The organism is Bacillus sp. FSL H8-0534 (genome assembly GCF_038005885.1).
GTDB lineage: Bacteria > Bacillota > Bacilli > Bacillales > Bacillaceae_G > Bacillus_A > Bacillus_A pseudomycoides.
The window spans coordinates 4,652,941-4,768,283 of sequence record NZ_JBBOUC010000001.1; the positions used below are offsets into that span (position 1 = coordinate 4,652,941).

Genomic DNA, 115,343 nt, shown 5'->3' on the forward strand with positions numbered 1-115,343 from the left:
CGCTCGTGACGTACTAAAGCTCCTGTATAGACGACAATATAACTGTAAATTGTTACACCGTAAATATGAAATTTCATTTTTTTGTCCATGATGAGAGAACGTGCATCGAATTTTTTGTCGATTTCAAAAATAAGGCACGTTAGTAAAATGACAGAAGCAAACGAAATTAAAGAAATACCAAAATGAATAGCTAATACAGCAGGTACTTGTCCCCAAACAACTGCGGCAGCTCCCATGAGTGCTTGTGCCACTAAAAATACGAAAGATAAAACAGCTAGCGTTTTTGTTTCACGTACATGTTTATAATATTTCCAGGATAGGATACAAAGAAGTGTAACGAGAATCCCTGCCGATCCGGATGTTAAGCGGTGACTTAGTTCAATAATCGTTTCCATTGATAGATTAGAGGGAACGAGTTCACCATTACAAAGTGGCCAGGATTTACCGCATCCTTGACCTGAACCTGTTTTTGTAACTAAAGCCCCTCCTAATAAAACCCCTAGTAAGTCGAGGCTTGTAATGACTGCTAACCATTTAATAAAGCGTTGCAATCTGTTTCACCATCTTTCTGTTATGAAGTTATTGCGAAATATTTTCATTCCATCAATTTTATAGAACAAAACGCGCTACAGTCCTATGATATATAAAAAATAATAAAATAGCAAAGAAATGGAGAGAGGGGATAAAGAGTTTGGAATAAGAAAAAAACGGGATTTTAATTACATATTTTAGGAGAAATCATTTCTGTTATAAAAAGAAATGGGAAGAATATATGCTAAATATGACAAAATAGTTTATTATAGAAGGTAACCTCATGTTATGATTAGGAAGTAATGGGAGAAACTTTTTTGTTATCCGACACAAAAAGTTCACGTTTTCTTCACAAATTGTTAGGGAAATATGATTTAATATACTCGAGTATGAGCGTAGATTAGTAGTAGAGTGAGAAAACAACATTTCTACTGTAATAATATTGCTATATAGAAGCGTAATACTTTTGTAAAGTAAAGACGCGAAAGAAGGATGAAAGTTTTAAGAGGGGGTTGAAATGATGAACCATGCAACAAGTGAGCTGCATGATGAGTCAGCTATAACAAATGTGCCGGAAACAACACGTGTACAAGATTTATTAGCGCTCGTTAAGATGGGGATTGTAAACTCGAATACACTTACGGTATTTACAGGATTTTGGTTGGCTTTACATTTTAATGGATTAAATGCTGTTAACCATTTGGATAAAATGTTCTTTACAATTGTCGGCTCGGCTTTAATTATGGCAGGATCATGTAGCTTGAATAACTATATTGATCGGGATATCGATCACTTAATGGAACGGACAAAAAATCGTCCGACAGTAACAGGAAAATATAAACCTGGTTTTGCGTTAACATTAGGTATGACTTTATTGCTTCTTGGTTTTGTATTCTTGTTATTTACAACACCAATGGCAGCAATTATAGGTTTCATCGGTGCTTTCACATACGTTGTTTTGTATTCATTATGGACAAAACGAGCATATACACTTAATACAGTAGTAGGTAGTGTATCTGGAGCAGTTCCACCTTTAATTGGTTGGGCAGCAGTTGATCCTAGTTTAGATCATCCAATTGCTTGGATGCTATTTTTAATTATGTTTATTTGGCAAATCCCACATTTCCTCGCGTTAGCGATGAAACGTGTTGATGAATATCGAAATGCAGGTATTCCCATGCTTCCTGTTGTACATGGATTTGATATTACAAAACGTCAAATCATGATTTGGACAGTATGTTTATTACCATTACCATTTTATATGAGTGGACTGGGAGTAACATTTATGGTAATTGCAACATTGCTTAACATTGGATGGATCGTATTAGGATTCTATGGATTCCGTAAGAAGGATGACATAAAATGGTCCGTACAAATGTTTGTCTACTCCTTGAATTACTTGACAATCTTATTTGTGTCAATGATTGTAGTTACATTCTTCTAAGACAACGACATGAGGGGATTTCTTTACGTTGAGATTTACTTTACTTACTATAAATAAAGTACAATCTAATTCACAAAGAAAGTGGGGGTTGTTTGTATGAAGAAACAGTGGCGACTGCTTTCATTCGTTTCACTGCTGGCTTTACTGTTAGGGGGATGCGGTAAAGCCTTTCAATCTACTTTAATTCCGCAAGGTGAAGTAGCAAAAATGCAATATGATTTACTCTTGTTAGCAAGTGCAATTATGGTAGGTGTCGTACTTGTAGTTACTATTATTTTCTTGTATGTAATTGTGCGTTTCCGACAAAAGAAGGGTCAAGAAGATTATATCCCAAAGCAAGTTGAAGGAAATCACAAACTAGAAATTATATGGACAGTCATTCCGATTATTCTTTTGCTGATATTGGCTGTTCCAACTGTTACATATACATTCAAACTTGCTGATGTAAGTGCGATGGAGAAAAAGAATATTGATAAAGACACAATCGTTGTTGATGTAACAGCGAATCTTTATTGGTGGGAATTTTCTTATAAATCAGAAAAGATAGTAACTTCGCAAGACCTAGTTATCCCCACAGGTAAAAAAGTATATTTGAATTTGAAAGGTGCTGACATTAAACATTCGTTTTGGGTCCCATCTTTAGCTGGGAAAATGGATACGAATACGGATAATGTCAATAAAATGTGGTTAAAGGCAGATAAATCAGGAACTTATAATGGTTTTTGTACAGAATTTTGTGGCCCATCACATTCTTTAATGCAATTTAAAGTAAAGGCTCTTGATGAAAGCGAGTACAAAGATTGGATTGCTGATATGAAGAAACTTGATGGTAAGAAGGAAGTTTCTTCTCCAAAAGAACAAGAAGGTCAAGAAATATTCAACAAAAGCTGTATTGGTTGTCATGCAACTGGATCAAATGATAGTAGACCACCTTCTGCACGTATCGCACCAAACCTAGCAAACTTTGCTGATCGCGATATGGTTGCCGGCATTGCTGAAAATAATGAAGAAAACGTAAAAAAATGGTTAAAGGATCCTGAAAATATGAAGCCAGGAAATAAAATGACTGGTAAATATGGCAACTTAACGGACGGTCAAGTAGATGCATTAAATGCATATTTGAAAACGTTAAAAGTTGAGAAGTAAAGAGGGATTATTTGCGAAGGGGAGGTTGAAAACGTGAGTTCTGTAGCAAAAAAACAGGGGATGGGTGCTGTTATATGGGATTATTTGACGACAGTAGACCATAAAAAAATTGCCATTCTCTATTTAATTGCAGGTGGATTGTTTTTTATCATTGGCGGAATAGAGGCATTATTTATCCGTCTTCAATTAGCGATTCCAAACAATGCTTTTCTTGTTGGGGATGCTTATAACCAAGTATTAACGATGCACGGTACAACAATGATTTTCCTCGCAGCTATGCCGCTCGTGTTTGCATTTATGAACGCCGCTGTACCACTTCAAATTGGGGCACGGGATGTGGCGTTTCCATTTTTAAATTCACTTGGATTTTGGTTATTTTTCTTCGGTGGAGTATTTTTAAACTTAAGTTGGTTTTTAGGAGGGGCACCTGATGCAGGGTGGACATCTTATGCATCGTTATCTCTTGCTTCTAAAGGACATGGTGTTGATTTTTATGTACTAGGGTTACAAATATCAGGTATAGGTACACTGATTGGTGGTATTAACTTCCTTGTCACAATTATTAATATGCGTGCACCTGGAATGACATATATGCGTATGCCAATGTTTACATGGACAACATTTGTAACTTCTTCACTTATTTTATTTGCTTTCCCACCATTAACAGTGGGATTGGCACTACTTATGTTAGATCGCTTATTTGGCACAAGTTTCTTTAACCCAGCTTTAGGGGGGAACACGATTATATGGGAACATTTATTCTGGATCTTCGGTCACCCAGAAGTGTATATTCTTATCCTTCCAGCTTTCGGAATATTCTCAGAAATTTTCGCTACATTCTCTAAAAAACGACTATTTGGTTACTCATCTATGGTATTTGCAACGGTGTTAATTGGATTTTTAGGATTTATGGTATGGGCGCATCATATGTTTACAGTTGGTCTTGGACCTGTTGCGAACGCTATTTTCTCAGTTGCAACAATGGCAATTGCAGTTCCGACTGGTATTAAAATATTTAACTGGCTCTTTACAATGTGGGGTGGAAGTATCAGGTTTACAACGCCAATGATGTGGGCTGTTGCTTTTATTCCATCATTTGTAATGGGTGGTGTAACAGGGGTCATGCTTGCCTCGGCTCCAGCTGACTATCAATTCCATGATAACTATTTCGTTGTAGCGCATTTTCACTACGTAATCGTTGGTGGAGTTGTATTTGGACTATTAGCAGGTGCACATTATTATTGGCCACTTATGTTTAACAAAGTATTAAATGAAACCTTGGGGAAAATAACATTTTGGTTGTTCTTTATCGGCTTCCATTTAACATTCTTTATCCAGCATTTCCTTGGTTTAATTGGTATGCCACGTCGCTACTTTACGTATTTACCAGGCCAAGGATTAGAAACGGGGAACTTAATTAGTTCGATTGGTGCTGTATTTATGGGGCTAGGAACGATCGTTCTACTATTTAATGTTGTGAAAACATCGTTGTCTAAAGAGAAAGCTGGCCGCGATCCGTGGGATGCTCGTACATTAGAATGGACAATGCCTGCACCTACACCAGAATACAATTTTAAACAATTACCATTCGTTCGCGGATTAGATCCGTTCTGGATTGAAAAACGTGAAGGGAATAAAGAAATAACACCAGCAGAGCCTGTTAGTGATATTCATATGCCAAACCCTTCATTTTCACCATTTGTTATATCTCTTGGATTATTTATAGCAGCATTTGGTGCGATGTACATGCAAGGTGGGAAAGATAAGTTTTGGTTATTGGTTGCAATTATTGGACTTATCATTACATTTGGTGCAATGTTCTTACGTTCAGTAATTGATGATCATGGTTATCATATTCATAAAGAAGATTTAGATGATAAGGGGGGCACAGCGTAATGCATGTAGAGGAAAAATTAACAAATGAAACGTTTCCAGCAGAGCCTGAAAAAGCAACCCTTGAGGGGAAAAATAAGTTTGTTGGATTTTGGCTATTTCTTGGAGGCGAAACTGTATTGTTCGCTTCCTTATTTGGCACATATTTAGCGTTGAAAAATTCTACAAACGGTGGCCCCACTTCTCAAGAAATGTTTCAAATGCCACTTGTCTTTATTATGACGATGCTTTTGTTAACAAGTAGTTTAACAAGCGTGTATGCGATGTATCATATGAAGAACTTTAACTTTAAGCAAATGCAGCTTTGGTTACTTGTTACAGTACTATTAGGATTAGGGTTTTTAGGGTTTGAGATTTATGAATTTTATCATTATACACACGAATTCAAACATACGATGAGAAGTAGTGCATTTGGTTCAGCGTTTTATGCGCTTGTTGGAACTCATGGATTACACGTATTGTTCGGATTATTATGGATCTTAACATTAGTTTTTCGGAATGCGAAGCGCGGGCTGAATTTATATAATGCTCCAAAGTTTTACGTTGCATCTATTTACTGGCACTTTATTGATGTAGTTTGGGTGTTTATTTTCACTGTAGTATACTTGATGGGAATGGTGGGATAAACAATGGCGATAAAGCAAACAAATACAAGTAACTCAAAAGTAGATCTTGTTTATCGTAGAAAAAAAAGTGCTGAGGAAATGAGACATCAAGTGATTACATTTGGTCTAATGATTTTCTTAACGATTGTAGCTTTTGTGGCAGTCGCTTATCCGAAAACATTTAGTCCTCTTTTCTCTGTACCATTTATTTTACTATTAGCTGTTGTTCAAGTAATATTTCAATTGTATTATTTCATGCATATGAGTCATAAGGGACATGAAGCAGCAACCTTTTTCTTATATTCTGGATTATTGATAGGGTTGTTAACCATTTTAGCTTTTATGACAATTGTTTGGGTTTAAAAAGTAAAGGATAGGGAGCTTGAAGTTATCTTCGCTCCCTTTTTCCTATGAGGGTAAGGAGTTCATATTGAAAGGGTGGGTGTAAAATGGGCAACTTATGGATATTTGGTTTTCAAGCTTTATGGAGCCCGATCTTTTTACTTTTTATGGTGTCTATCCTTATCTGTTACTTTCTTATTATCGGGCCGTATAGAAATCGGTTCGATAATGCAGAAAAGGTAAATAAAAAGCAAATGTTTTATTTTACGACTGGGATTATCCTGTTGTATCTTGTAAAAGGTGGGCCTATTGATTTACTTGGACATATTGTATTTAGTGCACATATGTTTGAAATGGCAGTGATGTACATCGCTGTACCACCATTATTGTTATTAGGGATTCCAGTTTGGTTATACACATATATTACCTCTTTCCGTTTTATCCAAGTGATATTGATTATGTTTACAAAACCGCTTATTGCTCTGTTTGTATTTAATGGATTATTTTCTATTTATCATTTGCCTGTTGTTTTTGATGCTGTAAAGCAAAATCAAGTTGCTCATCCTATTTTTCTTGCTGTTTTATTTTTTACAGCAATGATGATGTGGTGGCCTATGCTAAATCCATTACCGGAGTATCAAACATTAAGTGAAATAAAGAAAATTGGTTACATGTTTGCGAACGGTGTATTATTGACACCAGCTTGTGCGCTAATCATATTTGCTAGTGAATCGTTGTTTGCTACGTATACGGATCCGAGTGCGTGGATGAAAGCGATGGAGCTCTGTGTACCTGCAGGAACATTGAGTGATTTAAATATAACCGGACCAGAATTTTTACATTGGATGCCGATTGTGCAAGATCAACAAACAGGCGGTATCATTATGAAAATTGTCCAGGAAATAGTGTATGGTACAATTATTGGCTATGTGTTTTTTAAATGGGCACGTAAAGAACGTAAAAAAGATGAGGAGCAACTACAGAAAGTGCCTCCTTATTTGCAACCAAAATAAAGAAGGTGTATCACATGGATACACCTTCTTTACTATTCTATAACTGCAAATTCCTTTAGCTTTTTTTCAATATTTTGCAAGAGTTGTTCGCTTTTTTGGATTACGTTTGTAGGGAAAACTTCATTTTCACCATATTCAACGCCATGTGGATAGTAATGTTTTCCTAACAATGGTGGAAGTAATTTAACTTGTGCATGGCGTCCTCCGATTTCCCCTTCTACCGCAAAGCCTTGTATCCGTAAATAATATACATCCTTCAATATTTCAAATTTATAGTCATATGTAACTCGCTCATAGTCCCACTGTCCAGCAAGTACAAAACGTTGATTTTGCATAACTTCCGTGAGCAGTGTAAAATCAATGGTCGCTCCTATAAGTTTTGAATTTGTAAATTGCATGGAATACCTCCTTATCTTTATTTGAAAACCTTTAATTTTATAATAGTATGAATAATAAGAAATCGCAATTCATATTGAGAGAAAAGGGAGAATCACGGCTTTTTTTATTTAAATATGATATAGTGAAAATAGTGCGGTACACACAAAAGAGAAGACAGGCATTTGTGTATATCTCAATTTTATGTTTGACCAGGAGGTATATTGTTTGAAGAAATTATTACGTATCGTAATGATTACGGTTTTTATTTTAGCTATTGATTTATACGGGAAATTACTCGTTTCGCAATATATATTACAGCCATCTCATTCTAAGCAGGAACATAAGATTGTTAAGAAAAAGAAACAGATAAATGAAGGATTTCCAGAGACAATCTCCCAATTAATAGGAGGGGATTCGGAAAGTTTATTAGCAAAATGGGGTGAGCCAGCTCGAATCGAACCTTCTGCGTATGGTTACGAATGGTGGATTTATAATCAAGATTTATCACAATATGTGCAGTTTGGTGTTGCAGAACATAAAATTGTAACAGCTTATGTTGCTGGTAATAAAGTGGATGTAGTTCCATTTCGTATGGATGAAAAATATGAAGATGTCTATAAAAAAAATCCATTCTCACATGAAATTTCTTTGAAAAAAGGAAGAAACAGCTATCAATTTGAATTATCTGATACTGAAATTGCAGAACAACCACTTGTTTCGATAGAAGAAGATGGTTGGGCGCAGTTATACTTTGACCGATTCACACATAAACTTGTCGGAATTCGGTATATGGATGATGAGACATTGCTTCGACAAAGGCCGTATCAGCTTGTTTATTCTGGAGAGTTAGGGGCGGAGCAGCCAATTACTCCAGAGAAAATGACACAAATAGAACATGGAAATATGCAACAAATTCTAGATTTGACGAATATTATTCGTAGTCGTCATCAACTACCGTTACTAACATGGGATCAACAAACAGCTGAAGTGGCTTTTGGGCATAGCAAGGATATGAAAGAGAATAATTATTTTTCGCATGATTCGCCGGAATTTGGGACTTTAGGAGATCGATTACAACGTGGTCAAGTCGCATTTCAACTCGCAGGTGAAAATATAGCAGCACAGCATACTGATGGGATCTCTGCAGTACAAGGTTGGTTGAATAGTGAAGGACATCGGAAAAACTTGCTAAATGAACAATTTACTGGACTAGGTGTTGGAGTCTTCGATAAATTTTATACTCAAAATTTCATTAGAAAATAGGAAAAGGTGCATGAATCGTTAAAAAATAGGCGAACCATGCGCCTTTTTTTTCTTACAATATAGTAGATACATCTGAAGAGGTGAGGATTATGACAAAAACAAAAGGACCGTTACATCCTTCTGTTCAACAGTTTAAAGAGTTTGTAAACCATCACCCTAAAATGGTTCATGAAGTTCGAAATGGTCAAAAAACATGGCAACAATTTTATGAGGAATGGTATTTACTTGGAGAACAAGATGAAATGTGGAAGGTGTATAAAGCAGATGGAGAAACGATTTCTTCTCCAGCTCAAGAAAACAATGATGAAAAAGCCGTCGATTTGATGGGACAAATGCTTTCTTTTTTAAAAAAATTAGATGCAGAGCAAATGCAGCAACATCTAGCTAATGTAACGAGTGCCATTGGGAGTGTACAACAGGTTATTCAGCAATTTCAAGGGAATCGTACACAACCTGAGCAAAGAACTTCTGAAAACAATCCATTTTTCTTTCGAAAAGATTAGGAGGAAAGAGGATGAGGGCAGAGCTTATGGAATTTATAAAAGCTGATGAAGATTTAGGGCGTTATATTCGTGAACAACCCCATTGGTATCGAAAATTATCACGTAATCCGGAGGAAAAGGAGGCATTTGAATTAGCTGCTTTACAGTATTATAAAAAGACAATCCCGGACAAAGTTGCAAAATTTCAAAATCAATTGGCGGTTGCTTCTATTATGATTGACATGTTTCAATATATGAAGCAGCAAAATGCAACGTAATTGGAAGGGAAAACTATGTCCGTCATGCGAAACTTTTGTTACAATAGAAAAGGATTATTGAAAAAAGGAGTTATAGCATGACGGAAATTTGTTTAGTACGACATGGACAAACTGATTGGAATTTTCAAGAGATTATTCAAGGGCGTGAAGACATTCCACTTAATGAAGTTGGGAAAAAGCAAGCAAGTCAAAGTGCAGCTGCGTTGCAATTGGACACATGGGATGTGATTATCAGCAGTCCCTTAATTAGAGCGCAGGAAACAGCTCGGATGATTAGTAACGCTGTTGGAATACATTCTATTCTTCTTGATGAGCGGTTTGTTGAACGGAATTTTGGCGAAGCTTCAGGGAAACCCGTTTCCACAGTTAGAGAGCTGATTGCAGAGGGAAATGTAGAAGGTATGGAGACAGATGGAGAGATTGTAAATCGTTGCTTTTCTGCATTGCAAGATGTTGCACAAGTACATGCAGGTAAGCGCGTTATTATCGTTGCACATTCACATGCGATAAAAGCAATTTTAAATGCAATCTCCCCTGATGAAATTACATTTAAAACTCCATTGAAAAATGCTTGCATTAGTTATGTAAAAGAGGAAAATGGAAGCTGGGACGTGCTACGATATAATATCGCGGAGCATATTTGCGTATAAGAAATTATGACGGATGATGGTTTTCGGTAATCGGACTTTTTACTTTATATTCAGATGGGATATTCAAATTAGTAGTTCGGTTTTAAATGTGTTATGATGGATACTCGGAGGTGTCTCTCATGATTGTAGCGACGCTTGAAAGCGTAATGATATTAGACGAGGCAGAACAGCTTGCAAAAGCGATTGTCTGTTCAGATATAGCAAAGGGTTATCGGGAATGTTATAAGGCGTTACAGGAAGATTTGGAAGCTCAAACATTAATTAGTCAATTTACAGCAATGAAAGAGCGATATGAAGAAGTGCAACGCTTTGGAAAATATCATCCTGATTATACTTTCGTTTCGAAAAATATGCGAGAATTAAAACGTTCTGTAGATTTGCATGAAAAGATAGCTGCTTTTAAAAAAGCAGAAAATGCTTTGCAAAAACTATTAGATGAAGTCAGTGTAGCGATTGGTTCCGAAGTATCATCTGCTATTAAAGTTCCTACTGGAAATCCGTTTTTTGATGCAGGTGGATGCGGAGGCGGTTGTGGCTCTGGTGGAAGTTGTGGTTGTAAAAAAACGGGGTGATGTGCCCCGTTTTTTAGAATATGGAAGAAAACGTATACAGAATTCGTTTAACAATGTACTATAATTTCACAAATTTCTGATTGATGTTTATAAGATACAAGAATATGAGTATATAAAAGGAGAAGATGGAGAAGATTATGTTCGGGCAACGACAAAGTATGATTGTTTATTTACATTCATTGAAACATGCCAAGATTTTAAGGAAATATGGTAATATTCATTACATATCAAAGCGTTTGAAATATGCAGTTGTATATTGTGATATGGAACAAATAGAGCATATGATACAAAAGCTAAATAAACTTCCTTTTGTGAAAAAAATTGAGCAGTCATATCGCCCATTTCTTAAAACGGAATTTGAAAATTCACGTCCGGATCGCGCGAAAGAATACGACTATAGTTAAAGAGAAAGACCCCCACTATTTTGGTGGGGGTCTTCTCGGTTTTTTCTTTTTAAAGAAAACGTCTCTTTTCTGCAGAACGTATGTTTGTTTTGGTGCATAATGATCTTATCAAATAAAATGAGGTGAGAACAGGTGAAGAAAGCATATTTTTCGAAACGGATCTATAAGGTAGATTTACCGCATGAAATGGTAGATGCATTGGCAGAGACAATCGAAACATGTAATCAGGCGAAGCGCTTTGCGTTTCAAATGATTGTTCGGGAAAAACGTTGGAACCGTAAGATATATACAGATAGTCTTCATCTCGTTCTCAAGCGGAAATTCGGCATCTTTATTCATTAATCCGCGGCTTTTACGATTGGTCGCCGAGGGTTAGGGTATAAAGAAAAAGTAGCTGGGGTGCTTCAGCCTTATATTCCAAAGAAAGATGCACACCACTGGAGCCATTGGCATCAATTAAACAATCGATTGGATATTGGCACGCATCATTTCTATCAGCTATACGATGTAGATCAACCGAAAGAAGTCTTACAAATCGAACGGTTACACTTGTTTGAAAATGAAAAGAAAAAACTAGCAAAATGATTTGCATGATAAAAAAGAGCAATTTGTCCTAGATTTTTACGCTTATTACCAGAGCAGATAACAAGTCTAGGAACTGGATGCATGACAAAGTGTTCTATCCTCGATATAAGAATAAAGTAGTTGTACCTATTTTGTTTGCCTTTCGTCGGAAGATAGAATGGGTCGTCTTACATTGCATACAGACACTACCGAACTCTATATTGTTGTATCCTCTTTGTTGAACGAGAGGAACTGTTTTTGTGAGGACAGAGACAGGAGAATCCCCCACCTTAAGCTCTTGTAGAGGTAGGTGAGGGTAGTTCAATTTAATAAAAATACAATGAGTATAAATTGCTATTGCATTGGAGGAATGAAATGATTCATTCGTAAAATGCCGATAAGGTGATTAAAATATAATTCTTTTTCTGGGAAAATTGTAGAAGGTTTTACAGTAAAAGAAGTAACGTTTTTTTCGATTTGTTCCGCTGTTTCCTCGAATAAAACGATTCGTTTACTTTTTGTACCTTCAAGTATAGGAATCCCTTCGCGGCATATATATAGCGGTTGGAAATCCCCAACCGTTGTAGGTTTAAGAACAACAACAAGTGAGCATACTTTTTTATCATTTTTTAAGGTTTCAAATTGTAACATATGTGATACACGATCTTTATTTGTCTTTGCAATCTCAAGTAATTCATATAAATCGGAGTAGCCTTCTCCTAGTTCAATAAAACGTTGAATCATATTATTTCCTCCTCTTTCTTTTACTGTATCACTTCGTTTTTAAAATGAAAAGCAGACAAAGAAAAAAAACCCTGCAAAGCAGGGCCCTTCTTACACTAGTATGTACTAGTAAGAAGGCAAAGGGAGAGGAGAAACCGGAGGAAGAACTTATGGGGAAACGTAAGTCTTCTCCGCGGTTGGCAACAACATCGAAGGTGATGTTGTTATATTTATTTATGTCCAATCTAAATGAAGATATACATAATGAATTTAAAATTTATCGTAGGCTTTTTATTTTTCTTTTTTTTATTTTATGATAGGATAAAAAAGATAAAGTGAAACTTGCGTTAGTAGAGAGGGATCTGACTCGCCAATAGCGAGATGAATATACATATGGGATACTGAAAAGTTATCATGTAATGATGACTTTTTTAACGAAATAAATTAGTTTTTCTTTTAATAGATAGCGGATTCGTTTATCCTTTAATGGAAAAACACCCAAAAAACAGTGAGGTTTGATAGCGGTTAACCAAACGAATATGCGTTTGTAATAATCGCTCGATAGATTGAAATAAAGGTAGTGACAGCAAATGAGAGTAGTTTCTGGAAAATGTAAAGGGCATCCGCTTAAGGCTGTGCCAGGTAATACAACGCGACCGACAACAGATAAGGTAAAAGAAGCCATCTTTAATATGATTGGTCCTTATTTCGAAGGAGGAATTGCCCTCGATTTGTTTGGAGGTAGCGGAGGGCTTGGGATTGAAGCGCTTAGCAGAGGGGTTGACAAAGCCATTTTTGTTGATCGGGATAATAAAGCGGTGAAGGTTATTCATCAAAATTTAGAAAGCTGTAGAGTACATGACCAAGCTGAAGTGTATAGAAATGATGCAGAGCGCGCTTTGAAGGCGTTAATTAAACGTGAACTATCATTTGATCTCATACTGCTAGATCCACCATACAAAGATCAAAAAATCATTTCATTAATTAGTGTTATGGACCAACACGGATTATTGAACGAAGATGGATTGATTATGGCAGAACATGGGGATGATGTAGTCTTACCGGAAGCAATAGGGGGACTTGTAAAGGTAAGAGCAGAAAATTATGGTATGACAGCGATTTCCATTTATAAGCATGAAGGTGAGGGGACCGAATGACAAGCATAGCAATTTCTTCAGGGAGTTTTGATCCGATAACTCTTGGGCATTTGGATATTATTAAAAGAGGCGCAAAGGTGTTTGACGAAGTATATGTTGTCGTTTTAAACAATTCTTCCAAGAAACCGTTCTTTTCAGTAGAAGAGCGCCTAGAGCTAATTCGAGAAGCAACAAAAGATATTCCAAACGTAAAAGTTGATTCGCATAGCGGACTGTTAGTTGAATATGCAAAAATGCGTAATGCAAACGCAATTTTACGTGGTTTACGTGCAGTTTCTGATTTTGAATATGAGATGCAAATTACATCGATGAATCGTAAGTTAGACGAAAATATTGAAACCTTTTTTATTATGACAAATAATCAATATTCATTTTTAAGTTCGAGCATTGTGAAGGAAGTGGCTCGTTATGGTGGAAATGTAGCTGGTCTTGTTCCTTCTGTTGTAGAGCACGCTTTAAAAGAAAAGTTTCAAACCCCGTTAAGATGAACGGGGTTTTTCTTTGTTTATTATGCGTAAGAATAATAAAATAACATATAGATATAAACAAAATAGTGTAAAAGTAGGACCGTAGCGAAGCAATATTTCCCAAGTCTTTGCAAGAATAGAAGCATGGTTTGATAAAAAAACAGGGATATCTTGTTGATTTGGTGAAAAAGAATGTAATTTTTCATAAAGTGGTACCCAAAATATAAAAGTGTAAATTGGGGCGAGAATACTTTGGATAATTCTTGCAAAGAAATAGGGTTTAAAGCGAATATCAGTTTCGGCTAAAATACTCGCTACCTGAGCTTGGATAGAAAGGCCGCTAAATGCGAGGATAAAGCTCGTTACCATTGCTTGTTCAAGAATTGTAGTCTGATTGGTTTGGCTGATCATTTGGCTACCTAGTGTCATTTCAAAAAGTCCTGATAGGATGGGAATGCTAAAGTGTGGTGACAGTTGGAAGAATTTTAAAATATGTTGCATAATAAAAGCTAGTGCTGCCGTGAGTTGGAAGACAGTAATCATTTTATTTAAAACGGAGAATAAAATAATAAATCCACCAATCATGAGTAAAGTTTGAATAGAGGAGATAATGGCATCACCAAGTAGTTTTCCAATTGGTCTGTTCTCTTGTAAACGCGTCTCGTGGAGAATTGAAAAAGCGTGTTGTAAGGGACGTTTTTGAATGGATTGTTTTTCTTGTATGTAAGTATTGTTGTTTCCATAAAAACGCATAAGTAATCCGACAGTAAGGTTGCTAACATAATGTGCAGCAGCTAGTATGAAACCTAATTTAGGATTGTTAAAAAAGCCAATAGAAACAGCTCCAAAAATAAATAATGGATTTGAAGAGTTGGTAAATGATACGAGTCGTTCCGCTTCTATTTGCGTTAGCTGATTACTTTTCCGGAGTCTTGCACTTAATTTGGCGCCCGCAGGGAAGCCGGAGGCCATTCCCATTGCCCAAACAAATCCGCCAATACCAGGCACACGAAAGAGCGGGCGCATAAGCGGTTCTAATATAATACCGATAAACTTTACAACACCTATACTAATTAAAAGCTCCGCAACGATAAAAAAAGGTAGTAGTGAAGGAAAGACAACTTCCCACCATATATTTAATCCGCGAATAGAAGATTGCAAAGCGGCTTGGGGGTGAAGTACGAGAGAAAATGTTAGAAATATCATCGTTATGGTGAGAAAAGCTGTTTTCCATTTTTCATACATTTTAACGTAGCCCCCTTTGTCCCAAAAAACGTTCATTTCAGTATACGTGGATACATGGTGAATTTAGACCATAAGTATGAAAAAGAGGATGAAAAAATTTAAAGGGTGAGAGAAATGAATGAACCAAAAATAGGCTTAGCTCTTGGATCTGGAGGTGCAAAAGGCTTTGCGCATGTCGGGGTGATTAAAGTGTTACGAGAGGCGAATATTCCCATTCATATGATTGCTGGAAGTAGTATGGGGGCGTTAATTGGGACATTTTATGCAGCGGGTTGCAACGTGGAGAGACTCTATCGAATGGCCACATTATTTAAACGAAAATACTATTTGGATTTTACTGTACCGAAAATGGGATTTATTTCTGGAAAACGGGTAAAAGATATGATTAAAATGTTTACATATAATAAAAATTTAGAAGAGCTAGATATCCCAACTGCAGTTGTGGCCACTGACATTTTAAAGGGGGAAAAAGTTGTATTTACAAGCGGTTCTATTGCTGATGCGGTGAGGGCGAGTATTTCTGTGCCAGGAGTGTTTGTACCTGAAAAAATAGATGGTCGTTTATTAGTGGATGGCGGAGTGATTGATCGCATCCCTGTATCCGTTGTTAAAGACTTAGGAGCTGATATTGTAATTGCTGTAGATGTATCTCCTATTAAGGTGAACGGAGAAGTTACATCTATTTATGATGTTATCATGCAGAGTATTGAGATTATGCAGCATGAACTTGTTGTTAATCGGCAAATTGCTTCAGACTTAATGATGCGCCCGGCAGTAGAACAGTTTAGTTCTCGTGCTTTTACCAATATCGAAGACATTATTCGAGTTGGAGAAGAAGAGGCCGAAAAACACATTCAGAAAATTTACTTATTAATTGAGCAGTGGAAGGAGAAAAATAATGTTTAAGCGTTTTCGTTTTATATATGCAATTTTAATTGGCGTTATATTAGCAATGTTGCTTGTCTATGTACGTCTACCATATTATGTAACAAAACCAGGTATGGCAGCGAAATTAGAACCATATGTACAAGTTGATGGTGGGAAGAAAGAGTCAGGTGATTTTATGCTCGTGACCGTTTCGATGGGGCCTGCGAATGTTGTAAATCTAATAGCTGCCCAATTTAATAAATATAATCACATTTCTAAAGCAGAGGAGATTTTGCAAAAAGGTGAGAGTGATGAAGAATATCAATTCCGCCAAGCGTATGCAATGAAAGATTCTCAAAACGCAGCCATTTATAATGCGTATAAGCGAGCAAATCGTTCAGTTTCCTTTCAAAACAAAGGGGTTTTAGTTGCTGGGATTGCGAAAAATATGTCCGCTGAAGGGAAATTAAAACTTGGGGATATAATTGTCGCTGTTGACGGTCAGCCTTTTGAAGCGATAGACCAATTTATTGCATATATGTCAGGTAAAAAAGAAGGGGATGTAGTAAATATTGAGTATATTCGTGGGGGGAAACGTTCTACAGAAAAACTAACGCTAAAACAAATTCCTGATGGCAAGGGACGTGTTGGTATTGGAGTTTCCATTGTTACTGAAAGGGACTTAGTAGTAGATCCAAAGGTGAAAATTGATTCACATGAAATTGGGGGACCATCAGCAGGATTAATGTTTACATTGGAAATCTATAATCAATTGACTGAAGAGGATATGACAAAAGGTCATGAGATTGCTGGAACGGGAACCATTAATGAAAAGGGAGAAGTTGGTCCGATTGGTGGTATTCAACAAAAAGTTGTAGCTGCTAGTGATGCGGGTGCAGAAATATTCTTTGCTCCAAATGAAAAAGGGGCACCGAAATCGAATTATAAAGAAGCGCTTGAAGCAGCGAAAGATATAAAAACAAAGATGAAAATTGTACCAGTAGATACATTAGATGATGCGCTAGCATATTTAGAAAAAATGTCAGAAAAAAAGTAAACCTCTCGCCCTAGAGAGGTTTTTTTATAAAAAATTATTCGTTGTTTCATCATACCGAATAGGATGCTGAGTTATATCCTTTTGTATACATTTTGTGCGTAAAGGTTCTTGTAGCACTGAAAAATAAACAGCATTTGCTTTGCGCTCTATATCTAGAACGGGATGTTGAAATGTTTTCGTATGAGTAAGAAGCGGGAGTCCTAGATTTTTTTTTTGTTTCGAAATATAAGTTTGTCCTTTTTGTGACATACCAAGTAAACGGATATATGGTGCATGTTGCTCTATATGTGCCTTTTCCATTTCTTCTTTTGTTGTATTTGTTAAAATATGTGTACATACCCGTTGTAATCTAGTCCATGTATAACGTTTTGTTTTTAATGCTTCCATGAAAGTAAGAAATGAAGAGGTATTATGTATTTTTGATAAAATACGATGCTCCAATCCTTCCTCTACCTCATATATATGTTGTAAATCCTTGGAAGACATTGTCAAAAGTCTATATTTAAAAAATGGGAAATACTCCTCCCAACAATGCAGTGTATGATACGTTTGTTTATAGCTTTCTAAAAAAGATGCGGTACAATTGGGTACAAATGGATAAATGGTTGTGAATGAATCATTTTCACTAAATAATTGTTTGCGAATGCTAGTCGCACTTGCAATATGGTTATCTTGAAAGGTTTCGTCATGGTAATGAGATGCGAACCTTTCAATGGTATGTGCATGAATGGAACTTTTCTGAGAAAGAATCGCTTCAATGTAATGTAAGCCTAATATATTATTTGGCTGGGACATATCAACAGTATTGACGTCCGATAAGATGTGTGAAAAGGCTTGAGAAGTTGCTTTGGCATAGCTGTTTCCAGCATCCATAAATTGCTGCACAAGTTGATTGAAAGTATCTTTTTCCTTTTGGCGTAAAGAAATGGTATTATAGAAGTTTTGAACCTCTCCATCCTCACTGCCGAAGCAAATTTCAGAAACGCCAAGGGCATCTAAAATAGAAATAGCACCGTTAGCAAATGTTTCGGCTTTTTGTGTTGCGAATGTATAAGGGAGTTCAACAACAAGATCTATACCACCGGCTAGAGCCATCTTGGTTCGGAACCATTTTGATAAGAGAGCTGGTTCACCACGTTGTAAAAATGATCCGCTCATGACAGCGATTGTAATGTCGGACTGTGTTAACTTTTTTGTTTGTTGCACATGATAAGCATGACCGTTATGAAAGGGGTTATATTCAACAATAATACCGCTTGCCTTTATGATAATCTCTCCTTTCGATGTAGCATCTTTTCTAAAAACATGATAATCTATATATTATTTCCTATAATGACTTCATTATAGTGTAAAGAAAAAACATTGACAAATATAAAATGGCTAGCTATAATTTTGTTTGTTGCCTTGAGGTGATATGATATGAAATGGTCCATCCATCAATTAAACAAATTGAGACATAAAGGATTGACATTGGATGAGATGGTAGATGTAAGTGAGCTAAAAGAAGTCGAGAAAGAAATTCGAGAAATTAATCCTGTCCATGTAACAGGTAGAGTTGATTTTGGCTCCAGTAAGTTTACGTTTCATCTACATATAACTGGAAGCATGGTTTTACCATGTTCTCGCTCTTTAGTAGATGTAACATTACCATTTGACATTAAAACAACTGAGGTGTTCCAAACTTCAGAAGAAGAGTATGAAACGGAAGCGGAAATCCATTACTTAGAAGGAGAAGTACTTGACTTACTCCCAATAATCAAGGAAAATATACTTTTGGAGATTCCAATGCAAATTTTCAGTGATGATGTTTCCGGTGGAGCACCAACGCAAGGTCAAGACTGGCAAGTGATTTCGGAAGAAAGCAAAGAAAAGCCTGTTGATCCAAGGTTAGCAGGACTTGCGAAGTTTTTTGACAAATAATCGGAAGACTGGTTCAGGCCTTCATATGAAAATAACTATTTCTTTTAAGGAGGTGGGAAGAATGGCTGTACCTTTTAGAAGAACTTCTAAAACAGTAAAAAGAAAGCGTCGTACGCATTTCAAATTATCAGTACCTGGTATGGTAGAGTGCCCAAGCTGTGGTGAAGCGAAATTAGCTCACCGTGTATGTAAAGCATGCGGTACTTACAAAGGTAAAGAAGTAATCAGCAAGTAATTGTGGAAATAAACGCAGAAGATATTCTTCTGCGTTTATTTTTTTTTGTATTATTCTTTATATGTTGGTATTCTATCTTTTCTAGTAACTGCATATGTTTAATAAAAAATGCATAAGGAGGACTAGAGGAATGGCGACAACAAGACAAGATGCATGGACTGATGATGAAGATTTACTTCTGGCAGAAGTGGTACTCCGGCATATTCGTGAAGGAGGAACCCAGCTTTCCGCATTTAAAGAGGTAGGTAGACATTTATCTCGTACACCTGCAGCATGCGGATTTAGGTGGAATTCTTACGTTAGAAAGCAGTATAAAGAACGTATTGAAGAGGCAAAACAAATTCGTAAGGTAGAGAATTATGTAGTAAGGCAACCAAAAGTGGTGGAGTTTTCTCCTACATCAATTACATTAGACGATGTTATTAACTTCTTACAAAAATATAAAGATGAAAAAGAATTAAAAGAATTACACCAAAAAATTGAATTGTTACAAAAGGAAAAGGAATGGCTTCTACAGCGTGTATCTGTATATGAAGAAGAGTATCGTACTTTGCTTGATTATATTGATCGAAAAAGAAGTGTGATGGTACTAGAAACAAAAGAAAGAGATACCATTCATGAGCATGAAACATTAGAAAAGGTGAAAAAATAAAAACAGCTGAATAACAGCTGTTTTTATTTTATGCGGATTCTTCATTTGTAACCGCATTCAAATTAGCTTCTGGATGCCAAATGTAAAATTCGCCATCAGTGGTTGATATTTGCCCGAAGTTTAGTTTCTCCCAAAATGCAGCGGATTGAATACGAGCTGTTGTTTTGATTGGAAATTGTAGTTGTTTTGCATAATTAACAAGCATTTGGCCAAAACCCTGTTTTTGGAAGTTTGGTAACACTTCAAGTTTAGAGAGTTCTACGTAAGATCCAGTAATCTCAAGATTTAATTCACCATGTCTCCTCATGTACAAGCTCATACGTGCGATAAGGGATCCGCCGTAATAAATGCCGTAAAATGGGGACTCGCTATCATTTTCAATAATATTTGCTTGCAATTCTTCGAACATGGAGAGTTCTTGAGCGCCACAGCCCTTAAATTTTTTAAATTCGTCTAACGTTTTATAATTGATGAGCAAGCGCTCAACTTTTGGGAATGTCATTACAACACATCCTTTTCTCGTTTTGTAAAATAAAGAAAAGTATAAATATTTTCAATAATATTATAACTCATTTTTTCATTTTTATGAAGGAAATAGAATATTTCTTTCAGTATTTTTTTTGAGGATTTGCTACACTAGTCGTATGAAGGGAATTTATATATATTTATGAAATGTACTTTTAGTTGTGGAAATATAAATAAGATATACTCAATGTTATGATGAGTTATAGAGGGGAGGTAATCAGGAGGCTTCTAATTGATTACAGGATATCTTTCTTCTTTGTATTCGTTAGGAGATTCTGAGGGGATAGAGATGAAGATTGGGATTGTTGGTCCGGGAGCTATTGGTCTTCTTTTTGCATTTTATTTAAAAAAGAACAAACAGGATGTTACATTATTTACAAGAACGGTAGAACAAACTGAAAAGTTAATGCAGGAGGGGATAAGCTGTATTCGTAAGGGAAGAAAGGAAACGGTATTTCCGAATGTTACGCCATTAGAGAGTATTGTAGGTGAACAAATGGACTATACGTTTATTGCTGTAAAACAATATCATTTAGCGAATATACTTCCTTTCATAAAAGGACAAAGGCAGATTATCTTTTTGCAAAATGGAATGTCTCATCTGGATATATTACACGAAATAAAGTGTGAAAATGTAGCGGTGGGGATTGTGGAGCATGGGGCAAAAAAAGAAAATGAATATACAGTGCGCCATACAGGAGTAGGGGTTACGAAATTTGGAGTAGTAAATGGTGATTGGTCTCAATTTGAGGCACTATTGGATTGTTTTTCCTCAAAGTATTTTTCGGTGCAAGTAGAAGAAGATTGGAAACAAACAATGAGTTATAAACTTGTAATAAATGCCTGCATTAATCCACTAACAGCTTTATTTGGTATACAAAACGGAGAATTGCTATCGAATCCTTTTTTTTATAAAGTGATGGAGCAAATATTTCAGGAGGTCATGTTCCTTGTAGGGGAGGAAAAAAAAGAAGAGATGTGGCAATTGGTTTGTCATGTATGTGAAACAACATCCAGTAATACATCCTCTATGTTAGCTGACGTAAAAGAGAATCGGGAAACGGAAATTGATGCTATTATTGGCTATGCGATAGAAGAAGCGAGGAAACAGCGAAAGCAAGTTCCCACACTGCAATTTTTATACAATTCAATAAAGGGATTAGAAGTATAAGAGATATTCTTTGCTTTTACATCAAACATTGACTACAATTTGGATTGGTGAGAGAACAGGATAGGAAAGGAAGAATTATATGGAGATAAAAGAAATCTCTGTTCCACTACAAGGTGTTGTGGCGGACTATATGAAGGGTAGAAAAGAAGTGCAGGCATTCTTCGATTATCCGTTGACAGAAGATGGATTCGGGCGGCGTCTGTATGATTTGCGTGATAAGAAGTTTTTCCGTCAAGACTTAGTGGCACATTTATTGGAATATAATACTAATTTACATGCTGGAGACCATACTCTTCGGAATATAGAGGCGCTAGCGGATGAAAATACATATGTTGTTGTTGGAGGACAACAAGCAGGACTATTAACAGGACCTCTTTATACTGTGCATAAAATTATTTCGATTTTGCAGCTTGCAAAAGAAAAAGAAGCAAGTTTAGGAGTTCGTGTAGTTCCTGTTTTTTGGATTGCTGGTGAAGATCACGATATCGATGAAATTAATCATGTGTTTGTAACGAAAAATAAAAAAATAAAAAAGACGATTTTCCATGATCGTCATCCAAAAAAGGCAAGTGCATCTGAATCTGATCTTTCAATAGCAGACTGTAGAAAGTGGATTGAAGAAATTTTCAAAACATATCCGGAAACGAATTTTACAAAGGATGTATTACAGTTTGTTGAAGATGCTTTGCAGAATTCTCGTACATATGTAGATTTCTTTGCGCATCTTATTATGAAATTATTTGTAGATTCAGGATTGATTCTCGTTGATTCCCATCATCCAGCGTTAAGAAAGTTAGAAGTTTCTTTTTTTAAACAAATACTAAGTCGATATAAAGAAGTGCAAATGAGTCTTCAAAAACAACAGCAATTAGTAAAGGAACAAGGATATAAACCGATTATTGAAACAAAATCAAATGCAGTGCACATATTTATGCAAATTGATGAAGAGCGTGTGTTGTTAGAAGAAGAGAATGGGAAATTTGTTGGAAAAGATGGTATTTATTCATTTTCGTATGAAGAGTTGATAGCGGAAATGGAAAAAAGTCCGGAACGATTTAGTAATAATGTTGTAACAAGACCACTTATGCAAGAGTATATATTTCCGACATTAGCGTTTATTGGAGGGCCTGGTGAAATTGCTTACTGGAGTGAATTGCAGCAAGTATTTCATGTGTTCGGTTTTCAGATGCCTCCGGTTGTTCCGAGACTCACAATTAGTTATATGGAACGCGATATTATAACAGATTTACATGATTTACAATTACAAGAGAGTGATCCATTTGTAAATGACATAGATATGCTACGTGAAGAGTGGCTTTCTAACCAAATAGAAGAACCAATTGATAATCAGTTTATAGAAGCGACAGAGAAAATCATGGATGTTCATACTTCTTTACAACAGTTTGTAAAAAAAATAGACCCGGGATTGCAGCAATTCGCTGAGAAAAATGAGCGGAAAATTAAAGAGCAAATTGAGTTGCTAGAAAGAATGTTAAAGCGAAATGTTGAGAAAAAACATGAAGTAGAGCTGAATAAATTTCGCCGTTTACAATACGCGCTCCGTCCGCTAGGTGCGCCGCAAGAACGGGTATGGAATATATGTTATTATTTAAATCGGTTTGGATTAGATTTTGTTGAACGAGTAATGAAGCAATCGTACTCTTGGAACGGGAACCATCATATTATAAAACTATAAAATCTTGCTCTTAGGAGCAGGATTTTATTTTTTGTATGTGGAATTAACTGTAAAGTGATTTTTTCTGAATTATCTAACGAAATGTTCGGGAGTATGATATTTATAATAAAGCACATGTATATGACAAAATAGAACAAAATGTAAACGTATTATTGTGTTTTTCGACATGTTTTTATTTAATTTCCCGCAAAAAATGATAAAATTTAGTATATAATAAAGTGAAACTGCGATTTGTGGATATTAGATTTCCACTGACGCCAAGTTGGATGTGACATATTTTCGTAGCATTAATTTCCCGACATATTGGGTGGTTTATTAGGAAGAAAAAGAGACATTCAACGTAATTATTTTGCAAAAAGTAGGTGCAACAATGTTTAAACACGTAACAGTTCTTTTAAAAGAAACAGTAGATGGTTTGGATATAAAACCAGGTGGTACATATGTAGATTGTACGCTAGGTGGTGGAGGACATAGTTCCTATTTATTATCCCAGCTAACGGAAGGGGGAAAATTAATTGCATTTGATCAAGATGAAATTGCGATTCAAAATGCAAAAGAAAGATTTTCTTCTTATGGTGATCAATTTATAACAGTGAAGAGTAATTTTCGCTATTTGTCAGAAAAGCTACATGAATTAGGAATAACAGAAGTAGACGGAATTTTATTTGATTTAGGTGTTTCATCCCCACAATTAGATACACCAGAACGTGGTTTTAGTTATCATCATGATGCGCCCTTAGATATGCGGATGGATCAAGATGCCCCATTAACGGCATATGATGTTGTAAACAACTGGTCATATGAACAACTCGTAAGAATCTTTTTCCAATATGGTGAAGAGAAGTTTTCAAAGCAAATTGCAAGGAAAATCGAAGCGTACCGCGAGAATAAGGCGATTGAAACGACAGGAGAGTTAGTAGAGCTAATTAAAGAAGGAATTCCTGCTCCAGCTCGTAGAACGGGTGGACATCCTGCAAAACGAGTGTTCCAAGCGATTCGAATTGCTGTAAATGATGAGTTGAAAGTATTCGAGGAGGCATTGGAATCTGCGATTGAAATGGTTAAGCCAGGTGGAAGAATCAGTGTTATTACGTTCCATTCATTAGAAGATCGTATTTGTAAAACAACATTTAAACGAAATAGTACAACACCACAGCTTCCTCCAGGATTACCAATTATCCCTGATGAGTTTAAGCCGAAACTAAAGCTCATTACAAGAAAACCGATTTTACCTTCTGATGAAGAGTTAGAAGAAAATAATCGAGCGCGTTCTGCGAAGTTACGAATCGCTGAAAAACGATAAAAAGGAGAGAGAGGTATGACAAATTTAGCTGTAAAGTATAAACAACAACAAGTGCAAGAACAAGTGCAAGTACAATCTCAAGCTCCGCAGCAAAACGTACAACCAAAAGCGAAAACAAAAATTACAAGAATTGAAAAATTGTTGTATGTGGCTTTTATTGGCTTTTTATTATATGCTTGTGTGGCTTTTATTGGAAATAAAGCAGGCCTGTACCAAGTTGATGCGGAAGCAGCAAAAATAGAGAATGAAATTGTGGAAAAACAAAAAACAAACCAAGAATTACAAGCTGAAGTGGAAAAGTTAAGTCGCTATGAGCGTATCGCAGAAATCGCAAAAAAACACGGGCTAGAAATTAATGCGAATAATGTGAAAGGTTTACATTAATATAGTAGGTGTGAAGAAAATATGAAGACGAATATGAACAAAATTCATACCAATAAAGGAGCAGGTTACTTTATGATATTTTTCCTCCTGCTCTTTTTGCTGTTGTTAGCCCGATTCTTTTATATTCAAGCGACAGGAACAGTACATGGTCAAGACTTAAAGAAACTTGCACAAGACAAGCATAATAAAAATGGTGTACTTGAAGCGAATCGTGGAACGATTTATGATCAAAATGGACATGTGTTAGCGCAAGATGCGAACTCATACAAGATTGTTGCGAAACTAAAAGGTGAAAAACCTGTAAAAGATAAAGAGGATGCTGCAAAGAAAATTGCAGGTGTACTTGGGACAGGTGAAGATGAAATTTTAGCCACTTTAAACAAAGATAAGAGTCAGGTAGAGTTCGGAGCGCTGGGAAAGAACTTGACGAAAGAGAAGAAAGAGCAACTAGAAAGTCTTGAAATACCAGGTATTTCATTTGTTACAGAAAAAGCTAGAGTGTATCCAAATGGGGATTTCGCATCTTACGTGTTAGGTTATGCAAAACCTGATGATAAAGGAATTGCGGAGGGGAAATTTGGATTAGAAGAGAGTTTAGATAAGTATTTACGTGCATCTAATGGAAGTGTAGCATATACAGGAGATCGTAATGGTGTTTCTCTCGATGGTGGAAAGCAAAATGTAAAGCCACCGAAAAATGGAGAAAATGTATATTTAACAATTGATCAACGTATCCAAGGTTTTTTAGAAGATGCGATGAAAGCAGCTGATCAGCACTATGAACCTTCTATGCTAATTGGATTGGTTGCAGATCCGAAAACAGGAAAAATACTAGGAATGTCTAGTCGACCTAGCTATGACCCAAATAAGGGTGATATTCAATACTATTTTAATGATCCAATCGCAAATGCGTATGAGCCGGGGTCTACGATGAAAATTTTCACATTAGCTGCGGCGATTAATGAAGGTGTATATAATGGTCAAGAATATTACCAGTCAGGTACGTATCCAGTTGGAAATCGTAAAATAAAAGATCATAACGGTGGTGCAGGCTGGGGATCTATTACATTTGATGAAGGGGTTGAGCGTTCTTCTAACGTTGCATTTGCAATTTTAGGAGATCAAAAACTTGGTCCAGATCGTTTCCGTCAATATATTCATAAATTTGGATTGGATGAAAAGACTGGCATTGATTTACCTAAGGAAGGAAAAAATACAATTGTATTTGACCAGCAGATTCAACAGGTAACAACAGCATTCGGACAAGGCTCTACTGTAACGCCGATGCAACTTGTACAAGCTGCAACCGCAATCGCAAATGGTGGGAAAATGATGAAACCTTATACCATCGAACGAATTGTAGATCCACTAACGAATAAAGTGGAATTAGAGCATAAACCTGAAGAAGTGGGACAACCAGTTACAAAAGAAACAGCAGAACAAGTAAGACAATTATTAGAACGCGTTGTTACCTCACCAAAAGGAACAGGGAATGCGTATAAAATCGATGGATACTCTGTTGGTGGTAAAACAGGAACAGCACAAATTCCGGATGGAAAAGGTGGATATATGACTGGAAAAGAAAACTATATTTTCTCATTCCTTGGTATGGCACCAATGGACGATCCGCAATTAATTGTTTACTTTGCAATTAAGCAGCCGAAATTAAAAGATAATGAATACGGGGCACAACCTCTCGCGGAAATGTTTAAATCTGTAACGAAAAATAGTTTAGAGTATTTGAAAATTAAACCGAATCAAGTGAAAGATTCGAAGAAATATGTGAAAGAGCAACAGGCGGTTGTTCCAGAGGTAACCGGAAAAACAATGGAAGAGGCAAAAGCAACATTAGAAAAAGCCAAATTCCGTCCGATTATAGTAGGTGAAGGAAAAGTAAAACAACAGGTACCAAAAGCGACTGAAAAAACATTGAAGGGCGATCGAGTCTTCTTAGTAGGAGATAAACCGTTGATGCCAAACATACAAGGATGGGCACTTCGGGATGTAATGAATTTAGCGAAAACGTTAAATCTTAATTTGAAGCCATCTGGTACAGGATATGTGACAGAACAAAGTGTGGCGGAAGGAACGCCGTTACAAGCAGGTACGGAATTAGCTGTAACACTTGTACCACCGCTTGAGCCACAGCAAGAGGCAGAAAAGCCATAGAATGTTCTAGGTGCATAATGTAAGAAGTCCAAGAGGTTCTATTCGAATAGGTACAAGCATATATTGGAACAAGCTAGGCGTAAAGGAGGCTTGTTCCAATATGCGTGTATCGAATGTAACAGTTAGAAAGCGACTTATCTTTATACTTATATCAGGTATACTCATTTTTACAATTATTGATATTCGTCTTGGATACGTACAGTTTTTTCTTGGGAATATGTTAACAGATCGTGCAAAGGATTCATGGAGTCGTAATATTACTTTCGAACCTGAACGAGGAAAAATTTTAGATCGAAATGGTGTGGAGCTTGCAACGAATAAAAGTGCACCAACTGTCTTTGTTGTACCAAGGCAAATTGAAAAACCAGCAGAGACTGCAGAGAAGTTAGCTGCAGTTTTAGGTGTGGAAAAAGAGGAAATTTATAAACGGGTTACAAAAAAAGAGTCCATTGTAAGATTGGATAAGGGCGGAAGGAAAATTTCTCATGATAAAGCAAAGGAAGTACGTGCTTTAAGTTTAAAAGGTGTTTATATTGCTGAAGATTCCATTCGGTATTATCCGTTCGGAAAATATTTATCGCATGTACTAGGGTTTGCTGGTAGTGACAATCAGGGGCTTATGGGACTTGAGTCGTATTATGATAAAGAGCTAAATGGTGATAAAGGGCATGTGCGCTTTTTTGCAGATGCGAAAGGGCAAAGGATGCCGAATGTTGGAGATGATTTCAAAAAACCAGAGGCAGGCTTAGATTTAAAATTAACAATCGATTCTCGAATCAATACGATTATAGAGAGAGAAATGAATATCGCAGATTCTACGTATAATCCAGATGGTATGATCGCAATCGCGATGAACCCGAAAAATGGTGAAATTTTAGGAATGTCAAGTCGCCCAAGTTTCGATCCCGCGGATTTTCAGAGTGTTTCACCAGAAGTGTTTAATCGAAACTTGCCTGTATGGAGTACATATGAGCCGGGATCGACTTTTAAAATCATTACACTTGCGGCTGCTTTAAATGAAAAATTAGTAGACTTGGAGAAAGATACGTTTTATGATGATGGAGCAGCTGAAGTTGGAGGCGCTAGGCTACGTTGTTGGAAAGCTGGTGGCCACGGTAGTCAAACGTTTTTAGAAGTTGTTCAAAATTCTTGTAACCCAGGTTTTATTGAGCTTGGGGACCGCCTTGGAAAAGAAAAGTTATTCCAATACATTCGTGATTTTGGTTTTGGACAGAAGACAGGGATTGACTTGCAAGGAGAAGGAAAAGGGATTTTATTCAACCTAGATAAGGTTGGTCCGGTTGAACAGGCGACGACTTCTTTTGGGCAAGGGGTTTCTGTTACACCGATTCAACAAGTTGCTGCGGTAGCGGCAGCTGTAAATGGTGGGACATTATACCAGCCGTATATTGCGAAAGAATTTGTTGATCCATCGAATAATCAAGTTGTAAGAAAGAAAACACCGGTCGAGAAAAGAAAAGTTATTTCCAAGGAAACATCGGAAAAAGTTCGTTATGCGTTAGAAAATGTTGTAGCGAAAGGTTCTGGTAAAGGTGCATATATTGATGGTTATCGTGTTGGTGGAAAAACAGGAACTGCCCAAAAAGTAAAAGACGGAAAATATTTAGATAATAACTATATTGTATCTTTTATTGGGTTTGCTCCAGCAGATGACCCACAAATCGTTGTGTATGTTGCGGTTGATAATCCAAAAGGAGTTACTCAATTTGGTGGTGTTGTTGCTGCGCCAATTGTAGGAAATATTCTTCGTGATGTGCTTCCTGTGATGGGAGTAGAGCCACGCAAGGAGCAGGTTGAAAGGGAATATAAATGGGGCGATACACCTACAATAGAAGTTCCGGATTTAATCGGGATGAAGAAAAAAGATTTGCAAACGCAGCTTGTAGATTTGCAGCTCGATGTAAGTGGTGAGGGAGACAAAGTAATTAAACAATCACCAGAAGCTGGTGCCAAAGTAAAGGAAGGATCAAAAATTAGGATTTACTTTGGTAATTAAAAGTCAGAGATTGTGTTTTGTGATACAATTGGTGGAAGTTGAGTTAATATATAATCTCTGTTTTCATAGAAATTTATTTTCTATGAAAACAGATTATATTGCTCTTGAACATAAAAAATAAAGAGTTTATCAGCTGAGGTATTATATGATGCACTGATAAACGAGTCTGATTTTTCGGGCTCTCAGCAAATGCTTCCTTCTTCAATTTTTAGCGAATGAAGGATAGGAAGAATTACTTATTAAGTAAGAGATAAATAAACAATGTAGAGAGGGTTTAGTGAAATGAAGTTGCACACACTTGTATCATGTTTGCATGATTTTCCAGTTGTTCCAAAAGAAAATCCAGAAATTACATCCATTGAAGCAGATTCACGTAAAGTGACAAATGGAAGCTTATTTGTATGTATGAAAGGGTATACGGTTGATAGCCATGATTTTGCTAAGCAAGCAGCCGCGCAAGGTGCGGCTGCTATTGTTGCGGAAAGACCGATTGATGTTGACGTTCCAGTTGTACTTGTGAAAAATACCTATCGTTCTTTAGCGGTTTTAGCTGATTATTTTTACGGACAGCCAACGCATAAATTACACTTGATTGGGATTACAGGTACAAATGGAAAGACAACAACATCGCATATTATGGATGAAATTATGCGGGCACACGGTCATAAAACAGGGCTAATTGGAACAATTAATATGAAAATCGGTGATGAAACATTCGAGGTGAAAAATACAACGCCAGATGCACTGACACTTCAGCAAACGTTTCGCCGTATGGTTGAGCAAAATGTAAATAGCGCAGTAATGGAAGTTTCTTCACATGCATTAAGTCTTGGCCGTGTACACGGTTGTGATTATGATGTAGCTGTATTTACAAATTTAACACAAGATCATTTAGATTATCATAAAACGATGGAAGAATATAAGCATGCAAAAGGCTTGCTTTTTGCTCAGCTTGGTAATAGCTATCATCATAACCGTGAAAAGTACGCTGTGTTAAACAGTGATGATCCAGTAACAGAAGAGTATATGAGAAGTACTGCGGCTACGGTTATTACGTATGGAATTGATACACATAGTGATATTATGGCAAAAGATATTGTGATGACGAGTGGTGGAACAACATTTACCCTTGTTACGCCAAGTGAAAGTGTAAATATTACGATGAAGTTAATTGGAAAGTTTAACGTATACAATGTTTTAGCAGCAATAGCCGCTACTCTTGTGTCTGGTGTAACTTTGCAAACGATTATTCATGTTGTGACGAATTTAACTGGAGTTCCAGGCCGCTTTGAAGTTGTGGACGGGGGGCAAGATTATACGGTTATTGTCGATTATGCACATACTCCAGATAGTTTAGAAAATGTGTTAACAACAGCGAAACAATTTGCAAAAGGGAATGTGTATTGTATTGTTGGTTGCGGCGGTGATCGTGATCGGACGAAAAGGCCAATTATGGCTGGTGTCGCTACAGAATATGCAACACACGCAATCTTGACTTCAGATAACCCAAGAAGTGAAGATCCACAAGCGATTTTGGATGATATGTTAGCAGGTGCAAAAGGAAATAATTATGAAGTCATTGTTGATCGAAAAGAAGCGATTTTCCATGGGGTTTCAGAAGCGAAGGCAGAAGATATTATTATCATTGCTGGAAAAGGGCATGAAACGTATCAAATTATTGGCAAAGAAGTACATCATTTTGACGATCGTGAAATTGCGAAAGAGGCAATCACTGAGCGTTTAAACAACAAAGAGTAACAACATGAGAGGGGGACTACATGTGCTTGAACAAGGTTTATTAGTAACGGCTGGGGTAGCTTTCTTAATTTCTGTTGCCCTTTCGCCATTGTTTATTCCAATTTTACGTAGGTTAAAGTTTGGGCAAAGTATTCGTGATGAAGGGCCAAAATCACATCAAAAGAAATCGGGAACACCAACGATGGGTGGTATTGTCATTTATGTGTCTATGATGGTGACAACACTTATCATGGCAATTAAATTTAAACATTTAAATGCGGAAGTATCATTATTATTATTAGTTACATTTGGTTATGGATTGATTGGTTTTTTAGATGACTATATAAAAGTTGTTAAAAAAAGAAATCTTGGTTTAACATCAAAACAAAAATTAATCGGTCAGCTAGTTATTGCAATTGCATTCTTTGTAATTGCAAAAGGGCAGGGATTTGATACACATTTAATGATTCCAGGAACCGAAATTAAATTTGATTTACACTGGGCATATTTTATCCTTGTGCTATTTATGCTTATTGGTGGATCAAATGCAGTCAATTTAACAGATGGTTTAGATGGATTGTTATCAGGAACAGCCGCAATTGCATTTGGAGCATTTGGCATTATTGCAGTTGCTCAAGATCAATATGCCGTAGCTATTTTCTGTATGGCAGTTGTAGGAGCGGTACTTGGATTCTTAGTGTTTAATGCAAATCCAGCTAAAGTGTTTATGGGAGATACAGGTTCCCTTGCTTTAGGTGGTGCAATAGCTGCCGTAGCTATTTTATTAAAGCAAGAATTATTACTTGTTGTAATTGGCGGCGTATTTGTAATGGAAACTTTGTCTGTTATTATTCAAGTTATTTCATTTAAAACGACAGGAAAACGTGTTTTTAAAATGAGTCCACTGCATCATCATTACGAATTATGTGGCTGGTCAGAATGGCGTGTTGTTGTAACATTCTGGTCTGTAGGATTTTTATTGGCAGTATTAGGAATTTATATCGGGGTGTGGATGTAATTGAAAACTGTAACTGACTATCAAAATAAAAATATTCTTGTATTAGGTATTGCAAAAAGTGGCTATGCAGCAGCAACTTTATTAAAAAGCTTAGGTGCAAATGTTATTGTAAATGACGGAAAACCGTTAGCAAATAATGTATTAGCTGCAGAATTGCAAGCAAAAGGAATGGACGTTGTATGCGGTGGTCATCCACTAGAGTTGTTAGAAAGAAATATTTCACTTGTTGTAAAAAATCCAGGGATTCCATATTCCAATCCACTACTGGTTGCAGCGAAAGAAAAACAGATTCCAATTGTGACAGAAGTGGAGCTTGCATATCGTATTTCAGAAGCACCGTTTGTTGGAATTACGGGGTCAAATGGAAAAACAACAACGACAACACTAACGTTTGAAATGTTGAAAGAAGGACAAAAACATCCTGTTATTGCTGGAAACATAGGTACCGTAGCATGTGAAGTCGTGCAAGCAGCGAAAGAAAATGAAGTAGTTGTTACAGAACTTTCATCATTCCAGCTAATGGGAGTGGAAACATTCCAGCCTAAAATTGCAGCATTTTTAAATCTGTTCGAGGCTCACTTAGATTATCATGGTACAAAAAAAGAGTATGGTTTAGCAAAAGCGAATATTTTTAAAAGCCAAACTGAAGCTGATTATAGTGTAATTAATGCTGATGATGTAGATGTAATGGCGTTATCAGCAAATAGTAAAGGACAAAAAGTATTATTTTCGACTACTAAGGTAATTGAAGATGGTGCATGTATTAAAGACGGTGCTCTTTATTTTAAAGGTGAGAAAATCGTTGAAGTTCAAGATATCGTTTTACCGGGTAAACATAATTTAGAAAATATTCTAGCTGCTATGAGTATTGCTAAATTGCTAGGGGTAGAAAATGAGGCAATTATTGCCGTATTAAAACGCTTTACAGGTGTAAAACATCGTTTAGAATATGTAACAACAATTAATAATCGTAAGTTTTATAATGATTCAAAAGCAACAAACATGTTAGCAACAGAAAAGGCGCTATCAGCATTTACGCAGCCTGTTATTTTGTTAGCAGGTGGGCTTGATCGAGGAAATGAATTCGATGATTTAATTCCATATTTTGAACATGTAAAAGCGATATTAACATATGGACAAACAGCACCTAAGTTAGTAAGGGCAGCTGAAAAAGCAGGGATAGATATTATTGAAAGTGTCGATAATTTAGAAGAGGCTGTAGAAAGAGCGTATTCTCATTCTACAGATGGAGATGTAATTCTTCTTTCGCCAGCTTGTGCAAGCTGGGATCAATTTAAAACATTTGAAGAAAGAGGAGACATTTTTATACAAGCTGTGCATAAACTTATATAAAGTAAACAAAACATCAGTAGGTTAACACCTACTGATGTTTTGTTACATAGAAGAAAAAAGCTTCTTCAAAAAAGGTGGTGCTCATTGCCAATGAAGAAAACGCCTGATTTTATTTTAATTATCGTAACACTTTTGTTGTTAACAATTGGAATGATTATGGTCTACAGTGCAAGTGCTGTCTGGGCTTCCTATAAGATGGGGGATTCATTCTTTTTTGCAAAACGACAGCTATTATTTGCGGTACTTGGTGTAGCTGCCATGTTTTTTATTATGAAAATTGACTACTGGACATGGCGTACTTATTCGAAAGTGATTTTGCTCATTTGTTTTATCCTTCTCATTCTTGTCTTAATCCCTGGAGTTGGACTTGTTCGAGGGGGAGCGCGAAGCTGGATTGGGATTGGAGCATTTTCGATTCAACCGTCAGAATTTATGAAATTTGCGATGATTATTTTTTTAGCTAAATTTTTAGCGGAAAGACAAAAATTGATTACATCTTTTAAAAAGGGGCTACTTCCAGCACTTGGTTTTGTATTTGTTGCATTTGGAATGATTATGTTACAACCAGATCTTGGAACAGGAACAGTAATGGTTGGGACATGTATCATAATGATTTTTGTTTCAGGAGCACGCATTTTTCATTTTGCAATGCTAGGGCTAATAGGAGTAGCGGGATTTGTTGGATTAATTGCATCGGCACCATATCGAATGAAACGTATTACGTCTTATTTGGATCCGTGGTCAGACCCACTTGGGAGTGGATTTCAGATTATTCAATCGTTACTTGCGATTGGCCCCGGTGGTTTGTTTGGGCTAGGACTTGGACAAAGTAGACAAAAATTTCTTTATTTACCCGAGCCGCAAACAGATTTTATTTTTGCGATTTTATCCGAAGAATTAGGTTTTATTGGTGGGTCGTTTGTGTTATTATTATTTAGTCTGTTATTATGGCGTGGGATTCGTATAGCATTAGGAGCGCCTGATTTATATGGTACGTTTTTGGCAGTAGGTATTGTGGCGATGATTGCGATTCAAGTGATGATTAATGTTGGTGTTGTAACAGGACTAATGCCTGTTACAGGAATTACTTTGCCATTTTTAAGTTATGGTGGGTCGAGTTTGACCTTAATGCTAATGGCAGTTGGCGTATTATTGAATATAAGTCGTCATTCTCGCTACTAAACCCTGTTTATAAGACAGGGTTTTTCGTGTGTAGAAAACGGAAAATATATTATAAATATATGAATATATAAAATTGAATTTAGAACAGAGAAGCGGAGGAATTTGTAGTGCGAGTATTAGTTAGTGGTGGTGGCACGGGAGGTCATATATATCCAGCTCTTGCGTTAATTAGAGAAATAAAAAAACTACATCCTGAAGCAAGATTTCTATACATTGGTACGGAAAATGGATTAGAAAGTACAATTGTTCCAAAAGCAGGGATACCATTTCAATCGATTGTCATTAGTGGATTTAAACGGAAAATATCCCTTGATAATGTAAAAACAGTGATGCGTTTTCTAAAAGGTGTACAAGATAGTAAACGATATATTCGTCGCTTCAATCCAGATGTTGTAATTGGTACAGGAGGCTATGTATGTGGTCCAGTCGTTTATGCGGCGGCGAAATTAGGGATTCCTACAATTGTACATGAACAAAATAGTGTACCTGGTGTAACCAATAAATTTTTAAGTCGCTATGTGGATAAGGTAGCTGTTTGTTTTGAAGCGGCATCTGAACATTTCCCAAAGTCGAAAGTTGTCATGACAGGAAATCCGCGTGCATCAGAAGTAATGAACCAAAATGGCATGAAAGGGAAGCGTTCTGTTGGATTATCTCTTTCTAAAAAATCTGTGCTTATTTTTGGTGGAAGTCGCGGGGCAAGACCGATTAATGATGCGTTTGTGGCAGCAATTGAACAATTTGGTAACAAAAATTATGAAGTATTGTATATCACAGGTGAAGTGCATTATGATAAAGTCATGGAGGCTATAAAACAAAAAGGGAATCCGGATAATGTAATCATTAAACCGTTTATTCATAATATGCCAGAGGTACTTACTGGTGTGGATCTTGTCGTTTCACGTGCTGGTGCTACAACATTAGCAGAGTTAACAGCGTTAGGAAAACCAAGTATTTTAATTCCGAGTCCTTATGTGACAAATAATCATCAAGAGAAAAACGCGAGATCTGTTGTCGATAAGGGAGCAGCAAAAATGCTTCTTGAAAAAGATTTAACTGCTGAAGCTCTTCTTCATGATATTGATGAAATTCTATTAAATACACAAACATTACAAAACATGAAACTAGCTGCTACGCAGTTAGGGATTCCGGATGCAGCAAATAAGTTATTTGAAGTGATGAAAAAACTTGTACAAAATAACGTTAGGTGAATGCCCTGCATACTACTGTAATACGGAGATTTAATATGGGGGAGATCATCATGAAACAATTAGCAAAGGAACTTATCGAAGCAGAAGTTGGTAAAGTGTTAGAAAATGAAGCGTTAGCTCGTTATACAACTATGAAAATAGGTGGGCCAGCTGATATTCTAATCGTGCCAAGTAGTGTTGCTGGTGTGGAGAATACTTTAGATTTAGTAAAGAAATATAACACAAAGTGGACAGCAATTGGACGTGGTTCTAATCTTCTAGTATCTGATAAAGGTATTGAAGGTGTTGTAATTCGTTTAGGAGAAGGATTAGATCACTTAGAAGTAGAAGGAACTACTGTACGAGTTGGAGGAGGATATCCTCTTATTAAGTTGTCAACACTACTTAGTCGCCAAGGTCTAGCTGGATTAGAGTTTGCTAGTGGTATCCCAGGAAGTGTCGGTGGAGCAGTATATATGAATGCCGGTGCACATAAATCAGATATGTCAGAAATTTTGATGAGCGCGCGTATTATGTTTGAAGATGGTACAATGAAGTGGTTAACAAAAGAAGAGATGGGATTTTCTTATCGTACTTCTGTTTTACAAACAAAGCGTCCTGGCATTGTAGTAGAAGCAAAATTGCAGTTGAAAGAAGGAAATCGTGAAGAAATAGTTGGTGTAATGCAAAAGAATAAAGACTATCGTCGTGAAACTCAGCCATGGAATCATCCTTGTGCCGGTAGTATATTTAGAAATCCACTACCAAATTTCGCTGGAGATTTAGTCGAAAGGGCAGGTCTACGTGGTCATCAAATTGGCGGTGCGAAAATTTCCGAAATGCATGGAAACTTTATTGTCAATGCAGGATCTGCATCAGCACAAGATGTGCTGGATTTAATTGCATTTGTCAAAAAAACAATTAAAGAAAAATTTGGTGTAGATATGCATACAGAAGTGGAAATTATTGGAAGGTAGCTGTTATTTGTTCCGCTCATTATCATTTATGGTATAATAAGAAGATAAGAACGGCATGCGTAACATGCCGTTCTTTATGTTACATAGGGGGATCGTACATGAAAAATAGTAAAGTGATTAAACTACAAGATCGTGTACCAAAACTAAAGAATCAAAAAAAGAAGAATAAAAAACCTGTCAATCAGAGATTAATTTTATATGTATCGATTTTATTTTTATTAGTACTTTTTTTAATTTATTTTCGGTCTCCACTTAGTAATATAAAAAAGATAAGTGTTCTAGGAAATCATTATATGACAGATGAACAAGTCATGAAGGAATCTGGAGTTACATATGACACGAGTTATTTTCGAGTGACAGCACATAAGGCTGAAGAGAATTTAACAAAACGAAATGAAATTAAGAAAGTAAATGTCAAAAAACGTTTTCCAAATAAAATTGACATTCACATTGAAGAGTATGTAACGATAGGTTATATAAACAAAGGTGGAAAGTTACAACCACTTCTAGAAAATGGTAAAACACTTGACGTGCTTCCGAACGGGAAATTACCTGTCGCAGCTCCGATTTTTGAACCATTTAAAGAAGAGAAAATGAAAGAGTTAATTGAAGAGCTAGAAAAATTAACTCCGACTATTCTCAGATCTATTTCTGAAATTCATTATGCTCCAACGAATTCAAATGAAGACCATCTTACTTTGTATATGAATGAAGGTTATGAAGTGAGTACAACTATACAAGATTTTGCGAAGCGTATGGAAGCATATCCACTTATTATAAAAAATATAGAGTCGGGTAGAAAAGCCCTAATTGATTTAGAAGTTGGCGCATACTTTAAATATTTAGATAATGAAGAAAAAAAGCAGTAGAGTAGTAGTTTTATTTCTTTTCAAATACAATAACGACAAGTGTGTTTTTCTATGTGTAAATTTCATTACAATTATGATTAATTTGGTGAAAAATAACTAGATTTTCTTCGATTCATGCTAGGATTGGTACAAGTTTAGCTTTTCTATGAGTACATCTTAGTGTAGACTTATATTTGGCGATAATCTTTGCATTTGAAATCGAGTTATTTCAAAGATAAAGCAGTCATTCACAGATTACTGTGATTGCAATAAGTGAATGTTAAATAAAAATAAGAAAAATATAGGGTTAAAAAAGGGAAACGCATAAAGACGTTGAATATTTTTCTTATAAATAGTAAAGCTGCGATTGTTGTTCCATATATTGACCTGTATGGTATAAATAAAGAAGGAGGTGCCAAAGAATGAACAGCAATGAAATATATGTTAGTCTTGACATCGGTACATCCAATGTTAAAGTCATCATTGGTGAAATGGTTAATGATGGTTTAAACATTATTGGTGTTGGAAACGTAAAATCAAATGGTTTGAAAAAGGGCTCCATAGTTGACATAGACGAAACTGTTCGATCAATCAAAAAAGCAATTGAACAAGCTGAGCGTATGGTAGGAATTCACATTGAACAAGTTGTTGTAGGTGTGAATGCAAATCAGGTGCAGCTTCTTCCTTGTCACGGAGTTGTCGCTGTTTCAAATGAAGATCGTGAAATTGGAAATGAAGATGTCTTACGCGTTCTGGATGCAGCACAAGTTGTATCAATTGCTCCTGAACGTGAATTTATTGATGTGGTGCCTCGACAATTCATAGTAGACGGTCTTGATGAGATTAACGATCCACGCGGGATGATTGGTGTAAGATTAGAAATGGAAGGCACGTTAATTACAGGCTCAAGAACGTTATTACATAATTTACTACGTTGTGTGGAAAAAGCGGGCCTTGAAATTGTTGATATTTGTCTGCAACCTTTAGCAGCTGCAACGGTTGCTTTATCTTCTGATGAGAAAAATAGAGGTGTAGCCCTTGTTGATATTGGCGGAGGATCTACAACCTTATCGATTTTTCAAGATGGAGAGTTACAAGCAACAAGTGTATTGCCTTTAGGTGGAGATCATATAACGAAGGATATCGCTATAGGACTTAAAACTTCAACTGAAAGTGCGGATCAAATTAAGCTGAAATATGGACATGCTTTTTATGATACTGCATCTGAAGAAGAAGTGTTTACGGTTCCTATTATGGGAAGCGATCAAACAGAACAATATTCACAACTAGAGTTATCTGATATTATTGAGGCACGTGTAGAGGAAATCTTGATGTTTGTTCAAGAAGAGGTCCGGAAGCTAGGAGTAAAACAAGTAGCGTCTGGTTATGTACTTACTGGTGGGATTGCTTCTATGCCGGGTGTTCTTGATCTTGCATATGATATTTTACATGAAAATGTTCGTATAGCCACTCCAGATTATATTGGCGTTCGTGAACCACAGTATACAATTGGAGTCGGATTAATTAAACATTCTTATCAAAAAGCGAAATTGCGCGGAAAAAATGTTCAGGAAAAGGAAGAGCATTTTGAACCTGTACCAGCACCAATGCCGGTACAGCAGCAACCTGTAAAACAAACAACGCGTAAGCAAAGCAAAAATAATGAAGACAATGAGCGTATGATGTCAAAAGTAAAACGTGTATTCCGCTATTTATGGGATTAAAATTGCACACGAAAAATGAGGTTCTAGGGGGATTTCGACATGTTAGAGTTTGATACTACTCAAGATCAATTAGCGAGCATAAAAGTTATCGGTGTCGGCGGTGGCGGAAATAACGCTGTAAACCGTATGATTGAGCACGGTGTACAAGGTGTGGATTTCATTGCTGTGAACACTGATGCGCAAGCATTAAATTTATCAAAAGCTGAAACGAAAATGCAAATTGGCGGAAAATTAACGCGTGGACTTGGTGCCGGCGCAAATCCTGAGGTAGGGAAAAAAGCCGCTGAAGAAAGTAAAGAACAAATCCAAGAAGCACTTCGTGGTGCAGATATGGTCTTTGTAACAGCTGGTATGGGCGGTGGAACTGGTACGGGTGCAGCTCCAGTTATTGCACAAATCGCAAAAGAACTAGGCGCGTTAACAGTTGGTGTTGTAACACGTCCATTTACATTCGAAGGTCGCAAACGTGCGACGCAAGCTATATCTGGGATTACAGCATTTAAAGATAATGTAGATACAATCATTGTTATACCGAATGATCGTATTTTAGAAATTGTAGATAAAAATACACCAATGCTTGAAGCGTTCCGCGAAGCGGATAACGTATTACGACAAGGTGTACAAGGTATTTCCGATTTAATTGCTACACCTGGTCTTATTAACTTAGACTTTGCAGACGTAAAAACAATTATGTCTAATAAAGGTTCTGCATTAATGGGTATTGGTGTTGGAACTGGTGAAAACCGTGCAGCAGAAGCAGCAAAACGTGCAATTTCTAGTCCGTTATTAGAAACATCTATCGATGGTGCACAAGGTGTTCTTATGAATATTACTGGGGGCACAAACTTAAGTTTATATGAAGTGCAAGAAGCGGCAGATATCGTTGCTTCAGCTTCAGATCCAGAAGTGAATATGATTTTCGGTTCTGTAATTAATGAGAGTTTAAAAGATGAAATTGTTGTTACTGTAATTGCAACTGGTTTTGATGATAGTGTTACAGTTCAGCCGCCAAAAACATTTGTACGTTCAACGGCGACTACAAATCACGCACAACAGCAACAACCAACAGCACAGCCACAAAAACAACGTGAAGTAAAACGCGAAGTGAAACGTGAAGAGTCTATTGTACATGATCGTAATACAGATTCAGATGATATCGATATTCCAGCATTTTTACGTAACCGTCGTAGACGATAAAAAGAAAGGAGCCTCAGGGCTCCTTTCTTTTTTATTACACAACCTTAAATATTTTAAAATAAAAAAACTTATCTCGCTATTCATAAATATATAAATTTTTTTTGATTTTTCAACGTATAAGTCGCTGTTACGAAGAACAAAAGGTGACCAGCACTCGTTTCGCTCTTTGTTTTAACTTGCATATGGCAGGAAAAGGATTAATCTGACCGCTTCTATGCATGGCCGGATGCACTCTTTCACTTAAAAAGAAAGGTTTTATGTCGTTTTTTTCAATTTGTATTTATATAGTAAGACCATCATCTAAATTATAGAAAGTAAGAAAAATAGATGAAGGGAACCGAAGAATTTATTATTAGAAAGCTCACAATATATACCTCACGACAGATTATGTCTAGAAACCGCAAAATAACAAAAAAACCCCTCCGCAAATTGACACACTTTCCTATTGGATATGCTTTATACTAGTCTCAACTTAAAAAAAGAGGTGAATTGTTTGGTTGTTTACGCCGACGTTGTTTGGTTGTTAAACGCCTGCATTGATTTTCTTTTGCTTTTATTAACAGCAACTGTGTTGAAAAAGAAGATCAAAAGATGGAGGCTTGTGCTAGGGACATTTATTGGTTCTACAATTGTTATTTTTGCCTTTACTCCTTTTGCTTCTATGATGACACACCCAATTATGAAATTATTGTATTCGTTACTTATTGTGTATACAGCATTTGGATTTTCTACTTTTAGAGATTATACACAGACTGTTTTTACCTTTTATTTTGTAACATTTATGGTAGGAGGAGGATTAATTGGAACTCATTTTTTCCTACAAACGAATGACATGGTAGATGGATTAGTTCAGGCGAAAGCAATGTCTTATGGTGATCCAGTAAGTTGGATGTTTGTGATTTTGGGATTTCCGATTATTTATTACTTTTCAAAAAAACGTATTGAAAATGTGGAAGTGACTAAGATTCATTATGACCAAATTGTACAAGTGAATATTAGATTAGTTGAAAATGAAATTAAACTAGATGGCTTGATTGATAGTGGAAATCAGCTTCATGACCCTATAACAAAGACACCGGTAATGATTATGCATATTTCATCATTAGAGCATTGTTTACCAACATGGTTAATAGAACAAATTTATTCCAAAACAGAGATTCCACAAATACCAGAAAATGATTCAGGTTGGGCAACGAGACTACGTTTAATTCCTTTTCGAGCAGTAGGAGTTGATCATCAATTTTTATGGGCAATTAAGCCAGATGTTGTTCAAATTTATCATGAAGGAAGCAATATGGTCGTAAATAAAGTATTAATCGGCTTAAATACACAGCAATTATCTACAAATGGAGAGTATCAATGTATTATACATCCGAAAATGTTGATATCACCAAAAGTGACAATTGCTTAATTATGAGAGGCGGGAGAATATGACGAAAATAAAATTTTATTTCACATATCTTTGGTATAAAGTATTGCTGAAACTTGGAATTAAGACTGATGAAATTTACTATATCGGTGGAAGTGAGGCATTGCCACCGCCTTTAACAAAAGAGGAAGAAGAAGTACTCCTCAATAAATTGCCAAAAGGTGATCAAGCAGCACGGTCATTACTTATTGAGCGTAACTTACGGCTTGTTGTGTATATAGCACGTAAATTTGAAAATACAGGAATTAATATTGAGGATTTGATTAGTATTGGAACAATTGGTCTTATTAAAGCTGTGAATACATTTAACCCTGAAAAGAAAATAAAATTAGCGACTTATGCATCACGTTGTATAGAAAATGAAATTTTAATGCATCTACGTAGAAATAATAAAAATCGTTCAGAAGTGTCATTTGATGAGCCATTAAATATTGATTGGGATGGGAATGAATTGTTACTATCAGATGTTCTTGGTACGGATGATGATATTATTACAAAAGATTTAGAGGCTAATGTAGACAGACATCTTCTTAAGAAAGCACTACACCAACTGAATGATCGTGAAAAACAAATTATGGAACTCCGTTTTGGACTTGCAGGGGGAGAAGAAAAAACACAAAAAGATGTGGCAGATATGCTAGGGATTTCACAGTCTTATATTTCTCGACTTGAAAAGAGAATTATAAAAAGGCTTCGAAAAGAATTTAATAAAATGGTATAAAGTGACGTTGTTAAAAGGTTAGATCATCAAGGAGATTGTACAAAACCAATCGGTATTCCGATTGGTTTTGTTGTATTTCCGAGTAAAGCACGAATGATATTTTTATTAAAAGTGACAGAAAAACGGTATGCATAAAATTCCCTCCAAAGGAGATACTTTACACTGTACAGCAACTCCCGATAGGAGGGAACACTTTGACGAGAAACAAAGTAGAAATTTGCGGTGTTGATACAGCTAAACTTCCAGTACTAAAAAATGAAGAGATGCGTAAATTATTTCGAGAAATGCAAAGTGGAGAGATAAGCGCAAGAGAGAAATTAGTAAATGGAAACTTACGTCTTGTACTGAGCGTCATTCAGCGATTTAACAACAGAGGAGAATTTGTTGATGATTTATTTCAAGTCGGCTGCATTGGACTTATGAAATCCATTGATAACTTTGACTTAAGCCAAAATGTTAAATTTTCAACATATGCTGTGCCAATGATTATTGGAGAAATTCGTAGATATTTGCGTGATAACAATCCAATTCGCGTTTCTCGTTCGTTGCGAGATATTGCGTATAAAGCATTACAGGTAAGAGAAAAGCTAATTGCTGAAAATTCAAAAGAACCAACGGCGATGGATATTGCAAAAGTACTTGAAGTGACACATGAAGAAATCGTTTTTGCACTTGATGCCATTCAAGATCCAGTATCACTATTTGAACCAATCTATAATGATGGGGGCGATCCTATTTTTGTGATGGATCAACTGAGTGATGATAAACAAAGGGACGAGCAATGGGTGGAAGAATTGGCGTTGAAAGAAGGAATGAAACGATTGAATGATCGCGAAAAAATGATTATCCGAAAACGTTTTTTTCAAGGGAAAACACAAATGGAAGTTGCCGAAGAAATTGGGATTTCTCAAGCGCAAGTATCACGCCTTGAAAAATCAGCAATTAAACAAATGAATAAAACAATTCAAGGATAAGGTCTCATCATTTACGATGAGATCTTTTTATGTTGCGTGCCCCGAGATTCTGTTCATAGGAAAGATTGCGTGTTCATATAATGACAGTAAAGTGAAACCGCTGGCAGAAGGAGACTTATCGATTACACAACATAAAAGGGGAGAATGACAATGATACGAATTTCAGAGTTTCAAATTAAGGATGTTGTAAATGTCTCTGACGGAAAAAAACTTGGAAACATTAGCGATATCGATATTGATATGAATACAGGGAAGATTCAAGCTGTCATTATTTCAAAGCAAACACGTATGTTAGGAATATTTGGGAAAGAAGCAGAGTTTGTTATTCCGTGGAAGCAAATTGTAAAAATTGGAGAGGATGTAATATTAGTAAGAGCTGATCATGTCAATTCTGTAACAGAATCAATACAAACACCGACAATTTCTTAAAGAATATTACAAATTCCTCTTTTTTTTATGTTGTCATTATGGAAAAATAAAAGTATGGTAAAATAGACAGGAAGTACCATGCTTTTTATGTTATTTTATTAAAAGGAGCCGCTTTATGAGAGAACCATTTATATATGAGGACGGTATATTGTATTTACAAGCGTGGAAAGAACTTGGAAACATTACTGCAGGATTTACGACAAAAGATGGTGGAGTAAGTACAGGCTCCTTTCATGCGATGAATTTAGGATTACATGTAAATGATATGATGGAAAATGTTCATGAAAATAGACGTATTTTAGCGAACAAGTTACAAAAAACATTAGAAAATTGGATTTGTTCAGAACAAGTTCATGATCATCATGTTGAAAAAGTAGGACAGCAAGAAAAAGGGCGAGGAATCTATTCATATGAAGATGGTATTCCAAACACAGATGGTATTTATACGACTGATAGAGATGTATGTTTAACATCTTGTTATGCTGATTGTGTTCCACTCTATTTCTATGCACCATCACAAGGTATGATAGGACTGGCACATGCTGGATGGAAAGGCACTGTAAAAGAAATTGCAAAAGAAATGATTCAAAAGTGGCGTGCGGAAGGGGTGCCAGCTCATGAGATTTATGTTGCAATTGGACCAGCCATAGGGTCCTGCTGTTATGTAGTTGATGATCGCGTATTATCAGCAGCAAAACAAGCGGTAAACGGACATGTTCCATATAAATTGATTTCAGACGGACAATATGCAATTGATTTAAAAGAAATCAATCGCATATTATGCATACAAGCTGGCATAAAAGAAGAGCATATTATTATGTCGTCTCTTTGTACAAGCTGTGAAGAACAATTGTTTTTCTCACATCGTCGTGATCGGGGAAAAACAGGAAGAATGTTGAGTTTCATAGGCTTTAAGGAGGATTGAAAACAGTGGTAGTGCAAGAGAATTTAGCATTTGTAAATGAGAAAATTAAAATAGCATGTGAACGAGCAGAGCGCTCGGCACAAGAGGTTAAGCTCGTTGCAGTAACAAAAACAGTAGGAATTGAAAAAACAAATGAAGTAATAGAAGCTGGACTTACTGATTTAGGTGAGAATCGTAATGAAGGTTTTTTACAGAAGTATGAGCATTTTGGTTCAAAAGTAAATTGGCATTTCATTGGTTCGTTACAAACGAGAAAAGTAAAAGAAATTATTAATGAGATTGATTATTTGCATTCATTAGATCGCATTTCACTTGCGAAAGAAATTCAAAGGCGTACTACAAAGCAGGTTCGATGTTTTGTACAAGTGAAAACATCGTCTGAAGAATCAAAGCAAGGGATAGCGGCTGAGGAAACGATTGCGTTTATTCGTGCTTTGCAAGAATTTGATAAAATTGAAGTTGTTGGATTGATGACAATGGCACCATTTACTGAGGAAGAAGCCGAAATTCGTCATTGTTTTAAGAAATTGCGTGGTTTGCAAAAACAAGTACAAGAACTAGGATTATCATACGCTCCGTGTAAAGAGTTATCAATGGGAATGTCAAATGATTATACGATTGCAATTGAAGAAGGTGCTACATATATTCGTTTGGGAACGATTTTAGTAGGAAAAGCATAAAAGGAAGGAGAATGTTATTATGAGTTGGTCAAAAGTAAAATACTTCTTTTTTGACACTCCAGAAGAGCGAGAAGCTTACGAAAAGGAAAAGGAGCAAGCTGAAATGAAAAAACAACAAGATCCACCAGAGCAGCAGGATATTCCACTTACGAAAGCACAGCCGAAACAAAATATTGTAAGTATTGAAACAGCAAAGCAATCTTCCAAAGTTGTTTTGTTAGAACCGCGCACATATTCGGAAGCACAAGGGATTGCGGATCATTTAAAGGGAAGAAGAGCGGTTGTCATTAATTTGCAAAGGATGTCAACAGATCAAGCTGTGCGTATCGTTGACTTTTTAAGTGGTACTGTATACGCTATAGGCGGGGATATTCAAAAATTAGGACCGAAAACATTTATTTGTACACCTGAGACTGTGGATATTGTTGGGGCCATTTCTGAGTTGTTCGGTGAAGAGGAAGAGACAAATATAAAGAGGTGGTAATACGCCATGACGATTATTTTACAAGCATTGCTTTGGATCATCCAGATTTATTCCTGGGCGCTTATTATCTATATCCTTCTATCTTGGTTTCCAGGGGCTAGAGAATCAACATTTGGTGATTTTCTATCACGTATTTGTGAACCATATTTAGAACCGTTTCGGAGATTTATCCCACCTTTTGGCATGATTGATATTTCTCCAATTGTTGCAATTATTGCGTTGAGATTGGCTAGTAGTGGTTTAGTAAGTCTGTTTCGTTATTTCTTGTAATAAGAGGTTGAATGAATGAGCATCTATGAGCATTTTAGACCCGAAGAAGTGGTCTTTGTCGATAAAGTGTTAGAGTGGAAACAGGTGGCTGAAGAATATCATCAAGTGAAATTAACGGATTTTCTGGATCCGCGTCAGCAGCAAATTGTTGCTACGATAGTTGGAAATCAAGGGGATGCTACTTTGCGTCTTTATGGTGCTGAGCCAAAAGCGGAAAGGAAAAGAGCTCTTATTTATCCGAGTTATCTTGATTTAAATGAAGAAGATTTCCAAGTTGAAGTATTAGAAATTGACTATCCTTCCAAGTTTTATACGCTTGAACATAGGCAAATATTAGGTGCATTTATGTCTCTTGGTCTTACAAGAGAAAAGTGTGGTGATATTTTGCTTCAAGAAAATCGTGCCCAAATTATAGTTGCAAAAGAAATTGTTTCTTACATTGAAATGAATTTACAATCAATAGGGAAAATGACGGTCTCACTTTCTTCTGTACAAGCAGACAAAGTATTACGATTGCAAGAAGAATGGAAAGAGCAGTCTGGAACTGTTTCATCCCTTCGATTAGATGTCCTGCTAGCTGAAATGCTTCATCTATCACGGCAAAAAGTACAGCCGCTTATAAAAAACGGTCTTGTGAAAGTGAACTGGAAAACTGTTGAACAAACTGCATATGAGTGTTTTCCGGGTGATGTTTTTTCAATTAGGGGATATGGCCGGAGTAAATTATTTTCTGTAGAAGGAAAAACGAAACGCGACAAATGGCGAGTTTTGTATGGTATACTAAAATGATTGGTTTTTTAGAAGGAAAATCCCTTATTTTGTCGAAGAAAAGATATAATTAAAAGAGGAAAATTCAGATAACTACTTGGAGGTGGCGTTTGTGCCGTTAACACCATTAGATATTCATAACAAAGAATTTGGTCGCGGATTCCGTGGCTATGATGAGGATCAAGTAAATGAGTTTCTTGATCAGATCATCAAAGATTATGAATTGGTCATTCGCGAGAAAAAAGCATTAGAAGAAAAAGTTGCTCAACTAGAAGGTAAATTAGATCATTTTTCTAACATTGAAGACACGCTAAATAAGTCTATCGTTGTTGCACAAGAAGCGGCGGAAGAAGTAAAGCGTAATGCACAAAAAGAAGCGAAATTAATTGTACGTGAAGCAGAAAAGAATGCAGATCGTATCATTAATGAAGCTTTAGTAAAATCAAGAAAAGTTGCATTTGATATTGAAGAGCTAAAGAAACAAGCGAAAGTATTCCGTACGCGTTTCCGTATGTTATTAGAAGCACAGCTTGAAATGTTAAACAACGATGATTGGGACAAATTAATTGAGCTAGAAGAAGAAGTGGACGAGCTATTAAAGAAAGAAGAAACAGTGTAAGCTTGACGTTTTTCTCATTATTACATATAATTTTAAACAACATATTTATTAAGAAAAACGAAGATAGGGATAAGTACCTTTTTCATACCTTATATAGCGAACTGAGGACGGTGTAAGCTCAGGATAAGGAGATAAATGGGAATATCACCCTGGAGTTCCGCGCTGAACAAAAAAGTAAGCGTAGGCGTATATTCGCGTTAAGAATATAAAGAGGACTTTGTGCATACGTGTACGGTCTACTAGGGTGGTACCGCGGGAGACTTTCTCGTCCCTTTTTTGGGGATGAGAAAGTCTCTTTTTTATTCCATTTTTTAGGGTCTTTCTTTTATACATTCGAGGAGGAATTAAGCGTGGAGTATAAAAATACATTACTAATGCCGAAAACAGAATTCCCAATGCGTGGGAATTTACCAAAGCGTGAGCCTGCAATGCAAGAAAAATGGGCTGAGATGAACATTTATGAAAAGGTACAAGAACATACAAAAGGTCGTCCTTTATTTGTACTGCATGATGGTCCTCCATATGCGAATGGTGACATTCATATGGGACATGCGTTAAATAAAGTATTAAAAGATTTTATTGTTCGTTACAAATCAATGACTGGATACTGTGCACCATATGTACCAGGATGGGATACACACGGTTTACCAATTGAACAAGCTTTAACAAATAAAGGTGTAAAACGTAAAGAAATGACGGTTGCAGAATTCCGTAAACTATGTGCAGAGTATGCATACGAACAAGTGAATCGCCAACGTGAACAGTTTAAACGTCTTGGTGTGCGTGCTGATTGGGATCGCCCATATATTACTTTAGAGCCAGCTTATGAAGCGCAGCAAATTAAAGTATTTGGTGAAATGGCGAAAAAAGGTTATATCTATAAAGGACAAAAACCAGTTTATTGGTCTCCGACAAGTGAATCCGCTTTAGCTGAAGCTGAAATTGAATACAATGATAAAAAGTCAGCATCTATTTATGTGGCATTCCCTGTAAAAGACGGAAAAGACGTATTAGAGGGCGACGAGAAATTTATCATTTGGACAACAACACCTTGGACATTACCAGCCAACTTAGGTATTTCTGTTCATCCAGAACTTGAATACAGCATTGTGAAAGTAAATGATGAAAAATATATTATTGCTTCTGAACTATTTGACACAGTTTCTAAAACGTTAGAGTGGGAAAATGCTGAAGTTGTGAAAACAGTTAAAGGTAGCGAACTTGAGTATACAGTTGCGAAGCATCCATTCTATGAGCGTGATTCTTTAGTTATGCTTGGTGAGCACGTTACAACAGATGCTGGTACAGGTTGTGTACATACAGCACCTGGACATGGGGAAGACGATTTCCTTGTTGGGAAACAATATGGATTAGAAGTTCTTTGCCCAGTTGATGATAAAGGTGTATTAACAAGTGAAGCACCTGGATTTGAAGGTCTATTCTATGATAAAGCTAATAAGCCAATTACGGAAAAATTAGAAGAAGTTGGAGCGTTATTAAAATTAACATTTATTACGCATTCTTATCCACATGACTGGAGAACGAAAAAACCAATTATCTTCCGTGCGACAGCGCAATGGTTTGCATCTATTGAAGCGTTCCGCAAGGAGTTATTACAAGCTGTTGAAGAAACGAAATGGGTACCAGCATGGGGTGAAACACGTCTTCATAATATGGTTCGTGACCGTGGTGATTGGTGTATTTCTCGTCAACGTGCATGGGGTGTACCGATTCCTGTCTTCTATGCAGAGAATGGCGATCCAATTATTACAGATGAAACAATCAATCACGTAGCAGATCTATTCCGTGAGAACGGTTCTAACGTATGGTTCGAACGTGAAGCGAAAGGTTTATTACCAGAAGGATTTACACATCCATCTAGTCCGAATGGCGAATTCCGTAAAGAAACAGACATTATGGACGTATGGTTTGATTCAGGTTCTTCTCACCAAGCTGTCCTAGAAGAGCGCGAAGACTTACAACGTCCAGCTGATTTATACTTAGAGGGATCTGACCAATACCGTGGCTGGTTTAACTCTTCATTATCAACAGCAGTTGCAGTAACAGGTAAAGCACCATACAAAGGTGTGTTGAGTCATGGATTCGTATTAGACGGTGAAGGTCGTAAAATGAGTAAATCTATCGGGAACATTGTTGTACCGAAGAAAATCATGGATCAATTAGGTGGAGATATTTTACGTTTATGGGTATCTTCTGTTGACTACCAATCTGATGTGCGTATTTCAGATGATATTTTAAAACAAGTTGCAGAAGTATATCGTAAAATCCGTAACACATTCCGTTTCTTATTAGGAAACTTAGCTGACTTTAATCCAAGTCAAGATGCAGTAGCGAAAGCTGAATTACGTGAAGTAGATCGCTACATGCTAGTGAAATTAAATGACTTAATTACAAAAGTAAAAGAAGCATATGAAACATATGACTTTGCGGCAGTATATCATGCAATTCATAACTTCTGCACAATTGATTTAAGCTCATTCTATTTAGACTTTGCAAAAGACATTTTATACATTGAAGCAGAAAATCATCATGACCGTCGTGCGATTCAAACAGTACTTTACGATGTTCTTGTTGCATTAACAAAACTTGTAACACCAATCTTACCTCATACAGCTGATGAAGTATGGCCATATGTTCCTGGTGTTGTAGAGGAAAGCGTTCAGCTAACCGATATGCCAGAAGCTGTAGAAGTAGAGGGTGCGGAAGCGTTAAAAACAAAATGGGATGCATTTATGACACTTCGAGATGACGTATTAAAAGCTTTAGAAGTGGCTCGTAATGAAAAAGTAATCGGTAAATCATTAAATGCGAGTATTACCCTATATCCAACTGCAGAAATGAAACAAATGTTAGAGTCTATTAGTGAAGATTTAAAACAATTATTTATTGTCTCTGAGTATAAACTTGGTGGAACAATGGAAGAAGCTCCAGCGGGTGCACCAAAATATGAGCATACAGCTGTTGTTGTAGCACAGGCAACTGGTGAAACATGTGAACGTTGCTGGGTTGTTTCTGAAACAATTGGTAAAGACGCTGAACATGAAACATTATGTGAGCGTTGTGCAACAGTAGTAAAAGAAAATTATGTAAAATAATGATGTGATAAAAACTGACTGCTATTACGGTAGTCAGTTTTTGTATTTAGTAAGGATTCTTCTTAACATGTGGCAGATGTATGAAAAGTTCGACTGCTTAAAGTTTTTCTGTTGAGCAGGAGGAAGTAACTTTTAAGCACTTTCCTATGAAGGAAAAATGTGTGAGCGGTAAGCGAGAAAATTTCGGACACACTAACGGTACATTGCAGCCGGGAGGGATGTACACGTGAATGAAATCTATATGGAAATCAAAGAAGAATTACAATTGATGAAAAAAGAACTACAGGAACGACTGGCAAAAGAAGCGATAGAAACTTATTATGTAGAATTCGGACTGGAATTAGGCTATGAATCGAAGGAAGATGGAAAAAAGAAATTATTTTTACATGATATAAGAGAAGATTTAAAAGATGTGGAACGAGCATTATTTAAAATGGAAATCGATATGTATGGCATTTGTGAGGAAACTGGGAAATACATTCCTGTAAAGCAAATGAAAATGATGCCAACAGCTCGTACAATTCATGAATTTTTATATGAGAAAGTAAATGTCTAAGAGGCACAACGATATTATATTACCTTTTTTTATTTTATTTTATTCTTCCGTAAAGGTTCATTGTGAAAAGACCGTAGCTATGCTAAAATTTTGAGGTACACTGTCTTTGTGGGGGAAATGAAAATGATATATTATTTAATAGCGTTATTTGTCATTACCATCGATCAAGTATCGAAATGGTTAATTGTAAAAAACATGGAATTAGGTACAAGTATCCCGATTATCGATAATGTATTATACATAACATCACATCGGAATAGAGGAGCTGCCTGGGGCATTTTAGAAAACAAAATGTGGTTCTTCTATATTATTACAGTTGTTTTTGTAGGATTTATCGTATTTTATATGAAAAAGTATGCAAAAACAGATAGGCTCCTAGGGATTTCATTAGGTCTTATTTTAGGCGGAGCAATTGGCAACTTTATTGATCGTGTATTTAGACAAGAAGTGGTGGATTTCATTCACGTGTATATTTTTTCATACAACTATCCGGTATTTAACATAGCTGACTCAGCTTTATGTATTGGGGTTGTATTGATTATTATTCAAACATTATTAGAAGGAAAGAAAATGAAGGAGTAATTGAATGAGCGAAGTAGTACAAGTAACAGTTACAGAAGAACAAAAGAGCGAACGGATTGATAAGTTTCTCGCGGGAGTGAACAATGAATGGTCACGTTCACAAGTACAACAGTGGATTAAAGATGGCGTTGTAACCGTAAATGGAAACGACATTAAAGGAAATTATAAAGTAAAAGTAAATGATGAAATTGCAGTAGCAATTCCAGATCCAGAAGAGCTTGATATTTTGCCAGAAGACATGAATTTAGAAATTTATTATGAAGATGCAGATGTGCTTGTTGTGAATAAGCCACGTGGCATGGTTGTGCATCCAGCTCCTGGACATACAAGTGGTACACTTGTAAATGGGTTAATGCATCATTGTACAGATTTATCAGGTATTAACGGTGTAATGCGTCCAGGGATTGTACATCGTATTGATAAAGATACATCTGGCTTATTGATGGTTGCTAAAAATGATATGGCACATGAATCTCTTGTAAATCAGCTTGTGGCAAAAACAGTAACAAGACGATATAAAGCAATCGTCCATGGTGTAATTCCACATGATAAAGGGACAATTGATGCTCCAATTGGCCGTGATAAAAAGGACCGCCAAAGTATGACGGTTGATGAAAATGGGAAGCATGCTGTTACGCATTTTCAGGTGTTAGAACGATTTAAAGACTTTACACTTGTAGAGTGTCGTTTAGAAACCGGCCGTACGCACCAAATTCGTGTTCATATGAAATATATTGGATACCCGCTTGCGGGAGATCCGAAATATGGTCCGAAAAAAACATTAGATATAAATGGACAAGCGCTTCATGCGGGGATTTTAGGGTTTGATCATCCTCGTACAGGCGAATATATCGAGTTTGAGGCGCCAGTTCCAGCAGTATTTGAAGAAGTTTTAAATGTTTTACGGAAATAGTATTGACAAAACGATTAAAACCTGCGATACTAGCAACAGTTGAATAATGATCCTTTAACACAGCCCCGTGAGGTTGAGAAGGTAACGGTTTGAAATACTTAGGGTGTACTTGTACCCTTTTTTCAAAAGTCCTCTCGCACACGCTGAGAGGACTTTTTTTATACCATTCCTCTCACGCAAGAAAAAAGCTTGGAGGTGTAGAGCATGCAAGAAAAAGCTGTCGTTTTAGATGACCAAATGATTCGCCGCGCTTTAACACGCATCAGTCATGAAATTGTGGAACGTAATAAAGGTGTCGATAATTGTGTTCTTGTCGGAATTAAAACACGTGGGATTTTTATTGCACAGCGTTTAGCAGAACGAATTGGTCAAATTGAAGGAAAAGAAATAGAAGTAGGCGAGTTAGACATTACACTATATCGTGATGATTTAACATTGCAATCAAAAAATAAAGAACCGCTTGTAAAAGGTTCAGATATTCCTGTGGACATTACGAAGAAAAAAGTTATTCTTGTGGATGATGTATTGTATACAGGAAGAACGGTTCGAGCAGCAATGGATGCTCTTATGGATTTAGGTAGACCATCACAAATCCAACTAGCTGTTCTTGTAGACAGAGGTCATCGTGAATTACCAATTCGCGCTGATTATGTAGGGAAGAACATTCCAACATCAAGTGAAGAACGTATTGAAGTTGATTTGCAAGAGACGGATCAGCAAGATCGAGTAAGTATATACGATAAGTAAAGCCCTTTTAAATGTAGTCCTGTGAGGCTGCCAAAGGGTCTTGACTTTCGTATGTCAAATTTGACATATGAAAGTATAGGACTCTTTGTGCATAGGGCGCAAAGAGTTTTTTTATTGCAAAGTTTTAAACTGAAGGAGGATATAACAATGGAGCAAAAGCCAGTGTTAGACATTCATGAAGTACCGAAACCCGGAAAATGGTTATTTTTAAGTATACAACATTTGTTCGCGATGTTTGGATCAACAGTGCTTGTTCCGTTTTTAACAGGACTGAATCCATCAGTAGCTTTAATCTCCAGTGGATTAGGAACACTCGCGTTTATTCTTATAACAAAAGGTCAAGTACCAGCATATCTAGGCTCATCATTCGCGTTTATCGCACCGATTATTACGGCGAAGACAGCAGGAGGGCCAGGAGCAGCAATGCTTGGTGGTTTACTAGCAGGACTTGTATACATCTTAATTTCACTTGGAATTAAGAAATCGGGATCAGCATGGATTATGAAGTTACTCCCACCAATTGTCGTTGGTCCAGTTGTAATGGTTATCGGATTAGCATTAGCACACACAGCAGTGAATATGGCAATGAATGATGCAGGTGGCAAGTATAGTGTTACACACTTCTCAGTAGCATTAGTAACGCTAGCAATTACAATCATTTGCTCTATATTCGGAAGAGGATTTTTCAGCATCATACCAGTTCTATTAGGGATTATCGGAGGATATATCTTCGCTTACTTCCAAGGATTGGTGGACTTAAAGCCAGTAGCTGAGGCGAAATGGTTTGATGTACCAGACTTTGTCGTACCATTTGTAACTTACACGCCAGAGTTTTCATGGAAGATTGTACTCTTAATGGTGCCAGTAGCACTTGTAACAATTTCAGAACATATCGGGCATCAAATCGTACTTGGAAATGTTATTAAGCGAGATTTAATTGAAAAACCAGGTTTACATCGCTCGATTTTTGGAGATGGTGTAGCGACATTAATCGCATCAGTAATTGGTGGACCACCAAATACAACATACGGTGAAAACATAGGTGTGCTGGCAATTACGAGAGCTTACAGTGTATACTTATTCATCGGATCAGCAGTCTTCGCGATTATGTTCGGATTTATTGGTAAGATTTCCGCACTGATTCACTCGATTCCAACACCAGTTATGGGTGGCGTATCAATCTTACTCTTTGGAGTAATCGCATCAAGCGGTTTACGCATGATGGTAGATGATAAAACAGACTTAAGCGACAAACGAAACTTAATGATTGCATCAGTGATTTTGGTAATCGGTATTGGTGGCGCGGTACTTCGTGTCGGAGAATCATTCCAAGTAGAAGGAATGGCGCTTGCAGCAATCGTTGGCGTACTGTTAAATCTACTGTTACCTGAAATGAAACAGAAACAACAATCTAAGCAGATTGCTTCATAAAAACAACCTTTTAATTCAGTCCTGTGAGACCGAAAAGGGTGGCTTTTTTCTCGCACCCTAGTCTCATACGATTAGGGTATTTTTATGCAATAGTTGTTATATAAATACAAAAGTGTTATCATAAAAATCAGAAAGATGAGGGATGACAATGAGCCATTTGTTAACGATGAGTGAATTATCGAAAGAAGAGATTTCAGAAATCCTAAAAGACGCAGAAGATTTCGCAAATGGAAGAAGTAAAAAAACAACAGAGCAAACGTTTGTAGCGAACTTATTTTTCGAAAATAGTACGAGAACAAAGTTTAGCTTCGAAGTTGCCGAGAAGAGATTAGGACTAGACGTATTAAACTTCTCAGCAGATTCTTCTAGCGTACAAAAAGGAGAAACATTATACGATACGATAAGAACACTAGAATCAATCGGAACAAAAGCAGTAGTCATCCGCCATCAGCAAGATCGCTACTTCGATGAGCTAAAAGATAAAGTAAATATTCCAATCCTAAATGCTGGAGATGGATGTGGAAATCATCCAACACAATGCTTGCTAGACCTTTTAACAATTAAACAAGAGTTTGGAAGCTTCGAAGGATTAAAGATTGCAATTGTTGGAGATATCCGCCATAGCCGAGTAGCCCGCTCTAATGCTGAAGCATTAACGAAACTAGGAGCAACAATTTACTTTGCTAGCCCAGAAGAGTGGAAAGATGAAACTAACACATTCGGAACATACAGAAGTTTAGATGAACTTGTTCCAGAAGTTGATGTGATGATGTTACTTCGTGTGCAACATGAGCGTCATGACCATTATGAAACAGACATCATGAAAGAGTATCATGAACAGCACGGATTAACAATTGAACGAGAAAAACGTATGAAACAAGGAAGCATTATTATGCATCCAGCTCCTATAAACCGCGATGTAGAAATTGCGAGCGAACTCGTTGAGTGTGAGCGTTCCCGCATTTTCAAACAGATGGAAAACGGAGTTTACGTAAGAATGGCTGTACTAAAACGCGCATTACCAAATGTATTAGGAGGAATGAAACATGAATTATTTGTTTAAAAATGGACGTTATCTAAATGAAGAAGGAAAAATTGTAGCAACAGATCTTCTTGTACAAGACGGTAAAATTGCGAAAGTAGCAGAAAATATTACGGCAGATAATGTTGAAGTAATCGATGTAAATGGAAAATTAATCGCACCTGGACTAGTAGATGTACACGTTCATCTTCGCGAACCAGGTGGTGAACATAAAGAAACAATTGAAACAGGTACGCTTGCAGCAGCAAAAGGTGGATTTACAACAATTTGCGCAATGCCAAATACACGCCCAGTACCAGACAGCAAAGAACATATGGAAGACTTACAAAAACGAATTAAAGAAAAAGCACATGTAAATGTACTGCCATATGGCGCAATTACAGTACGTCAAGCAGGTTCTGAAATGACAGACTTTGAAACATTAAAAGAACTTGGAGCATTCGCGTTTACTGATGATGGAGTAGGCGTACAAGATGCAAGCATGATGCTAGCTGCTATGAAACGTGCAGCAAAATTAAATATGGCAGTCGTTGCACACTGTGAAGAAAATACACTAATTAATAAAGGTTGTGTACATGAAGGGAAGTTTTCTAAGGAACACGGATTAAACGGTATCCCATCAGTATGTGAATCTGTACATATTGCCCGGGACATATTACTTGCGGAAGCGGCAGATTGCCACTATCACGTATGTCACGTAAGTACAAAAGGATCTGTACGAGTGATTCGTGATGCAAAACGTGCTGGAATTAAAGTGACAGCAGAAGTAACACCGCACCACTTAGTATTATGTGAAGATGATATCCCAGGTGTTGATCCAAACTTTAAAATGAATCCACCGCTTCGAGGAAAAGAAGATCACGAAGCCTTAATTGAAGGATTATTAGATGGAACAATCGATATAATTGCAACAGATCATGCACCGCATGCAGCAGAAGAAAAAGCACAAGGTATTGAAAGAGCACCATTTGGAATTACTGGTTTTGAAACAGCATTCCCATTACTATATACAAACCTTGTGAAAAAGGGGATTATCACATTAGAACAATTGATTCAATTCTTAACAGAAAAACCAGCTGATACATTTGGTTTAGAAGCAGGTCGCTTGCAGGAAGGAAGAGCGGCAGATATTACAATTATCGATTTAGAACAAGAAGAAGAAATTGATCCAACAACATTCTTATCAAAAGGAAAAAATACGCCGTTTGCAGGCTGGAAGTGTCAAGGATGGCCGGTTATGACAATAGTTGGCGGTAAGATCGCATGGCAAAAGGAGAGTGCATTAGTATGAAAAGACAGCTTATCTTAGAAGATGGAACAGTATTAATTGGAAAAGGTTTCGGAGGAGAGATCGAAAAGTCAGGTGAGGTTGTATTTACAACAGGAATGACTGGATATCAAGAAACATTATCTGATCCATCATACTGCGGTCAAATTGTAACATTTACGTACCCATTAATCGGAAACTATGGCATTAACCGTGATGATTTCGAATCAATTCATCCATCTGTAAATGGTTTAATAGTAAACGAAATTTGTGATCACCCATCTAACTTCCGTAATGAAATTTCGTTAGATGATTACTTAAAAGAAAGAAATATTCCCGGACTCGCAGGAATTGATACAAGAAAATTAACGCGGAAAATTCGTCAATATGGAACACTGCGCGGGCGTCTTTGCAACATGGATGCGGATGTAGAGTACATCGTTAGCCAATTAAAAGCGACAGTCTTTACAGATCATGTGAAACGCGTATCAACAAAAGATCCATATCCAAGTCCAGGCCGTGGCCATCGTGTTGTACTTGTAGACTTCGGAATGAAGCACGGTATTTTGCGCGAGCTAAATAAACGTGATTGTGATGTAATCGTTGTACCTTACAATACAACAGCGGAAGAAATTTTACGCCTTAGTCCAGACGGAATTATGTTAAGTAATGGACCTGGTGATCCAAAAGATGTACCAGAAGCAATTGAAATGTTAAAAGAAATCATCGGAAAAGTACCTTTATTCGGGATTTGCCTTGGACATCAATTGTTTGCTCTAGCATCTGGTGCGAATACAAGTAAGTTAAAATTCGGTCACCGTGGTTTAAATCATCCAGTAAAACATCTTGCAACTGGAAAAGTAGCAATTACTTCTCAAAACCATGGTTACGCAGTAGAAGAAGCGTCAGTTGAAAATACAGATCTTGAAATTACGCATGTAGCTTTAAATGATGGAACTGTAGAAGGACTTCGTCATAAGAAGTTCCCAGCATTTACAGTGCAATATCATCCAGAAGCTTCAGCGGGACCAGAAGATGCAAATGATTTATTCGAAGATTTCTTAATAATGATTGAAAACTTCAAGAAAGAAGGGGAAGAGTTATGCCAAAACGCTTAGACATTAACACAATTTTAGTAATCGGATCAGGACCAATTGTAATTGGGCAAGCAGCGGAATTTGACTACTCTGGTACACAAGCTTGTCAATCTCTTAAAGAGGAAGGTTACAAAGTAATCCTTGTTAACTCTAACCCAGCAACAATTATGACAGATACTGCAACAGCAGATAAAGTATATATTGAACCATTAACATTAGAATTCGTAAGCCGTATTATTCGTAAAGAACGTCCAGATGCAATCTTACCAACATTAGGTGGTCAAACGGGCTTAAACATGGCTGTTGAACTTGCGAAATCAGGTGTGCTTGACGAGTGTGGAGTTGAAATTTTAGGAACAAAATTATCAGCAATTGAGCAAGCGGAAGATCGTGATCTATTCCGTACATTAATGCAAGAGTTAAATGAACCAACACCACCAAGTGAAATCATTCATACGCTTGATGAAGCATATGAATTTGTAAAAGAAATTGGGTATCCGGTAATCGTTCGCCCAGCATTTACACTTGGCGGAACAGGCGGCGGTATTTGTCACAATGAAAAAGAATTAATTGAAACCGTAACAAGTGGTTTAAAACATAGCCCGGTAACGCAATGTTTATTAGAAAAGAGTATTGCTGGTTGTAAAGAAATCGAATACGAAGTAATGCGTGATTCAAATGATAACGCAATCGTAGTATGTAACATGGAAAATATCGATCCAGTTGGGGTTCACACAGGTGATTCTATCGTTGTAGCGCCGAGCCAAACATTAAGTGACCGTGAGTATCAAATGTTACGTAACACTTCATTACGAATTATTCGTGCGTTAGGAATTGAAGGTGGATGTAACGTTCAGCTTGCACTTGATCCATATAGCTTCCAATACTATGTAATCGAAGTAAATCCACGTGTAAGTCGTTCATCTGCACTAGCATCTAAAGCAACAGGATATCCAATTGCGAAGTTAGCAGCGAAAATTGCAGTCGGCTTAACATTAGATGAAATTGTAAACCCAGTAACACAAAAAACATACGCTTGCTTCGAGCCAGCATTAGACTACGTTGTTTCAAAAATTCCGCGCTGGCCATTTGATAAGTTTGAATCAGCAAACAGAACACTTGGTACACAGATGAAGGCAACTGGTGAAGTTATGTCAATCGGACGTAACTTAGAGGAATCATTATTAAAAGCGGTTCGTTCTTTAGAGCTTGGCATTTATCACTTAGAGTTAGAGCATCTAAAAGAGCTTGATAAAGAAACAATGAAAAAACGTATTATAAAAGCTGATGATGAGCGTCTGTTTGTTGTAGCAGAAGCGATCCGTCAAGGTGTAACGAAAGAAGAAATCAATGCATGGTGTGAAATGGACTTCTTCTTCTTACAAAAAGTCGAAAACATCGTAAACATGGAACGCGAAGTAAAAGCGAATATAGGAAATATGGAAGTATTACAAGAAGCAAAAGAAATGGGCTTCAGTGATCATTACATCGCAGCTGCTTGGGGTAAAACAGAACGTGAAATTTATGATGTGCGTAAAGAAAATAGCATGACGCCAGTATTCAAAATGGTAGATACTTGTGCGGCAGAATTCGAATCTGCAACACCTTACTACTACAGCACATATGGAGATGAAAATGAATCGATCGTTACAGATCGTAAAAGCGTAGTTGTACTTGGATCTGGTCCAATCCGCATCGGCCAAGGTGTTGAGTTTGACTATGCAACAGTTCACTCTGTATGGGCAATTAAAGAAGCCGGATATGAAGCAATTATTATTAACAATAACCCAGAAACAGTTTCAACAGACTTCAGTATTTCTGACAAATTATACTTTGAACCATTAACAATCGAAGATGTAATGCACATCATTGATTTAGAGAAGCCAGAAGGTGTTATCGTTCAGTTCGGTGGACAAACGGCAATTAACTTAGCTGCTAAATTAGAAGAACACGGTGTGAAAATTTTAGGAACATCACTTGAAGATTTAGACCGTGCAGAAGATCGTGATAAATTTGAAGCAGCATTAACACAGCTTGGTATCCCGCAACCTGTTGGTAAAACAGCAACGACTGTAGAACAAGCGGTAGCAATCGCTGAAGAAATTGGTTACCCAGTATTAGTAAGACCATCTTACGTACTTGGTGGGCGTGCGATGGAAATCGTATATCGTCAAGAAGAACTACTGCATTACATGAAAAATGCGGTTAAAGTTCATGCGGATCATCCAGTATTAATTGACCGCTATATGGTTGGTAAAGAAATTGAAGTAGATGCAATTTCAGACGGTGAAAATGTATTCATTCCAGGTATTATGGAACATATTGAACGCGCTGGAGTTCACTCTGGTGACTCAATTGGAGTATACCCACCGCAAAGCTTATCTGCAAAACTGAAAGAACAAATTATCGAAAATACAATTGCACTTGGAAGAGGATTAAACATTGTTGGATTACTGAATATCCAGTTTGTAGTATTCAAAGACGAAGTGTATGTAATTGAAGTAAACCCACGTGCGAGCCGTACAGTACCATTCTTAAGTAAAATTACAGGCGTACCGATGGCGAATATCGCAACGAAAGTTATTTTAGGTCAAAATCTTGTAGAACAAGGATATGAAACTGGCTATCGCTCAGAAGAGAATGAAGTGTATGTAAAAGCTCCAGTATTCTCATTTGCGAAACTACGTTCAGTTGATACAACATTAGGGCCTGAAATGAAATCAACAGGGGAAGTAATGGGGAAAGACTTAACGCTTGAAAAAGCACTATATAAAGGACTTGTTGCTTCTGGAATTAACATTCCAACGCACGGATCAGTAATCATTACTGTAGCGGATAAAGATAAAGAAGAAGCAATGGAAATTGCAAAACGCTTCCATGAAATCGGCTATAACTTATTAGCAACAGCAGGAACAGCACAATCGTTAACAGAGAAAAGCATTCCGGTGCAAGTTGTAAACAAAATTGATTCTGAAGACTACAACTTACTTGATATTATCCGTCAAGGGAAAGCACAGTTTGTAATCAATACGTTAACAAAAGGAAAACAACCAGCGCGTGATGGTTTCCGCATTCGCCGTGAATCAGTAGAAAATGGTGTGGCTTGCTTAACTTCACTTGATACAACAAGAGCAATTTTAAGAGTACTAGAATCCATGACATTCTCAGCTCACGCAATGAAAGAAATCGCGCCAGCGCAGCGTCACGAGGTGGTACATGCATGATGCAAAAGCAAAATATGATCGTCGTTAACCAAACAGAAATCGCAAAAAATATTTATGAATTAGTGCTTCAAGGTGATCTTGTACAGCAAATGAACGAACCAGGGCAGTTTGTACACATTAAGGTAGCAGAGGGCATTACGCCCCTTCTGCGCCGCCCAATTAGTATTTGTGATGTCGATCAAGACAAGAACGAATTTACAATGCTATATCGTGCAGAAGGACAAGGAACAAAAACACTAGCAAAGAGAAAACAAGGTGAAATTGTAGATGTATTAGGACCATTAGGCCATGGTTTTCCTGTAGAAGAAGCGGAAGCTGGGCAAACAGCTCTATTAGTAGGTGGAGGGATTGGTGTACCACCACTTTATGAGTTATCACAGCGTCTTGTTGCAAAGGGTGTACGTGTCATTCACATCTTAGGTTTCCAAACAAAAGATGTTGTTTTCTACGAAGAGAAATTTGCAGAGCTTGGCGATACGTATGTGGCAACAGTTGATGGTACACATGGTACAAAGGGATTTGTAACAGATGTGATTGATGCTTATGGAATCGACTTTGACATTTTATACTCATGTGGACCTTTGGCAATGTTACGTGCATTAGAAGGTCGTTATAAAGAGAAAAAAGCCTACATTTCACTAGAAGAACGTATGGGCTGTGGTATTGGAGCATGTTTCGCATGTGTATGTCACTTGCAAGAAGATCCAAGCGGACATTCTTACAAGAAGGTGTGTAGCGACGGGCCAGTATTTCCAATCGGGGAGGTTGTACTATGAACAGATTGCAAGTTGAATTACCAGGATTATCGTTGAAAAATCCAATCATCCCAGCTTCTGGTTGCTTCGGGTTTGGTCGTGAGTATGCGCAATTTTATGATTTAAGCGTACTTGGATCAATCATGATTAAAGCAACGACAGAACAACCTCGTTATGGAAATCCAACGCCTCGTGTTGCTGAAACACCAGGCGGAATGCTAAATGCAATCGGACTTCAAAACCCTGGGCTAGAAAAGGTAATGACTTCTGAATTACCATGGCTAGAGCAATTCGATCTTCCGATTATTGCGAACGTTGCAGGTTCACAAGCTGAGGATTATGTAGCAGTTGCAAAGGAAATTTCAAAAGCACCGAATGTTCATGCGCTAGAATTAAATATTTCTTGTCCAAACGTAAAAACGGGTGGTATAGCTTTTGGTACTGTCCCAGAAATTGCTGCTGATTTAACGAAGCGAGTAAAAGAGGTTTCTGAAGTGCCGGTATATGTGAAATTGTCACCGAACGTGGCAAACATTGTAGAGATTGCGAAGGCAATTGAAAATGCAGGTGCAGACGGATTAACGATGATTAATACATTGCTTGGTATGCGTCTAGATTTAAAAACAGCAAAACCCATTTTAGCAAACCGTACAGGCGGACTATCAGGACCTGCAATTAAGCCAGTGGCGATTCGTATGGTACATGAAGTGAGTCAAGCGGTTAACATTCCGATTATCGGAATGGGCGGTATTGAATCAGCAGAAGATGTAATTGAGTTCTTCTACGCTGGTGCAAGCGCAGTTGCAGTTGGTACAGCGAACTTTGTTGATCCGTTCGTATGTCCAACAATTATTGAAGAATTACCAGCGTTATTAGATGAATTAGGATTTGATCACATTTCGGAATGTCAGGGAAGGAGCTGGAAATAAACATGTCACAGTCTTTAATCGTTGCACTGGATTTTCCAGGTAAGGCAGAGGTAGAACAGTTTTTAAGCCACTTTGAAGGGGAACAGTTATTTGTCAAAGTTGGTATGGAGCTATTCTATAAAGAGGGACCTGCTATCATTACGTACTTAAAAGAAAAAGGGCATCAAATTTTTCTAGATTTAAAGCTCCATGATATTCCGAATACAGTAAAAAGCGCTATGCGCAGCCTAGCTAGTCTAGATGTTGATATGGTAAATGTTCATGCTGCTGGGGGAAGTAGCATGATGAAAGCTGCGGTTGAGGGATTAGTGGAAGGTAAGCGAGAAGGAAAAGAGAGACCGATTTGTATTGCAGTTACACAACTAACAAGCACTTCGGAAGCTATGATGAAAAAAGAGATTGGTATTGAGAAAACGTTAGAAGAAGCGGTTGCTCATTATGCAAAATTAACGAAAGAAAGTGGACTTGATGGTGTTGTATGTTCGACACTAGAAGTACCAAAGTTACGTGAAGTATGCGGACCTGCATTTGTAACAGTAACACCGGGGATTCGTCTTGCAAGCGATGATGTTAATGATCAAGTACGCGTAGCAACGCCAAAGCGTGCACGTGAACTTGGTTCAAGTTACATTGTAGTGGGACGTAGTATTACAAAGGCAGAAAATCCGCTTGAAGCGTATAAAACCGTAAAACAACAGTGGGAAGGTGTAACAATATGAAAAAAGAAATCGCATCTCATCTATTAGAAATTGGCGCAGTATTTTTACAACCAAATGATCCATTTACATGGTCTTCTGGTATGAAATCACCAATTTATTGTGATAATCGTTTAACGTTATCATATCCAAAAGTACGCCAAGCGATTGCGGCAGGATTAGAGAAGTTAATCGAAGAACACTTCCCAACTGTAGAAGTTATTGCAGGAACAGCAACTGCTGGTATTGCGCACGCTGCATGGGTAAGTGATCGTATGGATTTACCAATGTGCTATGTACGTAGTAAAGCAAAAGGTCATGGTAAAGGGAACCAGATTGAAGGAAAAGCAGAAAAAGGTCAAAAAGTAGTAGTAGTAGAAGACTTAATTTCAACTGGCGGCAGTGCAATTACTTGTGTAGAAGCACTTCGCGAAGCTGGCTGTGAAGTATTAGGAATCGTATCAATCTTCACGTATGAGCTTGAAGCAGGAAAAGAAAAACTAGCAGCAGCAAACGTAGCATCATATTCTCTAAGCGACTACAGTGCATTAACTGAAGTGGCAGCAGAAAAAGGTATGATCGGACAAGCTGAAACAAAAAAATTACAAGAATGGCGTAAAAATCCAGCTGACGAGGCTTGGATTACAGCCTAATTATAAAAAACACGACCGCGGGGGAAACGCGGTCGTGTTTTTTATAGAAAATATGGTTAGATAAATATCCTCTTATCCTGGTAATTCTAACTATTATTCTAGATGAGGTCCCGACACATCGCTATCAAGCTAAGCATACTAAAAGGTAATATGGTAGTGCATTTTTATTGATTCTCTATGAATACACTAAAAATGGGCATGACAAAAAACTATTTAATGGTTTTTTTTTATTTTTATGTGGATTTTCGTATTTGTAACATCTTACAATACATAACACCCAAAACATACTAAGATTAGTAGTGTAAACCAAGGCATTGGTTTACACTACTATTTTTTTATAGTAGAAGTGAAGAATAGGTCGCTTTGATATTGGGATTTTAAATCCGTACCCAAAACAGACCTTCTTCACTTGCCTTATTTGAATCAGTTTAGTATGTGGATCCTTGAGATCGTGTATAAGAAATGGGAATCGATAAGAGTAAGATGAGGACTTCAATTCTACATAAGGAGGCAAAATATGCAACATGTAATTGCGTTTGATGTTAGTATGGGAAAGAGTTATATGGTTATTTATAATGCTCAAAAACAATGTATTTTTGAAAGTGAAATCAATCATTCTAAGCCCGATTTTGAAGAACTACGAAAACGAATAGATCAACTTATGAATGAAAATAAAAAATCACCTCATATTGTGTTCGAAGCAACTGGTGTCTATTCGAGACAACTGGAGCGTTTTATGCAAGATAACAAGTTTGAATACTTTCTGTTGAACCCTTTAGAAGCGAAATTACAATGCGATTCCTTACGGATTCATAAAACCGATAGAAGCGACGCGCATCAATTAGCTCTCACACATTTCACGGCTTCCCGGAGGGAAAAGACAGGCACAGATAACTTATTTTATCAATTAAAATCACTCTCAAGATTTTATAGTGAACTGGATGACGAATTATCTTTGATTCGTAGCCGGATGCATAAAGTCATTCAGTTGACATTTCCGGAATTGGAACAGATTTTCACAACTAAGTCAGATTTATTTTTAAACTTTGTTCAATTATTCCCTCACCCAGATTTTGTTCAAAATCTTTCCAAAACGGTCATGAAGAATCAGATTCGTAAGAATACCAATAAAAACATCTCAATCAGCATAGCAGAAAAGAAAGCTATGGAAGTACTTGAGGCTGCCAGGTATTCTTATCCAGCCGTACGTCAGGATGACGTTTTATGTGAACAACTCAAATCGTACGCGAAACGCTATCAGGAGCTCCTTTATCAAAAAGAACAGTGTATCACGAAAATGGTACGATTAGCTGAAAGTCGCACAGAATATCCAATTATTCTTAGTTTTCCGGGAATAGGTCCCAATACGGCTATACGTTTGTTAGCTGAAATCGGGGATATTACTCGCTTCGAAAATAACAAACAACTTAATGCATTTGCAGGTATTGATATACGCCGTTTTCAATCAGGAAAAACTTTTTTCAAAGATAAGATCAATAAACGTGGAAATAAGCATCTGCGTAAGCTTCTTTTTCTCATTATCCAGAACATGATAAAGCTACGCCGTTACGGACAGAACCACATTGTTGAGTATTATGATAAATTAAAAACGCAACCTTATAACAAATGTCATAAAGTTGCGTCAATCGCATGTGTAAATAAGTTATTGAAGCTCCTCTTCTACCTTATTACACATAATATACACTATGATTATCGGTTAACCGCCTAAAATCATAGTCTCATTCATCATACTATATTTATTCCCCCTAGTAAAAAAACGAATACATATTAGGGGTATTTAGTTTGCATTAAATTTAACATATATGATATAGGCTTTGCGATATTTAATTGATTAAAAATCTAAAAATAAGGATTGACTAATCGTAAGAAATATCAAAAATCGTTTTCTTTTCGTAACGGTGCGATTTTCGTTCGTTTTTCTTCATTTTTTAACCAAGTTTTAAAATCCATCATCATCCTTCTTTCTTCAATTGTGTTCTGTAAAAAGTATCTATTATATATATTAAGTTTAACAAGTTAACGGAAGACATCTTCTGTTAACTAAAAAAAAATTGCTATATTTATTTAGTTCTTTAATAAAGTGAAACTTTAATCAGTGGGGGTTTTCTCCATCTCCCACTGATTATTAGTTGAACCAATCGGGCTTTTATGGGCAGTGTATCTCCCACTTAACTTCTTTGCTTTCGTAGAATTTTGAGGTGGGAGTATTACTGCCCATTAATGCGGGATAAATGGAGAGATATTCATTTGTTAAAAAAATAAGAATTGAAGATTTTTCTATTTTTTTACAAATAGCACACAAAAAAGACATACTTCTAGGCTATTTTTATATACAGGAATTATTTTTTTGAAATGGTTACTACATATAAAGGAGACTTCAAAATGGATATGGATTCATATTATTGGGAAATGGTTAAGAAGAATATTGGTGTGTATTCTGAACAGGAACAAGAATGTCTTCGAAATAAGAAGGTTATTATTTTTGGATTAGGGGGTGTAGGTGGATATGAAGCAATTCTCTTCTCTCGGATGGGGATTGGGCATATTACAGGCGTTGATCCAGATGAATTTGAAATATCTAATATTAACAGACAAATGTTAGCACTTTCTAGTGTTATAGGTGAACCAAAAGCAAAAGTTGCAGAACAGGTTGTAAAAGATATACATCCCTATATATCAACAAACTTTATACAAACAAGAGTAGATGAAGATAATGTAATCGAACTTATAAAAGGGCACGATATTGTAGTAGAAGCCGTAGATGATATGCCTTCAAGAGTTATTATACATAGAACTGCTAGAGAATTAGGTATACCAAGTGTGGGGATGTCAGGTAGTCCTCCCACAAGAGGATTTGTTTCTACATTTTTTCCAACTGGAATTCCTTATGAGGAAGCATTGAATGTATCTATTGTAGGAGGCAAATTAACAAATCACGAATTAAGACAACAAATTGCGGATATAAAGAAAAGTCGAGCTTGGTATTCTGTAGAAAAAGGGGCACCAAAAGAGTGGGCACAAGATTTTTGTGATGGAAAAGCAGGATGGATTATCACGCCGATGCGTGCCCATCTATTGTCATTATTTAGCTTTCATGAAGCAATCCAAGTGTTAACTGGTCGTGAACCGTTAGCGAGAGCTCCAAAAGGGATTGTTATTGATGTAAATAGCCAGAACCCCGTCCAAGTAAAAAATGCACCAAAAGATGGTTGGGATTATACAACACTGTAAGGAGGAAAATAATTTGTTAACAAAAAATAAAAATACACAAAATATATATGAAGAAAGTTTCACGCGAAATATTGGCGTCATTTCTGTAGAGGAGCAAGAAAAATTAAAAAATGCTCGCGTTACTGTAGTTGGAGCAGGGGGAGTAGGAGGAATTACACTCATTCAATTGGCACGAATGGGTGTAGGTTCTTTACATGTTATTGATCAAGATGTATTTGAAGCAAGCAATATCAATCGACAAATGCTAAGTTCCATCAGTAAATTAGGACAGCAAAAAGCAGAGGTCGCTTTAGAAGTTTTGCAAGACATTAATCCATTATTACAAATAGAGATAACAAAAGAATTTGTTACCGAGGACAATGCATTAGAACTTCTAACGAATGCAGATGCCATTATAGATGCAACTGACAATTTAGTAGCGAGAGTAATTATCCATCGTACAGCTCAGAAACTAGGAATCCCTTCTATTTGGATTGCGGTTACACCCCCCTTTAGAGGTGGCGTGATGTCTTTAACTCCTAACTCTACGCCCTATGAAATTGCGTTAGGATATCCGTCTTATCAACAAGAGCTAACACCAGAAATGCAAAATAAAATTCATGAATTAAAAGATGGACGTGCTCTTCATTCCGTTACATATGGCGCGGATGAGAAATGGGCAAGCAGTTATGTACAAAAAGATCGTCCATGGGCTGTATTGTCTCCCGTTGCGAATATAGTAGGCATTCTAGCAAGCTTTGAAGCATTTAAATTTATGATAAATCGAGAAGAGTTAAGACCTGTAATAAGTCCAAATTTAATTCAAATTAACCTTGCAAACCAGAATATGGTACAAGTCTCTATACCGGAAAATGGTAGTTGGGACTATACCACACTATAGATGAGAGAAAAGATTATGCTTCCTTTTTTGTTACTTGGAATAATTGTAATACTCGCCCTGCTTATAAAGGATTATGCACTAGCTGGTGCGGCTTGCTTATTAGGAATTTTACTTGCTGTTGGACAAAAAACTTTATTACATTTTATTCAACAATACTCTTTTCAAATTGGTATTTTCTTTCTTATGTTATTCTTTTTAATTCCAATTGCATCAGGGAAGATTACAAACGAAAACGTAGTAAAATTAATTGCTTCCCCTATGGGATTAGGGTCCATTCTTGCAGGTTTCACTGTGTCATACATAGGAGGGAAAGGTGTAGGAATTCTATCTATGAATCCTACGATATTGTTAGGTGTCTTAATAGGGACTCTTGTTGCCGTATTATTTACAAAAGGTTTACCAGCCGGATTAATTATTGCGGCTGGAATAATAGCTATTATTTCTATGAAATGAAAGGGACATTCTAAATGAAGATAAAATGGACACATATTAGTTTAGTAGGGATTTTTTTTATAATGCTTATGTCTGGTTGTTCTAATATAAAAGAAACTTCTCAAAATGCTCAGACTCCTAAAGTAGTAAAACAAGAATTAGAAATTCAGCAAGGAGAAGAAAAATTATTTTTGCTTCATAAAAACTTAAATAATAAAAAACAGTATAAATCCGATGAAATTGTCTTATTTTTAGAACCATTTAGTGTACCTACAGCTCAAGCATTTGATGTACCAAAATATTCGTGGATGGATGAGTATGCCAAAAAAGGGTATGATACTTGGGCCATGGATTTTCGAGGGTTTGGTCATTCTTCTCGCCCTAAAGAAATGTCAGATCCTCCTTCCCAAAATCGTCCGGTTATTCATCTGAATGATGCAACTAAGGATCTAGAAACAGTTGTAAAGTGGATCCAAAAGAAAAGAAATGTGAAAAAGATTCATATAATAGGATGGTCATATGGAGGTGTTGTCGCTGGAAATTATGCAATATCCCATCCTCAAGATATTAATAAACTTATTTTATATGGGTATATGCATGGATTCACACTTCCTATGATGACAAAATCTCTTGAAAATCCATTACAACCTAATCAATTTAATCCTGAAGCATCAGCCTATCAAATGGTGGACTTTGATAAAGGAATGCATCATTGGCATATGATGATGGGAAAGAAAACAATCGTTACAAATGAAGCAATGGATGCCGTAAAACAAGTATTTATCAATTCGGATCCTATGAGTAAGAAAAATAATCAAACTATTCGTCGACCAATTGGTCCACTAGAGGATTTGTTTTACATTTGGAAAAATCAGCCTTTATATGATGTATCTAAAATTAACGTTCCAGTACTTGTCATTTATGGAGAAGATGACACGTTTGCAGACCGAAATATGATGTCAAAACTAACAGGTACAAAACAAAAAAAAGAAGTTGTAATCCCCGATGCAACGCACTGGGCTGTTTATGAAAAGAATCGTAATAGCCTATTCGAACAAACGTTAAACTTTATAGAAATGAAAGAAGGAAAAAAGGAATGAATAAGGGTATAACAATATTGGATGCCACCTTACGTGAAGGAGAACAACAATGTGGTATTCGTTTCTCCAAGGAAGATAAAATTACCTTACTCCATATGTTAGAGAATTTTGGAGTAACTCTTATCGAGGTTGGACACCCGGGTATTTCTGAAGAAGAAGAAGAGATTTGCCGAGAAGTTGCAGCCTCTGCAGAGTACGCTGAAATACTTATGCATGCTCGGGCAAAAAAAGAAGAAGTTCATGCGGCTTATCGTGCTGGTGCCGATTGGATAGGAATCTGGGCGTCTATTAACCCCATTTCTTTACAAACAAAGTACACCAATAGATCAAAAGACTACGTTATTAATCAAGTGAAACAAGCTATTGAAGAAGCAAAATCTTTAGGGATGAAAATCCGTTTTACTATTGAAGATGCTTCGCGAACTGAATGGGAAGATATCGCCTACATTGGACAGGTTGCACATGTAGCTGGAGCAGACCGAATCAGTTTAGCAGACACTGTAGGAATTTGGGAACCAAGTCAGTGTGCGACAATCGTGAAGAAATCTGTTGAGACATTCCCTTGTGAGATTGAAGTTCACCTTCATAATGATTTAGGACTAGCCATGGCAAATGCTCTTGCTGCAATCGATTCAGGGGCATCTGTCATTGATACTACATTGTGCGGAATAGGTGAACGTGCTGGGATTGTTGACTTGCTAAATTTATCAGTATTTTTATCTCAAAAGCGTAATCTTCAGTACTTTAAACTACAGATGATTCCTGAATTGACTCAATCTCTTCAATTAGCTACTGGTTGTAAAGTAGATCATTGGAGACCGATTATTGGAAAGAACATATTTACTCATACGGCACCTTATCATAAGAAAGCTGTTCAGCAGAATGACTCAGCATACGAGGGTATTCAGCCTGAAATGATAGGAAGAGTAAGGAACATTCAACAAAAATGCATAGAAAGAAAAGGGCCAAGGCTTTCAAAGTCTCTCCGAGTTAGTAAACCATTTGTAAAGGGAGCATCTGAGCTTTTATATCATCGCGATGGTCCAGGAGAGCGGTGGGTGCAGATGGATTATAGAACGGATGAACGGGCTTCATTTTATGTGATACAGCGTGTATTCTACGGTGCGCATATGGATGATAACTTAGAAGGACATGTAGATATTCACGCACATCATTGTGATAGTGCCTTTATCTTCTGGGGGAATAAAATAGATGGTACAGGCCTCGTATGTGAGGTGGAAATTGAGGGAGAGTCTCAAATCATTGAGAGTCCTGCATCTGTTTTTATTCCAGCGGGTTTCAAGCATAGGTATAAGTACCTTTCGGGTATAGGAACATATACAAATATCGTACTAGCACCTAATTATAATTCTAGTTTGTTAGAGGATAATTTATCAAAAATGCATGTATAATGGGTAATCTAAAATGCCATTAAGTTAAAATACATTTGCATCCCAAAAACGAAAAAAAATTTCGTTTTTGGGATGTTTTTATTTTTTGCTTGATGAAGATAGGGAGCTACTTCAAAAGACGAATAAGAACCTTAATTTTCAAGAGTAGATAATAGAAAGGGTAAATTTTACAGCATTTTTCAATGAACTGAACAACTAAAGAACATGAAAGTTTCCCTACTTAAAAAGGAAGAGAATTATAAAAATTCTCTTCTTTTTTTATGTGTTCATAAACATTACTTATCTATCTGAAAGCACATGTATACGATTATTGGCTCTGGTACAAATGTGTTGCGCCCTTAAATAGTTCATACAGATCCCTAATCAAAGTATTCATAAGTTTGCATAAGATGGAAACAATGGTAAAAAGATAACTTATGAAAATTAAAAGATGGCTTTCCTTGCGTTAAAGGAAAGCCATCTTTTTAAATGCACTTAAAATTCATAAAGAGGCACAGAGTATAGGTTACAATATAAAGGTAGAATTAGCGCAAATTACCAAAAATATTTTGTTTGAATTATAAAATATGAATATACTGTGGTATTGAGGAATGAATCATTTTGAAAGAATACAAAACTCAATTGAATATATTGAAAAGAGCTTACAAGACGAATTGAACGTTATTGAAGTTTCCTCAAAACGAAAATTTTATCTCTTCATAGTTGCATGGGAATACAGCTTTCATTTTTTTCGTTGTGGGGACATTTCAAAATACTAGCTTGATAGCGATGTGGCAGGACCCAGCTTTATAAAATATAATTATTGCGATAAGGAAGAATATTATTAAAAACTTTATCAAATTTTTCTCTGAGCGATAACTTCATCTTTAAATATTTATGAATTATAAAATGTCTTAAGTTGATGGGCATGTTGTGTTACCCCATTGTCATCAAGCTAAGAAAACGAAAACTTATATATCATTATCTTTAGGTGGAGGGGAAAGATTGTTTGATAAATTAAAAAGGCTATTTAAAAAAGATAAAGAGAATGATTTTGAAGATGAGAGGTACATTTTCAAACAGAATCGTTAAATTTCTTAAATAAAAGATATTACTATTTTCCCTCCACAGCTTCATACCCCTTTACAAATAATAAAGTTATATAAGAAACGATAAATGAGAAGATGCTATACATGCCAACCCAAAAGAAAAATGAAGGGGGAAACAATAAAACTCCTAATATAAGAAAAATAGCAAACGTTACAATTGGCATTACGTAATACGTTCTTGTTCTACGTGTCCCAAGTACTGAAACAATAAAAATAAGTAATGGACAAATAAATAAGAAGAAAATCAATTCACTCATGGTTATGTCCCCTTTTCTTAAGAAGTAATATGTTTCTTTTAAACTAATTGTTCTCTTAATATAATTTTGACAGATGGTTTGAAATCCCTTTTGGGAATCAGTATATTTCAACAGTTCGCAAAGGAAAATAGTAAGCAAAGAAAACTTGTCTACGGTTATAAAAGAAACATCGCGACAATTGTAGTGACAATTAACCCGATAACGACCGGTATAAAATTGCGTCTAGCAAGTTCGAATGGATCTACTTTACAAATTGCTAACCATTTTTTTATGCGAGGAGTAATAGAAGTAAGAACTTTAGCTGGTTCAGTTGATTCAACAGGACCAGTATGCACGAGTAAATTGCTCATTGAAATAATAATAGAGATGATTAAAATAGTTGGTAGTAGTTCGGTAATGGCATAGATAAAACTTTGAAAAATGTCGCTAACGGCAAGAGGAATGGAATGTGTTGCGGTTAGAGCTAGTAAAAAGATAAAAAACAATACAAATGATTGTCGTATTTTTTCGAAGAATAAAAAAAGGTGATAATTGTAAGTAAACAAAGAATATAGAGGGCGTGCAGAAGTGTTAATTCTACTCCCATTTTGCTCACATCCTTTAGGCGTTCGGGTAGTTTAGTGTATGAAGAGAGTGGGAGTGTGTGAGTACGTAGAGAAAGAAAATATAACAATTTCATGTACTGCACTTACAAGGTGAAAGTGGATGATATAATACAAATAATCCTGAAAGTGGATAAAATATTATACGGTTTTATTACTAGATAGAGAGATGGAATATATGAAGGAGAAAATAGGTTTTTACGGTCTTATGGGATGCTTTGCTATAGGACTTATTTTAAAGTATTTTATTGAAAGTGATTGGATCGACACTATTTATGCAGCGGGTTTTATTTTTGCTGTATTATATTGTTGGGATGAATTTAGAGCATACACCCGAAAAAAGAAGATCGTTTTAGGAATTGAGTTTGTCATTTTAATAGCTACAGTGCCATTCATATTGTTGGAAGGCGGTAGACAAATGGATATGATGCCAATTTTTCAAGGGTGGCTATCTTTTGCTAGATTAGTATATTTACTTATAATCTTAGGTATTGTGGGAATGATTGTTACAAAAGTGAATAAAAAATTATTATTAGGTGATGACGTATCTAAAACATAAAAAAGTGCTACCTCGCTAAGAGATAGCACTTTTTATTATTTTACAGAATGAGTTTTTTGCATTTTTTTAATTAAACGAATTTGCCCGCGATGACTCAGCTCATCCTCGAATACATAGAACCATTTGAAGTAGTTATTTGCAGGTTTGTCGTGCCAAAACGTTGTGGTTTTATATAGCCATTCATCTGGTAGTGATTGAAACGTTGCAATCGTTTTATCGCGAACTTCTTGTAACGTATCTATGTAGTAGTCTATAGGGTGATTTTTAATCGTTTGACGTCCAAGATCACCCAATTCAACTCCTGGTAACCAGCGTTCTAATTCAGCTTTTGTTGGCTCGCGATCTTCAAAGGTATGAATTTGATAATAAAACTCGACTGCAGCCATATGGTACAAAAGCATACCAATCGAGTTTGCCTAATCATCGTGCAAATAATCGAGTTCTTCAATTGTTAAGTCTTGTACAGCTTGCATAGTTGTATAGCGAGTATAATTCATCATAGAAACAAGTTTTGAGAACTCTGTGTTTAATCCGTCAATCTTATTAATTACGAAATTCAATAGAAATTCCTCCCAATAAATAATTTCTTTATAGAAGGGTTTCTATATGTAGAAAGAAATTCTTTTTTAGGAGCGTATATGAATCAAGTTTGTGGTTATTAACCAATAACAATAAGGTCTCTATTTGCCTTTGTAATTACTTCATGCCCATCTTTTGTAATGACAATATCATCTTCAATCCTACAGCCACCCCAGTTTGGAATATAAATACCTGGTTCGACAGTAACAACCATTCCTTCTTGTAAAGTAGCTTTACTTTCTTGTGATAATCGAAGTGGTTCATGAAGTTCTAATCCAACGCCATGGCCGGTAGAATGGCCAAAGTATTCACCGTAGCCGTTATCTGTAATGTAATTTCTTGTCACATCATCAATCGTTTTTGCGGATTCACCAGGCCGGATTGCTTTGGTTCCTCGTTTTAATGCTTCTAATACAATACTATATATTTTTTCGAATTCTTTGGAGTAACTTCCAATCGCAATAGTACGTGTTAAATCAGAGCAATACCCATTGTAAAGTGCACCAAAATCTAATGTAACCATATCTCCGTTTTCAATCATCTTATTTGTGGCAACGCCGTGGGGAAGAGAAGAACGGACTCCAGAAGCTACGATAATGTTAAATGATGAGGAAGAGGCCCCTTGTTTTCGCATAAAAAACTCTAATTCATCTCGGACATCAAATTCAGATACACCGGGTTTTAGAAATCCTGTTATATGTTGAAATGCTTCATCGGCCATACGTGCTGCAACTTTAATTGTTTCGATTTCAGACTCTTCCTTAATGGAACGGATTGTTTCTACTAGTTCACTTACTTGTACAAGTTTGATGTTTGTATATTTTTTTAACGAACTATACTGTTTTAAGGTCATATTGTTTTCTTCGATGCCTAGTCTTTGGATGTTTAATCTAGTTGTCTGATTTGCAATCTCTTGTTCTATGTTTCCTTTATGCATAATGATTTCAGTTTCTTGTACCTGTGTTTTTGCTTGATCGACATAGCGGAAATCTGTAATGAATACAGCTTCAGTTGCAGATAGTAATACGACTCCAGCACTACCTGTAAATCCAGTTGCATACTGGCGATTTTCCTTTTTCGTAATGAGTAATCCGTCTATTCCATATTCGGTTAGTTGTTCTTGAATTTTTTTGATTCTAGTAGTCATTTTGATTCCTCCTTTTCATTGTCTATATAAAGCAATAATTATGCCAATATTCTCAATCTAGCTGTTCGTGGGCAATAAGACCCCCACTGTAAAATTCAACAAAAGTAAAGAAGATAGGTGGGGGTCGGGCACCTGATTGGTGAGGGCTAATAATCAGTGGGGATGAAGAAAACCTCCTACTGATTAAAGCTTCACTTTATGAGGGAAGATACTTAGTAATGAATACACTGTCAAAAAATGTAGACATATAAAATTATATGTGTCTACATTTTTTTGACATGAAAATCTAGGGTATAAACTTTTTAACACGATATATTTTTAATTGCTCAATAATTTTTTTGTGAAAAATAGTTTTTATTAAGTGATAGGTATAAAAAAAGGTAATAACGATTTAATTAATATCGTTATTACCTCTTTTTGTTTTAAGCTTTTAATTTCATCACCGTATCAGCATCTGGTGTTACATACAATGTTTGTTGATTATCATATGTCACAAACCCAAGTTTAGCACCGCTTGGTTTTTTAACATGGCGAATTTTTGTGAAATCTACAGGAACAGAACTAGAATCTTTTGCTTTACTGTAATAAGCAGCGAGTTTAGCAGCTTCTAATAAAGTCTCTTCAGTTGGTTCTAATGAGCGAATAACAACGTGAGAACCAGGAATATCTTTTGTATGTAACCAAATTTCATCACGACGTGCAAATTTGGTTGTTAAATAGTCATTTTGTTTATTATTTTTACCGACTAAAATTTCTGTTCCATCGGTAGAGATATATTTATCTAATATCGGTTTTGATGTTTTTTTCTTTGTATTCTTCGACTTACGGTTACGCATATAACCTTCTTCAGCTAATTCTTCGCGAATCTCCTCGATATCTTTTGAAGAAGCAGCCTCCATTTGTTGAAGTAGGCTATCAAAGTAAAGGATTTCTTCATTTGTTTTTTCAATTTGTTCTTTTACGATTGCGACAGAATTTTTCGCTTTTTGATACTTTTGGAAATAACGTTGTGCGTTTTCTGACGGTGTTTTCAGTGGATCTAATGTAATTTTTACTGTTCCGCCATTTTCATCGTAGTAGTTGACAACCTCAATTTCTTTGTCACCTTTTTTTAATGCATACATGTTAGCTGTAAGAAGTTCACCGAATAATTGATATTTATCAGCTTTCCCAGCATCTTGTAGTGTTTTTTGTAATTTAATTAATTTCTTTTCATTTTTTGCTTTTTCATTGTGCATAAATCGTTCTAAATCATGTGCTTGTTGTTTTACACGATCGCGTTCAGCCTTTCCAAAGAAGAATCGATCTAATAATTCACTTACAGATAAGAATGTTTTATTATGCCCTTTTAAATGTGTAAGAGGGAAGAGATAAAAGAACTCTTTTCCATTTGCCGTTATCATTGTTGGTTCATATTGATGCGCTTGCATTGGTTTTTGTAATGTGAAAAACGCTTCTGATAATGCATGTTCATTTACCATAACAGCTTTCTTTACAACTTCTTTTGCAAATAGCGGAGAAATCCCCATAAAGGCCCCAACAAGTTGTTTATCCATATTTCCTGCTAAAAAGTCTAGTGGCCTAATAAACTCATCTTGTGTTTCAATCTGCAAGGGATTAATTTTATGCTGTGCTGGTGGTGCAACATATTCAGCGCCAGCATATACAGTACGATGCCGATTTACCGCTAAAGAAACGTGCTTTAAGCTATCTAAAATGATATTTGTTTTCGCGTCTACTAAAATAATATTGCTGTGACGACCCATTATTTCAATCACTAATGTTTTTAACGATTCGTCCCCAATCTCGTTACGGCTTCGAACGGTAATTTGAATGATACGTTCTAAATCGATTTGTTCAATTTTCTCAATAAATCCACCTTCTAAATGTTTGCGAAGAAGCATGCAAAACATTGGTGGTAATGCTGGTGAATCATAACTTTGATTTGTAAGATGCATACGTGCGTATGTAGGGTGTGCGGAAATAAGTAATTTTTGATTTTTTCCGTTTGCTCGAATATGTAACAAAACCTCATATTTTGAGGGTTGATATATTTTTGAAATTCTTCCTGTTTGAAGAGAATTTGCAATTTCATGTGTAATCGCTCTTGTAAATAATCCATCGAATGCCATTATGAACACTCCTTTCTAACTAAATGTTAATTATAGCATTTTTTTGGACGGGGCTGAATAAGCTTTCATTAGAGCATGTCTGCAATCAGGAGGTCGATAGCGAGATGAATTGGTATGAAATGCGTGCACATGAAGTGGAAGAAAGAACGAATACGAATGTGAAGGTAGGACTGTCAGAGCAAGAAGCGGAAGGGCGCTTAAAGAAGCTAGGGCCAAATGAATTACAAGAAGCAAAGCGGCCTTCTGCACTTCTTGTATTTTTGGCGCAGTTTAAAGATTTTATGGTACTTGTTTTGTTTGGTGCGACAATCATTTCAGCTTTTTTAGGAGAGTATATTGATTCGATTGCAATTGTCGCAATTGTTATTATCAATGGTGTTCTTGGTTTTTTTCAAGAAAGAAAAGCAGAAAAATCATTGGAGGCTTTGAAAGAATTAGCTGCCCCGCAAGTAACGGTTTTACGAAATGGAAAATGGATGAAAATACCATCTAAAGCACTTGTCCTTGGGGATATCATTAAATTTTCTAGCGGCGACCGTATTGGTGCTGATATTCGTCTTGTTGAAGCATCGAGTTTATATATCGAGGAATCGGCTTTAACGGGAGAATCTGTACCTGTTCAAAAGAAAGTGGAAGCATTAAGCGGTCAAAATGTTGCGATTGGTGATCAAAAAAATATGGCATTTATGGGGACGATGATAACAAGGGGTTCCGGGGCCGGAGTAGTAGTAGCTACAGGGATGAACACGGCTATGGGGCAGATTGCAAATCTGTTGCAAAATGCAGAGCAAATGGAAACACCGCTGCAAAGAAGATTAGAACAACTTGGGAAGATTCTAATCATTGTTGCCCTTATTTTAACAGCACTTGTTGTACTAGCTGGAGTGTATCAAGGGAATGAAGTGTATCATATGTTCTTAGCGGGTGTGTCACTTGCTGTTGCAGCAATTCCAGAAGGATTACCAGCGATTGTTACGGTCGCATTGTCACTTGGTGTACAGCGCATGATTAAAAAGAGAGCGATTGTTCGAAAATTACCAGCAGTAGAAACTTTAGGATGTGCTTCTGTTATTTGTTCGGACAAAACGGGTACGATGACACAAAATAAAATGATGGTAACACATATGTGGTCAGGTGGCGAAACATGGCATGTAACCGGGCAAGGCTACGAGCCTACTGGATCATTTATGAAAGGTGAGCAGAAGGTTAATCCGGAATCTACAAGGGCGTTATATCAATTATTAACATTTGGGTGTTTATGCAATAACGCGAGCATTGTAAAAAAGAAAAAAACATATGTCCTAGATGGAGATCCGACAGAAGGTGCGCTCGTTGCAGCGGCGATGAAATCAGGAATATCCCGAGAAGCTTTAAAAGAGAAGTTTGAAATTATTCATGAACTCCCTTTCGATTCCACACGAAAAATGATGAGCGTAATCGTTCGTGATCGTGATGGTAAAAAATTTGTAGTCACAAAAGGGGCACCTGATGTTCTTTTGCAAATGAGCCAAACAATTTTATGGGGGGATAAACAGCAACCTTTAAGTGAGTTATATCGTAAAGAAGTGCAAGCGGCAATTCATAACCTTGGGAGTCAAGCGCTTCGAACGATTGCTGTTGCATTTAGGGCTTTAAAAGTAACAGATTCAATTGAACATGAAAGAGAAGTAGAAAAAGATTTCATGCTTGTCGGGATACAAGGAATGATAGACCCGCCAAGACCAGAAGTGAAACAGGCCGTAAAAGAGTGTAAAGAGGCTGGTATTAAAACGGTAATGATTACAGGAGACCATAAAGTAACAGCGATGGCAATTGCGGAGCAGTTAGGGGTTTTACCACCGAATGGCCGCGTTATAGAAGGTGTAGAATTAGCAAATATGTCTGTAGATGAACTAGAGGATATTGTAGAAGATACCTATGTATTTGCACGTGTATCTCCTGAACATAAATTAAAAATTGTAAAAGCTCTTCAAAATAAAGATCATATTGTGGCGATGACAGGTGATGGAGTGAATGACGCTCCTGCTATTAAAACAGCTGATATTGGGATAGCGATGGGAATTACAGGAACGGATGTAGCTAAAGAAGCTTCCTCTCTTGTTTTGCTAGATGATAACTTTGCTACGATTAAATCGGCAATTAAAGAGGGACGAAATATATATGAGAATATTCGGAAGTTCATTCGGTATTTATTAGCATCAAATGTTGGAGAGATTTTAGTTATGTTATTTGCGATGATGCTTGCTTTACCACTTCCGATGGTTCCAATTCAAATTTTATGGGTGAATTTAGTAACAGATGGTTTACCAGCAATGGCACTAGGGTTAGATGCAGCTGAGGGAGATGTGATGAGAAGAAATCCACGGCATCCGAAAGAAGGGGTGTTTGCAAGAGGGTTGGCTTGGAAAATTGTGAGTAGAGGCTTTTTAATTGGTATTGTAACCTTGCTGGCATTTATTATTGCATTTAATCAGCATCCAAATGAATTGAAATATGCGCAAACAGTAGCTTTTGCTACACTAGTTTTAGCACAGCTTATTCATGTATTTGACTGCCGCAGTGAACACTCTATATTCCATCGTAATCCTTTTGGTAATATATATTTGGTTGGAGCAGTTATTATTTCGGTGTTATTAATGCTTGTGGTTATTTATTATCCACCATTGCAACCGATTTTTAGCACAATGCCAATTCAAGCGAGAGATTGGTTATTAATCGTTGGTTTATCGTCCATTCCAACATTTTTATTAGTCGGCTCTTTATTGACAGGGAAAAAGGAGAAGAAGAAGCCGATATTGTATAAGAGAGGCATAAACTTGAAATAGTCAATGATATGAAAATGTGATATAATTTACAAAAGGTAGTAGAGTTGCATCTCTATTACCTTTTTCATTGAGTTATTTCATGGTGTGGATGTGATAAAGATGATTTCTAGTATGACAGGATTTGGAAGAGCGAAAGTGGAAAATGATGCTTTTCAAATTACAGTAGAAATGAAGTCAGTGAACCATCGTTTTTTAGAGATGAACATTCGACTTCCGAAACAAATGATGGTTTTTGAGGACAAAATTCGTAAGTTAATTGCAGAACAAGTTCGCCGCGGGCGTATTGAAGTGTCCATTATTATTACAGGGGAAGGGCTTGTTGAAAGAAAGTTAAGTGTGAATTGGCCGCTTCTCAAGCAGTATAAATCCATTATGGAAGACGTGAAAACGAAATTTCAATTACAAGATTCCATTACACTTCAACAATTAATGGCAATGCCAGAAGTAACGGCGATTGAAGAAATGGAAAATGTAAATGAACAATTTGAACAAAATTTATATGAAGCTGTTCGCCAAGCTGCTCGTACGTTAAAAACGATGAGAGATGGCGAAGGAGAACGATTACATAAAGATATGGCGTATCGTTTACAAGAGATACACGATTGTGTAAATGCGATTATTCCGCATGCACCAATTGTTACTCAAAAATATCGTGAACGATTGGAAAATCGCTTAAAAGAATTACATAATCATGAGTTAGATGAACAAAGGTTGCTGACAGAGGTAGCGATGTTTGCGGAGCGCTCGGATATTCATGAAGAATTGGTTCGCTTGCAAAGTCATTTAGCTCAATTTCATGAAGCCCTTGAGATCGAGGAGCCTGTTGGTAGAAAAATGGATTTCATTGTACAAGAGATGCATCGGGAAATTAACACGATCGGTTCTAAGGCAAACGACTTAACAATTTCAAAATATGTTGTAGAAATGAAAAATAACCTTGAAAAAATTCGTGAACAGGTACAAAATATTGAGTAGCTGTCAAAAAATATATAAAGTTATACGTGGTGGGGAAATCGGATAGACTTACTAGGAGGCGCAAACTATGGCCATGCGGTTTTTAAATATTGGATATGGGAATATTGTATCTGCTCATCGAATTATTGCAATTGTAAGTCCGGAGTCAGCTCCTATTAAACGAACGGTGCAGGAAGCGCGTGAACATAACGTGTTACTAGATGCTACGTATGGGAGAAAAACAAGGGCGGTTATTGTTATGGATGATGGGCATATTGTACTAAGCCCAATTCAGCCAGAGACGATTGCACATCGTTTAAATAATAAAGAAGATTTAAGTGAGGAAGGGTAGGTTTTACATATTTATGAGAAGTAGAAGAGGGTTGCTCATCGTTCTTTCAGGACCTTCTGGCGTTGGGAAAGGGACAGTTCGAAAAGAGTTGTTCAGCCATGAAGATACAAGATTTCAATACTCTATTTCAGTAACGACACGTAAACCGCGTGAAGGTGAAGTAGATGGTGTGGATTATTTCTTTAAAGAGAGAGAAGAGTTTGAAGAAATGATTCGTAACGAAAAGCTGCTTGAGTGGGCAGAGTTCGTTGGGAATTACTATGGAACACCAATCGATTATGTTGAAAAAACATTGCAAGAAGGAAAAGATGTATTCTTAGAAATTGAAGTACAAGGAGCAATTCAAGTAAAGAAAGCTTTCCCAGAAGGGGTATTTATTTTCTTAGCTCCTCCAAGCTTATCAGAGCTTAAGAATCGCATCGTTGGTCGCGGTACAGAGACTGAAGATGTTATTGAAAATCGTTTAACTGTAGCAAAAGAAGAAATCGAGATGATGGACGCTTATGACTATGTAGTAGAAAATGATAAAGTAGAACTTGCTTGTGAACGCATTAAAGCTATTGTGGTTGGTGAACATTGCCGCCGCGACAGAGTAGCGAAATATTATAAAGAAATGACGGAGGGTATATAATATGTTAAATCCATCAATTGATTCATTGCTAAAAAAAATCGACTCTAAATATACATTAGTAACAGTAGCGGCAAAACGCGCTCGTGAAATGCAAATGGCTAACAACTGTGTTGTTGAAAATCCTGTTTCTCATAAATGTGTAGGTAAAGCGTTGGAAGAAATCGATGCGGAAGCATTAAATTATGTACCAAGCGAAGAGAAAGTATCTGAGTAAGGCATTCTCTTCGACAAATGAAAACATAGACTTTATACTTTTCTATGTAACGGTAACAACCTATTTACAAGTAGGTTGTTATTTTTTTACGATAGAGCTAAAAGAAATAGGTTTTTGTTTAATGAAATACTAGCACTGACGAGCTGGAATGAATACATTTCAGCAGAATAAGTTTGAAAAAGAAAGAGGACGAGTCATATGCTAAAAGGGAAAAAGATACTTCTATGTGTAACAGGAGGCATTGCTGTTTTTAAAGCGGCTGCGTTAACGAGTAAATTAACACAAGCAGGAGCACTTGTAAAAGTAATGATGAGTGAATCGGCGATGAAATTTGTTACACCTCTTACATTTCAAGCGCTTTCTCGCCATGATGTATACACGGATACGTTTAATGAAAAAGATTCTGCAGTTATCGCTCATATTGATTTAGCGGATTGGGCGGACGTTGTGCTTATTGCACCAGCAACAGCGAATTGTATCGGAAAATTAGCAAATGGTATTGCTGATGATATGATCACAACAACATTGTTAGCTACTATAGCGCCAGTCTGGATTGCACCTGCTATGAATGTGCATATGTATGAAAATAAAATTGTCCAAAAGAATATGATGACGTTAAAAGCGTTGGGATATACATTTATTGAGCCTGGAGAAGGCTTTTTAGCATGTGGATATGTTGCGAAAGGTCGATTAGAAGAACCAGAAACAATTATCGCTCGATTACAAGAAACGTTTTCAGAACATAAACCATTAAAGGGAAAGAAAATTTTAGTAACTGCTGGCCCAACTCGTGAAAAAATTGATCCAGTACGTTTTATGACGAACTTTTCTTCAGGGAAAATGGGGTATGCGCTAGCGGAAGTTGCTGCTAACTTAGGAGCGGATGTAATACTTGTTTCAGGTCCAACTGCAATAGCATCACCTGTAAATGTAACAACTGTGCAAGTAGAATCTGCACAAGATATGTTAGAAGCTGTAATGCAACATTATGGATCTATGGATGTTGTTATTAAAACAGCTGCAGTAGCAGACTATCGCCCGAAAATTGTGCATAATCAGAAGATGAAAAAGAAAAGTGGCGATGCAGTCATTGAGTTAGAAAGAACAATCGATATTTTGAAAACACTCGGTGAGAAAAAAGAGCATCAACTCCTAATCGGTTTTGCTGCTGAAACGACAAATATAGAAGAATATGCAACGAAAAAATTGCGTGAAAAAAATGCAAATATGATTGTTGCAAATGATGTGAAAGCACAAGGTGCAGGATTCGGTACGGATACGAATATTGTAACAATGTATAGAAAAGATGGAGAAGTTATTCGATTACCTCTTTTAACAAAGAAAGAAGTTGCACGTGAAATTTTAATGCAAATTAAAGCGATGTTAGAAGAGGATCGTGTATGAAATTTGCAAGTGTAATCGTTGATGTACCGGCACGTCAAACAGATCGCCCGTTTGATTATGTTATCCCTAAGAAATGGGAAGATATTGTACAAACAGGTATGCGTGTAGTCGTTCCGTTTGGTCCACGGAAATTACAAGGCTTTATTATTGAAATAAAAGATTCAGTCGATGTGGAAAGTAAAAAGTTAAAAGCATTGCATGAAATACTAGATATTACGCCAGTTTTAAATGAAGAATTATTACAACTTGGTTTTTGGCTGACGGATGAAACATTATGTTATATGATTTCAGCTTTTCAAGTTATGCTTCCAGCTGCGATAAAAGCGACTTATAAAAAACGGCTACAGCTCCATAAAACAGCTGCAGTGGCGCCGGAAATTCGTGATTTGTTTCAAGGGAAAGAAGCGATAGATTGGGAAGAAATTGCTACGCACTCACATATGTATCGCATGGTTCAAAAAGAGATAACAAACGGCACTATTGAAGTCATCTATAAAGTAAAAGATAAGGTGCAAAAGAAGAAACAAAGGGTGATTCAGCCAGAATTGCCACAGGAACAATTAGAGGCAGCTGCCTTTGAGCTGAAAAGTAAAAAGCAACAAGATGTACTGTATTACTTTGTAGAAAATTATCACAGTGTGCCATTAAAAACATTAACAGAAGAACTACAAATAACAGATGCACCGGTAAAGTCGCTTGTGAAAAAAGGGTTGCTTTTAGAACAGTACATTGAAGTATATCGTAACCCATATGACGATGAGGCTTTTGAACAGACAAAGCCATTTCCGCTCACAGATGAACAAAATCAAGTGATTACGCCCATCTTGTCATCCATTACAAATGAAACATATAATCCATTTTTACTATATGGTGTTACAGGAAGCGGTAAAACAGAAGTGTATTTGCAATCCATTGCTGCGGTGTTGAAAAAGGGAAAAGAGGCGATTGTACTTGTTCCAGAAATTGCGTTAACACCGCAAATGGTAGATCGATTTAAAGGACGTTTTGGTTCGCAAGTTGCGGTTCTTCATAGTGCGCTTTCTGTTGGGGAAAAATATGATGAATGGCGGAAAATTTTACGAAAAGAAGTAAAAGTTGTTGTTGGAGCACGCTCCGCTATTTTTGCTCCATTTGAAAACTTAGGAATTATTATTATTGATGAAGAACATGAGTCAAGTTATAAACAAGAAGATAATCCGAAATATCATGCCAGGGATGTTGCGATTTGGCGAGGGCAATATCATAATTGTCCAATCGTGCTCGGCAGTGCAACGCCGACTCTCGAATCATTTGCTAGAGCGAAAAAAGGTGTTTATGAGCTACTAACCATGCAAAAGCGTATGAATGAACAAGCGTTGCCGACAGTAGAAATTGTTGATATGCGTGAGGAACTGCGTGATGGAAATCGTTCTATGTTTTCAAAATTACTTCATGAGAAAATAGCGGATCGGTTAGAAAAGAAAGAACAAATGGTTCTTTTTTTAAATCGAAGAGGCCATTCAACGTTTGTCATGTGTCGTGATTGTGGTTATGTCGTGCAATGTCCACACTGTGATATATCACTCACCTATCATAAAATGAATCATCGTTTAAAATGTCACTATTGCAGTTATGAGGAAAGTATGCCAACTGCTTGTCCTGCTTGTAATAGTTCGTATATTCGTTTCTTTGGGACAGGAACACAAAAGGTAGAAGAAGAAATTACAAAGTTATTTCCAGAGGCGCGGGTTATCCGTATGGATGTTGATACAACGAGTCGCAAAGGAATGCACGAAAAGTTATTAAAAGCCTTCGGTGAAGAGAAAGCTGATATCTTACTTGGAACACAGATGATCGCTAAAGGGCTTGATTTTCCAAAGGTTACACTTGTTGGTGTCTTAACAGCTGATACGATGCTACATTTACCAGATTTTCGAGCAAGCGAGAAAACGTATCAGTTATTGACGCAGGTGAGTGGACGTGCAGGTCGACATGAATTACCAGGAGAAGTAGTAATTCAAACGTATACGCCAGAACACTATAGCGTAGAACTAGCAAAGAATCAGCAGTACGATGTATTTTTTGAACAAGAAATGCAAATGAGAAAAACGAGGCAATACCCGCCATACTACTATGTCGCACTTGTAACCGTTTCGCATCCAGAGTTATTAAAAGCAGTGCAAGTAACGGAAAAAATTGTCGGTTATTTACGAACGCATTGCTCGCGGCAAACAATGGTGCTAGGACCGGTTGCTTCAGCAATTCCAAGGATAAAAGATAGATATCGATACCAATGCATGATAAAATACAAGCGGGAACCAAACTTAAAGTACGTGCTCAAAATGGTAAATGAACATTATCAAGCAGAAATGCAAAAAGATTTGCAGATCTCAATCGACTTTAATCCAACAATGTTAATGTAGCGGAGGAAAATATGGCAGTTTTAGAAATTGTAAAGCATCCAGATGAAGTGTTAGAAACCCCATGTGAACGGGTAATGAACTTTGATAAAAAGTTAGTGAATTTGTTAAAAGATATGCATGAAACAATGTTAGTTGCAGATGGTGTTGGTTTAGCAGCACCACAAGTCGGCGTAAGTTTGCAAGTGGCAGTTGTTGATATTGGTGATGATACGGGAAAAATCGAACTGATTAATCCAGTTATTTTAGAAAAACGTGGTGAACAAGTAGGTCCCGAAGGCTGCTTAAGCTTTCCGGGACTTTATGGTGAAGTGGAGCGTGCAGAGTATATTAAAGTACGTGCACAAAATCGTCGTGGTAAAATCTTTTTATTAGAGGCAGATGATTTTTTAGCACGCGCAATCCAACATGAAATCGACCATTTACATGGTGTGTTATTTACATCAAAAGTGACGAGATATTATGAGGAAAATGAATTAGAAGAGATGTAAAAGGAGCGGTTTTTGAATGATAAAAGTAGTATTTATGGGAACACCGGACTTTTCTGTACCGGTGCTTCGTCGTCTTATTGAAGATGGATATGATGTAATTGGTGTTGTAACGCAGCCGGATCGTCCAGTGGGGAGAAAAAAGGTTATGACACCAACACCTGTTAAGGTGGAAGCGGAAAAACATGGTATTCCGGTGTTACAGCCGTTAAAAATTCGTGAAAAAGACGAATATGAAAAAGTATTGGCATTAGAGCCGGATTTAATTGTGACAGCTGCGTTCGGACAAATTGTACCAAACGAAATTTTAGAAGCACCAAAGTATGGATGTATTAATGTTCATGCTTCATTACTTCCAGAACTTCGCGGCGGTGCACCAATTCATTACTCCATCATGCAGGGAAAAGAAAAAACAGGTATCACAATTATGTATATGGTGGAAAAATTAGATGCTGGTGATATTTTAACGCAAGTAGAAGTGGAAATCGAAGAACGTGAAACAACTGGTTCATTATTTGATAAATTAAGTGAGGCTGGAGCGCACTTATTATCAAAAACAGTTCCGCTTTTAATACAAGGAAAATTAGAACCGATTAAACAAAATGAGGATGAAGTAACATTCGCTTACAATATTAAACGTGAGCAAGAAAAGATTGATTGGATGAAAACAGGAGAAGAGGTTTACAATCACATTCGTGGTTTAAATCCGTGGCCAGTTGCTTATACAACTTTAGCAGGGCAAGTTGTAAAAATATGGTGGGGCGAAAAAGTTCCTGTAACAGTACAGGCTGAAGCTGGTTCTATTGTAGCAATTGAAGAAGATGGTTTCGTTGTGGCAACAGGAAATGAAACAGGTGTTAAAATTACTGAATTACAACCATCTGGTAAAAAGCGCATGAGTTGTTCACAATTTTTACGTGGAACAAAACCTGAAATTGGTACGAAGTTAGGAGAAGACGCATGAGACAAAATGTTCGTGAGTTAGCTCTTGATGGTCTAATTCAAGTAGAGAAAAGTGGCGCTTATAGCAACTTACTTTTAAATAATTTGATTGAAAAAAGTGCGATTGATAGAAAAGATATTGGTTTGTTAACTGAGATTGTCTATGGAACGATTCAACGTCGTGATACACTTGACTATTATTTACAACCATTTTTAAGAAAAAAAGTTGAAGCGTGGGTAAAAATATTACTTCGCTTATCTTTATATCAAATGCTATATTTAGATCGCGTCCCAGAAAGAGCGGCGATTCATGAGGCTGTTGAGATTGCAAAACGTCGTGGTCATAAAGGAATTGCAGGGATGGTAAACGGGGTACTCCGTTCGATTCAACGTGAAGGTGTGCCATCTTTAGAGGAGATACAAAATCCTGTAGAGCGAGTTTCTGTTGCAACGAGTCATCCAGAGTGGCTTGTACAAGAGTGGGTATCAGCATACGATTTAGAAACAGCGCAAAAAATGTGCGAAGTAAATATGGTTCCGCCGGTACCGACAGCACGTGTGAATGTTGATAAAATAACGGTAGAAGAAGCGATTGCTTTGCTAGAACGTGAGGGTGTACAAGCAAAACGTGGTGATTTATCAGAAGATGCTATCCAAATTGAAAAAGGAAACGTAGCGCATACAGAAGCGTTTAAAAACGGTTTCCTTTCTATTCAAGATGAAAGCTCTATGCTTGTTGCGCGTGCTTTGAAACCCGAAGAAGGAGATATGGTTCTTGATAGCTGCGCGGCGCCTGGTGGGAAAACAACACACATTGCAGAGCGTTTAAAGGGAACTGGTCAGGTAACGTCGCTGGATTTACATCCGCATAAAGTTCGTCTAATTCAGCAACAGGCGAAGCGTCTAGAATTAGAGAACATTGAAACAAAGGCGCTAGATGCCAGAAAAGTTCAAGAACATTTTGCGAACGAAAGCTTTGACAAAATATTAGTAGACGCACCATGTTCTGGATTTGGTGTTATCAGACGTAAGCCTGATATTAAATTAGGTAAAGAAAAAGGCGATAGTGAAAGACTGTCGACAATTCAGCTATCGATACTAGAAAAGGTAGCTCCACTGTTAAAAGCAGGTGGTCGCCTTGTTTATAGTACGTGTACAATTGAAAAAATAGAAAATGAACAAGTGATAGAGCAATTTTTACAAGAGCATCCTGAATTTGAATGGGATACTACTATGAAAGAGCGCATGCCAGAAAAATTACGTCCTTATATAAATGAAGGGCAAGTACAAATTTTACCGCATTATTTTGCAACAGATGGCTTTTATATTGCTTGTTTAAGAAAGAAGGTGTAGCATCATGGAAACGACTGTAAAAAAACAAAAGAAAGATTTAGAAACAAAAAAAACATCTATTTACTCTTTACAACTTCATGAAATGCAAAATTGGTTAAAGGAACAAGGTGAACCGAAATTCCGTGCAGGTCAAATTTTTGATTGGCTATATAAAAAGCGTGTAAAAAATTATGAGGATATGACAAATCTTTCAAAAGGATTGCGTGATAAATTGTCGAATTCCTTTGATATTACTACTTTAAATACATTAGTAAAGCAAACATCTTCTGATGGGACAATTAAGTTTTTATTCCAATTATATGATGGGTATTCTATCGAAACAGTATTAATGCGACATGAATATGGAAATTCCATTTGTGTAACAACACAGGTAGGTTGCCGAATTGGTTGTACATTCTGTGCATCAACACTAGGTGGTTTAAAGCGAAACCTAGAGGCTGGAGAAATCGTAGCGCAAGTAGTAGAGGTTCAACGTGCGCTTGATGAGACAGATGAGCGCGTGAGTTCTCTTGTTGTAATGGGAATTGGAGAGCCGTTTGATAACTACGATAACTTAATGTCGTTTTTACGCATTATTAACCATGAAAAAGGAATTCATATTGGTGCACGTCATATGACGGTTTCAACAAGTGGAATCATCCCGAAAATTTATAAGTTTGCTGAAGAGGATATGCAAATTAACTTTGCGATTTCATTGCACGCTCCAAATACAGAATTACGCTCAAAATTAATGCCGATTAACCGTGCTTATAAGCTGCCTGACTTAATGGAAGCTATTAAATACTATGTGAATAGAACCGGGCGTCGCATTACGTTTGAATATGGCTTATTTGGAGGAGAAAACGACCAAGTTGAGCATGCCGAAGAATTGGCTCAACTTTTAAAAGGTGTAAAATGTCATGTGAACTTAATTCCGGTAAACTATGTACCAGAACGCGATTACGTAAGAACACCACGTGAACAAATTTTCTTATTTGAAAAAACGTTGAAAGACCGTGGAGTGAATGTAACGATTCGCCGTGAACAAGGTCATGATATTGATGCTGCCTGCGGTCAGTTGCGTGCAAAGGAGCGCAAAGAAGAGACGAGGTGACAAGATGAAAGCCGTGTTTCTATCGGATAAAGGGAAAGTTCGTCAACATAATGAAGATAGTGCAGGAGTTTTTCATAATTTAGATGGAGATATTTTAGCTGTTGTAGCTGATGGAATGGGAGGTCATCGAGCAGGCGATGTTGCTAGCTCGATGGCCATTCAACTATTCCATGATTATTGGAAACAAACGTATAATATGGATACACCAAAAAAGGCCGAAGAATGGCTACATACAAACGTTGAGATGATTAACGAGAGGGTATACGAATACTCGAAGAAACATACAGAGTGTAGTGGTATGGGAACTACTGTTATTGTTGCGATTTGTACAGCGGGATTTGTAACAATTGGACACATAGGAGATAGTCGATGTTACATGTTATCAGATGATGAGATTTCACTTATAACTGAAGACCATTCACTTGTAAATGAACTTGTTAGATATGGTGAGATTTCAAAAGAGGATGCAGAGTATCATCCAAAAAAGAATTTGCTTTTACGAGCGCTTGGAACAGAAGAAAAAGTTGGATTAGATGTTAAAACATTAGTGTTAGAAGAAAATGATCAACTGCTTCTTTGCTCTGACGGATTATCAAATAAAGTTGCTATGGATGATATGCGAAAGATTTTGCAATTAAACGAACAACTCGAGACAAAGGGAGAACATCTTGTTCAACTTGCGAATGATCGTGGGGGAGAAGATAATATTACCCTTGTCATTGTTGATTATGCGGATTCGGCAAACGAAAGTAGGTGAATTACAACGTGCTGATTGGAAAACGCCTAAACGACCGTTATAAGCTACTGAAAATGATCGGTGGCGGAGGGATGGCCAATGTATATTTGGCTCATGATGATATACTAGGCCGAGATGTAGCGGTAAAAATATTAAGACTCGATTATGCAAATAATGATGAGTTTATTAAACGTTTCCATCGAGAAGCGCAATCTGTTACAACGTTGTCGCATCCAAATATTGTGAATATGTATGATGTTGGGGAAGAAGATGGAATTTATTATCTTGTTATGGAATATGTACCTGGACAAACATTAAAGCAATACATAACGCAGCGTGGAATGTTACCGATAGGAGAAGCTCTTGATATTATGGAGCAGTTAACATCTGCAATGGCACATGCGCATCATTTTGAAATTGTCCATAGAGATATAAAGCCACATAACATCTTAATTCGGAATGATGGAGTCGTGAAGGTGACAGACTTTGGGATTGCGACTGCTACAAGTGCAACGGCGATAACGCATACGAACTCAGTGCTTGGTTCGGTCCATTACTTGTCACCAGAGCAAGCACGTGGAGGGATAGCGAATAAACAATCGGATATTTATTCGCTTGGTATTGTTATGTTTGAATTACTAACAGGGCGACAACCTTTCTCAGGAGAGTCTGCAGTTGCGATCGCTTTAAAACATTTACAGAATGAAACACCATCTCCAAAACGCTGGAATCCAGATATTCCGCAAAGTGTAGAAAATATTATTTTAAAAGCAACTGCAAAAGATCCATTTCATCGCTATCAGTCTGCTAATGCGATGAAGAGAGATATTGAAACGGCGCTATATCCAGAACGTATTAACGAACAACCATTTTATATACCTGAAGATATGGAAGCGACGAAGGCAATTCCAATTATTCAACAAGAACAATTATTTGGAAATGTAAGCGATGAAACAATTGTATTGAATGGAAGTAAAGCGGATGAACAGATAAAAGATGAAGAAGTGAAACCGAACGAGAAAAAAAAGCGAAGTAACAAATGGCTGAAAGTGTTACTTACAACATTTTTACTTTTAGCAATCGGCACAACGTTAGCGCTGACTGTGATTCCAGGATTCTTTATTCCTAAAGACGTAAAAACTCCTGATGTGTCTGGTATGAAGTATGAGACTGCTGTTAACACTCTTGTTGAGAAAGGATTTGAAGTTGCTGAACCGAACATTGTTTATACAGATGATGTTGAAGCTGGGAAAGTAATTAAAACAAGTCCGGCAGCAGGAAGGGTTGTAAAAGAAAGGTCGAAAATTACTATCTATCAATCCGGTGGAAAAAAGAAGGATAAGATGAGTAATTTAATCGGAAAAGATTTTGATAGTTTGAAGGACGAATTGGAAGGGAAGTATAAAATTGTTGTTCGATACGATATTGAAAGCGAAAAACCAAAAGGTGAAATCGTAGAACAAAGTCCAGCAGCAGACCAAATGGTTGTGGAAGCGGAGCAAGATGTGAAAGTTTGGGTGAGTAAAGGTCCTTACCAAATTCGACCTGTTGATTTTTCTGGATGGACGGAAAATAGTGTGAATAGCTATTTAAATGAAAAGAAACTGGTCCCAAATATAAAAAGAGAATATTCGGATACTGTTGATAAGGGACAAGTAATTTCACAATCACCAAAACCAGGAACGCCGTTAAAAGAAGGGGATAAAGTAACGATTACTGTCTCTGATGGTCCGAAGCCTAAAGTAACGAAAACAGTAAAGGTTGATAACATTTCGATTCCGTATGAGCCTCCTGCGACAGGTGAGAAAAAGCCACAAACAATTGAAATTTATAAAGAAGATATGCAGCAGAAAATGGATAAGCCGATTGAAACGCGAACAATAACAGAATCTGCTACTATTTCTTTGGAATTTGTGATTCAAGAAGGAACAAAAGGTCATTACAAAATTGTTCGAGATGGGACGACAATTATTGATAAAGAAGTGCCATATCCAGCCTAGTAAAGGTGTGTCTCCATTTGGTGGATTCCACCTTCTTTGTATGGAGAGTGGAATTTGTTGCTCTTGCCTGTTATGCTGTTAACGTAGAAGGGTAAGAAATTACGTTTTGAAATAGAAGGACAGCCATAAAAGTGAAGTGGAAATAAAGGAGAATCTGAACTGATAAATAGTCAGTTTTATCCTAGTATTCGCTGGCAGTACCCCGTCTCAATATTTTAAGGAAGGGATAACTGTATGGAGAGGCTGATAACAATTTCACTTTATATAGAATAAAGGAGAATTATATGGCAGAAGGAAAAATTGTAAAAGCTTTAAGTGGTTTTTATTATGTACAGCATGAAGGTGGCATTACACAATGCCGTGGTCGTGGTGTATTCAGAAAAAATAAAATTACACCACTTGTAGGAGATCAAGTAGTTTTTCAAGCGGAGAATCCGAATGAAGGCTATGTTTTAGAGATTTTTGAGCGGAAAAATGAACTTGTTAGGCCGCCAATTGCCAATGTTGATCAAGCAATCCTTGTTTTCTCAGCAGTTGAACCAGATTTTAACCCAGGGTTATTAGATCGATTTTTAGTATTAATTGAATATCATAACATTAAACCAATTATTTGTATCAGTAAAATGGATTTAGTAGATGAAAAAATGCGAGAAACTGTTGAATCTTATGCAAATGATTATCGTGAAATGGGATATGATGTGTTATTTACTTCTATAAATACATCGGAAAGTATTGATATTTTAAAACCATTCTTAGAAGGTTGTGTCTCAGTTGTTGCGGGGCAATCTGGTGTAGGGAAATCTTCCATGTTAAATGTATTACGCCCAGATTTAGCCCTAAAAACAGATGATATTTCATCGCATTTAGGGCGAGGGAAGCATACGACAAGGCATGTAGAATTAATTGCAGTAGGAAGCGGTCTGGTTGCAGATACACCGGGTTTTAGCTCTCTTGATTTTATTGATATCGAAGTAGAAGATCTTACGTATTGTTTTCCAGAGTTGAAAGAAGAGAGTCAATACTGTAAATTTAGAGGGTGTACACACCTTTCAGAACCGAAATGTGCAGTAAAAGCTGCGGTTGAAGAAGGGAAAATTACACAATATCGTTATGAACATTACAAACAATTTGTAGAAGAAATTAGAGAGAGAAAGCCGAGGTATTAATTATGATTAAAATTGCACCATCGATTTTATCAGCAGATTTTTCCAAACTAGGGGAAGAAATTAAAGATGTAGAAAAGGGCGGAGCGGATTATATCCATGTTGACGTAATGGATGGGCATTTTGTTCCGAACATTACAATTGGTCCATTAATTGTAGAAGCGATTCGTCCAATTACATCTTTACCATTAGATGTACACTTAATGATTGAAAACCCGGATAACTATATCCCTACTTTTGCAAAAGCTGGAGCGGATATTATTACTGTTCATGTAGAGGTGTGCCCGCATTTACATCGTACGATTCAATTAATTAAATCACATGGTATTAAAGCTGGAGTTGTATTAAATCCACATACACCAGTTTCAATGATTGAACACGTATTGGGAGATATTGATATGGTATTACTTATGACAGTAAATCCAGGATTTGGTGGACAGAAGTTTATTCACTCTGTATTACCGAAAATTAAACAAGTTGCAGAAATGGTCAAAGAGCGTAATTTACAAGTAGAAATCGAAGTTGATGGTGGTGTGAATGCTGAGACTGCGAGACTTTGTGTAGAAGCTGGAGCAAATGTTCTTGTAGCAGGATCAGCAGTGTACAATCAAAAAGACCGCGGTGAAGCAATTCGAGTAATTCGTGGATAAGGAATATAGATAAGAAAACTTTTAAGACCTGTTAGAACGGGCTAATGTGAAAAAAGCAATCTACCGACTGGCAGATTGCTTTTTTCTATAGAAGGGAAAGAAAAGATGATTATTCATATTTTAGCTGGAGGACCGGCGGAGTACTGTGCTGATTTCTCTCGGTATGAAAATGAGGAAGTAGTATGGGCTGCGGTTGATCGTGGTGTATATCGTTTGTTGCAAAGAGGAATCATACCTACTGTTGCATTGGGTGATTATGACTCAGTTACAGATGAAGAATTAGCGTGGATGCAAAAACAGACAGATGAGTTACATATTGTTCCGCGTGAAAAAGATCAAACGGATTTAGAAATTGCAATTCATTGGGCACTGGAGCAAAAGCCGGATTTGATTCGCATTTTTGGTGCTACAGGCGGAAGGCTTGATCATGGGTTAGCGAACATACAAATGCTTTTAAAAGGGCTGGAAGCACATACTGAAATGTATATCGTTGACAATAAAAATGAAATCTCTGTAAAAAAAGTAGGCACATATATAATTGAAGAAAATGAACAATTTCCATACGTATCCTTTGTGCCTGTTACGGAAATTGTAAAAGGTATTACACTTCGTGGCTTTAAATATCCTCTTACTGATAAAACGATAGAATGGGGATCGACGCTTTGTATTAGTAATGAACTCATTGCGGAAAAAGGTACTTTTTCATTTGCTTCTGGCATATTAATGGTGATAAGAAGCACTGATTGAAGAAACACTTTTGCTACTTGCATCATATAGTAAACAAGTGGAGTAATGGGGATTAGGAGGGAAACCATGAGATTTTATACAATTAAGTTACCTAAATTTCTTGGTGGAATTGTTCGCGCGGTGTTAAATACCTTTAAAAAGGACTAAAAAAGCACCATTAATGGTGCTTTTTTCATGAGGATAATAAAAAAAGAGCCTATTGGCTCTTTTTTTTATTATTAAACACGTTCGATTTTGCCAGATTTTAATGCTCTAGCAGAAACGTAAACACGTTGAACTTTACCGTCGATGCGTACGCGAACTTTTTGAAGGTTAGCGCCCCATTTACGTTTTGTAGCGTTCATTGCGTGAGAACGAGAGTTACCAGAACGAGCTTTTCTTCCAGTAATAGCACAAACACGAGCCATCTATATTTCCCTCCCTTAACTACCTTACCATACGTAATTTTTTCAATGTTAGTCTTTTATGCGATGCTAAAAACACTACTATAATTTAACACAACTAAAAAGAGAATGCAACAGTGTATAAAAAAGAAATCAAGAAAAATTACTTGACACTAAATTTCAGTAAAGAAAAGTAGAAATCAAGAAAAATCACTTGACATATTATAGTGGTACATGTTGTATAATAACAATGGACTATTTTGCTCGTCGTAGAAAAGTGTAATAATAAGTATAAAATATGAGAGCGAAAAGAAAGAACGATGGAATTTTCTTTAAAAAGATTATATGATAGTAATTAAAGTAGTCTAGCTCACTTTCACCATTTATGAAGGGGGAAAAGAGATGTCAATTGAAATTAAAACAAAGTACGGTCAAATTGATATTAGTACAGATGTAATTGCAACGATTGCTGGAGGTGCCGCGGTAGATTGCTACGGTATCGTTGGTATGGCTTCAAAAAACCAATTAAAAGATGGATTAACAGAAATTTTACGAAAAGAAAACTTCACTAGAGGCGTTATTGTTCGTAAAGACGAAGATGAAGTACATATTGATATGTATATTATTGTGAGCTATGGTACAAAAATTTCAGAGGTAGCACACAACGTCCAAACGAAAGTGAAATATACATTAGACCAAACGGTAGGACTAGCAGTAGATTCTGTAAACATCTACGTACAAGGAGTTAAAGTAATAAACTTGTAATGTGCATTAAGGAGGAAAATCTGTGTCAATTCAAAAAATTGATGGGAAACGTTTATCACAAATGATTATTCAAGGAGCGAATAACTTAACAAACAATGTTCAGCTTGTTGATGCATTAAACGTTTTTCCAGTTCCAGATGGCGATACCGGTACAAATATGAATTTATCAATGACTTCAGGCGCGCGTGAAGTGAAAGCAAACCCTTCGCAGCATGCTGGTAAAGTCGGCGTAAGTTTAGCAAAAGGATTATTAATGGGAGCTCGTGGTAACTCAGGTGTTATTTTATCTCAGTTGTTCCGTGGTTTCTCTAAATCCATTGAACAAAAAGAAGTATTAACAACAGTTGATTTTGCGGCAGCTTTAGAAGCTGGTGTAGAAACGGCGTATAAAGCGGTTATGAAGCCGATTGAAGGAACGATTTTAACAGTTGCAAGAGAAACGGGGAAATATGCAGTCACAGTTGCGAAAAAACAGCGCGACTTTGTTTTGTTTATGGAAGACGTTGTCAAAGAAGCAAATGCATCGTTAAATCGTACGCCAGATTTATTGCCTGTATTAAAACAAGTTGGCGTTGTAGATAGCGGTGGTAAAGGTCTTGTTGTTGTATACGAAGGCTTTTTAGCTGATTTAAAAGGGGAAACAATTTCTTCTGATGTACCAGCACAACCATCTATGAATGAAATGGTGCGTGCGGAGCATCACCGTAGTGTACAAAGCCAATTGAGTACAGAAGATATTAAATACGGATATTGTACGGAATTTATGGTGAAATTAGAGTCTGAAAAAATGAAAGAACATAATTTCTCTGAGCAGAAATTCCGTGAAGATATTAGTGTATATGGAGATTCATTGCTTGTTGTCTCGGATGATGAAGTTGTAAAAGTTCATATTCATGCAGAACATCCTGGTGATGCGATGAACTACGGTCAACGTTATGGTAGTTTGATTAAAATTAAAGTAGAAAATATGCGCGAACAGCATACTGCTTTATTAGATGAGCCAACACCGATGCCGGAAAAAGTAATTCCAGTAAAAGAAAAGCAACCATACGGTATTGTAACTGTAGCAATGGGATCAGGTATTAAAAACCTATTCGAGAGCATTGGGGCAACACAAGTTATCGAAGGTGGTCAAACGATGAACCCAAGTACAGAGGATATCGTAAAGGCAATCGAAGAAGCGAATGCTGAAAAAATCATTATATTACCGAATAACGGGAATATTGTGATGGCAGCAGAGCAAGCGGCATCTGTTATTGATCAAGAAGTGATTGTTGTTCGTTCAAAAACTGTTCCTCAAGGAATGGCTGCAATGTTAGCATTTAATCCAGTTGGAACGTTAGAAGAAAACGAAAAGAACATGCAAGAAGCACTAGCACATGTGAAAACAGGTCAAATTACGTATGCAGTTCGTGATACGGAAATTGACGGTGTAGCGATTCAAAAAAATGATTTCATGTGTATTGCAGATGGGAAAATTGTATCTACAAATGCTAAAAAAGTAGATGCAGCGAAGCAATTGCTAGAAAGTATGATTGATGAAGATTCTGAGATTGTAACGATCTTGCAAGGTGAAGATGCAACAGATGAAGAAGTTGCAGAGTTAGTTGCATTTGTAGAAGAGAAGTTTGAAGATGTAGAGGTAGAAGTTCACCAAGGAAATCAACCTGTATATTCTTTCATATTCTCTGTAGAATAAAGGGAATTTCTTTTTTGCATAGAGATGAATGGTTTTACTTGCTAATGAGCAAGAACTAGCGATAATCTATCGTCAGTGGTTCTTTTTCAAAAGGCTAGCATAATGACGATAAAAAAGAGCCTTGCTGCTATAGTAAGGCTCTTTTTTATCGCATATCTTTCTTTGGAATATACATAATTTGATAAAAGATTTCGCAAAGTTTAATCAAGTAGGTATTTAGGTTAATGAAAGGGTCATTATATATGGCTGATAATGTATAAGGGTAGTTTCCTTGAGAATGCCTATGATAGAATAGAAAAGGCAGAAGAGAACGATTACAAGTTAGGATAGTAAATGTATAAGTTATATGGAATTGTATATCCATATATGCATGAAGTATATACGCGAGTAAAAATAAGAAAATGATGTGACGGAGCGTGAAAATCTTGAGTGAAGTTGTGCAAGTTCCTGTTACGGATGTAAAAGGAATCGGGGAAGAGACATCTGAATTATTACATGAGATGGGGATTTATACAGTTTCCCATCTATTAGAGCATTTTCCGTACCGTTATGAAGACTACGCGATGAAAGATTTGGCAGAAGTGAAACATGAAGAGCGTGTAACAGTGGAAGGAAAGGTGCATAGTGCTCCTTTATTACAATATTACGGGAAAAAGAAATCGCGTCTTACTGTTCGCGTACTTGTTGGCCGTTATTTAATTACGGCTGTATGTTTTAATAGACCGTATTATAAGCAAAAGTTAAAGCTTGATGAAACGGTGACGATTACTGGTAAATGGGATCAGCATCGTCAAACGATTTCTATATCCGAGCTTCACTTTGGTCCAGTCGTACGTCAGCAAGAAGTGGAACCTGTGTATTCAGTAAAAGGAAAATTAACAGTAAAACAAATGCGACGTTTTATTGCACAAGCTTTAAAAGAGTATGGTTCCTCTATAGAAGAAATGTTGCCAGATGGTTTGTTAGGGCGTTATAAATTATTACCGCGTTATGAAGCGCTTCGAGCGCTCCATTTTCCAGTTGGTCAAGAAGATTTAAAACAAGCACGTCGTCGATTTGTATATGAAGAATTTTTCTTATTCCAGCTCAAAATGCAAGCGTTGCGTAAAATGGAAAGAGAGAGTTCGAAGGGGACGAAAAAAGATATTTCAATGAAAGAATTAGAAGAGTTCACTGATGCACTTCCGTTCCCGCTTACTGGCGCACAGCGTCGCGTTGTTTCTGAGATTATAAAAGATATGCAGTCTCCGTACCGGATGAATCGGTTATTACAAGGGGATGTTGGATCAGGAAAAACAGTTGTAGCTGCAATTGCTCTTTATGCAGCGAAACTTGCACATTATCAAGGTGCGTTAATGGTCCCTACAGAAATTTTAGCTGAGCAACATTATCAATCGCTAGCAGAGACGTTCTCGCATTTTAATATGAATGTGGAATTGTTAACGAGTTCAGTTAAGGGGGCACGTCGTCGTGAAGTTTTAGCGAAACTTGAACAAGGAGAAATAGATATTCTTGTTGGGACACATGCTTTAATTCAGGATGAGGTCATTTTCCATAGACTTGGACTTGTTATTACTGACGAACAACACCGTTTTGGTGTAGCGCAGCGCCGCGTTTTACGAGAGAAAGGTGAAAGTCCAGATGTGTTGTTTATGACAGCAACACCGATTCCTCGTACATTGGCGATTACTGCTTTTGGAGAGATGGATGTTTCTATTATTGATGAAATGCCTGCTGGGCGTAAAGTGATTGAAACGTATTGGGCAAAACATGATATGTTAGAACGTGTCCTTGGTTTCGTGGAAAAGGAAGTGAATAAGGGGAGACAAGCTTATGTAATTTGTCCGCTTATTGAAGAATCTGAGAAGCTTGATGTGCAAAATGCAATTGATTTGCATAGTATGCTGATGCATCACTATCAAGGAAAGTTTCAGGTTGGATTAATGCACGGACGTTTATCTTCTCAAGAAAAAGAAGATGTAATGGAGAAATTTAGTGAAAATAAAGTGCAAATTCTTGTTTCAACAACTGTAGTTGAGGTTGGTGTCAACGTGCCAAATGCAACGGTTATGGTAATTTATGATGCGGAGCGCTTTGGTTTATCGCAATTGCATCAGCTTCGAGGTCGTGTTGGCCGTGGGAGTGAGCAGTCGTATTGTTTGTTAATCGCAGATCCGAAATCGGAAACTGGGAAAGAACGCATGCGCATTATGACAGAAACAAATGATGGATTTGTATTGTCGGAAAAAGATTTAGAGTTACGTGGTCCTGGAGATTTCTTTGGAAGTAAACAAAGTGGTCTACCAGAGTTTAAGGTAGCTGATATGGTACATGATTATCGAGCGTTGGAAACGGCGAGACAAGATGCGGCCGTGCTGGTTGATTCTGAAGCGTTTTGGCACAACGAGCAGTATGCTGCATTACGCGTATATCTTGAAGGAGCAGGTGTGTTTCAAGGAGAAAAGCTCGATTAAAAATGGAATGTGCAAATTTTTTTGTTGCATTCTACTTTTAATGATTATATACTACTGTTAGTACCTAGTCATAAAAAAACGGATGGTGCGGTATGAAAAAAAGAAAAAGTAAGAAAGAAAGACAAGTATTATTACAACAAACAATAGAAACGAATCCTTTCATAACGGATGAAGAGTTAGCAGAGCAGTTTCAAGTAAGTATACAAACTGTTCGCCTTGATCGAATGGAATTATCGATTCCTGAGTTAAGAGAGCGAATTAAACATGTGGCAACGAAACAGCATGAAGAAGATGTAAAATCTTTACCGTTAGAAGAGGTAGTTGGAGAAATTATTGATATAGAATTAGATAGACATGCAATTTCTATTTTTGAAGTGAAGATGGAGCATGTATTTAAAAGAAATCAAATTGCGCGTGGGCACCATTTGTTTGCTCAAGCGAACTCACTAGCTGTTGCAGTTATTGATGAAGAATTAGCTTTAACTGCAAAGTCTACCATTCGATATATTCGTCCTGTAAAATTAGGAGAACGTGTTGTTGCAAAAGCCCGCGTTGAAGATGTGGAGAATGATAAAGGACGGACGGTTGTCAAAGTGCATAGCTTTGTTGGCGAAGAACTTGTTTTTACAGGCACTTTTGAAATGTATCGATCTAGTAATTATAGTGAGGAAGGTAACAATTTATGAAAATCGCAATAGATGCAATGGGTGGCGATCACGCTCCAAAAGCAGCTGTATTAGGAGCAATGAAAGCTATTAAGGAATATTCAGATTTACATATTACTTTGGTAGGAAAAGAAGAGGAGATTCGTCAGTATTTAACAAGCGAAGAGCGTATTACTGTACTTCATACAGATGAAAAGATTGAAGGGACAGATGAACCAGTAAGAGCTGTTCGTCGGAAAAAGCAAGCTTCAATGGTACTTGCAGCGCAGCAAGTAAAAGAAGGTGTAGCCAATGCTTGTATATCAGCAGGTAACACAGGGGCTTTAATGGCAGCTGGATTGTTTGTGGTAGGACGTATGGAAGGGATTGAACGTCCAGCGTTATCTCCTACAATGCCAACAATTGATGGGAAAGGTTTTGTTATGTTAGACGTTGGAGCAAATGTTGACGCGAAGCCAATTCATTTATATCAATATGCGGTAATGGGTTCTATTTACGCTGAGAAAGTAAGAGGAATTAACAATCCGCGTGTTGGTCTTTTGAATGTCGGGACAGAAGATGGCAAAGGAAACGAACTTTCAAAACAAGTATTCGCTATGCTAAAAGATGCGCCAATTAATTTTGTTGGAAACGTTGAGTCAAGAGACCTATTACAAGGTGTGGCAGATGTAGTTGTATGCGATGGTTTTACTGGAAACGTAGCATTAAAATCATTAGAAGGAACTGCACTAGCATTATTTTCTATGTTAAAAGAACAATTAATGAGTTCGTTCACAAGTAAATTAGCAGCGGCAGTATTAAAACCGAAGCTGATGATATTAAAAGATAAAATGGATTATTCGGAGTATGGCGGAGCAGCATTGTTTGGATTAAAAGCTCCTGTCATTAAGGCTCATGGATCTTCTAATGATCAATCGATTTTTAGTGCGATTCGTCAAACGAGAGAAATGGTAGCGAAAGAAGTCATTCCTACAATTTCAAGTGTAATGGAGAAAGAGCCGCTTCAATAAGAGGAGGGTTTGAAATGGGAAAACTAGCATTTCTTTTTCCGGGCCAAGGTTCACAGGCGGTTGGAATGGGACAGCAATTAGCAGGGAATAATAAAGAGGTTGCAAAAATATTTCAAAAAGCGGATGAAGTTTTACAGGAGTCTCTTTCATCATTAATTTTTGAAGGACCTCAGGAGAAGCTAACATTAACGACAAATGCGCAACCAGCACTATTAACGACAAGTATTGCAATCTTAACAGCTTTGAAACAATATGATATTACGCCTGATTATGTTGCTGGCCATAGCTTAGGTGAGTATAGCGCGCTTGTTGCAGCGGGAGCATTAACATTTGAAGATGCTGTTTACGCTGTAAGAAAACGTGGTGAATATATGGAAGAAGCTGTGCCAAGCGGAGAAGGTGCAATGGCCGCTATTTTAGGGGCAGATCCAGATGTTCTGAAACAAGTTACAGAAGAAGTAACGAGTGAAGGTCATGCTGTGCAAATTGCTAATATGAATAGTACGAAGCAAATCGTTATCTCTGGAACGAAACGAGGAGTAGAACTCGCTTCTCAAAAAGTGAAAGAAAATGGTGCAAAACGAGCAATTCCGCTTCGTGTGAGCGGTCCGTTCCATTCTTCATTAATGAAACCAGCAGCTGAGAAGTTTCAAAATGTTTTAAATGAAATTACAATTCAAGATGCAAACATTCCAGTTGTTGCAAACGTTACGGCTAATTGCGTTAATCGCAGTGAAGATATTCAAGAAAAGCTAATTGAACAGCTCTATTCACCTGTTTTATGGTACCCATCTATTGAACAGATGGTAGAACAAGGTGTAGATACATTTATTGAAATTGGTCCCGGGAAAGTTCTTGCTGGTCTTATGAAATCAATTGCTCCATCTGCAAAGGTATATGCGATATATGATGAAGAGACATTGAAAGATACCATTTCAAGTTTGAGAGGAGAAAGCGGATGTTAAAAGGGAAAGTTGCATTAGTAACAGGTGCATCACGTGGAATTGGCCGCGCAATTGCAATTGATTTAGCGAAGCAAGGGGCAACAGTTGTAGTTAACTATGCTGGTAATGAGCAAAAAGCAAATGAAGTAGTTGATGAAATAAAAAAACTTGGTTCAGAAGCAATCGCAGTGAGAGCAGACGTTGCTAATGTTGAAGAAGTTACAAACCTGGTAAAACACACTGTGGATACATTTGGACGAGTTGATATTCTTGTGAATAATGCAGGGGTAACAAGAGATAATTTATTAATGCGTATGAAAGAAGAAGAATGGGATACAGTTATTGATACAAACTTAAAAGGTGTATTCTTATGTACGAAAGCAGTATCTCGTTACATGATGCGTCAGCGTCATGGTCGTATTATTAATATTGCTTCTGTTGTCGGTGTTACAGGGAATCCCGGTCAAGCAAATTACGTTGCAGCAAAAGCTGGGGTAATTGGATTGACAAAGACTTCCGCAAAAGAATTGGCTAGCCGAAATATAACAGTAAATGCAATTGCTCCAGGGTTTATTGCTACTGATATGACAGATGTATTAGGCGAAAACGTAAAAGAGGAAATGTTAAAATTAATCCCTGCTGCTAAGTTTGGAGAAGCGCAAGATATTGCGAATGCTGTAACATTTTTTGCTGCTGATCACAGCAAATATATTACAGGACAAACATTACATGTTGATGGTGGTATGGTAATGTAATAAAAGAAACGATTTCACCTAGTTTTTTTGTGAAATATTTAATATAATATTTGAGGGGAGGTGAATGAATTATGGCAGATGTTTTAGAGCGTGTAACGAAAATTATCGTGGATCGTTTAGGAGTAGAAGAAACAGAAGTAGTACCAGCTGCAAGCTTTAAAGAAGATTTAGGTGCAGACTCCCTAGATGTAGTTGAACTTGTAATGCAATTGGAAGATGAGTTTGAAATGGAAATTTCTGATGAAGATGCAGAAAAAATTGCTACTGTTGGCGATGCTGTGACTTACATAGAGAGTCATCTATAATGTTTGAGTGAAGTCCCGTTTTATAGCGGGGCTTTCTCGGCTTATATCTGGAGGGACCTATGCCGTACCGAAAATATAGAGAAAAAAAATATGAAACAAAATATCGTGAAGCTTTTAAAATGTTTCAACAAAAAATAGGTATTACGTTTACAGATGAAAAATTATTAATTCAAGCATTTACGCATTCATCGTATGTGAATGAGCATCGAAAAAAGCCACATGAAGACAATGAACGTCTAGAATTTCTTGGAGACGCTGTATTAGAATTAACTGTATCACAGTATTTGTTTCAAAAATATCCGACAATGAGCGAAGGAGAGCTAACAAAGTTGCGTGCAGCTGTTGTATGTGAACCATCTCTTGTCCGCTTTGCGAATGAATTGTCATTTGGTAACCTTGTTTTACTAGGAAAAGGTGAAGAAATGACAGGTGGACGTGAACGACCAGCTTTATTAGCGGATGTCTTTGAAGCGTTTATTGGTGCCCTTTATCTTGATCAAGGGTTGGAGACAGTTTGGGAATTCTTAAAAGAAATTGTATATCCAAAAATTAATGAAGGTGCTTTTTCTCATGTGATGGATTATAAGAGTCAACTACAAGAATTAATTCAGCGTGATGGTAGCGGTAATATTGAATATCAAATTTTGCAAGAAAAAGGACCTGCTCACAATCGAGAGTTTGTGTCACGTGTTACATTAAATGGCGTGGCTCTAGGTCTTGGTAGCGGTAAGTCGAAAAAAGAAGCAGAGCAACAAGCTGCTTCAGAGGCGTTGAAAAAGTTAAAAGAACAATCATAAGGAATCCCCCTTTACATGAGGGGGATTCCTTATGCATAGAATGAAACTTTATTTTTATTTGGATATGAAAAGACAAATATGAATCCGTACAGTAGTTTGTTTTTATAGGCAGAGACTATAAAAACGGAGAATAGGGGGAAGGCCTTTCGTGTTTTTAAAGAGATTAGAAATAGTAGGATTTAAATCCTTTGCGGAGCGTGTATCTGTTGATTTTGTTCCAGGTGTAACCTCTGTAGTTGGTCCTAATGGAAGCGGAAAGAGTAATATTACTGACGCGATTCGCTGGGTACTTGGTGAACAATCTGCAAAATCATTACGCGGTGCAAAAATGGAGGATATTATTTTTGCGGGAAGTGATACGCGAAGAGCAGTTAATGTTGCAGAGGTAACATTAACCTTAAATAATGAAGATCAGCGTTTACCTATTGAGTATAATGAGGTGAGTGTTACGCGCCGCGTTTCTCGCTTGGGAGATAGTGACTTTTTTATTAACAAACAATCTTGTCGATTAAAAGATATTGTTGATTTATTTATGGATTCTGGTATGGGACGAGAAGCTTTCTCAATCATTAGCCAAGGAAAAGTAGAAGAAATTTTAAGCAGTAAATCTGAAGAGCGTCGTGGTGTATTTGAAGAAGCAGCAGGCGTATTAAAATATAAGCTTCGCAAAAAGAAAGCTGAAGGAAAATTAGCAGAAACACAAGAAAACTTAAATCGTGTGCAAGATATTATTCACGAATTAAGCACTCAAGTAGAGCCGCTTGAAAGACAAGCTTCTATTGCGAAAGACTATCTTGAGAAAAAAGAAGAACTAGAAAAAGTAGAAGCAGCTCTCATTGTATATGAAATTGAAGAATTACATGAAAAATGGGAAGCGCTTAGAAAGCAGTTTGGACACAATAAAGATGAAGAAGTAAAAATGTCAACGCATTTACAAAAAAATGAAGCAGAGCTCGAAGAATTACGCGGACAATTGCAAGCGATTGATGAATCTGTAGATTCCTTGCAAGAAGTTCTCCTTCTTTCTAGTAAAGAGTTAGAAAAATTAGAAGGGCAGCGTGAATTGCTAAAGGAACGAAAGCAAAATGCAACAACGCACTGCACACAGCTTGAACAGTTAATTATTGAGTTAACAGAAAAAGCCAAGATTTATGATGTGGAAATTGAAACCAGTACAGAAGAACTAATGAAATTTGCAAATCAGGTAAAAGCATTAGAACAAAAGCTACACGAAAATGAGAAACTTCTTTCTACATATGCAGAAAACCTAGAAGAGCAAATTGAGCATTTAAAAGGAGATTATATTGAACTTTTAAATCAACAAGCAAGTAATCGTAATGAATTATCTATGCTTGAGGAACAATTCAAACAACAAAATTCTAAAAATCAACGCCTTGATGAAGAAAATGAAAAGTATGTACAAATGCGTATGCAAATTACAGCTAAAAAGGAAAAATTTGTAGAGAGTTATGAAGAAGTAAAAGAGAAAGTGACAAGCGTTATTACCAATATACAAAAAACAGAAGCGGCGCTTGGAAAATGCAAGGCACAATATAGTGAAAATGAAACAAAATTGTATCAAGCATATCAATTTGTTCAACAAGCTCGCTCTCGAAAAGAAATGCTGGAAGAGATGCAAGAAGACTATTCTGGGTTTTATCAAGGTGTACGTGAAGTATTAAAGGCCCGTGAAAGTAAACTACATGGCATTGAAGGTGCGGTCGCTGAACTACTTACTGTACCGAAGGCATATGAAGTTGCTATGGAGATTGCACTTGGTGCAGCAATGCAACACGTTGTTGTACAAACAGAAGAGCATGCTCGCGAGGCAATTGCCTTTTTGAAACAAAATCGCCATGGACGTGCGACGTTTTTACCACAGGCAGTTATTAAGGGAAGATCGTTATCATTTGAACAGCTACGTATGATAAAGCAACATTCAGCGTTTATAGGTGTGGCAGCAGAACTCGTGCATTACAATAATAAATATGAAAATATAGTTTCAAATTTATTAGGAACGGTCGTCGTTGCAAAAGATTTAAGAGGTGCGAATGAGTTAGCGAAGCAATTACAATATCGCTACCGTATTGTAACGATTGAAGGAGATGTTGTAAATCCTGGCGGTTCTATGACTGGTGGGGCTGTAAAACAAGCGAAATCTTCTCTACTAGGGCGACAACGTGAATTAGAAGAGTGGAGCAAGAAGCTTACTGAAATGGAAGAAAAAACTTCTAAGTTAGAAAACTTTGTTAAAGCGTTAAAACAAGAAATTCAAGAAAAAGAAGTTAAGATAAAAGAATTACGTCACGATGCAGAACAAGAGCGTGTAGATGAACAAAAATTAAAAGAAGAAATTAATCAGCTTGAGCTAGAAGAGCATCGTATTAATGATCGTTTATCTATTTATGATTTGGAAATAGAAGGATTTTTACAAGATCAAGTGAAAATGCAAGGGCGAAAACAAGAGCTGGATAGAATTTTAGTAGAGCTTCAAAAAGATATCACAGAGCTTGATGAAAAAATTGTTGCTTTAACGAAGCAAAAAAGTGACCAGCATTCTTCGAAAGAAAAAGTTCAGGCGGAGATGACGGAGCTGAAAGTACAAGCAGCAGAAAAGCAGCAACGTTTGTCTAATCAAAAAGAGAAAGTAGATCGTTTGACGAAAGAACAAGAGGAAACGCAGCGAACGCTTGTAAAAACAAAAGAAGATTTAGCATTCTTAAAGCAAGAAATGACATCGAATTCAAGCGGTGAAGAGCAAATTACGAATATGATTGAAAAGAAAGCACATGATCGAAATCAAACATCGGAATTAATTAGTTCCCGTCGTGAGCAACGCCTGAGCCTTCAAGAACGGGTAGAACATATAGAGCGTGAAGTGAAAGATACGAAAGGGCGCCATAAATATGTTCTCGAGGTTTTAAAAGATCAAGAAGTGAAAATCAATCGCCTTGATGTTGAATTAGAAAATAGATTGCAACATTTACGCGAAACGTATACGATTTCATTTGAAGCAGCAAAACTGAAGTATACAATGATAATGCCTGCAGAAGATGCGCGTAAAAAGGTGAAATTAATCAAACTATCAATCGAGGAGCTCGGAACAGTAAACTTAGGGGCAATTGAAGAGTATGAACGCGTAGCAGAACGACATACGTTCTTGTTAGAGCAGCGAGATGACTTAGAAGAAGCGAAAGCGACATTGCACCAAGTTATTATGGAAATGGATGAAGAGATGAAAAAACGCTTCTCTACTACATTCCAGGCAATTCGTACAGAATTCCAGACTGTCTTTTGTGAACTATTTGGCGGAGGAAGAGCAGACTTAGTGATGACAAATCCGCAAGATTTATTAAATACAGGCATTGATATTGTTGCGCAGCCACCGGGTAAGAAACTGCAAAATTTAGGTTTACTTTCAGGTGGGGAGCGTGCTTTAACTGCAATTGCACTGCTATTTGGTATTTTAAAAGTAAGACCTGTTCCGTTCTGTGTACTAGATGAGGTTGAAGCGGCGCTTGATGAAGCGAATGTAGCTCGTTTTGCGCAGTATTTGAAAAAGTTTAGTGATGAAACGCAGTTTATTGTTATTACACATCGAAAAGGTACGATGGAAGAATCAGATGTACTGTACGGGGTAACAATGCAAGAATCAGGTGTTTCTAAGCTTGTTTCCGTTCGTTTAGATGACGGAGAAGAGCTTGTTGCAAGCAAATAGGAAGGATGAGAAGAATGAGCTTCTTTAAAAAATTAAAAGAAAAGATTTCGAAACAAACAGATACTGTAACAGAGAAATTTAAGCAAGGGTTAGAAAAAACGAGAAATTCATTTGCGGATAAAGTAAATGATTTAGTGTATCGCTATCGTAAAGTCGATGAGGATTTCTTTGAGGAATTAGAGGAAATTTTAATTGGTGCAGATGTTGGTGTTGCAACAGTAATGGAACTTATCGATCAGTTGAAGGAAGAAGTACAACGCCGCAATATTCAAGATCCGAGAGAAGTGCAAGCTGTTATTTCGGAAAAACTAGTAGGGATTTACAAAGGTGAAGAAGACTTCAGTAATGAACTTAACATACAACAAGATCAATTAACGGTTATTTTATTTGTTGGTGTTAATGGTGTTGGGAAAACGACAACAATTGGTAAAATGGCTCATAAGTTTAAATCCGAAGGTAAGTCTGTCTTATTAGCAGCAGGGGATACGTTCCGTGCAGGAGCAATCGAACAGCTAGAAGTATGGGGCGACCGAGTTGGTGTGGAAGTTATTAAACAAGGATCTGGTTCTGACCCGGCAGCGGTTATGTATGATGCTGTTCAAGCTGCAAAAGCGCGTAAAGTAGATATCTTGCTATGTGATACAGCAGGTCGCTTGCAAAATAAAGTGAATTTAATGAAGGAGTTAGAAAAGGTGAAACGTGTCATTGAACGCGAAGTTCCAGGTGCTCCTCATGAAGTATTGCTTGTTATTGATGCAACGACAGGTCAAAATGGTTTAAGTCAAGCGAAAACATTCCGCGAAGCAACGAATGTTACAGGTATTGTTCTAACGAAATTAGACGGGACTGCTAAAGGTGGTATCGTATTAGCGATTCGTAATGAGATGGACGTACCAGTGAAATTTGTTGGACTTGGAGAACAAATGGACGACTTACAGCAATTTGATCCAGAACAATATGTGTATGGTTTATTTGCAAACTTAGTAGAAAAAGAAGAAGTATAAAGTGAAACTTCCATCCGTGGAGGCATTTTCCATGGATGGTTAGCCCTCACCAATCGGGTATTTATGGGTGGTTATCCTCCACCTATCTTCTTCACTTCTTTTTGAATCTTAAGGTGGAGGTCTTACTGCCCCCAAATAGCGGGGGCAGTGAAAGAAGCGGAAAAACCGCTTCTTTTTTATAAAAAATATATCATGTTAAGAAAAAAACTTGACACTCTTTTATACTCCATGTAAACTAATTCATGTAAAGGGAAATCACTTAACAAAGGATGATCCAACATGCTCGAAAAAACAACGAGAATGAATTATTTATTTGATTTTTATCAATCGTTGTTAACGCAAAAACAAAGAAGTTATATGTCGCTTTATTATTTAGATGATTTATCTCTTGGTGAAATTGCGGAAGAATTTGATGTAAGTCGCCAAGCCGTGTATGATAACATTAAACGGACTGAAGCGATGCTTGAAGAATATGAAGAGAAATTAGTATTACTTCAAAAGTTTCAAGAGCGACAGCGACTTGTTGCAAAGCTAAAACAGCTAATCAGCGAAGAAGAGCATGTGAATGAAGAAATGAAACAAGTTGTTGAAGCTATCGAAAAATTAGATTAGGAGGGCGGCAATATGGCATTTGAAGGATTAGCCGACCGACTTCAACAGACGATGCAAAAAATCCGCGGCAAAGGAAAAGTTTCTGAAGCCGATGTAAAAGAAATGATGAGAGAAGTTCGTCTTGCTCTTTTAGAAGCGGATGTTAACTTTAAAGTAGTAAAAGATTTTGTAAAGCGTGTGTCTGAGCGTGCTGTCGGACAAGATGTAATGAAGAGTTTGACACCTGGCCAACAAGTAATTAAAGTTGTACAGGAAGAACTTACAGAACTTATGGGCGGAGAGCAAAGTAAAATTGCTGTCGCTAATAAGCCGCCAACTGTTATTATGATGGTTGGTCTGCAAGGTGCAGGTAAAACAACGACAACAGGTAAACTTGCGAATTTGCTTCGTAAAAAGCATAATCGTAAACCGATGCTTGTTGCAGCCGATATTTACCGTCCTGCAGCGATTAAACAGCTTGAAACATTAGGGAAGCAATTGGACATGCCTGTTTTCTCATTAGGAGATCAAGTAAGTCCTGTTGAAATTGCAAAACAAGCGATTGCGAAAGCAAAAGAAGATCATCATGATTATGTTTTAATCGATACAGCGGGTCGCCTGCATATTGATGAAGAACTAATGGATGAATTAGCGAAAGTGAAAGAAGTTGCGAAACCGGATGAAATCTTCCTTGTTGTCGATGCGATGACAGGACAAGATGCGGTAAATGTTGCACAAAGTTTCCATGAACAGTTAGGTTTAACAGGTGTTGTTTTAACGAAATTAGACGGTGATACGCGCGGTGGTGCAGCACTATCTATTAAAGCAGTAACAAACACACCAATTAAATTTGCTGGTATGGGTGAAAAGCTAGATGCGATTGAAGCGTTCCATCCAGAACGCATGGCATCCCGTATTTTAGGGATGGGTGACGTTTTAACATTAATTGAAAAAGCGCAAGCTACAGTTGATGAGGAAAAAGCAAAAGAACTTGAGCAAAAAATGCGTACGCTTTCGTTTACGCTAGACGATTTCCTAGAGCAACTTGGACAAGTGCGTCAACTTGGACCACTTGATGAATTGCTAGGAATGCTTCCTGGTGCAAATAAAATTAAAGGGCTGAAAAATGCACAAGTTGATGAAAAACAAATTGGGCATATTGAGGCAATTATTCGTTCTATGACAAAAGTAGAGCGAGAACATCCGGAAATTATCAATGCTAGTCGTAAAAAACGCATTGCCAAAGGTAGTGGTACAACAGTACAAGAAATTAATCGTCTACTGAAGCAGTTTGAAGATATGAAAAAAATGATGAAGACGATGACAGGCATGCAAAAAGGTAAGAAAAAAGGACTAGGTGGATTGAAGTTTCCATTTATGTAAGGAAAAAAAGATGGCTCTGTTAAGAAAAAATACTTTACAAAGCAATAGTCTTTTTGCTAATATAATTATCTGTGTGAAATAAATTCGGAGGTGCTTTATAAATGGCAGTTAAAATTCGTTTAAAACGTATGGGAGCTAAAAAAACTCCTTTCTATCGTGTAGTTGTTGCAGATTCTCGTTCTCCTCGTGACGGACGTTTCATTGAGGAAATCGGTACTTACAATCCGGTTGCTCAACCAGCTGAAGTGAAAATCAACGAAGAAGCAGCATTAAAATGGTTAGGAAATGGTGCGAAACCATCTGATACAGTTCGCAATCTTTTCTCTAACCAAGGTATCATGGAGAAATTCCACTTATCTAAACAAGGTAAGTAATTGAGGCAATGACAATGAAAAAGTTGATCGAAACAATTGTCAAACCTCTTGTAGATCATCCTGAAGATGTAAAAGTTTCACAGGAACTTTGCAACGGAGAGATAAAGTATCGATTGACTGTGCATCCTGAGGATGTTGGAAAAGTCATTGGAAAGCAGGGGCGAGTTGCGAAAGCAATTCGGATGCTCTTGTATTCAGTGGGACATCACAATGATGAGAAAGTCACACTGGAAATTCAATAAACGTTAAAAGGGCGAGGATTTTTCCTCTCCCTTTTTTAACATTTTTAAAGAAATTGCATGTTCCATATATGGAATGGAAATGCTTAACTTATATAGAAAACAGGGGTGACATGCTGTTTATGACAAAATGGTTTAACGTAGGTAAAATTGTAAATACTCATGGTGTTAGAGGGGAAATTCGAGTTATTTCTCGTACCGATTTTCCTGAAGAACGATATAAAGTAGGGAATACATTATACATATGGCATGATAAAGGGACGGAACCACTTTCGGTAAAGGTCGCTTCTCATCGCCAACACAAAACATTTGATTTATTGACATTTGAAGGGTATAACAATGTAGATGAAGTAGAGAAGCTAAAAGGTTCTTCAATCAAAGTACCAGAAGAGCAGTTAGGTGAACTTGCTGAAGGTGAGTACTATTACCATGAAATTATTGGCTGTAAAGTTGTAACAGAAGAGGGAGAGGATTTAGGTACGATAAAAGAGATTCTATCTCCTGGTGCGAATGATGTTTGGGTGATCAAACGCCCGAAAGGTCAAGATCTTTTAATCCCTTACATTGATGATGTTGTACTTCAAGTTAACATTGAAAATAAATTAGTAACCATTCATGTAATGGAAGGATTGCTATAATGAAAATCGATATTTTAACATTATTTCCAGAGATGTTCACCGGTGTTTTTGGATCTTCGATTTTAAAAAAAGCGCAAGAAAAAGAGGCAGTGGAGCTTAGGGTTGTAAATTTTCGTGATTATACAACAAGTAAGCATAACAGTGTAGATGATTATCCGTACGGTGGGGGCGCGGGGATGGTATTAACCCCACAGCCTATCTTTGATGCGGTGGAAGAGTTAACGAAGGAAACTGACCGTAAACCAAGGGTGGTCTTAATGTGTCCACAAGGAGAGCGTTTCACGCAGAAAAAGGCAGAAGAGCTTGCTGGAGAAGAGCATGTTATTTTTGTATGTGGTCATTATGAAGGATATGATGAACGAATTCGTGAACATCTTGTAACAGATGAGATTTCTATTGGTGATTACGTATTAACGGGCGGAGAATTAGCCTCTATGGTTGTTACCGATAGTGTTGTACGTCTTTTGCCAGGAGTACTTGGAAATTATGCTTCTCAGGTGGAAGATTCTTTTAGTACTGGTTTGTTAGAGCATCCGCACTATACACGTCCAGCTGATTTCCGTGGCATGAAGGTACCGGATGTACTTACGTCAGGGAATCATAAAAATATTGATGAATGGCGTCATAAAGAATCCCTGCGCCGTACGTATACACGTCGACCGGATTTACTTGAAGAACGTCGATTATCGAAGCAAGAAGAAAAATGGCTTGAACAAATTAAAAAAGAGCAATAAAAACTTCATATATTTTCTATTGCAACAGGCCTAGCAATATGATATTATAACATTTGTGTTACTGAAAACAGTAGCCGTATTAACGATGTTCCGCTGTAATTTATTAAGACTTTATAAGAGCATCCGTTTAAAGGAGAGAATTGAATATGCAACAATTAATCGCAGAAATTACAAAAGGCCAATTAAAAACTGACCTACCTTCATTCCGTCCTGGTGACACTTTACGTGTACACGTAAAAGTAGTTGAGGGTACTCGTGAGAGAATTCAGCTTTTTGAAGGTGTTGTAATTAAACGTCGTGGTGGCGGAATCAGTGAAACATTCACAGTGCGTAAGATTTCTTACGGTGTAGGTGTTGAGCGTACATTCCCAGTTCACACGCCAAGAATCGCGAAAATCGAAGTACTTCGCCGTGGTAAAGTACGTCGTGCTAAGTTATACTACTTACGTAACCTTCGCGGTAAAAAAGCGCGTATCAAAGAAATTCGATAAGACATGTATGGGAGCTTGTAAATGCACAAGCTCCCTTTTTCCAATCTATATGAAATTTTGATATAATACGAACAGCTTACATAACCGTGGAGGGGAAATACATGAAAAAAGAGAAGAGTTCACTTTGGGAATGGATAAAAGCAATTTTGATTGCTATTGTGTTAGCGGGTGTTATTAGACAATTTTTCTTTGCTCCAATCCTTGTGGATGGTGTATCAATGTCACCGACGCTACATGATCGTGATCGAATGATTGTCAATAAGATCGGCTATCACATTGGTGAACCGAAACGTTTTGA

At 36.9% G+C, this 115,343-nt stretch carries 112 protein-coding genes, 3 pseudogenes and 1 other annotated feature (2 of these 116 only partly in view); of the genes and pseudogenes, 103 read left to right on the plus strand and 12 right to left on the minus strand.

The window, feature by feature from the left end; genetic code table 11:
* A protein-coding gene (locus tag MHH71_RS23840) for a COX15/CtaA family protein (protein ID WP_006095798.1) crosses the window boundary here: on the minus strand, window positions 1–551 show its 5' portion. The gene continues 397 nt to the left of window position 1, outside the view; the window shows 551 of its 948 coding nt (coding positions 1–551); it begins with the start codon at window positions 549–551; the stop codon falls past the left edge of the window.
* A gap of 500 nt (window positions 552–1,051) precedes the next feature.
* Here MHH71_RS23840 and cyoE point away from each other — a divergent pair, with 500 nt between their 5' ends.
* The 6 genes from cyoE to ctaG all read left to right on the plus strand — a co-directional run bounded on the left by cyoE (window position 1,052) and on the right by ctaG (window position 6,974).
* On the plus strand, window positions 1,052–1,975 hold the full coding sequence (gene cyoE, locus MHH71_RS23845) for a heme o synthase (RefSeq protein WP_018780890.1): 924 nt from the start codon (window positions 1,052–1,054) through the stop codon (window positions 1,973–1,975).
* A gap of 96 nt (window positions 1,976–2,071) precedes the next feature.
* Window positions 2,072–3,121 carry a cytochrome c oxidase subunit II gene (gene coxB / locus MHH71_RS23850; RefSeq protein WP_018764771.1) on the plus strand — a complete coding sequence of 350 codons (1,050 nt, stop codon included), beginning with the start codon at window positions 2,072–2,074 and terminating at the stop codon, window positions 3,119–3,121.
* A 60-nt stretch (window positions 3,122–3,181) separates the two neighbouring features.
* Window positions 3,182–5,017 (plus strand): cytochrome c oxidase subunit I, encoded by a 1,836-nt coding sequence (gene ctaD, locus MHH71_RS23855; RefSeq protein ID WP_170957067.1) that lies wholly within the window; start codon window positions 3,182–3,184, stop codon window positions 5,015–5,017.
* On the plus strand, window positions 5,017–5,640 hold the full coding sequence (gene ctaE / locus MHH71_RS23860; protein ID WP_003199716.1) for a cytochrome c oxidase subunit III: 624 nt from the start codon (window positions 5,017–5,019) through the stop codon (window positions 5,638–5,640). Before ctaD ends, ctaE begins: the two co-directional genes overlap by 1 nt.
* Before the next feature lie 3 nt (window positions 5,641–5,643).
* Window positions 5,644–5,982 carry a cytochrome c oxidase subunit IVB gene (ctaF, locus tag MHH71_RS23865; RefSeq protein ID WP_003199718.1) on the plus strand — a complete coding sequence of 113 codons (339 nt, stop codon included), beginning with the start codon at window positions 5,644–5,646 and terminating at the stop codon, window positions 5,980–5,982.
* Window positions 5,983–6,068: 86 nt separating this feature from the next.
* Window positions 6,069–6,974, plus strand: coding sequence for a cytochrome c oxidase assembly factor CtaG (gene ctaG, locus MHH71_RS23870; protein ID WP_006095795.1), 906 nt, complete (start codon window positions 6,069–6,071; stop codon window positions 6,972–6,974).
* Between the two features lie 32 nt (window positions 6,975–7,006).
* On the opposite strand, the gene MHH71_RS23875 is transcribed toward ctaG, so the two are convergent.
* On the minus strand, window positions 7,007–7,372 hold the full coding sequence (locus tag MHH71_RS23875) for a YugN family protein (protein WP_003199722.1): 366 nt from the start codon (window positions 7,370–7,372) through the stop codon (window positions 7,007–7,009).
* A gap of 205 nt (window positions 7,373–7,577) precedes the next feature.
* Between MHH71_RS23875 and MHH71_RS23880 the strand changes: the two genes are divergently transcribed.
* The 8 genes and pseudogenes from MHH71_RS23880 to MHH71_RS23915 all read left to right on the plus strand — a co-directional run.
* Window positions 7,578–8,615 carry a CAP domain-containing protein gene (locus MHH71_RS23880; RefSeq protein WP_033799074.1) on the plus strand — a complete coding sequence of 346 codons (1,038 nt, stop codon included), beginning with the start codon at window positions 7,578–7,580 and terminating at the stop codon, window positions 8,613–8,615.
* A gap of 89 nt (window positions 8,616–8,704) precedes the next feature.
* Window positions 8,705–9,118, plus strand: coding sequence for a YlbD family protein (locus MHH71_RS23885; RefSeq protein ID WP_006095793.1), 414 nt, complete (start codon window positions 8,705–8,707; stop codon window positions 9,116–9,118).
* An 11-nt stretch (window positions 9,119–9,129) separates the two neighbouring features.
* Window positions 9,130–9,375 carry a YlbE-like family protein gene (locus MHH71_RS23890; RefSeq protein ID WP_006095792.1) on the plus strand — a complete coding sequence of 82 codons (246 nt, stop codon included), beginning with the start codon at window positions 9,130–9,132 and terminating at the stop codon, window positions 9,373–9,375.
* A gap of 77 nt (window positions 9,376–9,452) precedes the next feature.
* Window positions 9,453–10,025, plus strand: a complete 573-nt coding sequence (locus MHH71_RS23895; protein ID WP_006095791.1) for a histidine phosphatase family protein — start codon at window positions 9,453–9,455, stop codon at window positions 10,023–10,025.
* A 119-nt stretch (window positions 10,026–10,144) separates the two neighbouring features.
* The gene (locus MHH71_RS23900) at window positions 10,145–10,597 is read left to right on the plus strand and encodes a YlbF family regulator (RefSeq protein ID WP_003199733.1); all 453 of its coding nucleotides are present in this window, start codon (window positions 10,145–10,147) and stop codon (window positions 10,595–10,597) included.
* 137 nt (window positions 10,598–10,734) lie between these two features.
* Window positions 10,735–11,001 (plus strand): YlbG family protein, encoded by a 267-nt coding sequence (locus tag MHH71_RS23905; protein WP_016116052.1) that lies wholly within the window; start codon window positions 10,735–10,737, stop codon window positions 10,999–11,001.
* A 132-nt stretch (window positions 11,002–11,133) separates the two neighbouring features.
* Window positions 11,134–11,343 carry a hypothetical protein gene (locus MHH71_RS23910; protein WP_006095790.1) on the plus strand — a complete coding sequence of 70 codons (210 nt, stop codon included), beginning with the start codon at window positions 11,134–11,136 and terminating at the stop codon, window positions 11,341–11,343.
* Window positions 11,317–11,586: pseudogene (locus tag MHH71_RS23915) on the plus strand (transposase); the annotation flags it as partial. The gene MHH71_RS23910 and the pseudogene MHH71_RS23915, both read left to right, overlap by 27 nt.
* Before the next feature lie 333 nt (window positions 11,587–11,919).
* Here the strand turns inward: MHH71_RS23915 and MHH71_RS23920 are convergent.
* On the minus strand, window positions 11,920–12,309 hold the full coding sequence (locus tag MHH71_RS23920; RefSeq protein ID WP_003199736.1) for a DUF7147 family protein: 390 nt from the start codon (window positions 12,307–12,309) through the stop codon (window positions 11,920–11,922).
* A gap of 569 nt (window positions 12,310–12,878) precedes the next feature.
* Here MHH71_RS23920 and rsmD point away from each other — a divergent pair.
* Entirely contained in the window at window positions 12,879–13,445 is a 567-nt protein-coding gene (gene rsmD / locus MHH71_RS23925) for a 16S rRNA (guanine(966)-N(2))-methyltransferase RsmD (RefSeq protein WP_003199738.1), read from the plus strand.
* On the plus strand, window positions 13,442–13,933 hold the full coding sequence (gene coaD / locus MHH71_RS23930) for a pantetheine-phosphate adenylyltransferase (RefSeq protein WP_018764765.1): 492 nt from the start codon (window positions 13,442–13,444) through the stop codon (window positions 13,931–13,933). Before rsmD ends, coaD begins: the two co-directional genes overlap by 4 nt.
* Here coaD and ylbJ read toward each other — a convergent pair.
* Window positions 13,925–15,157: a sporulation integral membrane protein YlbJ gene (gene ylbJ / locus MHH71_RS23935; RefSeq protein WP_006095788.1), complete on the minus strand. Its 1,233-nt coding sequence runs from the start codon at window positions 15,155–15,157 to the stop codon at window positions 13,925–13,927. The genes coaD and ylbJ overlap by 9 nt on opposite strands.
* Before the next feature lie 114 nt (window positions 15,158–15,271).
* On the opposite strand from ylbJ, the gene MHH71_RS23940 reads away from it, so the two are divergent.
* Entirely contained in the window at window positions 15,272–16,063 is a 792-nt protein-coding gene (locus MHH71_RS23940; protein WP_018780893.1) for a patatin-like phospholipase family protein, read from the plus strand.
* Entirely contained in the window at window positions 16,056–17,081 is a 1,026-nt protein-coding gene (locus tag MHH71_RS23945) for a SepM family pheromone-processing serine protease (protein ID WP_018780894.1), read from the plus strand. Before MHH71_RS23940 ends, MHH71_RS23945 begins: the two co-directional genes overlap by 8 nt.
* A 24-nt stretch (window positions 17,082–17,105) precedes the next feature.
* Here the strand turns inward: MHH71_RS23945 and MHH71_RS23950 are convergent, their stop codons facing one another.
* Window positions 17,106–18,347: a nucleotidyltransferase gene (locus tag MHH71_RS23950; RefSeq protein ID WP_139358564.1), complete on the minus strand. Its 1,242-nt coding sequence runs from the start codon at window positions 18,345–18,347 to the stop codon at window positions 17,106–17,108.
* Window positions 18,348–18,500: 153 nt separating this feature from the next.
* Between MHH71_RS23950 and MHH71_RS23955 the strand changes: the two genes are divergently transcribed.
* The 3 genes from MHH71_RS23955 (at window position 18,501) to MHH71_RS23965 (ending at window position 19,888) form a co-directional block, all read left to right on the plus strand.
* Entirely contained in the window at window positions 18,501–19,001 is a 501-nt protein-coding gene (locus tag MHH71_RS23955) for a YceD family protein (RefSeq protein WP_003199747.1), read from the plus strand.
* A gap of 61 nt (window positions 19,002–19,062) precedes the next feature.
* Window positions 19,063–19,236: a 50S ribosomal protein L32 gene (gene rpmF, locus MHH71_RS23960; RefSeq protein WP_001984764.1), complete on the plus strand. Its 174-nt coding sequence runs from the start codon at window positions 19,063–19,065 to the stop codon at window positions 19,234–19,236.
* A 130-nt stretch (window positions 19,237–19,366) separates the two neighbouring features.
* On the plus strand, window positions 19,367–19,888 hold the full coding sequence (locus MHH71_RS23965; RefSeq protein WP_006095784.1) for an RsfA family transcriptional regulator: 522 nt from the start codon (window positions 19,367–19,369) through the stop codon (window positions 19,886–19,888).
* Between the two features lie 28 nt (window positions 19,889–19,916).
* Here the strand turns inward: MHH71_RS23965 and MHH71_RS23970 are convergent, their stop codons facing one another.
* Complete coding sequence (locus tag MHH71_RS23970) at window positions 19,917–20,390, minus strand: N-acetyltransferase (RefSeq protein ID WP_006095783.1); 474 nt, start codon at window positions 20,388–20,390, stop codon at window positions 19,917–19,919.
* A 306-nt stretch (window positions 20,391–20,696) separates the two neighbouring features.
* Between MHH71_RS23970 and panE the strand changes: the two genes are divergently transcribed.
* From panE to MHH71_RS24200, 45 genes are all read left to right on the plus strand, one after another.
* Window positions 20,697–21,584, plus strand: a complete 888-nt coding sequence (gene panE / locus MHH71_RS23975) for a 2-dehydropantoate 2-reductase (protein ID WP_033799701.1) — start codon at window positions 20,697–20,699, stop codon at window positions 21,582–21,584.
* A 79-nt stretch (window positions 21,585–21,663) separates the two neighbouring features.
* Window positions 21,664–23,280, plus strand: coding sequence for a bacillithiol biosynthesis cysteine-adding enzyme BshC (gene bshC / locus MHH71_RS23980; RefSeq protein ID WP_006095781.1), 1,617 nt, complete (start codon window positions 21,664–21,666; stop codon window positions 23,278–23,280).
* Between the two features lie 370 nt (window positions 23,281–23,650).
* Window positions 23,651–24,583 carry a 16S rRNA (cytosine(1402)-N(4))-methyltransferase RsmH gene (rsmH, locus tag MHH71_RS23985; protein ID WP_016116040.1) on the plus strand — a complete coding sequence of 311 codons (933 nt, stop codon included), beginning with the start codon at window positions 23,651–23,653 and terminating at the stop codon, window positions 24,581–24,583.
* 15 nt (window positions 24,584–24,598) lie between these two features.
* Complete coding sequence (gene ftsL / locus MHH71_RS23990) at window positions 24,599–24,967, plus strand: cell division protein FtsL (protein ID WP_006095779.1); 369 nt, start codon at window positions 24,599–24,601, stop codon at window positions 24,965–24,967.
* Between the two features lie 21 nt (window positions 24,968–24,988).
* Window positions 24,989–27,136 (plus strand): penicillin-binding protein, encoded by a 2,148-nt coding sequence (locus MHH71_RS23995; RefSeq protein WP_006095778.1) that lies wholly within the window; start codon window positions 24,989–24,991, stop codon window positions 27,134–27,136.
* Window positions 27,137–27,236: 100 nt separating this feature from the next.
* Window positions 27,237–29,153, plus strand: coding sequence for a stage V sporulation protein D (locus tag MHH71_RS24000; RefSeq protein ID WP_003208238.1), 1,917 nt, complete (start codon window positions 27,237–27,239; stop codon window positions 29,151–29,153).
* A gap of 282 nt (window positions 29,154–29,435) precedes the next feature.
* Complete coding sequence (locus MHH71_RS24005) at window positions 29,436–30,911, plus strand: UDP-N-acetylmuramoyl-L-alanyl-D-glutamate--2,6-diaminopimelate ligase (RefSeq protein ID WP_003199768.1); 1,476 nt, start codon at window positions 29,436–29,438, stop codon at window positions 30,909–30,911.
* A gap of 22 nt (window positions 30,912–30,933) precedes the next feature.
* Window positions 30,934–31,908 (plus strand): phospho-N-acetylmuramoyl-pentapeptide-transferase, encoded by a 975-nt coding sequence (gene mraY / locus MHH71_RS24010; RefSeq protein WP_018764757.1) that lies wholly within the window; start codon window positions 30,934–30,936, stop codon window positions 31,906–31,908.
* Window positions 31,909–33,261, plus strand: coding sequence for a UDP-N-acetylmuramoyl-L-alanine--D-glutamate ligase (gene murD, locus MHH71_RS24015; protein ID WP_006095777.1), 1,353 nt, complete (start codon window positions 31,909–31,911; stop codon window positions 33,259–33,261).
* A gap of 84 nt (window positions 33,262–33,345) precedes the next feature.
* Window positions 33,346–34,443 (plus strand): stage V sporulation protein E, encoded by a 1,098-nt coding sequence (gene spoVE / locus MHH71_RS24020; protein ID WP_018764756.1) that lies wholly within the window; start codon window positions 33,346–33,348, stop codon window positions 34,441–34,443.
* A gap of 107 nt (window positions 34,444–34,550) precedes the next feature.
* Window positions 34,551–35,654, plus strand: coding sequence for an undecaprenyldiphospho-muramoylpentapeptide beta-N-acetylglucosaminyltransferase (murG, locus tag MHH71_RS24025; protein ID WP_003199778.1), 1,104 nt, complete (start codon window positions 34,551–34,553; stop codon window positions 35,652–35,654).
* 50 nt (window positions 35,655–35,704) lie between these two features.
* Window positions 35,705–36,610, plus strand: coding sequence for a UDP-N-acetylmuramate dehydrogenase (gene murB, locus MHH71_RS24030; RefSeq protein ID WP_033799073.1), 906 nt, complete (start codon window positions 35,705–35,707; stop codon window positions 36,608–36,610).
* A 98-nt stretch (window positions 36,611–36,708) separates the two neighbouring features.
* Window positions 36,709–37,479: a cell division protein FtsQ/DivIB gene (locus MHH71_RS24035; protein ID WP_003199783.1), complete on the plus strand. Its 771-nt coding sequence runs from the start codon at window positions 36,709–36,711 to the stop codon at window positions 37,477–37,479.
* A gap of 401 nt (window positions 37,480–37,880) precedes the next feature.
* Entirely contained in the window at window positions 37,881–39,182 is a 1,302-nt protein-coding gene (ftsA, locus tag MHH71_RS24045) for a cell division protein FtsA (protein WP_003199785.1), read from the plus strand.
* 39 nt (window positions 39,183–39,221) lie between these two features.
* Window positions 39,222–40,379 carry a cell division protein FtsZ gene (gene ftsZ, locus MHH71_RS24050; protein WP_003199787.1) on the plus strand — a complete coding sequence of 386 codons (1,158 nt, stop codon included), beginning with the start codon at window positions 39,222–39,224 and terminating at the stop codon, window positions 40,377–40,379.
* 493 nt (window positions 40,380–40,872) lie between these two features.
* Window positions 40,873–41,790, plus strand: a complete 918-nt coding sequence (gene spoIIGA / locus MHH71_RS24055; RefSeq protein ID WP_033799072.1) for a sigma-E processing peptidase SpoIIGA — start codon at window positions 40,873–40,875, stop codon at window positions 41,788–41,790.
* A gap of 19 nt (window positions 41,791–41,809) precedes the next feature.
* The gene (gene sigE / locus MHH71_RS24060; protein WP_003199790.1) at window positions 41,810–42,529 is read left to right on the plus strand and encodes an RNA polymerase sporulation sigma factor SigE; all 720 of its coding nucleotides are present in this window, start codon (window positions 41,810–41,812) and stop codon (window positions 42,527–42,529) included.
* A gap of 194 nt (window positions 42,530–42,723) precedes the next feature.
* On the plus strand, window positions 42,724–43,503 hold the full coding sequence (gene sigG / locus MHH71_RS24065; protein ID WP_003199794.1) for an RNA polymerase sporulation sigma factor SigG: 780 nt from the start codon (window positions 42,724–42,726) through the stop codon (window positions 43,501–43,503).
* Window positions 43,504–43,653: 150 nt separating this feature from the next.
* Entirely contained in the window at window positions 43,654–43,932 is a 279-nt protein-coding gene (locus tag MHH71_RS24070) for a YlmC/YmxH family sporulation protein (protein ID WP_016116026.1), read from the plus strand.
* Between the two features lie 115 nt (window positions 43,933–44,047).
* On the plus strand, window positions 44,048–44,857 hold the full coding sequence (gene pgeF, locus MHH71_RS24075) for a peptidoglycan editing factor PgeF (protein ID WP_006095774.1): 810 nt from the start codon (window positions 44,048–44,050) through the stop codon (window positions 44,855–44,857).
* Between the two features lie 5 nt (window positions 44,858–44,862).
* Window positions 44,863–45,537, plus strand: a complete 675-nt coding sequence (locus MHH71_RS24080) for a YggS family pyridoxal phosphate-dependent enzyme (RefSeq protein ID WP_018780903.1) — start codon at window positions 44,863–44,865, stop codon at window positions 45,535–45,537.
* 19 nt (window positions 45,538–45,556) lie between these two features.
* Window positions 45,557–46,021, plus strand: coding sequence for a cell division protein SepF (locus tag MHH71_RS24085; protein ID WP_003199801.1), 465 nt, complete (start codon window positions 45,557–45,559; stop codon window positions 46,019–46,021).
* 6 nt (window positions 46,022–46,027) lie between these two features.
* Window positions 46,028–46,291 (plus strand): YggT family protein, encoded by a 264-nt coding sequence (locus tag MHH71_RS24090; RefSeq protein WP_003199802.1) that lies wholly within the window; start codon window positions 46,028–46,030, stop codon window positions 46,289–46,291.
* A gap of 15 nt (window positions 46,292–46,306) precedes the next feature.
* Window positions 46,307–47,080, plus strand: a complete 774-nt coding sequence (locus MHH71_RS24095; RefSeq protein WP_006095772.1) for a YlmH family RNA-binding protein — start codon at window positions 46,307–46,309, stop codon at window positions 47,078–47,080.
* Window positions 47,081–47,171: 91 nt separating this feature from the next.
* Window positions 47,172–47,678: a septum site-determining protein DivIVA gene (gene divIVA / locus MHH71_RS24100; RefSeq protein ID WP_016116021.1), complete on the plus strand. Its 507-nt coding sequence runs from the start codon at window positions 47,172–47,174 to the stop codon at window positions 47,676–47,678.
* A gap of 51 nt (window positions 47,679–47,729) precedes the next feature.
* Window positions 47,730–47,954, plus strand: a binding site (T-box leader).
* 74 nt (window positions 47,955–48,028) lie between these two features.
* Entirely contained in the window at window positions 48,029–50,794 is a 2,766-nt protein-coding gene (ileS2, locus tag MHH71_RS24105) for an isoleucine--tRNA ligase (protein WP_033799071.1), read from the plus strand.
* A 226-nt stretch (window positions 50,795–51,020) separates the two neighbouring features.
* Window positions 51,021–51,350, plus strand: coding sequence for a molecular chaperone DnaK (locus MHH71_RS24110; protein ID WP_018764751.1), 330 nt, complete (start codon window positions 51,021–51,023; stop codon window positions 51,348–51,350).
* Between the two features lie 123 nt (window positions 51,351–51,473).
* Window positions 51,474–51,932 carry a lipoprotein signal peptidase LspA gene (gene lspA / locus MHH71_RS24115; RefSeq protein ID WP_018764750.1) on the plus strand — a complete coding sequence of 153 codons (459 nt, stop codon included), beginning with the start codon at window positions 51,474–51,476 and terminating at the stop codon, window positions 51,930–51,932.
* 4 nt (window positions 51,933–51,936) lie between these two features.
* On the plus strand, window positions 51,937–52,845 hold the full coding sequence (locus tag MHH71_RS24120; RefSeq protein ID WP_003199814.1) for an RluA family pseudouridine synthase: 909 nt from the start codon (window positions 51,937–51,939) through the stop codon (window positions 52,843–52,845).
* Window positions 52,846–53,049: 204 nt separating this feature from the next.
* A complete protein-coding gene (gene pyrR / locus MHH71_RS24125) occupies window positions 53,050–53,592 on the plus strand; it encodes a bifunctional pyrimidine operon transcriptional regulator/uracil phosphoribosyltransferase (protein WP_001156487.1) in 543 nt (180 codons plus the stop codon).
* A gap of 147 nt (window positions 53,593–53,739) precedes the next feature.
* Window positions 53,740–55,023 carry a uracil permease gene (gene uraA / locus MHH71_RS24130; protein WP_003199817.1) on the plus strand — a complete coding sequence of 428 codons (1,284 nt, stop codon included), beginning with the start codon at window positions 53,740–53,742 and terminating at the stop codon, window positions 55,021–55,023.
* 148 nt (window positions 55,024–55,171) lie between these two features.
* Window positions 55,172–56,086: an aspartate carbamoyltransferase gene (gene pyrB, locus MHH71_RS24135; RefSeq protein WP_018764748.1), complete on the plus strand. Its 915-nt coding sequence runs from the start codon at window positions 55,172–55,174 to the stop codon at window positions 56,084–56,086.
* Window positions 56,070–57,356: a dihydroorotase gene (pyrC, locus tag MHH71_RS24140; RefSeq protein ID WP_018764747.1), complete on the plus strand. Its 1,287-nt coding sequence runs from the start codon at window positions 56,070–56,072 to the stop codon at window positions 57,354–57,356. Before pyrB ends, pyrC begins: the two co-directional genes overlap by 17 nt.
* Window positions 57,353–58,450, plus strand: coding sequence for a carbamoyl phosphate synthase small subunit (locus MHH71_RS24145; protein WP_018780905.1), 1,098 nt, complete (start codon window positions 57,353–57,355; stop codon window positions 58,448–58,450). Before pyrC ends, MHH71_RS24145 begins: the two co-directional genes overlap by 4 nt.
* Window positions 58,435–61,653, plus strand: a complete 3,219-nt coding sequence (carB, locus tag MHH71_RS24150; protein WP_033799070.1) for a carbamoyl-phosphate synthase large subunit — start codon at window positions 58,435–58,437, stop codon at window positions 61,651–61,653. Before MHH71_RS24145 ends, carB begins: the two co-directional genes overlap by 16 nt.
* Window positions 61,650–62,429: a dihydroorotate oxidase B electron transfer subunit gene (gene pyrK, locus MHH71_RS24155; RefSeq protein ID WP_033799069.1), complete on the plus strand. Its 780-nt coding sequence runs from the start codon at window positions 61,650–61,652 to the stop codon at window positions 62,427–62,429. The genes carB and pyrK overlap by 4 nt, the downstream gene beginning before the upstream one ends.
* A complete protein-coding gene (gene pyrD, locus MHH71_RS24160; protein ID WP_018764743.1) occupies window positions 62,426–63,337 on the plus strand; it encodes a dihydroorotate oxidase B catalytic subunit in 912 nt (303 codons plus the stop codon). The genes pyrK and pyrD overlap by 4 nt, the downstream gene beginning before the upstream one ends.
* 2 nt (window positions 63,338–63,339) lie before the next feature.
* Window positions 63,340–64,056, plus strand: coding sequence for an orotidine-5'-phosphate decarboxylase (pyrF, locus tag MHH71_RS24165; protein WP_003199832.1), 717 nt, complete (start codon window positions 63,340–63,342; stop codon window positions 64,054–64,056).
* Entirely contained in the window at window positions 64,053–64,685 is a 633-nt protein-coding gene (gene pyrE, locus MHH71_RS24170; protein ID WP_016116008.1) for an orotate phosphoribosyltransferase, read from the plus strand. The genes pyrF and pyrE overlap by 4 nt, the downstream gene beginning before the upstream one ends.
* Window positions 64,686–65,202: 517 nt before the next feature.
* A complete protein-coding gene (locus MHH71_RS24175; protein ID WP_003203522.1) occupies window positions 65,203–66,414 on the plus strand; it encodes an IS110 family transposase in 1,212 nt (403 codons plus the stop codon).
* Window positions 66,415–67,088: 674 nt separating this feature from the next.
* Entirely contained in the window at window positions 67,089–67,937 is an 849-nt protein-coding gene (locus tag MHH71_RS24180) for a HesA/MoeB/ThiF family protein (RefSeq protein ID WP_033798445.1), read from the plus strand.
* Window positions 67,938–67,950: 13 nt separating this feature from the next.
* Window positions 67,951–68,817 carry a HesA/MoeB/ThiF family protein gene (locus MHH71_RS24185; protein WP_006095766.1) on the plus strand — a complete coding sequence of 289 codons (867 nt, stop codon included), beginning with the start codon at window positions 67,951–67,953 and terminating at the stop codon, window positions 68,815–68,817.
* Window positions 68,818–68,832: 15 nt separating this feature from the next.
* On the plus strand, window positions 68,833–69,270 hold the full coding sequence (locus MHH71_RS24190) for a DUF441 family protein (protein ID WP_033799068.1): 438 nt from the start codon (window positions 68,833–68,835) through the stop codon (window positions 69,268–69,270).
* A 14-nt stretch (window positions 69,271–69,284) separates the two neighbouring features.
* Entirely contained in the window at window positions 69,285–70,349 is a 1,065-nt protein-coding gene (locus MHH71_RS24195; protein ID WP_018780909.1) for an alpha/beta hydrolase, read from the plus strand.
* Window positions 70,346–71,761, plus strand: coding sequence for a homocitrate synthase/isopropylmalate synthase family protein (locus MHH71_RS24200; RefSeq protein WP_033799067.1), 1,416 nt, complete (start codon window positions 70,346–70,348; stop codon window positions 71,759–71,761). The genes MHH71_RS24195 and MHH71_RS24200 overlap by 4 nt, the downstream gene beginning before the upstream one ends.
* A gap of 1,093 nt (window positions 71,762–72,854) precedes the next feature.
* Here the strand turns inward: MHH71_RS24200 and MHH71_RS24205 are convergent.
* Window positions 72,855–73,106 (minus strand): YbeF family protein, encoded by a 252-nt coding sequence (locus tag MHH71_RS24205; protein WP_006095762.1) that lies wholly within the window; start codon window positions 73,104–73,106, stop codon window positions 72,855–72,857.
* 257 nt (window positions 73,107–73,363) lie between these two features.
* Window positions 73,364–73,692: pseudogene (locus MHH71_RS24215) on the minus strand (hypothetical protein); the annotation flags it as partial.
* A 194-nt stretch (window positions 73,693–73,886) separates the two neighbouring features.
* Here MHH71_RS24215 and MHH71_RS24220 point away from each other — a divergent pair.
* On the plus strand, window positions 73,887–74,267 hold the full coding sequence (locus tag MHH71_RS24220) for a YoqO family protein (RefSeq protein ID WP_033799065.1): 381 nt from the start codon (window positions 73,887–73,889) through the stop codon (window positions 74,265–74,267).
* Between the two features lie 35 nt (window positions 74,268–74,302).
* Here MHH71_RS24220 and MHH71_RS24225 read toward each other — a convergent pair.
* The 3 genes and pseudogenes from MHH71_RS24225 to MHH71_RS24235 all read right to left on the minus strand — a co-directional run bounded on the left by MHH71_RS24225 (window position 74,303) and on the right by MHH71_RS24235 (window position 78,125).
* Window positions 74,303–74,827: pseudogene (locus tag MHH71_RS24225) on the minus strand (DinB family protein).
* A gap of 98 nt (window positions 74,828–74,925) precedes the next feature.
* Window positions 74,926–75,993, minus strand: coding sequence for a M24 family metallopeptidase (locus MHH71_RS24230; protein WP_003199637.1), 1,068 nt, complete (start codon window positions 75,991–75,993; stop codon window positions 74,926–74,928).
* A 422-nt stretch (window positions 75,994–76,415) separates the two neighbouring features.
* Window positions 76,416–78,125 (minus strand): Rqc2 family fibronectin-binding protein, encoded by a 1,710-nt coding sequence (locus MHH71_RS24235; protein ID WP_006095757.1) that lies wholly within the window; start codon window positions 78,123–78,125, stop codon window positions 76,416–76,418.
* A 104-nt stretch (window positions 78,126–78,229) separates the two neighbouring features.
* Here MHH71_RS24235 and MHH71_RS24240 point away from each other — a divergent pair, with 104 nt between their 5' ends.
* The 17 genes from MHH71_RS24240 (at window position 78,230) to spoVM (ending at window position 96,223) form a co-directional block, all read left to right on the plus strand.
* A complete protein-coding gene (locus MHH71_RS24240; RefSeq protein ID WP_006095756.1) occupies window positions 78,230–80,950 on the plus strand; it encodes a calcium-translocating P-type ATPase, SERCA-type in 2,721 nt (906 codons plus the stop codon).
* Between the two features lie 99 nt (window positions 80,951–81,049).
* A complete protein-coding gene (locus MHH71_RS24245; protein WP_003208193.1) occupies window positions 81,050–81,925 on the plus strand; it encodes a YicC/YloC family endoribonuclease in 876 nt (291 codons plus the stop codon).
* Window positions 81,926–81,992: 67 nt separating this feature from the next.
* Window positions 81,993–82,256 (plus strand): extracellular matrix/biofilm regulator RemA, encoded by a 264-nt coding sequence (remA, locus tag MHH71_RS24250; RefSeq protein ID WP_001251459.1) that lies wholly within the window; start codon window positions 81,993–81,995, stop codon window positions 82,254–82,256.
* Window positions 82,257–82,269: 13 nt separating this feature from the next.
* Window positions 82,270–82,887 (plus strand): guanylate kinase, encoded by a 618-nt coding sequence (gene gmk / locus MHH71_RS24255; protein ID WP_003199649.1) that lies wholly within the window; start codon window positions 82,270–82,272, stop codon window positions 82,885–82,887.
* 1 nt (window position 82,888) lies between these two features.
* Window positions 82,889–83,101, plus strand: a complete 213-nt coding sequence (gene rpoZ / locus MHH71_RS24260) for a DNA-directed RNA polymerase subunit omega (RefSeq protein ID WP_003199650.1) — start codon at window positions 82,889–82,891, stop codon at window positions 83,099–83,101.
* 198 nt (window positions 83,102–83,299) lie between these two features.
* The gene (gene coaBC / locus MHH71_RS24265; RefSeq protein WP_006095754.1) at window positions 83,300–84,505 is read left to right on the plus strand and encodes a bifunctional phosphopantothenoylcysteine decarboxylase/phosphopantothenate--cysteine ligase CoaBC; all 1,206 of its coding nucleotides are present in this window, start codon (window positions 83,300–83,302) and stop codon (window positions 84,503–84,505) included.
* Window positions 84,502–86,907: a primosomal protein N' gene (gene priA / locus MHH71_RS24270; protein ID WP_033799064.1), complete on the plus strand. Its 2,406-nt coding sequence runs from the start codon at window positions 84,502–84,504 to the stop codon at window positions 86,905–86,907. Before coaBC ends, priA begins: the two co-directional genes overlap by 4 nt.
* Window positions 86,908–86,918: 11 nt before the next feature.
* Window positions 86,919–87,395, plus strand: a complete 477-nt coding sequence (def, locus tag MHH71_RS24275; RefSeq protein WP_003199655.1) for a peptide deformylase — start codon at window positions 86,919–86,921, stop codon at window positions 87,393–87,395.
* A 16-nt stretch (window positions 87,396–87,411) separates the two neighbouring features.
* Window positions 87,412–88,356, plus strand: coding sequence for a methionyl-tRNA formyltransferase (gene fmt, locus MHH71_RS24280; RefSeq protein ID WP_006095752.1), 945 nt, complete (start codon window positions 87,412–87,414; stop codon window positions 88,354–88,356).
* Window positions 88,353–89,687: a 16S rRNA (cytosine(967)-C(5))-methyltransferase RsmB gene (rsmB, locus tag MHH71_RS24285; RefSeq protein WP_018780920.1), complete on the plus strand. Its 1,335-nt coding sequence runs from the start codon at window positions 88,353–88,355 to the stop codon at window positions 89,685–89,687. The genes fmt and rsmB overlap by 4 nt, the downstream gene beginning before the upstream one ends.
* 4 nt (window positions 89,688–89,691) lie before the next feature.
* A complete protein-coding gene (rlmN, locus tag MHH71_RS24290) occupies window positions 89,692–90,780 on the plus strand; it encodes a 23S rRNA (adenine(2503)-C(2))-methyltransferase RlmN (protein ID WP_003199662.1) in 1,089 nt (362 codons plus the stop codon).
* Between the two features lie 4 nt (window positions 90,781–90,784).
* Window positions 90,785–91,537, plus strand: coding sequence for a Stp1/IreP family PP2C-type Ser/Thr phosphatase (locus MHH71_RS24295; RefSeq protein ID WP_003199663.1), 753 nt, complete (start codon window positions 90,785–90,787; stop codon window positions 91,535–91,537).
* Window positions 91,538–91,545: 8 nt separating this feature from the next.
* Complete coding sequence (gene pknB, locus MHH71_RS24300) at window positions 91,546–93,516, plus strand: Stk1 family PASTA domain-containing Ser/Thr kinase (RefSeq protein ID WP_018780921.1); 1,971 nt, start codon at window positions 91,546–91,548, stop codon at window positions 93,514–93,516.
* Between the two features lie 284 nt (window positions 93,517–93,800).
* A complete protein-coding gene (gene rsgA, locus MHH71_RS24305) occupies window positions 93,801–94,682 on the plus strand; it encodes a ribosome small subunit-dependent GTPase A (RefSeq protein WP_003199670.1) in 882 nt (293 codons plus the stop codon).
* A gap of 2 nt (window positions 94,683–94,684) precedes the next feature.
* Window positions 94,685–95,329, plus strand: a complete 645-nt coding sequence (gene rpe / locus MHH71_RS24310; RefSeq protein WP_003199671.1) for a ribulose-phosphate 3-epimerase — start codon at window positions 94,685–94,687, stop codon at window positions 95,327–95,329.
* A 105-nt stretch (window positions 95,330–95,434) separates the two neighbouring features.
* Window positions 95,435–96,076 (plus strand): thiamine diphosphokinase, encoded by a 642-nt coding sequence (locus MHH71_RS24315; protein ID WP_033799063.1) that lies wholly within the window; start codon window positions 95,435–95,437, stop codon window positions 96,074–96,076.
* A 66-nt stretch (window positions 96,077–96,142) separates the two neighbouring features.
* Window positions 96,143–96,223 carry a stage V sporulation protein SpoVM gene (spoVM, locus tag MHH71_RS24320; RefSeq protein ID WP_001213600.1) on the plus strand — a complete coding sequence of 27 codons (81 nt, stop codon included), beginning with the start codon at window positions 96,143–96,145 and terminating at the stop codon, window positions 96,221–96,223.
* 71 nt (window positions 96,224–96,294) lie between these two features.
* Here the strand turns inward: spoVM and rpmB are convergent, their stop codons facing one another.
* Complete coding sequence (rpmB, locus tag MHH71_RS24325; protein ID WP_000124776.1) at window positions 96,295–96,483, minus strand: 50S ribosomal protein L28; 189 nt, start codon at window positions 96,481–96,483, stop codon at window positions 96,295–96,297.
* Between the two features lie 378 nt (window positions 96,484–96,861).
* On the opposite strand from rpmB, the gene MHH71_RS24330 reads away from it, so the two are divergent.
* The 19 genes from MHH71_RS24330 to lepB form a co-directional block, all read left to right on the plus strand.
* Complete coding sequence (locus MHH71_RS24330; RefSeq protein ID WP_000021111.1) at window positions 96,862–97,224, plus strand: Asp23/Gls24 family envelope stress response protein; 363 nt, start codon at window positions 96,862–96,864, stop codon at window positions 97,222–97,224.
* 22 nt (window positions 97,225–97,246) lie between these two features.
* A complete protein-coding gene (locus MHH71_RS24335) occupies window positions 97,247–98,923 on the plus strand; it encodes a DAK2 domain-containing protein (RefSeq protein WP_006095749.1) in 1,677 nt (558 codons plus the stop codon).
* 425 nt (window positions 98,924–99,348) lie between these two features.
* The gene (gene recG, locus MHH71_RS24340; RefSeq protein WP_018764722.1) at window positions 99,349–101,397 is read left to right on the plus strand and encodes an ATP-dependent DNA helicase RecG; all 2,049 of its coding nucleotides are present in this window, start codon (window positions 99,349–99,351) and stop codon (window positions 101,395–101,397) included.
* 92 nt (window positions 101,398–101,489) lie between these two features.
* A complete protein-coding gene (fapR, locus tag MHH71_RS24345) occupies window positions 101,490–102,083 on the plus strand; it encodes a transcription factor FapR (protein ID WP_003199443.1) in 594 nt (197 codons plus the stop codon).
* The gene (gene plsX, locus MHH71_RS24350; RefSeq protein WP_018780923.1) at window positions 102,080–103,072 is read left to right on the plus strand and encodes a phosphate acyltransferase PlsX; all 993 of its coding nucleotides are present in this window, start codon (window positions 102,080–102,082) and stop codon (window positions 103,070–103,072) included. Before fapR ends, plsX begins: the two co-directional genes overlap by 4 nt.
* A gap of 14 nt (window positions 103,073–103,086) precedes the next feature.
* Window positions 103,087–104,037: an ACP S-malonyltransferase gene (fabD, locus tag MHH71_RS24355; protein ID WP_003208176.1), complete on the plus strand. Its 951-nt coding sequence runs from the start codon at window positions 103,087–103,089 to the stop codon at window positions 104,035–104,037.
* The gene (gene fabG, locus MHH71_RS24360) at window positions 104,031–104,771 is read left to right on the plus strand and encodes a 3-oxoacyl-[acyl-carrier-protein] reductase (RefSeq protein WP_016115974.1); all 741 of its coding nucleotides are present in this window, start codon (window positions 104,031–104,033) and stop codon (window positions 104,769–104,771) included. The genes fabD and fabG overlap by 7 nt, the downstream gene beginning before the upstream one ends.
* Window positions 104,772–104,842: 71 nt before the next feature.
* A complete protein-coding gene (gene acpP, locus MHH71_RS24365; protein ID WP_000786062.1) occupies window positions 104,843–105,076 on the plus strand; it encodes an acyl carrier protein in 234 nt (77 codons plus the stop codon).
* 59 nt (window positions 105,077–105,135) lie between these two features.
* Window positions 105,136–105,873, plus strand: a complete 738-nt coding sequence (rncS, locus tag MHH71_RS24370; RefSeq protein WP_003199450.1) for a ribonuclease III — start codon at window positions 105,136–105,138, stop codon at window positions 105,871–105,873.
* A 148-nt stretch (window positions 105,874–106,021) separates the two neighbouring features.
* Window positions 106,022–109,591 (plus strand): chromosome segregation protein SMC, encoded by a 3,570-nt coding sequence (gene smc, locus MHH71_RS24375; RefSeq protein WP_006095746.1) that lies wholly within the window; start codon window positions 106,022–106,024, stop codon window positions 109,589–109,591.
* A 14-nt stretch (window positions 109,592–109,605) separates the two neighbouring features.
* Window positions 109,606–110,595 carry a signal recognition particle-docking protein FtsY gene (gene ftsY / locus MHH71_RS24380; RefSeq protein ID WP_006095745.1) on the plus strand — a complete coding sequence of 330 codons (990 nt, stop codon included), beginning with the start codon at window positions 109,606–109,608 and terminating at the stop codon, window positions 110,593–110,595.
* A gap of 279 nt (window positions 110,596–110,874) precedes the next feature.
* Window positions 110,875–111,207: a putative DNA-binding protein gene (locus MHH71_RS24385; RefSeq protein WP_000891062.1), complete on the plus strand. Its 333-nt coding sequence runs from the start codon at window positions 110,875–110,877 to the stop codon at window positions 111,205–111,207.
* Window positions 111,208–111,219: 12 nt separating this feature from the next.
* Window positions 111,220–112,569, plus strand: coding sequence for a signal recognition particle protein (gene ffh / locus MHH71_RS24390; RefSeq protein ID WP_003199457.1), 1,350 nt, complete (start codon window positions 111,220–111,222; stop codon window positions 112,567–112,569).
* A gap of 101 nt (window positions 112,570–112,670) precedes the next feature.
* Window positions 112,671–112,943: a 30S ribosomal protein S16 gene (gene rpsP, locus MHH71_RS24395; RefSeq protein WP_000268750.1), complete on the plus strand. Its 273-nt coding sequence runs from the start codon at window positions 112,671–112,673 to the stop codon at window positions 112,941–112,943.
* A gap of 14 nt (window positions 112,944–112,957) precedes the next feature.
* Window positions 112,958–113,185 carry a KH domain-containing protein gene (locus tag MHH71_RS24400; RefSeq protein WP_016115971.1) on the plus strand — a complete coding sequence of 76 codons (228 nt, stop codon included), beginning with the start codon at window positions 112,958–112,960 and terminating at the stop codon, window positions 113,183–113,185.
* A 119-nt stretch (window positions 113,186–113,304) separates the two neighbouring features.
* On the plus strand, window positions 113,305–113,820 hold the full coding sequence (rimM, locus tag MHH71_RS24405; protein WP_018764717.1) for a ribosome maturation factor RimM: 516 nt from the start codon (window positions 113,305–113,307) through the stop codon (window positions 113,818–113,820).
* A complete protein-coding gene (trmD, locus tag MHH71_RS24410; protein WP_006095742.1) occupies window positions 113,820–114,554 on the plus strand; it encodes a tRNA (guanosine(37)-N1)-methyltransferase TrmD in 735 nt (244 codons plus the stop codon). The genes rimM and trmD overlap by 1 nt, the downstream gene beginning before the upstream one ends.
* Window positions 114,555–114,700: 146 nt before the next feature.
* A complete protein-coding gene (gene rplS / locus MHH71_RS24415) occupies window positions 114,701–115,045 on the plus strand; it encodes a 50S ribosomal protein L19 (RefSeq protein WP_001186516.1) in 345 nt (114 codons plus the stop codon).
* 101 nt (window positions 115,046–115,146) lie between these two features.
* On the plus strand, window positions 115,147–115,343 hold the 5' end (the start) of the coding sequence (lepB, locus tag MHH71_RS24420; protein WP_016115968.1) for a signal peptidase I. It continues 355 nt past the right edge of the window; the window shows 197 of its 552 coding nt (coding positions 1–197); it begins with the start codon at window positions 115,147–115,149; the stop codon falls past the right edge of the window.

Bases quoted from the DNA above. Each gene is read 5' to 3' on its own strand.
- cyoE (WP_018780890.1), top strand. From the start codon at position 1,052: ATGAACCATGCAACAAGTGAGCTGCATGATGAGTCAGCTATAACAAAT.
- coxB (WP_018764771.1), top strand. From the start codon at position 2,072: ATGAAGAAACAGTGGCGACTGCTTTCATTCGTTTCACTGCTGGCTTTA.
- ctaD (WP_170957067.1), top strand. From the start codon at position 3,182: ATGGGTGCTGTTATATGGGATTATTTGACGACAGTAGACCATAAAAAA.
- ctaE (WP_003199716.1), top strand. From the start codon at position 5,017: ATGCATGTAGAGGAAAAATTAACAAATGAAACGTTTCCAGCAGAGCCT.
- ctaF (WP_003199718.1), top strand. From the start codon at position 5,644: ATGGCGATAAAGCAAACAAATACAAGTAACTCAAAAGTAGATCTTGTT.
- ctaG (WP_006095795.1), top strand. From the start codon at position 6,069: ATGGGCAACTTATGGATATTTGGTTTTCAAGCTTTATGGAGCCCGATC.
- MHH71_RS23875 (WP_003199722.1), bottom strand. From the start codon at position 7,372: ATGCAATTTACAAATTCAAAACTTATAGGAGCGACCATTGATTTTACA.
- MHH71_RS23885 (WP_006095793.1), top strand. From the start codon at position 8,705: ATGACAAAAACAAAAGGACCGTTACATCCTTCTGTTCAACAGTTTAAA.
- MHH71_RS23890 (WP_006095792.1), top strand. From the start codon at position 9,130: ATGAGGGCAGAGCTTATGGAATTTATAAAAGCTGATGAAGATTTAGGG.
- MHH71_RS23895 (WP_006095791.1), top strand. From the start codon at position 9,453: ATGACGGAAATTTGTTTAGTACGACATGGACAAACTGATTGGAATTTT.
- MHH71_RS23900 (WP_003199733.1), top strand. From the start codon at position 10,145: ATGATTGTAGCGACGCTTGAAAGCGTAATGATATTAGACGAGGCAGAA.
- MHH71_RS23905 (WP_016116052.1), top strand. From the start codon at position 10,735: ATGTTCGGGCAACGACAAAGTATGATTGTTTATTTACATTCATTGAAA.
- MHH71_RS23920 (WP_003199736.1), bottom strand. From the start codon at position 12,309: ATGATTCAACGTTTTATTGAACTAGGAGAAGGCTACTCCGATTTATAT.
- rsmD (WP_003199738.1), top strand. From the start codon at position 12,879: ATGAGAGTAGTTTCTGGAAAATGTAAAGGGCATCCGCTTAAGGCTGTG.
- coaD (WP_018764765.1), top strand. From the start codon at position 13,442: ATGACAAGCATAGCAATTTCTTCAGGGAGTTTTGATCCGATAACTCTT.
- ylbJ (WP_006095788.1), bottom strand. From the start codon at position 15,157: ATGTATGAAAAATGGAAAACAGCTTTTCTCACCATAACGATGATATTT.
- MHH71_RS23940 (WP_018780893.1), top strand. From the start codon at position 15,272: ATGAATGAACCAAAAATAGGCTTAGCTCTTGGATCTGGAGGTGCAAAA.
- MHH71_RS23945 (WP_018780894.1), top strand. From the start codon at position 16,056: ATGTTTAAGCGTTTTCGTTTTATATATGCAATTTTAATTGGCGTTATA.
- MHH71_RS23955 (WP_003199747.1), top strand. From the start codon at position 18,501: ATGAAATGGTCCATCCATCAATTAAACAAATTGAGACATAAAGGATTG.
- rpmF (WP_001984764.1), top strand. From the start codon at position 19,063: ATGGCTGTACCTTTTAGAAGAACTTCTAAAACAGTAAAAAGAAAGCGT.
- MHH71_RS23965 (WP_006095784.1), top strand. From the start codon at position 19,367: ATGGCGACAACAAGACAAGATGCATGGACTGATGATGAAGATTTACTT.
- MHH71_RS23970 (WP_006095783.1), bottom strand. From the start codon at position 20,390: ATGACATTCCCAAAAGTTGAGCGCTTGCTCATCAATTATAAAACGTTA.
- bshC (WP_006095781.1), top strand. From the start codon at position 21,664: ATGGAGATAAAAGAAATCTCTGTTCCACTACAAGGTGTTGTGGCGGAC.
- rsmH (WP_016116040.1), top strand. From the start codon at position 23,651: ATGTTTAAACACGTAACAGTTCTTTTAAAAGAAACAGTAGATGGTTTG.
- ftsL (WP_006095779.1), top strand. From the start codon at position 24,599: ATGACAAATTTAGCTGTAAAGTATAAACAACAACAAGTGCAAGAACAA.
- MHH71_RS23995 (WP_006095778.1), top strand. From the start codon at position 24,989: ATGAAGACGAATATGAACAAAATTCATACCAATAAAGGAGCAGGTTAC.
- MHH71_RS24000 (WP_003208238.1), top strand. From the start codon at position 27,237: ATGCGTGTATCGAATGTAACAGTTAGAAAGCGACTTATCTTTATACTT.
- MHH71_RS24005 (WP_003199768.1), top strand. From the start codon at position 29,436: ATGAAGTTGCACACACTTGTATCATGTTTGCATGATTTTCCAGTTGTT.
- murB (WP_033799073.1), top strand. From the start codon at position 35,705: ATGAAACAATTAGCAAAGGAACTTATCGAAGCAGAAGTTGGTAAAGTG.
- MHH71_RS24035 (WP_003199783.1), top strand. From the start codon at position 36,709: ATGAAAAATAGTAAAGTGATTAAACTACAAGATCGTGTACCAAAACTA.
- ftsA (WP_003199785.1), top strand. From the start codon at position 37,881: ATGAACAGCAATGAAATATATGTTAGTCTTGACATCGGTACATCCAAT.
- ftsZ (WP_003199787.1), top strand. From the start codon at position 39,222: ATGTTAGAGTTTGATACTACTCAAGATCAATTAGCGAGCATAAAAGTT.
- sigE (WP_003199790.1), top strand. From the start codon at position 41,810: ATGACGAAAATAAAATTTTATTTCACATATCTTTGGTATAAAGTATTG.
- MHH71_RS24070 (WP_016116026.1), top strand. From the start codon at position 43,654: ATGATACGAATTTCAGAGTTTCAAATTAAGGATGTTGTAAATGTCTCT.
- pgeF (WP_006095774.1), top strand. From the start codon at position 44,048: ATGAGAGAACCATTTATATATGAGGACGGTATATTGTATTTACAAGCG.
- MHH71_RS24085 (WP_003199801.1), top strand. From the start codon at position 45,557: ATGAGTTGGTCAAAAGTAAAATACTTCTTTTTTGACACTCCAGAAGAG.
- MHH71_RS24090 (WP_003199802.1), top strand. From the start codon at position 46,028: ATGACGATTATTTTACAAGCATTGCTTTGGATCATCCAGATTTATTCC.
- MHH71_RS24095 (WP_006095772.1), top strand. From the start codon at position 46,307: ATGAGCATCTATGAGCATTTTAGACCCGAAGAAGTGGTCTTTGTCGAT.
- lspA (WP_018764750.1), top strand. From the start codon at position 51,474: ATGATATATTATTTAATAGCGTTATTTGTCATTACCATCGATCAAGTA.
- MHH71_RS24120 (WP_003199814.1), top strand. From the start codon at position 51,937: ATGAGCGAAGTAGTACAAGTAACAGTTACAGAAGAACAAAAGAGCGAA.
- pyrR (WP_001156487.1), top strand. From the start codon at position 53,050: ATGCAAGAAAAAGCTGTCGTTTTAGATGACCAAATGATTCGCCGCGCT.
- uraA (WP_003199817.1), top strand. From the start codon at position 53,740: ATGGAGCAAAAGCCAGTGTTAGACATTCATGAAGTACCGAAACCCGGA.
- pyrB (WP_018764748.1), top strand. From the start codon at position 55,172: ATGAGCCATTTGTTAACGATGAGTGAATTATCGAAAGAAGAGATTTCA.
- pyrC (WP_018764747.1), top strand. From the start codon at position 56,070: ATGAATTATTTGTTTAAAAATGGACGTTATCTAAATGAAGAAGGAAAA.
- MHH71_RS24145 (WP_018780905.1), top strand. From the start codon at position 57,353: ATGAAAAGACAGCTTATCTTAGAAGATGGAACAGTATTAATTGGAAAA.
- carB (WP_033799070.1), top strand. From the start codon at position 58,435: ATGCCAAAACGCTTAGACATTAACACAATTTTAGTAATCGGATCAGGA.
- pyrK (WP_033799069.1), top strand. From the start codon at position 61,650: ATGATGCAAAAGCAAAATATGATCGTCGTTAACCAAACAGAAATCGCA.
- pyrD (WP_018764743.1), top strand. From the start codon at position 62,426: ATGAACAGATTGCAAGTTGAATTACCAGGATTATCGTTGAAAAATCCA.
- pyrF (WP_003199832.1), top strand. From the start codon at position 63,340: ATGTCACAGTCTTTAATCGTTGCACTGGATTTTCCAGGTAAGGCAGAG.
- pyrE (WP_016116008.1), top strand. From the start codon at position 64,053: ATGAAAAAAGAAATCGCATCTCATCTATTAGAAATTGGCGCAGTATTT.
- MHH71_RS24175 (WP_003203522.1), top strand. From the start codon at position 65,203: ATGCAACATGTAATTGCGTTTGATGTTAGTATGGGAAAGAGTTATATG.
- MHH71_RS24180 (WP_033798445.1), top strand. From the start codon at position 67,089: ATGGATATGGATTCATATTATTGGGAAATGGTTAAGAAGAATATTGGT.
- MHH71_RS24190 (WP_033799068.1), top strand. From the start codon at position 68,833: ATGCTTCCTTTTTTGTTACTTGGAATAATTGTAATACTCGCCCTGCTT.
- MHH71_RS24195 (WP_018780909.1), top strand. From the start codon at position 69,285: ATGAAGATAAAATGGACACATATTAGTTTAGTAGGGATTTTTTTTATA.
- MHH71_RS24200 (WP_033799067.1), top strand. From the start codon at position 70,346: ATGAATAAGGGTATAACAATATTGGATGCCACCTTACGTGAAGGAGAA.
- MHH71_RS24205 (WP_006095762.1), bottom strand. From the start codon at position 73,106: ATGAGTGAATTGATTTTCTTCTTATTTATTTGTCCATTACTTATTTTT.
- MHH71_RS24220 (WP_033799065.1), top strand. From the start codon at position 73,887: ATGAAGGAGAAAATAGGTTTTTACGGTCTTATGGGATGCTTTGCTATA.
- MHH71_RS24230 (WP_003199637.1), bottom strand. From the start codon at position 75,993: ATGACTACTAGAATCAAAAAAATTCAAGAACAACTAACCGAATATGGA.
- MHH71_RS24235 (WP_006095757.1), bottom strand. From the start codon at position 78,125: ATGGCATTCGATGGATTATTTACAAGAGCGATTACACATGAAATTGCA.
- MHH71_RS24240 (WP_006095756.1), top strand. From the start codon at position 78,230: ATGAATTGGTATGAAATGCGTGCACATGAAGTGGAAGAAAGAACGAAT.
- MHH71_RS24245 (WP_003208193.1), top strand. From the start codon at position 81,050: ATGATTTCTAGTATGACAGGATTTGGAAGAGCGAAAGTGGAAAATGAT.
- remA (WP_001251459.1), top strand. From the start codon at position 81,993: ATGGCCATGCGGTTTTTAAATATTGGATATGGGAATATTGTATCTGCT.
- gmk (WP_003199649.1), top strand. From the start codon at position 82,270: ATGAGAAGTAGAAGAGGGTTGCTCATCGTTCTTTCAGGACCTTCTGGC.
- rpoZ (WP_003199650.1), top strand. From the start codon at position 82,889: ATGTTAAATCCATCAATTGATTCATTGCTAAAAAAAATCGACTCTAAA.
- coaBC (WP_006095754.1), top strand. From the start codon at position 83,300: ATGCTAAAAGGGAAAAAGATACTTCTATGTGTAACAGGAGGCATTGCT.
- priA (WP_033799064.1), top strand. From the start codon at position 84,502: ATGAAATTTGCAAGTGTAATCGTTGATGTACCGGCACGTCAAACAGAT.
- def (WP_003199655.1), top strand. From the start codon at position 86,919: ATGGCAGTTTTAGAAATTGTAAAGCATCCAGATGAAGTGTTAGAAACC.
- fmt (WP_006095752.1), top strand. From the start codon at position 87,412: ATGATAAAAGTAGTATTTATGGGAACACCGGACTTTTCTGTACCGGTG.
- rsmB (WP_018780920.1), top strand. From the start codon at position 88,353: ATGAGACAAAATGTTCGTGAGTTAGCTCTTGATGGTCTAATTCAAGTA.
- rlmN (WP_003199662.1), top strand. From the start codon at position 89,692: ATGGAAACGACTGTAAAAAAACAAAAGAAAGATTTAGAAACAAAAAAA.
- MHH71_RS24295 (WP_003199663.1), top strand. From the start codon at position 90,785: ATGAAAGCCGTGTTTCTATCGGATAAAGGGAAAGTTCGTCAACATAAT.
- rsgA (WP_003199670.1), top strand. From the start codon at position 93,801: ATGGCAGAAGGAAAAATTGTAAAAGCTTTAAGTGGTTTTTATTATGTA.
- rpe (WP_003199671.1), top strand. From the start codon at position 94,685: ATGATTAAAATTGCACCATCGATTTTATCAGCAGATTTTTCCAAACTA.
- MHH71_RS24315 (WP_033799063.1), top strand. From the start codon at position 95,435: ATGATTATTCATATTTTAGCTGGAGGACCGGCGGAGTACTGTGCTGAT.
- spoVM (WP_001213600.1), top strand. From the start codon at position 96,143: ATGAGATTTTATACAATTAAGTTACCTAAATTTCTTGGTGGAATTGTT.
- rpmB (WP_000124776.1), bottom strand. From the start codon at position 96,483: ATGGCTCGTGTTTGTGCTATTACTGGAAGAAAAGCTCGTTCTGGTAAC.
- MHH71_RS24330 (WP_000021111.1), top strand. From the start codon at position 96,862: ATGTCAATTGAAATTAAAACAAAGTACGGTCAAATTGATATTAGTACA.
- fapR (WP_003199443.1), top strand. From the start codon at position 101,490: ATGAAAAAAAGAAAAAGTAAGAAAGAAAGACAAGTATTATTACAACAA.
- plsX (WP_018780923.1), top strand. From the start codon at position 102,080: ATGAAAATCGCAATAGATGCAATGGGTGGCGATCACGCTCCAAAAGCA.
- fabD (WP_003208176.1), top strand. From the start codon at position 103,087: ATGGGAAAACTAGCATTTCTTTTTCCGGGCCAAGGTTCACAGGCGGTT.
- fabG (WP_016115974.1), top strand. From the start codon at position 104,031: ATGTTAAAAGGGAAAGTTGCATTAGTAACAGGTGCATCACGTGGAATT.
- acpP (WP_000786062.1), top strand. From the start codon at position 104,843: ATGGCAGATGTTTTAGAGCGTGTAACGAAAATTATCGTGGATCGTTTA.
- rncS (WP_003199450.1), top strand. From the start codon at position 105,136: ATGCCGTACCGAAAATATAGAGAAAAAAAATATGAAACAAAATATCGT.
- ftsY (WP_006095745.1), top strand. From the start codon at position 109,606: ATGAGCTTCTTTAAAAAATTAAAAGAAAAGATTTCGAAACAAACAGAT.
- MHH71_RS24385 (WP_000891062.1), top strand. From the start codon at position 110,875: ATGCTCGAAAAAACAACGAGAATGAATTATTTATTTGATTTTTATCAA.
- ffh (WP_003199457.1), top strand. From the start codon at position 111,220: ATGGCATTTGAAGGATTAGCCGACCGACTTCAACAGACGATGCAAAAA.
- rpsP (WP_000268750.1), top strand. From the start codon at position 112,671: ATGGCAGTTAAAATTCGTTTAAAACGTATGGGAGCTAAAAAAACTCCT.
- MHH71_RS24400 (WP_016115971.1), top strand. From the start codon at position 112,958: ATGAAAAAGTTGATCGAAACAATTGTCAAACCTCTTGTAGATCATCCT.
- rimM (WP_018764717.1), top strand. From the start codon at position 113,305: ATGACAAAATGGTTTAACGTAGGTAAAATTGTAAATACTCATGGTGTT.
- trmD (WP_006095742.1), top strand. From the start codon at position 113,820: ATGAAAATCGATATTTTAACATTATTTCCAGAGATGTTCACCGGTGTT.
- rplS (WP_001186516.1), top strand. From the start codon at position 114,701: ATGCAACAATTAATCGCAGAAATTACAAAAGGCCAATTAAAAACTGAC.